Below are 82,911 nucleotides of genomic sequence, written 5' to 3' on the forward strand. Positions count from 1 at the left end.
TGAAGATTGAACAAGTTAAAGAAGAGATTGGATTGAGGATTGTGTAAGCACCCTAGTCTTTCATAGTTATTTTCCTGCCAAATAAATTGATCATGTTCACAAAAGACCTTGGGAGGTTATAGGAAAACTTATTCCAAAGTACTTTCACTTCTTCTGATAGCTCTACATTGTAGATCTTACAAAGATCATCAACAGAAGGCGGGAACATGTACATTCTATGAAAATATTCATATTTTCCAATAAATTTTACAAGTTCAACAAATTCACCATTCTCGTTTGCTATACAGAAGTAATACTTCAACCCATTCTCCGTTGGTAGTATTATTTTTTTACCTTCCTCGATTTCATCTAGGATGGCCTTTGCAATAATATCCATCACATCTGGTGAAACAATATTTTCTCTTGCTAAATCACATACATAATGAATGTTATCAAACGAGATGATATCTGCCTCTTTTACAAGTTCTTTTGGATTAAGATCCAGTAGATAATCTCTTTTTTCAAGATGCTCAGCATTTATGTAGCAATTAATATTATGAATTTTTATTTTACCATCAGTAGGATCGAAGCCAATCGATATTGGTAGCAATTCAGGATTTGATTTTATTATCGTGTTAAATGCTCCAAATACGTTTAATGTTTTACCTATACCCTTTGGTGCGGGGATTTCGAGGATGTTGACTTCTTTCAGCAATAAGACAATAGAGCAATAAGACAATAGGAGTTACGTATTTAAGATGGCCCAATATTTTTTCTAATGTCGTATATTTTATCTCCTTTGCTCCGAGGGAGATGTACTCCTCCATCATAGTACACTTTGCTTCATAATTATTTAAATTTAATACCCCTTTTTAACACCTTAGAACTGCCTATGGTTTTGGTGCAAAAACCCAACAAGAGTCAAGCAAAAGAAGTGTGGGTAGTAGTTGGTAGTATGAGCAGGGGCATAGTATGGTAGTATGGTTCTATCAAATTTAAATAGAGTAAAATTCTAAGCTTCATTGGAGGTGAGTTAGGATGAAATCGGCGGAGATTAGTAGAAAGATACAAGAGAATATCCCGATTAAATTCGACAAATTCCCTAAACTTAAACATGGAATTCCATATGAATTTTATAAATGGGATCGCGACAAGGAAGGGCGGCTTTGTCTATATTATTTCGTAACAGGTGGGGAGAATGTTCACCAAAAAAGAGTTGTTATGAATGAACTTGTTGCAGCAATAATGAGATTCTTAGAAACTGGTAGATTTAACAGAGAGGATTTCAGAGAACTATGTCCGGTTACAAGTAGAGATGGAGATTGCGGATTTACGGTGATAGGAAGGATTATGGAATACTTATTTGATGCAGAATACGAAGGAAGAGGCAAGGGTTTCAGAAAGAAGTTTTAATTACTATAATTCGCACTCGCATCATTAAATCGGCTAGAGGAAATCGGCTGGAATACACCTAAAAAAGGAATGGGCCCGGAGGGATTCGAACCCTCGACCGCCCGGTTATGAGCCGGGCGCTCTGACCTGGCTAAGCTACGGGCCCTCTGAATTAATTCAGCTTTGAGTATATTTGTTTTTTGCTTCGTGACTATGCTATGGCTCCACCTCTTGCAGCCTTTGCCGCCCTGACATGCTCCGACCCACGCAGAAACAGCAGTATTATTAGCGAGGTCAGGATTGGGAAGATTATCATAGTGTTAAAGACAAAATGCATGCTGTCAACGAACCCTTTGACCATCTCAACAAGCGGTGCAGGATTGCCGTACTTCGCGTATGCAATGAGAATTCTCATCGTTCCGGGGTCAGGAATCTGGTTTCCGTATCCGGGAATCCAGTCTTTCATGCGTGTGGTCAGCAACACGCCACCAACAGCGACACCCATTGCCTGAGCGAGCGTATTCATCGACCTCAAGGTGCCGTTGGCCATCCCCGCTTTTTCTATCGGCACTGACGAGATTGCTACGTTCAGGGAGGGAGACATCAGCATGCCCATCCCTATACCCATTGGAGCTATTCTTGCGAAAAATTCCCAGTATTTGATATCGACATCCACTGAAGAAATGTCGATTAGACCAATTGCAAAAAACAGCGGCCCTAAGGACATCAGATACTTCGGATTCATTCTGTCACTCAGCCTTCCTGCAATCGGAGCAACGAAGGTGTTCATGAGCGGAATGCCAAGAAGCCAGTATCCTGCTTCCTCTGCAGTGAGAAACTTCAGACCCTGCAGGAAGTACGGGAAAACGAATAAACTCGCCGAAACCCCGAAGAAAAGAATTGATGTAGCAACGACAGAAACCGTGAAGTTTCTCACTCTGAACAGGCTTAAATCAAGCATGGGATACTTAGTTTTCAACTCCCACAGTGAAAAGGCAAGCAGGTAGGGGAAAGAGACGACGAAACACGAAATTGTCTTCTCATCCCACCATCCCCAGTCCTGCCCCTCTATGATACCGAGCGTTAAAGAGCCTAGTCCGATTGACAGTAGCAATGCTCCAACCCAGTCGACCGGAACCCTCTCTTTTCCCCCAAGAGGAGGGAGAGCTAGCCAGGCTGCAGCTATCGCGAAAATTCCGATTGGAATGTTGATGTAGAAGACCCAGTGCCAGCTCAAGTTGGTTGTGAGCCAGCCCCCAATAATTGGCCCGAGTGTGAAGCTCGACGCCATCAGAATGGCGTTCAAACCCATAACTTCCCCTCTCCTCCCTGGAGGGAAGAGTTCAGCGGCTATTGCGAGCGTGTTTGCACTGAGAATCGTGCCGCCAACAGCTTGAAGAGCTCTGAATGCAATCATCGATTGCGTATTCCAGGATTGGCCACAGAGAAAACTGCCGAGAACGAAGATAACCATTCCCAGAATGAAAAATCTGTCTCTCCTCACCATATCTCCTATTCTTCCTGCAATAACAAGCAGTACGACCATCGTTAGTGTGTATGCGTTCATTATCCACTGCAGGTCAGACATTTTTGCCCCGAAATCTTCCGCAATCCTCGGAAGAGCAACATTCAGAACACTGACATCCAGAAGAACCATGAAAAGGCCAGCGCTCACAGGCAGAAAGGCTATCCATGCTTTCAAAATGCTCTGGTCATCACCGTTCATCGGAACTCCTTAACACCTGTATTATTAAAAACTTACCTGAAAATGTGTCTCCTTTCAGCGTCCATCCTTATAAGGGGTTTTGAAAGATGTCGCCTTGCAGATGGGGGAACCTCGTAAAATCCAGGCTCAAGACTTCTTACCACTTTCTCCCGGACTCTTTCCTTCGCTTTGGTTTTGCACTTCCTGCACCTGAATCCCTGATTCCTTCCAGCAGACTCCATTCTCTTCCCGCAGATTGGGCAGATCGGATTTCTCTCAACGTAGACCTCGGCAACCTCTATAACTCTAAGCTTCTCCAGGTTTATCGTATCCTTCTTCATTGAGCCATATACTTCCACAACGTCGCCGGGTTTCAGCATTCTGACGATGTTGCGGAACTGCTTTGTCGGTTCGAAAGCTGCGCACTTGATGTTGCCGAACTTGGTCTCAATTTCGAAGAAGACGTGACCGCCCTCAATATCGTAAGGTTCATCCACGACCTTCCCCCTTATGCAGTATGAATGGTAGTTTTCAATCTTATCCAGACTCTCTGCGTCGATAATGTGCATATCTGTTGCGTGGTTCGTTACGAAAATCATTCTCCTGTCTATTGGCTCCGTTCTGACCATTGACATTGCCTTGTGCAAGGCTTCGACATTCTCCCCCCTGAGACCGTAAAGGACGGGGCAGGGGGTGTTGGGGATACAAACAACAGCATCGTTGCACCAGTCCACATTGTCGAAAGTCTCTGGATAGAGCTCGAAGTCCATGTCGAAGAAGCTCTCCTCATCGTACTCTCTCTCAGTCCCAAATCTCTCCGGATACCTGTAGGCAATCAGCTCAAGCGTGAAGTCGTTTAGCTCTGCTCCAACAGCAGCGAGAGCACCTATAAGTCCTCTCCTCTTTTTGTGTTTCAGGTGAGGGATAAAGTACTTTCCGATGATGAAAAGAGCTTCATCGAGCATCACAACATCCTTTATGGCCTTCTCCGCAAACGGTTTCAGCTTAACCGCAAGCTCTTCATCAACAAAAACTGCTCCGGGATTCGTGTTGTCATCTTCAAACATTGCATGCTCTATTATAACTTCATTCACAACGTCCACAAGCTCGCCAACGTCATCAACATCAGCAAGAAAACTCACCGCCCCATTTCCCCTCGTTTTGTATGGTATTGTTGGATTCAACCTGATAAGCCTTGGGAAACCTATTACTTTCCCAAGTTCTCTCTCTATTCTCTCCATTGCAAGGACTGCCAGATATGTCGTGCACATTCCTTTGCTGCTGTCGGTATCGTCAATCCCCACCCAGACTCTCATTTAATCTCGCTACCCTTGCTGCGATATAATCAGATTTCGTTCTTTCTATGCTCATTCTCGCCACATCAAGCTTCTTTCTTAAACCGGGGACGAGCTTTTCGGGAAAGCTCGTGAATTCCATCAGGTGCTCGTAAATTCTTTCCATTATTTCCAGCATACTCTGAGCAGTTTGAAAATCACCCTCAATGAGCTTTGTAAGCGCGTACCGCCTCAACTCTCCTACCGCATCTGCAAAGCCGTTTAAAAACGCGGATGGTGTTACATCAAGGTCAATATCGAAGGTGAATTCACCAGTTATTGCGTTTTTGAATGCAATTGCTTCAACAAGCTCCTGCATGGCCTCGTTGCAGAGGTAAAAGTAAATCTCAGGATATTTGCGGTAACCATTCACCTTTTCCAGGAGTTCAACCGCACTTTGAAGCTCTAAGTTTGCTTCCTCAATTTTTCCTGAATGTATCAGGGCAATCGACTTTGTAGAGTGGATTCTCATCTCCCTCAAAATTTTCAGCAACTCCTCCCTCGCCGATTCAAGCTCCTCAAGCCTTTTCATGCATAACTCAAGCCTCATTTTACCCTCTCCAGCAGCACGACTCTGCTCGGCTCGGATTCCATTTTCACCTTATAGCCTGTACACTCAGCAAGCTTTCTTGAGAAATCAACGATGTCTGAATGTTCGGGCATGTTCTCCCACTTTAGCCTCAATCTGGAGTAGCCGAGATACATGTATGCCTTCGCCTCAATAAAGTCTGGCTCTGCCCTCTCTATAAGCTCAGAATATCCTCTGATCGCCTTATCATCCATGTTGTAACCCCTAATCAAAGTCAATCTCACCACGCTTCTGCTACTGTTATCTCGCATGACTTCTAAACTCCTCAAAATTTTATCCCAGTTTGACCTTCCGGGTCTGTTGAGGGTAAGATGACTCTCCTCGTCGAACGCCGTTAAACTGATGTAAAGCTGGGTCGGATTCACCCTCTCCAGCATTTCGGGATTCGTTCCGTTTGTAACGAGAAAGGTCGTAAACCCTCTCTTCTTGTACTCCTCAATGAGTTCTGGCAGCATGGGGTAAAGTGTGGGCTCACCTATGAGGCTTATGGCCACCTGATTCGGCTTGTAAGCTTCCTCAAGCTTCTTTCTGTTGACTCCGGCAGTTCCGTGGAAACCGCTGAGTAAGCGGTGCTGTGCTTTAATGCTCTCTTCAACGATGAACTCAGGCTCATCCCACCCTTTGAAACCCTTTAGCAGCTCAAGTGGACGCCAGCAGTAGATGCAGCTCTGATTGCACATCAATGCCGGACTCATCTGAAGACAGCGGTGGCTTCTAATCCCGTAGAACTTCTGCTTGTAGCAAACTCCCTCATCCTTCAGCGACTTCTTCAACCATAGACACGTCTTGACCGCTGAATGCCTTCCCACGATCTGATATCCTTTGAGTTCGCTGAGCAGCTTTTCGTTCATCGTATAAAGTAAGACGAGTTGTTATTAAAATTTGACTCAGTGGAGGTGTCTGAACCTTGTGTTAAAAGCCGACTTCAGGTTACTTTGCACTCCAAAACCTTAATATAATCTGTAAAAATTAATCTTTACCATGGAAAGAATTACCCTCGAAGTCGATGCTCTGAGAATCCCAGTTTTGAAGGGAAAAGACAGAGATATAATGTACATCCATGGCTCAGGATGTGACGCCACGCTCTGGGAAAAGCAGCTTGAAGAGGTCGGAGGTTATGCAATCGATTTGCCTAACCACGGCCAGAGTTGTGAGGCAGAGATAAGAGATATATCCGATTACGCCTACTTTGTCGCAAAGGCTGTGAAGAAGCTCGTGGGCAGTGCTGTTATTGTAGGGCACAGCCTTGGAGGGGCGGTGGCGCAGAAGATATACCTAGAGTACCCCAAAGTTGTCAAAGCCCTCGCACTCGTTGGGACAGGCGCGAGGCTCAGAGTCCTACCAGAGATACTTAAATTGCTGAAAGAGAAGCCTGAGGAGGCTGCAAAAATGGTTTCTAAATATGCATTTTCAAATGAATCGCTTGCTGACGAATTTTCAAGAATTTTTGCCGAAAGAGCAAAAGTCCTTCACCTCGACCTCTCTCTGTGCGATAGATTTGACCTGCTCGACGACTACAGGAACGGAAAGATAAAGGTTGACGTTCCGACTTTGCTTATTGTCGGCGAAAAGGATGCTTTGACACCGGTGAAGTACTCTGAGTTTCTCAAAAAACACATCCCGTCTGCAGAGATGGTGGTGATTCCCGAAGCCGGCCACATGGTGATGCTCGAAAAGCCAGATGAGTTCAACAAAGCATTGAAAAATTTTGTTGAAAGGCTGCAATAGATTTCTTTTATCATTCTTTCACAGCTACAAGGAATATTCTGTTAAACTTCAGGTTCACCAATCCTCTCTCATCCGATTGCTGTTCAAATGCTCTCTTTACGATTTCTTTGAATGCTGAAATGTAGTCCTCTATTAGCTCTACATCGTAATAATCCTGGTTCAGAATCCGGCTATTGCACCGGAGGAGAATATCCTGAACACCTCCGCAGGGGTGTGTGATGTTGTAACTGTCTCAATTTTCGAAAAAACAACCTTGAAACAGCACTTTTCGAAGAGGGAGCTATATTCTTTTGCTGTCTCAAGATAGAACCATGGTTCTTTGAAGTGGGCAAATGTTTCCATAGTCCATCTTGTCCCTCTTCACCAATTTGATTGCCTCTATAAAATTAGGGCAGTACACTTTTTTCGCAGGCGCCTGGATTCCAATCCTCCCGTTCCTCCTCAGTGATCTGTAACAATTCTTTATTGTCTTCTCCGGTTCTTTGAACCACTGAAAAGCCGAATTGCAGAAAATGACGTCGAAAGTGTCCTCGTAGTCTATGTCCTCTACACTTTTGATTTCGTAAACTATGTCAAGTCCTCTACTTTTTACAACGGCCTCTTTTATCATGCCTCTTGATGGGTCTATTCCCACAACCTTCCCGTTCGTTAAACTCCTTATCTTCCTTGTTAAGTGACCGGTTCCGCATCCCAAGTCCAAAACGTCTTCGTTTCCTCCAATTTTCAGAAGTTTTAGCAGTACTTCAATGCTGATTTTTGTACTGTTGCAATATCTTCGTATTCTGCCGCAATTTTTGAGAAGTCTAAGTCTATTTTGCCCATGCTTATCCTTTGCTTAGTACCAATTCTGTTTATAAAATTCCGCAATGATAGCACATCTTTAACTTCGAAAAACTCGGTTAAAACTTTAACACGAGACATAGGTTTATATTCCCATCAATCCTTCATTAGCTCATGGATTGGTTCTACGAGTACTACAACGGATGTGGTCTGGCAATCAAAATTAAAAGAAAGCTGTACGAGACAAAAGGAGTCCAGAAAGTCGAGATTTACGAGACCGAATCATTCAGGAAGATGCTCGTTATAGATGGGAAAATACAGCTTACCGAGTTTGATGAGGCTTTCTATCACGAAATGCTCGTCCACGTTCCGATGCTTTCTCATAAAAATCCGAAGAATGTTGCGATTGTTGGCGGGGGTGATGGTGGAGCATTGAGGGAGGTTTTGAAGCACGATGTCAGGAGAGCGGTTTTGGTGGATATAGACAGGAACGTTATTGAGCTTTGCAGAAAGTTTCTGGGCATTGACAGAGGAGCGTTTGATGATGAAAGGGCTGAAGTAGTCATCATGGACGGGAAGGAGTTCCTGAAAGACTGTGAGAGGTTTGATGTAATCATTGTGGACAGCACCGACCCCGTTGGGGTGAGCGACACTCTGTTTGATAGAGAGTTCTTTGAGCTGGCAAGGGAGAAATGTGACGTCATCAGCCTTCAATCCCAGTCCCCGCTCATCCAGAAGGAGTATTTCAGAACTCTGCTGTTCAACTCATCCCCATTCGAAAGGAGGGAGGTTTACATATCCTGCGTTCCTTCTTACCCGCTCGCTCTCTGGAGCTTCATAATCGGTGGTGATTACGATTTTGAAAGCTTGGACAAAAGATTTGAGAGGATAAAGGGAAAGACGGCTCACTACAACCCCGAAGTGCACAGAGCTGCCTTTGCTCTTCCAGAGTGGCTTAAAAAGGAGGTGAAAGAGTGTATCTGACAAAGGATGAAGAGAGGCTGCTGGAAAGTGAGAACGAGACGGTCAGAAAGTGCATGGAAATTCTTGTTGCTGAGGGTGAGGCTAATGAAGCTGAGAGGCTTATTGAGGTAAAGTCAGCGCACATTTCAGGAGTTAGCTATGACAACATTGGTGACGGAGGCTTGGAGTGGCTTGAGAGCCTTGACGCTGAACTGAAAGTTCCCGCAACGCTCAATCCCGCGGGAATGGATTTGGAGAGATGGAGAGAGATGGGAATTGATGAAGACTTCTACGAGAAGCAGATGCGCGTTCTGAAAGTCTTCGAAAGGCTGGGGGTTAGGATGACTCTAACATGCACACCATACTACCTCCTGAAACCGGAATTCGGCGACCATCTCGCATGGGCTGAGAGTTCTGCCATCGTTTACGCCAACTCAATTATAGGGGCAAGGACGAACAGGGAGAGTGGGCCGTCAGCAATTGCTGCGGCAATAATCGGGAAAATCCCCTACTACGGGATGCACATAAAGGAGAACAGGGCACCAACGATTGCTGTGAAGATCAAGGGCGATCTGGCTGCTGCAGGATATGAAGCTGGAAAAGTTCTGAGAGATGAGGTTCCCTACTTCATTTTCGACAGGAGCGTGACGGAGGAGGAGTTGAAGCTTCTGGGTGCGGCGCTTGCAGCTACCGGGAACACAGTAATGTTCCACGCAGAGGGCATCACTCCAGAGTGGAAGGACTTTGATGTCCCGGAAGAGAAGATAGAGATTGAGGGCAGAATTGAAGGGGGATGCGAGCCTGACCTTGTGACGGTGGGCTGCCCCCACGCCTCGCCGAAAGAGCTTGAGATTATTCTGAGCTTGCTAAAGGGAAGAAAAGTGAAGAGAGAGTTCTGGATCTTCACCGCAAGAGAGGTTGTGAGGAAAAATCAGGATTTGGTTAAAAAGCTTGAAGAGCATGGCATTAAGGTTTTCTCCGACACCTGCATGGTCGTTTCTCCTGCAACTTCAAAATTCGAGTGCGTTATGGTGAATTCGGGAAAAGCCTTGCATTACCTCCCCAAGAACAGAAAGGTAAACGTTCGGTTTGGCGATTTGAAGAGCTGCGTTGAAACGGCTGTTAGTTAGACTTGAGAAAATCGATGAGTTTTTTCTTTACAGCTTCTTCATTTTCTTTGAGTTCTCTCCTCTTCACAAGCATAGTATCGGCAGTTAAAGCACCGTATTTTATGGCAAATTTTAGGTAAAACTCGGCATACCTCTTCTCGTCGAACCCGCCGTAGCAAATTACCATTTTAATCTTTTTACCATCTGCATATTTTCTGAAAAAAGCTGTTACCGGAGGGCAGTTCAGAGTCCACTTCGGAAAGCACAGCACAATTTCACTGCCGGAGGGTGGCTGTGTGTCTATTTTCACGCCAAGATAGGGGATAAATGAGAGGATGAGCCATAAAATGTAGGGAAGCTTGTAACTCTTTATCTCTCGCACCTCTCCATCAAATTCTGACGCCAGAATTTCCGCAATTCTCCTGCTGTTTCCGGTAAAGGTGTAGTAGTAAATTTCCACGAAATGAGTTGGGATAAATATTTTTACTCTTTGCCCTACTTGATACATGCCGGCCTACGTTTTCAGCAAGGAGAGCTTCCTCAAGTTTCTGGAGGGGCACCTAGATGAAGATGTCGTCATCGTTGTGTCGAGTGACGTAACGGATTTCAGAAAGGAAGTTACGGAATCTCTTGTGGGAGAGAAGGAGTACTGCTTTGCAGAGTTTGCCATTCCTGCGGATATATTCGATGCCGATGAGGAGGAGCTTGATGAGCTCATGAAGTATGCAATCGTGTTTGTAGAGAAGGAAATGTTAAGCGAATCCGGAAAGAAGGCTATTAGATGAAGTGGCAGGAATTTGAGGAAGAGGTAAGAAAAATCTGCGAAGCTCACGGCTTCTCCACCAAGTTCAGGTGCGTGTTTAAAGATGAAGAGGGAAAGTCGGAGATAGATGTGGTCGCTGAGAGATACGGCATCGTGCTTTGCTTCGATGCAAAGCTTTACTCTGCATCAAGATACAGGGTTTCGCAGCTCAAAAAGGAGGCAGAAAGGCACAGGGAGAGAGTGGAGCGATTTTCAGCAATAACGGGAAAAAAGGCTGTTCCGGTAATCGTGAGCTTCATCGACGATCCTCTCCGCTTTCACTCCGGATGCATCATCGTTCCCTATCACGCTCTAAACGAGTTTCTCGCCAATCTGCACTACTACCTCGCAGAGTTCGGTTTTCTATGACTGCAACCTTTCTCCAAGCCACTTCCCTAAGTTGAGCAGCGTGTTTTCCGAGAAGTAGTTCCCAATCACCTGCAGTCCGACAGGCAACCCCCTCTCAAACCCAATGGGAACGCTCAACGCCGGAAGTCCGGCCAGGTTAATCGGAACTGTATTAACGTCAGCCTTGTACATCGTCAGCGGGTCAGCGAGTTCTCCTATTTTGAATGGTAAGGAAGGCATGGTGGGTGAGATGAGAATGTCATACTCCTCGAAGGCCTTTTTGAAATCCCTGATGACAAGTGTCCTCACTTTCTGAGCCTTCAGATAGTACTTGCCGTAGTAACCTGCAGATAAGGCATAGCTGCCGAGCATTATCCTCCTTTTTACCTCATCCCCGAATCCCTCTGCCCTGACCTTTGAAAAGTACCTTCTCCACGAATCGAGCTTCTCTAATGCGTAACCGTACCTCACACCATCATATCTGGCGAGGTTTGACGATGCTTCGCTCATGGCGATGATGTAGTACGCTGCGAGAGCGTACTTGAAAGACGGCATGCTAACTTCTTTGACTTCATGCTTCTCCTTGATGACTTCAACAGCCTCGCTGAAGCGCTTCATCACATCTTCATTGCCCCCCATCTCCGCAATCACACCGACCTTCAGCTTCCTGTCCTCAGGAACGAATTTGAACTCCTTTCCGGAGTTTGTTGAATCTCTGCGATCTTTGCCTGCAATGACCTCAAGCAGTAAAGCGAGGTCGTCAATGCTGTCAGCCATCGGGCCTATCTGCTCTAAGGAATTTGCGTAGGGGATAAGTCCGTACCTCGAAACGAGGCCGTAGGTCGGCTTTAAGCCATAAATACCGCAGAAGCTCGCGGGACACCTTATACTACCTCCCGTGTCACTTCCCAATGATAAGACTGCCTCGTCTGCCGCTACTACAGCAGCACTTCCCCCGCTACTCCCTCCAGCAACTCTGTCAAGGTCGTAGGGATTCCTGACAACACCGTAGTAGCTGGTTTCCGTCGTGGTGCCCATTGCAAACTCGTCCATGTTTGCCTTTCCGATAATGATCGCACCCTCAGCCTTTAATCTCTCAACTACGTGGGCATCAAAGACCGGCTTGTAGTCGCTGAGCATTTTCGATGCGCATGTCGTGAGAATGCCTTTGGTGGAGATGTTGTCCTTCACCGCCACCGGAATTCCGGCAAGTCTGCCCTTAAGCTCTCCTCTGTCGTACTTCTCCGCCATTTTCAGTGCATCATCTTTGCAGACAGTTATGTAGCCGTTAAGCTTGCTCTTCTCAATGCGTTCGAGCATCTCGGAAACGGCATCGTAGCATCCGTGACTCTCAACCTTTTCCTTCCACTCAGTTATCCTCACTCAACCACCCTCGGCCCCTTGAAGTAACCCTCTTCCTTATGCTTGGCGTTGCTCAAAGCCTCCTCCTGCGATAAATACTCACCCTCTACATCCTCTCTGAAGACGTTTGTGATTGGTAGAACGTGAAATGTTGGCTCAACATCCTCCTCAGCCTCGTCAAGGATGTTGAAGTAATCGATAATCTTTTCAAACTCCTTTCTGAACTTCTTAGCCTGCTCTTCAGTTATCTCAATTTTGGCCAGCTCTGCCGTGTGGTAAACGTCCTCGATGGATACCATGGGAGCGAGTTGAGGTTGAGTAATAAATGGTTTTTCAAGTGAAGCAGTGGTGAAAAAACCTCAAAACAACTTAACTTCTTAAAGCCTTTAAAGCAGCTTCCCTCATAACCTCGACATCTGGCTTAACGCCAGTCCAGATTTCAAATGCCTTGGCACCCTGATGTACGAGCATCTCTATGCCGTAAACAACCCTGCAACCCCTCCTTTTGGCCTCTAAAATCAGCGGTGTGTTCATTGGGTTGTAGACTGTATCAAAAACCAGCTCCACACCATCCAGCAGTGAAGACGGCACGGGCATCTCAGCCCTGAAACCACTCATTCCAAGCGGGGTGGCGTTAACCAGAACGTCAATCTTCCCTTTGAGCTCCTCAACTCTGCTCAGCGGCCAGAAGATGCACTCTCCATACATCCTCAGCATCTCCACCGCTTCCATACCCTTCGACTCAGTCCTGTTTGCGAGGATTACGGTGGAACCCATCTCCAGCAAAGCCAGTGCTGCAGCCTTCCCTGCCCCTCCTGCCCCTACAACCAAGGCAATTTTTCCATTCAAATCGTTTCCGGCAAGTGCAGCCTTCACGCCGTGGACGTCGGTGTTGTATCCGACCATCTCGACTAGGTCGATTGTGTTCACCGTCCTGATCTTCGCAGCCTCTCCTTTAAGCTCCACAAACTCAACAACGTTTTCCTTAAACGGAATGGTAACGTTCAACCCCTTAAATCTCAGAGCCTTAGCACCGAAAACAGCATCTCTTAATTTGTCAGGCTTAACTTCAAAAGCCAGGTAAATACCATCTATTCCTGCATCTTTTAAAGCTGCGTTTTGCATTGCAGGCGAGACGGAATGCTTAACGGGAAACCCGATGAGGCCTAAGTAGAGCATAGCGCACGTAGTTGCCAAGTAAATAAAGTGTTTTCGTGCAGGAATGGGTGGTATTACCGAGCGGTAAGTATTTATCCAAAGCCACGTAGTAAGGACGATGAAGAGTTACGAGGAACTCCTTGAAAGAGCTTTTGAAAAGCTTGCTGATAAGGAAGTTAGCAGGAGGGAGAGGTTCGAAATACCGAAGGTCAGCATTCAAAGAGAAGGAGCCAGAACGATACTGAAGAATTTTTCACAGATTGCCAAAACGCTCAACAGGAGTGAGGATCACCTCTACAAGTACATCGTCAAGTCACTCGGTACAGCGGGCTTCATCGACAATGGAAGGCTTATTCTCCAGGGTAAGTTCACGGAAAGCGAACTGCAGAAGGAGGTTGACGACTATGTAAAGCTTTATGTCCTTTGCAAAGAGTGCAACTCTCCTGATACAGAGTTCGTGAAGGAAGAGAGAGTGCTCATGCTCCGCTGCCTTGCTTGCGGGGCAAAGCACCCGGTGAGAAACATCTGATGTTCAGAATGCGAGTTTACAGGGTAAAAGGGGAAGTGCTCGTTGCCGTCTGCGACTCAGATATAGTCGGCAGAACCTTCAGAGAGGGAGAGCTTAAACTGGAGGTAAAGGAGAGCTTCTACGGAGAGGAGGAAGTCGGAGAGGAGGAAGTAAAGAGGGCTTTGAGAAATGCGACGATTGCAAACATTACTGGTAGCAAGGCCGTCAGTCTTGCCGTGAGGATTGGTATTATTGACAAAAACAGGATTCTTTACATTGAAGGATGCCCGCACGCTCAGATGGTAGTAATTTGATTCCCACACAGGAGATAGCGGCAAAGGTTCTGGCGGAGGTCGAGAGAAGCAGAATTTCAGTTAAATCTGCAGTCCAGAAAATTGCCGGGAGATTTGACTACAAGATTAGGGGAAGTGTGCACGCCTACAGCCTCGAAACTCTCAAAAGGCTGAACGCAATAGATTTTTACCTTAAATCAACACTCAAAAACTTCGATAAGCTTGACCTCTTCACAAAAAACCTGCTCAGGATTGCAGTTTACGAGATGAAATACAAAGGCGTCCATCCTGCACTGGCAACGGATTCTGCTGTGAGAATTGCGAGGAAGAAGGGAAAAGCACCCCTCGTGAATGCTGTCCTTAGAAATGTGGAGAAACTCGAAATCTCTCCCGGAAACAGATTAAAAGAAATTTCTCTCAAATACTTTCACCCTGAGTGGTTTGTAAAATATTCCATCGAGCTTCTGGGTGAGGATGATGCGTTAAGGCTGATGGAAGCCAACCTGAAGAACCCTCAGGTTTACGTGAGAGTGAACGAGCTTAAAAGCTCTATTGAGGCTGTGAGAAGATATCTGGAAGATAACGGAGTCGTGCTTGAGGAAACCTTTCTTGAGGAGGTTTTTCGCGTCAAAAGTTACGATAAACACCCCGCATCACTTGAGTGGCACTCAAAAGGCAAATACGTCATACAGGATCTCGCTTCATGCTTCGTCTCTAAAGCCCTCAACCCGTCTCCTGGCGAGGTAGTTCTTGACCTTGCCGCAGCACCGGGAATGAAGACAGCCCACATGGCGATGCTCATGCAGAACGAGGGGAAAATCGTGGCCATTGACAACTCTCCGGAGAGGGTTAGAAGGATGAAGAGCAAATTGAAGCAGCTTGGCGTTAAAATTGCGGAGGTGAAACTTGGAGACGGATGCAAGTTTGAGTATGATGCTGACAAAGCTCTCGTAGATGCTCCGTGCTCATCTACGGGCAACTACGCATCCCAGCCAAATGTGAAGTGGACGTTCGACGAGCGAAAGTTCAAATCCACTTTAAAAGTTCAGAGAAAAATGATTGAGAATGCTTTGAAAAACGCTCAGGAAGTCGTTTACGCAACATGCTCGATAACCTTTGAGGAAAATGAAGGAAACCTGCTGAAAATCGGAGCTAAAGTCCTGCCCTTGCCTTCGCCTTTCGGCAGGGGGACTAGGGAGTTTAAGGGCATGGAGTTCAGAGACTGGGACAAGGTTGTCAGAAGCTTTCCGCATCTGCACAATACAGCGGGATTCTTCATCTCAAAACTGACAGATTTGTAAAACTGCCAGAGATGCGACAAAAGCTAGACAGTTTGCCGAGCCTATCACGTCTCCATTTATCCCTCCAAAATGCTTTTCGGAGTATTTCTTCAGAAAGACGACTGCTACAAGTGCAAAAGCCACTGCAACAGCAGACTTAGCACCAATTTTGTAGCAAACCAGCACTACCGGCAACGCTCCAAACAAAACATCTCTGAAAGAAATCTTCTCCATAAAATACGACGCCATCCCCTCCCAGCTTGGCCTTGATGTAAACATCAGAAGTAGCATCGAGTATTTGGCCAATACCTGCGAGAGAAGAATTTCCCAGAGTCCGGATTGCGAGAGTAGGCTGTAGAGCATTACAAAGTAAATCACCACAACTGCAACACCGCCTGTTCCTGTGTTGAGGTCTTTAATTGCATCCCTCTTTTTGCCTTCAGGAGCAAAAAGCGCGTCTCCAAAATCTGCCAGCCCGTCAACGTGATTTATCCCCTCAACTGCCAAATAGAGCACAACAGCCAGAAACCTCACATCCATAAAGTCCTTGATTAGATAGGGAATTGAGACTACTAAGGAAATCAGAACAGCTGTGTAGGGAAAAAGCCATAGGTTCTTTCTCAGTTCTTCAATATTTCCACCTAAGGGGATTGTTGTGAGAAAGGAAATCGACGCTCTGATGGCTTCAATCATACCTTACACTTTTGAATCCATACTCACCTCTCAGCGGCACAAATCTGACAGACCCCCAATTTCTCTTTTTCACATTGCCTTCTTCGTCCTTCTCGACGATAACGAGCCACTGTACGGAATTACCGATAGGAATAACCATCTTCCCTCCAGGCTTCAGCTGATCCACAAGCGGCTTGGGTATGTCGGGGGCTGCTGCGGTTACATAGATTTTATCGTAAGGAGCTTCCTTTTCGTACCCCTTACTCCCGTCTCCAACTATAACCTCTACATTTTCGTATCCAAGAGCCTTTAGAATCGTTCTTGCCCTCTCAGCCAGCTCCGGGATGTATTCGATGGAGATCACCTTTCTCTTCTTCCCGACAATTTCCGCCACAACTGCAGCGTGATATCCGCATCCTGTGCCGACCTCGAGAACTTTGTCTCCTTCCTTTAAATCCAGAAGCTCGCACATTATCGCCACCATGTGCGGCGCGCTTATAGTCTGGCCGTAGCCTATGGGGAGTGGAGTATCCACGTAGGCCTCTTCCTTGTACCTTTCTGGGACGAAAAGGTGTCGGGGAACCTTCTTTATTGCCTCGTAAACTTTCTTGCTTAAATTAAGCTCGTACCTCAACCTTTCTGCAAGCCTTTCCCTTTTCTCATCGTAGTCCATAACCTCTCAGCCCTCTTAACATCGTCAATTGTGTTTACGTTCACAATACTGTCTTTCTCGATACTATATATCTCTTCTTCCTGCCAACCACTAAAAAGCGGGTCTATAATGTTCACACCCACCGGCTCATCCTCCATAACCACTGTAAGAGCAGGTTTTACCGTTTTCATATATACCTCAACAATTTCAAAGGCAAGGTCTTTGATGTAAACTATGTCTGCTGAGGCAACTACAACCGGCTCGTCGATAGAAAGCTCATCGCATGCTTCACTGTAATCCTCGATGTAACCTCTTCCCGCCGACCTGTAAATTTCCACACCCCTCTCTGCAAGATACTTTTCCGTCTCCGGTGTGTATGGAGATGTTACGCCAATAACGTCAAAGTCCTTGTACTGCAGTAAGGAGTGGTCGACGAGCTTCATTCCGCAAACCTCAAACAGAGGCTTTTCTCCCCTCCCAAGTCTCGTTCCCTTTCCTCCACACATCAGGAGAGTTAGCATGAACTATCGTCTCCAAAAGTTTTATTAATTGTCCCCTCGAAAGGCTGAAAGCATGGCGAGAAAGAGAAGAGCTGCAAGAGTTAAGGATAAATGGACGATGAAAAAGTGGTTCACGCTCATTGCTCCTGAGTACTTTGGAATGGTAGAGCTCGGAGAGACTCCCGCAGATGATGCGAGCAAGGTCATTGGTAGAACGGTTGAAACAACGCTGGCTGAGCTCACAAACGACTATTCGAACCAGAACACCTACAAGAAGCTCATCTTCAAGGTTTACAGGGTTGCTGGAGATAACGCTTACACCAAGTTCTGGAGGTTCGAGCTGACGAGAGAGTACCTCAACAGCCTCACCAGAAGGAGGACGAGCAAGATTGAGGACATTGTTGATGTAACTACTGCCGACGGCTACAAGCTGAGAGTTAAATCTGTAGTTTTCACGGTCAGAAGATGCAAGACGAGCCAGAAGAGGGCAATAAGGGCCATAATGAGGCAGATTGTGGTCGAGAAGGCAAGCTCGCTTAACTTCGTCCAGTTCATACAGGAGTGCGTCTTGGGCAAGGTGCCGGCTGAGATTTACAAGAACGCAAAGAAAATCTACCCTATCAGGAGGGTGGAGATAAGGAAAATCGAACTCCTTGCAGAGCCTGCTGAAACTGAAACTCAGCCTGCTGTTGTTGAAGCAGTTGCTTAAGTTGCGTGGTGGTGAAGATGAAGTCGATGTATGCTTACATCAGGGAAGCCTGGAAGAAACCTTACGAGGGCTACGTTGGAGAGCTGATGTGGCACAGATTGCAGAAGTGGAGAAGGGAGCCAGCAGTAGTGAGAATTCCACGCCCAACGAGGCTTGACAGGGCGAGGGCATTGGGTTATAAGGCCAAAAAGGGAATAATCGTTGTAAGGGTTAGGATAAGGAGAGGCGGAAGGAGAGCGACAAGACCAAACAAGGGTAGAAAGAGCAAGGGGCTGATGGTTAACAGGAGAACACCGAAGAAGAACCTGCAGTGGATTGCAGAGGAGAGGGCGAACAGGAAGTATCCGAACATGGAGGTTCTGAACTCCTACTGGGTTGGCGAAGATGGAAGATATAAGTGGTTCGAGGTCATTCTGGTCGACAGAGACCATCCTGCCATTAAGACCGACAGCCAGCTTTCGTGGGTGAGCAGGAAGAGAGGAAGGGTTTACCGCGGCTTAACTTCGGCAGGAAGGAAGGCAAGAGGGTTAAGAAGGAAGGGCAGAGGGGCAGAGAAGGTAAGACCAAGCCTCAGAGCCAACTTCAGGAAGAAGCGCAGATGAAAGGAAAGATTGAGTGGATTAGAGTATCTGCAGTCGTCCACTCAACCGAAGATAGAGAAAAAGTCGGCGAAGCAATTTCAACTCTTTTTCCTTTTGAATTTGAGATTGCTGTAAGCAAGGCCAAAGGCCATTATGGAAACCCAATGGAGTATCTTGAAGTTGAGCTGACAAAAAGCTCCGAAATAAAGAAATTTTGGGCCTACTTCCTTGAGCTTCTCGGAGAGCAGGTTGATGAGATTTTGAAAACAATTGACGAAAAAATAGATGACCAGAACGTTCTTCACATAAGAATCGACAAGCAGAAAGCATACCTCGGGGAGGTTGAGCTGACGAGCGGGGGAGATCCAATTGCTGTTAAGCTAAGACTGGTAACGTTCCCCTCAAAGCGGGAAAAGATAATAGAATTTGCCAAGGAGCTATGTACGACTTCCTGAGGTTTCTCCCAGAAAACCTGTCCGACCTGGGCTTTAAGAGCTACGTTTTCATGCTTGAAAAGCCTGGAGGTTGTGGAATTGTCATAAAAGCAGACTCTCCGCGAGAGCTTAGAAAGAAGCTACGGAACGTAAAAAGGAGAGCCATTGTTGGTGTTGTTGGGAAGGAAGCGGTTTGCAGGGAAGCCGTGATGAGGAGAAGGGTTGACGTCATTCTAGACTGGGAAGACAGGGAGCTGGATTATGCAACGCTTAAGCTTGCAGCTGAGAAAGATGTGGCGATTGAGCTTGGACTTTCAAAATTTCTCAGAACTGAGGGTTATAAAAGAATGCATCTTTTCGAAAAGCTTAGAAAGGAGATTATGGTCATCAAAAAGTTTGACGTCCCATTCATCGTTACAACGGCTGCAGAAAACCAGTGGGAGCTGAGAACTAGAAAGCAGGTTGAGAACTTCTTTAAATTCTTTGATGCTGAAATATCAAAGGCGAGACACTATGCTGAAAGGCTGGTGAGAAGGTATTTTGACGATAGGTACATTATGGATGGATTTGAGATTGAATCTTTTTCTAATTCAGTGGATATTAACTGAGGGAGGGGATTAAAGCTCAATCCCCAATAGAAAACTTGATAAACTCTTGAAGCAGTTTTAATCATAATGCAGCATATTGAATCTGAATTAAAGGGTATTAGGCTTCCCTACAAAACAAAATCCCTCTGTCCTGAGTGCCTGAAAATTCTGGAAGCGGAAGTTTACGAAGAAAACGGAAAAGTCATGATCAAAAAGGTTTGCGATGAACACGGAGAGTTTGTTGACGTTTACTGGGGAGATGCCGAAATGTTCAAGAAAGCCGCAAGATTTGCTGCTGACGGTCATGGAATCTCTAACCCGATTACTCAAAACACCACATGCCCCTTCAGCTGCGGGCTGTGCAACAACCACAAGAGCCACACGGCCTTGCTAAACATCGTTTTGACCAATCGCTGTGATTTGGCATGCTGGTACTGCTTCTTCTATGCCAAAAGAGCAGGATACGTTTACGAGCCAACTTTGGAGCAGATAAGGGAAATGGTGAGAAAAGCCAAGAATTTGAAACCCATTGGCTGCAATGCTGTTCAGCTCACAGGTGGTGAGCCTACACTGAGGGACGACCTGATAGACATTATCAGAATGATAAAAGAGGAGGGCTACGACCACATCCAGCTGAACACGAACGGAATAAGGCTTGCCGAGGACAAGGATTTTGCTCTAAGAGTCAGAGTAGCAGGTGTTAACACCGTTTATCTCTCCTTCGACGGTGTTGATGAGAAAACGAATCCCAAAAATCACCACGAAGTTCCGAAAATTCTGGAGAACTGCAGAAGAGCTCAGCTCGGTCTAGTTTTGGTTCCAACGGTGATAAAAGGTGTGAACGACCACCAGCTTGGAGACATAATACGCTTTGCTGCAGACAACATCGACATTGTCAGAGGCGTGAACTTCCAGCCGGTTAGCTTGGTGGGCAGCATGCCGAGAAAGGAGAGGGAGCAGTTCCGCATTACAATCCCCGACTGCATAAAGGCTATAGAGGATCAGACCGGAGGGGAGATCAGCAGGGACGACTTTTACCCAGTTCCGAGTGTTGTGCCCATTTCAAGGTTTGTTGAGGCTTTGACAGGCCAGCCGCAGTATGAACTCACAACACACTTTGCCTGTGGTATGGCAACCTACATCTTCAAAGATAACGGCAAGCTCATCCCGATAACGAGGTTCGTTGACGTGGAGGGGCTTTTTGAGTTTTTAACTGAGAAGGCAGAGGAAATTACCAAAAGCAGGATGAAGACCATAAGAGCAATTAAGGACATCCTTGACCTCAGAAAGTTTGTTGATTCGTCGAAAGCACCCAAGGGGTTCAACATCGCCAGAATTCTTTATGATGTGCTGGTTAAGCATGATTACTCCACTCTTGGTGAGTTTCACCTGAAATCCCTTTTCATCGGAATGATGCACTTCCAGGACTTGTACAACTACGACATTGCGAGAGTTGAGAGGTGTGAAATACACTACGGTAGTCCAGATGGTAGAATCATCCCATTCTGCACCTTCAACGTCATTCCGGAAAGATACAGAGATGCTATACACGAAAAGTACGGAATCCCCATTGAGGAGTGGGAGAGGAGGACGGGAAGAAAACTTAAGGATGACATAAAGAGGGCAGTGCGGAGACCGAGATGAGGGCGTTTTTCGTAGGAAGATTTCAGCCGTACCACCTCGGACACCACGAAGTAGTCAGAAATGTCCTTAAGAAAGTTGATGAGCTTATAATAGCTATAGGCAGTGCACAGGAGAGCCACTCACTCGAAAACCCGTTCACAGCAGGAGAGAGAGTTCTGATGATAGACAGGGCTGTTGAGGAGATAAAGAGAGAAATGAGGATTGACAAGAAGGTTTACATCATTCCCCTCGAAGACATCTACAGAAACAGCCTCTGGGTTGCACATGTTTGCTCCATGGTTCCACCATTCGACGTTGTTTACACAAACAATCCCCTCGTTTACCGGCTTTTCAAGGAAGCTGGCTTCAATGTTATGCACACCAAAATGTACAACCGGAACGAGTACCACGGCACTGAAATCAGGAGGAAGATGCTTGAAGGAGAGGACTGGGAGAAGTATGTTCCCAAGTCTGTAGCGGAGATAATAAAGGAGATAAAGGGGATAGAGAGGTTGAGGGACATCTCCGGCAGGGACTTCTGATGTTCTCGGTCAGGTGGGGGGAACTTTACTTCAATGTTGTTTTTGAGGGAGGGAAGGCTGTTAAATCATACTTCTCAACCTCGCCCTCCTTTCCCTTCTCCGACTGCAAGTATTCAAAGCAACTCCAAAGGTATTTTTCGGGAGAAAAGGTTGAAGTCAGAATTCCTTACAGGCTTAATGTTAGTGAATTCACCAAACGTGTGCTTGAAGAAGTGAGCAAAATTCCCTACGGTAAAACAAAGACTTATTCGGAGATCGCCAGAATTCTCAAAACCTCACCCAGAGCAGTAGGACAGGCGGTTAAGAGAAACCCTTTACCCGTCATTATTCCATGCCATAGAGTTGTGGGCAAAAGCTGGATTGGAGGCTATACCATACCACATGCCTTAAGCCAAAAAATTGACGGGAAAAGCCTGAAGGAAAAGCTGCTCAGGCTTGAGAGTGTTTTTTGAGCACTGCGACCCTTGAGGTGTACGTAATAACAGTTTCTCCTCTCTGATTCACGCCCTTAATGTCGTACGCAACCACTCCGTAAGGTTTACCCTCTTTTTCCTCCTTTCCGATAACTTCGAGAACAGCCTTTATGGTATCTCCTATGAAAACGGGTTTGGTAAAGCGCAGCTTATCAATCCCGTAGAACGCAACTATCGTCCTCTCCGTCAGACCCAGCCTCACGAGAAGTCCCGCAACAACTGACAAAGTCAAAAGGCCGTGAGCAATCCTCTGTCCAAAAATCGTCTTTTTGGCAAATTCTGCATCCGTATGGATTGGGTTCCAGTCCCCAGTTAAGGCGGCGAACATCACAATGTCTGCTTCAGTTATAGTCCTCGCCGAACTCTCCACCTTCATACCAACTTCAAAGTCCTCAAAATACAGGTTCTTCATGCAGATAATTGGTAAAAAATTATTAAAAATTTTCCTTCAATAAATCAAAACTCAACAAACTTTTCCTTTAGAGTGTTGCACAGCGGACATCTGTCCGGAGCTTCTCCCTCCATTGCATATCTGCAAACAGGACAGATGTAGATTTTGCCCTTAAAATCTTCTCCACTTTCAATCAGTTTCCTGAACAACTCGGCATGAACTTTTTCAGTTTCAAGTGCCCACCTAATGCTGTTCATCGCCCTCTTGTTTCCCTCCTTCTCAGCTTCCTCATAGAACTTAGGGTACATTTCCTCGATCTCGTATGTCTCCCCCTTATAAGCTGTTTCAAGATTTTTCTTAACATCGTTAACATTTTCAAGGACTTTTAGGTGGTTCTTTGCATGAACGAATTCTGAAAATGATGCAGCTTCAAAAACTCTTGCGATTCCGTCTAGCCCCTTCCTTCTCGCTATTTCGGCATAAATCTTGTATCTGATCATTGCCTGACTTTCTCCGGCGTAAGCATTCCTCAAATTCTCCTCTGTTCCCATGGAACCACCTCACTCCTTCAGAGCGTAATAACATCTCTTAGGAGAATGCACGAGCCCCTCGTTCCTCAATTCCTTTATTATCTTGGACACTTCCTTGCTGTCCAGTCCCGTTTCCTTTGCGATATCCCCTGGCCTTACCGGCTTTCCCGCCTTTTTCATCGCTTCCAGTACAAGCTGTTTGGCATCGCTCATAAGGTTAAATATTCTTCCTAACACTTAAGGTTTTGGTTCGATATTCGAAAAAAAATTTTGATGGCTTGAAAAGTAACAACTTAATCAAACCCTAAAAACTATTCCCGCGTACCCCACAACCTGGCTTCTATCTCCAACATCCCCGCTTGTCGAGTAGTCAACAAGCTCCGCCCTCGCCCCCTTTGCCTTTGAGTAGTACATCGCAACAGCTATGCAGCCGTAACCGCATACACTTGCCTGTAGCTTGTAAATCGTTTCGTAGTATCTTTTCACGTCCATTGAGAGGATAGCATCGATGACTATGCTGTCAAGTCTTCTGCACTCTTCATCGGGCAGGTAGTGGTGCATGTCTGAAGAGGCTATCACAACAATCCTTCTTCCGGTATCTTCCTCAGCTACGAGAATCTCTTCTACCACTTCTCTCGCGGTCTCCTCATCCTGCATTCCGAGACATATCGGGACGATTTTGAAATCGTCGTGCAAGTATTGAAGAAACGGAACCTGAACTTCGAGAGAGTGCTCGTATCTATGGGCTATCTCGTCCGCTGCAACTATTGTTTTAGGCATTGCATCAACGAATTCCGTATCAACCTCAACCTCACCGAGGGGTGTGAGCCAGGTGTCGGTTGAGACTGCAACAGGTAACCCGTAGCCCGTGTGGTTTGGCCCAACTATGACGAAGGTCTCTGCATCGGGAAGAACGGAGTGAACTCTACCTGCTGTTCTTCCGGAGTAAACGTAACCGGCGTGTGGAGAGACGCATGCTACAACGCTATCATCCTTTGAGGAATAGGTGTACTCTTTAAGCATTGCGAGCAGCGACTCAGGACTTGAAGGGTAAAAACTACCAGCCACTCTGGGATGCCTCATGACCAAATATTCTCATGAAACTCTATAAAGTTTGCTTTCACAGTTAACTTAAAAAGCACCGAATTAACTTGCAGTATGGGCAAAACAATAGCTGAAAAAATACTCAGTGAAAAATCAAAAAGTGATGCTTATGCCGGTGACATTGTTGTTGCAGAAATTGACCAGATAGCTCTGCAGGACGGCACTGCCCCTCTGGCCATAAGGCAGTTGATGGAGCTTGGGGTTGAGATTAAGGCTGCAGACAGAGCGCACTTCTTTGTTGACCACGCCGCCCCCTCGCCAAGAAAAGAGCTTAGCAACGACCAAAAGTTCATCTACGAATTTGCAAAGAAAATTGGTGCGGACTTCAACCCTCCGGGAGAGGGGATAATCCACCAGATAATGGTGGAACGCTATGTCAAGCCAGGAGACCTGGCTGTGGGGGCTGACAGCCACACATGCACTTACGGTGGCATTGGGGCGTTCTCAACGGGAATGGGCTCAACAGATGTGGCGGTTGCCATAGCCCTTGGCAAGAACTGGTTCAGAGTCCCCGAAAGCTTCAGGGTTGAGCTTGACGGTTCTCTGCAAAAAGGAGTTTTTGCCAAAGATGTCATTCTGAAGCTAATAGGTGACCTTGGCGTTGATGGGGCAACCTACAAAGCATTAGAGTTTCATGGAGAGTGTGCTGGCAGAATGAGCGTGGAAGAGAGGCTTACAATCTCCAACATGGCTGTCGAGTGCGGTGCGAAGGCCGGAATTTTCGAGAGCGATAAGAACACGAGAAAATTCCTTGCAGAACTTGGCAGGGAAAGTGACTTCAGAGAGGTTAAGGCCGATGAGGATGCAGAGTATGAGAAGGAGATTTACATGGACGTTTCGTCGCTCGTACCAATGGTGTCTAAGCCTCACAACGTTGACAATGTTGCTGAAGTGGAAGAGGTTGAAGGCACAGAAGTTAACCAGGTTTACATCGGGACATGCACCAACGGCAGACTGTCGGATCTTGAGATTGCCGCAAAAATACTGAAAGGAAGGAAGGCAAAGGAAGGAGTAAGGCTGATCGTTGTTCCTGCAAGCAGGAGAGTTTATCTGCAGGCTCTCGATAAAGGATTGATAAGGACTTTTGTTGAAGCTGGTGGAATTGTTCTCAATCCCGGTTGTGGGCCATGTGTGGGAATTCATCAGGGCGTGCTTGCTGACGGTGAGGTTTGCTTGTCCACACAGAACAGGAACTTTAAAGGCAGGATGGGGAATCCAAACGCAGAAATCTACCTCTCCTCCCCTGCAACCGCTGCTGCAACTGCTGTAAAAGGTTACATTACAGATCCGAGGGATTTCCTGTGAAGATATCAAAAGAATTGCTTAAAACTATACTGGAGGCTGCAAAAAGTGCTCATCCCGAGGAGTTCATAGCACTACTCAGTGGGAGCAAGGATGTGATGGACGAGCTCATTTTTCTTCCATTTGTTTCAGGCTCCGTCTCAGCAGTTATCCACCTCGACATGCTGCCGATCGGCATGAAAGTTTTCGGAACAGTTCACAGCCATCCATCACCAAGCTGCAGACCTTCAGAGGAAGATATGGCCTTATTCACGCGATTTGGGAGGTATCACATCATTGTGTGCTATCCTTACGACGAGAACAGCTGGAAGTGCTACAACAGAAACGGAGAGGAAGTGGAGCTCGAAGTGGTTGAAAAAGATTAATATATGATGAGAAATAAAGAGATTTGAAATGCCTCGTACTGTAAAGGATTTGCTCGTTGAAATTAAAGATACAACCGAGCTGATGGTTGATCTTGCATATTCAGCAATTCTTTACAACAATGAGGACATTGCTGAAGAAGTTCTCGAGCTTGAGGGCAGAGTTCTTGACCTGCTGAAGCAGATCAGAGTCGTTTCAATCCTTGCTGCAAGGAGAGTGGAGGAGGCTGAGAAAGTTTCATCAATTTTGCAGATTGCCAATGCGGGGCAGAAGATAAGCAGCGCCGCTGCCGATATCTCGTCTCTCGTTCTCAGAAACATCAAGCTCTCAGATGAAATGGTAAAGCTGATGCTCTATCACTCCGAAGAAACCGTTGTGAAACTCGAGGTTCCGGAAAACTCTGAAATATCCGGAAAAACTCTCGGAGAGGTAAGGCTTCATACGAGAACTGGAATGAGAGTTATCGCCATCAAGCGCGGTTTTAGCTGGATTTTCAATCCTGATAGAGACACCATGATATACAAAGGGGATTTGCTTTTCGCAAAGGGAGATCCAACAGCCTTGCCGAGATTTTATGAGGTTGTAGCCGGCAAGCAGATACCTCCACCTCCAGAACCTCCCGACATAAAAATAGAGGAGCTTGATAGAGCAGTTGATCTGCTCATCGAGATGAAAAACCTCTCAGAGCTTTCAGTTGACCTCGCTTACTCCTCCCTGATATACGGAAACGACGAAATAGCCCTTGAAGTTGTCTACCTGGAAGAGATTATTGACAACAACAAGTTCGAGATTGAGAAAAACGTGCTTAAATGCAGCCGGCACTTCAATGACGAGCAACTCATGCCCCTCATGGCGATTGTGGAGATAGCTTACTGCTCTGAGCTAATAGCAGATGCCGCCAGAGACATTGCAGAGGTTCTTCTCGACAAAATGGAGATTCCTCCAATATTCAAGGAGGCGATGAGAGAGACTGATGAGGTGTTGACACTCATAACAGTATCTGAAGAATCCCCGCTCAACGGAAGGACTCTCGGAGAGGCGAGAGTTGAGAGCAACACGGGAATGCATGTCATTGCAATCAAAAGAAAGAACGAATGGATAACAAAGCCAACTGCAAACACGAGAATTTTCAGCGGAGACGTTCTTATTGCAAAAGGAACAAGAGAGGGTGAGAGTGAGCTTTTGAAACTCTGCTCTACCCGTGCACCGCTTCCATAAGCTTCACTACAAGCTCTCTTTTTATCATCGAACTTCTGTCACCCTCGCAAACTATCGACCTCACGCCAATTATGTCTGGTGAGAGAGCCTTCAGCATTTCTATGTGGTCCCAGCCTATATTACCAGCGAGCGCAACCATCAGCCCGTTATCTTTTGCCAGGGTTACGAATTTTTTGATGTCGTCAACCTTCATGTGGTCAAACAGAGATGTGCCATCCTTTATTGCGGTGTCGACCATCACTATGTCAGCTCCTGCCTTTGCGACCACTTCCGGCAAGTCGAGAGGTGAGACTGAGGATATTCTGTAGTGATCCCCATAGCCTGCAGCCACAACCTTCTTGGATGGATCGTAATCTTTGACTGCTTTAACGACTCCTGACATCATCTCGTAAGCTTCTTCAGCATTTCTTGCTCCATAAAGACCGACTTTTATGTAGTCAGCCCCCGCAACGGCCGCACCCAGAGCAGCAAGGCTTGCTGTTCCTGGTTTGAATGGCATGTCACCAGTAGTGGCGCTGATTTCCTTGCCATGCTTTTTGGCTATCTCCGAAATCTCCCTGATTACCCACGGAAAGTTGGCACCGAGAGAACCTTCAGCGGGATTCTTTACATCGATGATGTCAGCCCCTCCCTCAATTGCCTCCAGCGCTTCCGCAACACTCATGGGGCTCACAAGTACCTTCATAAAAGGTCGGACTGTAAGGTGGTATATATGCCTTTTGAAAGAGATTTAAACATTCACATCGATGCGGAATCATGAGAGTGACAAGCCCAGAAATCCACGAGGGAATTAAAGTTTCAGAGCTGGTAGAGATGCTTGGAAAAACCGCCTTCAACGCTCGAAGGATTGGAGAAGCTGCAAAAATCTGTGAGGAGATGGTAAAAAACGACTCATTCGTTTTTCTGACCCTCGCCGGAGCAATGATTCCAGCGGGAATGAGGAAAATAGTTGCCGGAATGATGCAGAACGGCTTTATAAGCAGTCTGGTGACCACAGGGGCCAACGTCGTTCACGAAATTGTTGAATCTCTTGGCATGGGGCACGAAATCGGTAGCTGCTACGTCGATGACAAGGCACTTGCCGAGGAGAACGTAAACAGGATATATGATGTGTTTGTATCACAGGAAGCCTTTGAAAAAGTTGAAGAGTTTCTTTCAGGTGTTATTTCGGAGCTTGAAGGTGTTTACGCAAGCTACGAGTTTTTGTGGGAGGTTGGAAAGAGGATGAATGATGAAAGCTCTTTTCTTAGAATAGCCGCTGAAAAAGAGATTCCGGTATTCTGTCCAACCCTTCACGACTCGATAGCAGGCCTTCACGTTATGATTTACCGCAAAAACCTCCAGATTGACTTTTTCAGAGATGTAAGCAGGATAATAGACCTATGCTTCCAGAAAAGGAAGATGGGAGTGATTGTTGTCGGGGGAGGCGTGCCGAAGAATTTCACCCTTCAGGCGATGCTCCTAGCTGAGGGATTTGACTATGCGGTGCAGATCACAACCGACTCCCCGCAGTGGGGAGGGCTGAGCGGAGCTACATTGGAAGAGGCAAAGAGCTGGTGCAAGCTGAAACCAGATGCCAAGGCCGTGACGATTTACTGCGACGCCACTATAGCTTTTCCACTGCTGTATGCCTATCTCCTCGACAGTTTGAAGGAAAATCAATAGCGGGAAAAGGTTCAATAAATATCCGAAATTAAGCAGATTATGAAACACAACAAACACAAGTTTAACCCAAAGAATGCCCACATTCTCGATTCTGAGTGGAGAAGGAAGATTTTCCCACCTGAGAAGGTAATTGATTTCATCGAAAGTCTCAGACCCAAAAAGAATGTGGTCTTCGATATTGGAGCTGGGAGCGGTTATCTGACAATCCCCCTCGCCAGGATTTTCAAGAAAGTCTATGCAGTGGAGATAAATGAGGAGATGGCAAGGATTCTGAGGAAAAGAGTTGAAGAGGAGGGGTTGCTGAATGTGGGGATAATACTCTCGGACTCCCCGCCCGATGTAGACTTCAAAATTGACGTTGTGTTGTTTTCCAACGTGCTTCACGAGATGGAAAGTCCTGAGGAGTATCTGGAATGGGCATCAAGGGCGGATTACGTTGTGGTTGCAGAATGGAAAAAGGAAGAGATGGAGTTCGGCCCACCAGTGGAAGAGAGGTTGAACCTTGAGGAGGTTGAGAAGCTAAGCAAACTAAAACTTGTAAAAAGCGAAGAGCTAAGATTCCACTATCTGGCAGCTTTCAAAAAGGGTTAATTGTCATTAGCTTCTAACTCCAAGAATCGACTTCTGCGACCTTCTTATTCGCCTTCTCTTCTTGCCGTCTGATGTATATTTCTGGTTCGGCCCAGGCTTCTTGTAGTCCTGCCATTTAGTAGGTACGAGTCTATACTCGTTGCTGTTCCTTTTCTTGATTTTCACCCACGTTACGCTTCCCGTCTTCCCCATGCCTCTCCCTAAACCTCCCAATTTAAAAACTTTTACCTGAGAATCTGAACAAAACACCCAAAACCATAAACGCCGAGCCAATCCAGACGGCGTTTATGAGGGGAACACGGTAGTATTCGAGTGTTATGGTGCCGTTTTCCAGATCCAGGTCTTTTATTGAGTAGTAGTTGTCCCAAAAAAGTTCTGGAATTATGTCAACCGACGAAACTCTCTGATTGCCAGCAACCTTGTATGCATATACTTCTGGTGATATTAGTCCATCAGGAGTTTGGATAAATGCTGTTAGTATATACTTTTCTGCATCCTCACTAATCCTTAAATCGAGTAGGGAGAAGTCTCCTGTCGAGTTTTGGGTTATTTTTATGGTTTTAACATCCTCAAAGAGCCACACAGAAGTCGCTCCTATGAAAAGCAGAATAACGCCCAGATGAAGCAATGTCGTGGGCATGGATATCTTCCGTATCTTTAACGCAACGAGAAATGCTATCAAAGCGAAAACGGGCAAAAAGGTGATCAGGTAATACTCCCTCTCAACTGTAACGGAAACGCCAGCTACCGTGCCGAGAAAAACCACGACTGCTGCTGATAAAAAGATGACGGGCAGGTTCTGGTTGCAAAGACTCGAAAGAGACAACTGTCTTACTTTTGAGATCAAGGGTGTTAGCGAAACCAAAATCGGAATGACGTAGCTGTAATCGCTCGCTTCTCCACCAAAACTGTGTACTGAGCTTATAATACCGCTTCTAGTGACAAGGGTTGCAAAAAGGACGAGTGAAAAGGTTAGATAGGCAAAGTATTCTCTTCCTCTGGTGAGGTGGAAGTATGCGGTTAGAGTAAGCCAGGGTAGGAGCGATGCATTTTCAACCGGATCCCAACCCCAGAAACCACCCCATTCAAGAGTTCTGTATGCCCACCAGCCGCCGATTACTATGCCGAGAGTTAAGAAAAACCAGGCAAGCCTTGCGACTGTTTTTTCACCGTAAGATTTTGCAAGTGTTACAGAAAAGAGCAGGGCAGAGAGAGAGTAGGCAAGGAAAACAACTGGAGGGTGAAAGACCATCTCGGTAGTTCTCAGCAGTGGGTTCAGCCCTGCTCCGTTGGGAGGTGCGTAAGGCAGAGCTACAAAAGGATTGGAGAACAGCAGAATGTTGGCAGTAAGGTATGATGTAAAGAGAGTCATTATTGCAGCCACTTTTGCTTTCTTTTCATCTTTCTTTCCCCAGTTTATGTAGAAAGATGTTACCAGCAGATTGAATACAACCCAAAGAAGAAGACTACCCTCTTTTCCAGCCCATGCTGCGCTTATCTTGTAAAGGAGTGGCATTTCAGCATTTGAGTTTGCATAAACGTACCATATCGAAAATGTGTCGGTGACGAAGTAATTTATGAGCAGTAGCAGACCAGCAAATGCGGATGAAGTTGAAACATAGAGGAAAATTTCTCCCAACTCTTCTTTTTTCGCAACAAAAAGCGCAAACGCTGAAAAAGAACTCGCCAAAGAAACTGTCAGGAGCGGTAATCCCGGCTCCAACTAACCACCCTTGTATTCTGTATGGCACTTTTGAAGCACTTCTGTAGCCTGCAAAACTTTTCCGTCCCAGTTACCAATGACCACAACCTCTGCATCGTACTGCTGAATAGAGCCATTGTAAGCAACGGTGATGGTGCTCTTACCGTCTGATAGCTGAAAAGTGTTGCCATTAACTGAAACAATTTTTCCAACAACCTGAACGTTTTCAGCACTGCCTTTGCCAACCAATTCAGAAGGTGTTAGATAAGGGGACAGGTTGTGATAGAGAACAATAACCGCTAATGCTGTGAAGGTGATGAGCGCTATGATGCTGAACTTTTTTTCTACCATGTGTGGGAGTGGTAATCTTGAATTAAAAAACATTCGGCCATAAAGCACATAAACAGCAATGCTCAAATTTTCCCAAGCGGGGGTTGCCGAGCGGTCAAAGGCGCTGGATTTAGGGTCCAGTGGCGAAGGCCTTCGAGGGTTCGAATCCCTCCCCCCGCATGATTTAGAACTGGCTGGTAAGAGCGCTGTTTCCTAAATTTTCTAAAGCTGAGCAAAGTTATTAATAGTTCCTTAGCAACTGACTTTAATGCTTGGATGGGGTGAGATAGCCATCATAATAATAGGAGCGATAATACTCCTTGGCCCGGAAAAGCTCACGGATTTCGCCAGAGAGCTCGGAAAGCTATATGGGGAGTACAAGAAGGCTATGAGGATGATTGAGCTTGAGTACATTTACGGAGTAAAACAAATCAGCGACGAAGAGCTGGAAGAAAACCTGAGAGAAAAGCAACAACAACTTATCGACGAGATAAAAAAGTTAAACTCAGACTAAATCTTCAAGCTCCTCCTCGCTCATTCCCGTTATGTCTATAATCGTCATTCCTGTTTTTAGTTTCTGAGCCTCCTCTCGTGACATTATCTCCTTAAAGGCATCATCCGATACGATAAGACTGTTACCGAGTGGATCTTCGAGAATTAGCGTAAGTTCTTCATCTCCGTCAATCGTGTTCCTAATCCTCTCAAGAATCCACTCGCATCTCTTCACTTTCTCCTCATCTTCTGAGTTCCACCTCATTGCTGTCCTAACAACACTTTCCACTCTGTCAAGCACGCCTTCAAGATTGGTGATGAAAGCTTGACTTGCAGGTCCTGGTTCAACAGCCACACCAATCTCAGGAATGCGTATTGTTCCAGATGTCGATCTGATGACCTTCGTGAAAAGGTTTTCTTTGTTAATTTTTATGATGTATCTGACTGGCTCTTTCTCTCCAACAACAACAGAATCTGCATGCTTGAAACCACACTCGCAGCTAATTGAAGTCAGGAGAATGTTGCCAAAAAACGGTACGTCATATGTTGATACTATAACCTTCAGCTCCTTTCCACAGCTTGGGCAGGGTATCATCTTGAGGTGCTCCTGATTTTGTTCCTATCCACCTTTATTCCAGTGGGTGTGATTATAACATAATCCTCGCCCAACCCAACGATGTCTCCCTTTACATCCTCTGCAAGCTGCCTTAAATCCTTCAGAACCCTGTCGAGAGTGAGCTTATCGTGCTTTATGAAGGCTATGTCCGCAACAACGATGTTCCCGTCGTATATTTCCCTCTTTATTTCGGGAATTTCATTCAGCCCCGTTACCTCAGCCACCCTGATGTAAGCTCCAGCAGCCTCACTAATCTCAGCCTCATACTCGCTGAGGTCCAGTTCCTCATACTCATCTATGTTCAATTTCTCAGATTTGCCGAGAATCTTGTCTATAATCCCCATGGTTTCACCGAAGCTATTTTTGATTTTAAAGTATTTAAAGATTTTTTGCCACCAACACTATACTCTAAAAACCCTCTCTCCAGCAAGTCTACGAAGCCTGTCCATAATGCCCTCCTGCTCAAGAATGCCTTCGATGACAATCAAATCAGGCCTCTTTGATTCCGCCTCCCTCACCGCATTGAAAAGATTTGCCGAATACTCCTCAGGTGTTTTCCCAATCACTATTGTTTCATCCGTAATCTTCGCTCTCGCAATTAATTCTACTTTCTTTCCATGCTTTTCCATTTCATCCACGAATTCCTTTATTTTTTCCCTCGCCTTCTTGCCAGCAAAAACATATACCGGACAGAAAAGAGTGTAAGTACCTCTATACGGCTCAACCACGACTTCCACATGCTTCCTTATGCTCTCAACATCTACCACCCCAACTCTCAACACCCTCGCCGGTTTAACCGTCAAATCAACAATCGTTGACTCAATTCCAACTCTGCACTCTCCCTTAATAACGGCATCTATTCTCTCTCCAAGCTCCTCAACGACATGCTCCCACTTCAACAAGCTCGGTCTACCGGAGATGTTTGCTGAAGGAACTACAATTGGTCCTCCCAGCTCTTTCATCAAACTAAGCGGAACTTCATGAGCGGGCATTCTGACAGCTATCTTACCTTCAGGGGAAAGAATTTGAGGTAGAATACCCTTACTTTTCAAAATAAGTGTGAGCGGGCCGGGAAAATACGCATCCATAAGCTTCATCGCCCTATCATCCACTTCAGCAATCTTGTTCACGATTTCTTTACTCCAGACGCCAACTATGAAAGGCTTGTCTGGATCTCTTCCCTTAACCTCGTAGAGTCTTTTCAAAGCTTTTTCATTGGTTGCATCACATCCCATGCCGTAAACAGTCTCAGTCGGGAAAGCGACAATACCACCTCTCCTAAGAATCTCTACAGCCTTCAGGATTCCCTCCTTAGTTGGCTCAAGGACTTCTACCATTGAAAAAAGGCTGTTTTGCAGGCTATCAAATTTTCGGAAAACCTTTTATCCACCCGATTAATGGTTAAATGGTGATTGAATGGAGAGAGTTGAAAAGCTGGCAGAGCAGATTTTTGAAGATTACAAAGATTATGGGGTTGACAGAAAAGAAATCGTTGAAAAGCTCAGGAAGCTTTTGATAGAGTTCAGAGTTCCGGAAAATGAGGCGCTGAGGACGATCAGAAATTACATCATAAGGGAGTACGGAGCACCTGCTACAATAAGACGTGAGAAAATTACCAAGATTGAGGAGATAAAGGAGCCAAATAAGTGGGTTACTGTTAAGGCCAAAGCCATACAGCTATGGGAAAGCAGCAGCCCCTCAATAGCCCAGGTGGGGCTGATTGGAGATGAGACAGGCTACATCAGATTCCTTGTATGGACTAAAGCCAAGAAGCCGCCTGTTGAGGAGGGAAAGAGCTACATTTTCCGGAACGTTGTTGTTGATGACTTTGGTGGCGTTCTCAGACTTAACGTTACGAAAATAAGCGAAATTGAAGAGATTGATGAGGACATAAAGGTAAAACCACCGGAAGACGTGAGCGAAGAGGTGGAGGTTGTTGGTGCTCTTGTCGCCATCCAGCAGAACAGCGGGCTTATACAGCGCTGTGGTGTTGAGGGTTGTAACAGAGTAATAAAGATGGGAAAGTGTCCTGAGCACGGAAAAACCAAGCCAAATGACGACTTAAGGATTAAGGGTGTACTTGATGACGGCTACAGAACTTACGAGGTGATTATAAACGAGGAGGGTGTCAAGGCTCTCACAGACATAGACCTCGAGAAGGCGAAGAAAATAGCGGAGGAAACCTTGGACAGAAATGCAGTTCTGATTGAGCTCAAAAAGATGCTTCTCGGCAAGTATCTGAGAGTAGTGGGAACAGCAACGCCAAGATACCTCATAGCGAGACACGTTGAGCTCTTCAGACCTGACATCAGGAAAGAGATTGAGAAGGTTAGAACCCTTTTGGAGGAGGTATAATGACGACGGTTTTTCTGAAGAGAGAAGTTGCGAGGAGAGTTTTTGCCAAAGAGTTAGTGAGTTCAACATACACAATACGGGATGAGTCGGAGAAAAGCCCCCTTTACGTCCTAACACCTCTTGGACTGAAATGCAACAGAGTTTTCATCATAGGTGTCCTGACGGAAAAAGAGGAGAGGGGTGAGGACGGAAACATATACAGAATTCGCGTGATTGACCAGACCGGCTCTTTCATCGGCTACGTCGGGAAGTATCAGCCAGAAGCTTACGAGGCGCTTGAAGATATTGACACCTTAACCCTTGTCGCTCTCACCGCCAAGGTTAGAGTTTTTGAGGGCGAGACAGGAAAGTTCGTTACTCTCCGTCCGGAAACCATAAGTATTGCCGACCCTGAATCGAGGGACTACTGGGTGATGGAGACAGCAGTTCAGACGTTAGAAAGGATTAGAGAGATGGAAAAGGGCGAGAGTGAGACGGCCAAGCTTGCAATGGAGGTTTATAACACAAACCTCGAAGAGTACAAGAGAGTTGTGAAGGAGGCTGTTGAAAGGGTGATGGAGGACTACGGTGAGTTTGACGTTGAAGAGGAAATGCTGGAAGAAGAGGAAGATGAAGAACTTGAACTTGATGAGGATGAAGATTTAAGTTTCGAGGAAGAGGAGATCGATCTCACCGAGCTGCTTAAAGACTAAAGATCTCCTGAAACAGCCCTCTCAAAGTCATACTCCGTCAGAATGCCTTCGACGTGCAGGAGAGAGTTCGCTTCCTCAAAATTTCTTGCTTTCTCTACTATTTTAGCGGCCTGATTAATCTCATACACACTCTCCGCTTTAAAATAAAATATCAGCGTTGAGAGCGGTGTAACGAGAGCACTTCTCCCCTTTCTGAGCTTCTTCAGCCCCATCTCGCCCTCGAATGCCATCAGCGGAATCATACTTGCCTCGGTTGTCACATCTCTGATAACTTTTTTCATCTCCCCGTAATCCTTTCTGCTAAGGGAAGAGCAACCAAGAAAACCGCCATTTTTCAGTATGTAAGATATATTGAGCAGCAGCTCCTCAATCCTTAGCTCTCCATCGCTCCCGAATCCCGTCACTGCAACAATTCCACCAACTCTTTTGAGTGCAGCAACACAGATGGCGTCAGCAAGCGGACTCCTCACTCCAGATTCAAATCCTACGGAGATGGCATCTCCCCCTGCATCAACTCCGACAATGAGTGAAATTCCCTCCCTCTCGGCGAAATCTCGAATTCCATCAGCAAGAGCACTGACATTTTTTGTCAGGTCTAGGGCAACGACTCTGCCGAGATGCTTTGCTGCTCTTGCAGCATTTGGCGTTATGCCGTCAGTTGTTCTTGTGTTCTCATCTGCGATTCCAACTGTCTCGTTAATCCTCTGGATGTTAACAAGCTCGTCAAGAGGTCTCGGGCCGGGTTTTGGGTCTATGATAATTCTGTCCCACACGACACTCCCGTGAACAGTTTCGTATCCGAAATGGGAAAGGAAGTTTGCAACAGGAATAGTGCTTACGATGTCTCCTCCTCCACCGATTCCGAATGCCAGAGCCTTCTTCGGCTCCAAAGATTTTAGAATTTCAATGATCTCCATTTCAGAACTTCAAATAGCCCTTTCTTTCCAGCCATTCAACCTGGGGGTTGGTGTATCTCCATATAATGTCTGCTCTGTCCTTCTGAAACGACCAGGGAACAACGATGACGATGTCTCCCTCCCTGATCCAGATTTTCTTTCTCATTTTCCCCGGAATCCTTGCAAGCCTCTCTATCCCGTCTTCACATCTCACCTTGATGTGGCCCGCACCGAGCATGGAGGTTACCACTCCAAAAAGCTCTCCCTTCTTCCTGTCCGGTAACCTCACCCTAATTACATCATCTTCATTGCTCAGAGAGACACCCCTAACCTTTTTCTTGCATCTTCGAGAAGCATGTTTAAATATTTTGCCACTGCAATCTTAAGATCCAAGGGGTGAAGCGAACCGGATTTGAAGTCCTCGGCGAGCTTTTCGAAGGACGTGTACTCAACATCCCCTCCGAACTTCGCATCCCTTTCCACAACAAGCTTGCCAAATCTCGGAAGAATGTGGTATTTCGCTATGTCAATTACGGGGTTGTCTTCTACAACTCCCGCCGGACAGTATGCCTTCCTGATTTTCCTCTCTACCTCCTCCGGTGGGTCTCTCACTGAGATGTAATTCCCTTTTGAGCTGCTCATCTTCTGCCCGTCAAGGCCAACAAGAATTGGTGTGTGGAGACAGACAGGGGAGTTGTAGCCAAGCCTCGGAAGGTTTTCCCTCGCGAGCATGTGTATTTTTCTCTGATCTATCCCCCCAACGGCAAGGTCAACACCGAGATGAGCGATGTCAAGTGCCTGCATGAGCGGGTATATCATCTGCGAGACCATTGGGTCTTCCTTTCTTCTGCTCACTTCATCCATACTCCTCCTCGCCCTGTTGAGCGTCGTTATTCTCGCCATCTTCAGCACATCCAAGATGTAGTCTCTGCTAAGCTGGTATTCACTTCCAAGAACGAACTTTGCCTTGCTTTCATCTAAACCGAGGGCGATAAAGACCTTCTTGTTGTAGCTCGCTATCTCGGCTACCTCCTCAAAGCTGCCCTTCTCGTTAAGGTAAGCGTGAATGTCGGCAAGGAGAACAATAACCTCGAATCCCGCCTCCTGGAGGTCCATGAGCTTCTGAACAGTCATCATGTGGCCGAGATGTATCTCGCCGCTTGGCTCGTAACCCACATACGCCTTTGGCTTCTCTTTGGTTTCCAAAAGCTGTTTGAGTTCCTCCTCAGTCACAACTTCTTCCGCGTTTCTTGTAATAAGCTTGAGCCTCTCCGTGATGTCCATAATGGGCAAAAACTCAGGCTGTTTTTAAATTTGTTTAAAGTGGCAAAGAAAGAAGTTTTAACTTTGCTAATTGCTACTAAGAAAAAAGATTGCTAAAACTCGAAAATATATTTATACCTCCTTAAACCTAACTAGAATTAATGCTGGAAAGGATAAAGTCAGGCATCATCGGACTCGATGAAATTCTTGGAGGTGGGTTCATCAAGAACACAGTCAATGCGGTCGTAGGTGGCATAGGGTGTGGAAAGACCATTTTCTGCATGAACTACATTCTCGAAGGGCTTGAAAACGGTGAAAAGTGCATGTACGCTTCTCCCGACCTTGAGGTCAATGAATTTTTAAGACTTGCTAAATCACTGCAGTGGGACTTTTCCAAATACGCTGAAAATGGACAGCTAAATATAATAAAGGTAATGGCACAAGATATCGCTTCGTTAATCAAGATGGTTTTTGAATACGACAGAGTAGTTATTGACGCCCTATCCCCTCTTGTCGTCGATGTCGAATCTGAGGAGAGAAAGGAGATAAGCTGGTTTCTTAAAAATCTCAAATCTAAGGGGACAGCTCTGATTACCGTGGAAGAACCTCTTAGACTAAATGCTGACCTCATACTCCTCTTAGCTGACTCTGTTATAAATCTGAGATATACTGGCTACGGAGGTTCCTTCAGCAGGACGCTAAGGGTTCTCAAACACAGAATGTCCTGGCATGCTGACGGAGTTTACCCCTTCTACATAATCGAGGGTGCGGGAATAGTCATTGATGAAAGGAGGGGCGATGGGTTCGAAGTGGAGGGGCTTAACCTGCCTGAAAGGGCAATGGAAAAAATCAGAGAGTTGTGTAGAAAAGGCGTCCTTACTGTAGAAGATTTTGAAAAAATAAAGCGGAGAATATTATGAGAGCAGAGTTGCTCAAAATCATTGAAGCCTTTAGAGCGGACGACTCAGTTCTTTTCGCGGTAGTCTACAGTGTAGACGGTACGGTTCTTGCCAGTTATATAAAGAGCAGAGAATGGATCCCAACTCTTGAATGGGCAGAAAAGCAGGTAGAGGTGGTGGCAAGGCAGGTGCTGGAAGAGAACCTGAACAGCGTTGAGTTCAGATTTGGGAGGGAGGGAATTCTAATAAAGCCAATCTCAAGGTCGATGCTCCTCGTGGTGGGCATTTCCGATGCTGCCTCGCTTTACAAGGTGAGAATAGATACCGAATCACTGCGATATGATTGAGTTCGCATACAGCCTGAAAAATGATGCCAGAAGGGCGTTTGATGAAATAAAGTCAAAAGCCGAAAATCTTGATTTTAAGCCAAATCTCGCAATAGTTTACTTAACTGAGAGTCTCCAGAAGGACGCAAAGGTGTTTAAATTCAATTTTAACACACTCTGCATCCCGGTTGAGGGATTTATAACTCCAGAGGGAGTTTGGACTCGTGGATGTTTATGCATGTTCGCTGACATCGAATACAGCTTGAATGTTTTCAAAGGGAATGTAAACGAGGTTGTGGAGCAGTTGAGAAATGCAGAGAAAGGGAAGTTTAATTTGCTGGTTTATCCGCTTTTTTACGTTGAGAGTCGGTACGCGTTTTTAGGGAAATACCTGAGACTTAAAATTACATCTGATTTAGAAAAAGCCTCTAAAATTTATGAGAATTTGATATATCCCATGAACACAATGTTGAGACCGTTTAGAGATGAATCGAAAGAAGCCGTTTCATTAAATTTATTCCCCATTAAGTTTGGTATTGGTAAGCCTCAAATATATGTAAACGGAGAAAGGGTTGGTAGGGGTGTGGTCCATCTTTCTTTTGATCGTGAATTTGTGGTAGATTACACTGATTTTCTACCTGAGAGGCAAAAGGACATTGAACAGACAAAGGAAATTTTGAAGAAGGAGTTCCAATTCGTCGAGGAAGTTAAAGTGAAAAAAAGTAGACTGGCGATAGGTAATATAGGAGAACTTAGTATCAGAGAATACTTAAGGAAACACAGAATTAAAATGAGAGAGGACTTGGAGAAAGATATTGAGGAAGAGGAATTTTTAGGTGCTACACCATACGGTCTGCTGTTCTTTAGCAGAGAAACAGGTGGTGTGGCAGGATTGGGGTTGATGGACTACGATTTGAAGTTTTATCCCTCATTGTTTGACCTTACACTTTTTGAAAACAGAGCTATATTTTTTGGCGAGAAACTTAGTGGAGGTATATCCAAAATAGCATCTGAGTTAAACAAGAAAAGATTCGATTTCATCTTGTTTGATCAGTATATAATGTTAATGTTCGAGGAGAAAATTGTTGACCTATTTAAAAAACGAAAGAAATATGGAATAATTACTTCTTGTCCATCATATACAGGGAATATTGAAAGAAAAATTATGACTGAAATTGAAAATAAAATAGCAGTGAATACTTTTCTTTCTACAGTATTGATAAATTTCTGAAACAAGATAACACTGCAATGGAGAGAATAGAAAGTAAATGCAGTTTTGTATATATTTTTAATTCAGATATAATATTTTTATCTATTTTCCAATGATGTTTACAGAACCCAGTGATACAGTACAATAAAGGAATTAGCATTATAAATAAAAAAACTAAGTTTGACGGGAAAGTTAGTAATGGGGAAATCGCAGCCAAGATTATTGCAACCACGAAGGAAAAAACTGAGAATTTCAGAAGTGTTCCTGGCGGAAATACAACTGCCAGAGTTCGATAACCCGCTTCAATATCTGCCGATATGTCTTTGATATCCTTTAGAAAGAAGCCTGAGAGGTATATTGCTGACAATACAAGGGCGAAGCTAATCCCTATCATTGAGACTTTTGAGAAAAATGTCCAGAAAAGAAGAAAGAAAGACATTGTAGTTATCAGGTAGGTCAGAATTTCTGTTCTGTAATCTTCCTTCAATCTGCGTAAAATTCTACCGATAAAAATTTTATCGGAATAAATCCAAGTGAGCAAAGCAGAGATTAAGAAGGTTAGTAATGCTATTTCTTTATCCTTTGATCCCCAAAAAACAAGAAGGCTGGATACAACGTAACAGGAAATTACAAAAGCGGTAGCTTCCGTTCTTTTGTAAATTAAAAATTCTGCTTCCGCTCTTCCAGCTCTGAAGTCGTCCTCTGCATCATTAACATGATTCCACAAATTTATAGCTGTAAAGAAGAACAGAGCAAACAAGTATGACGCGACAAACGATATTAAATCTCCACTTAAACAAAAACCAAGAAAAGAAACAAGAGGTAAAGGGTACGCTATTGTTGCAGGTTTACTACCAATTTTAAAGAGCTTTAAAATCATTTAAGCCATGAAAATTCTTATCTCCTTGAAAACCTTTTCCGCCTCCTTTCTCTCATCCTTCCTCTCCATTTTTATCACCTCAATTAATGACTGTTCTATGTGATATATAACTTTTACTGTTGTATAAGTTAAATTGTAATAACAATTACCATTACAACTGTAACAATAATGGTTATCAACATGTTGCAAAGGAAAAACAGGAAAGCTCCTGCATAAACCCAACACCCATTCATGACAAAGCTTAAATTTAAGTAAACGACAAAAAATGATGTGGAAAAATTGGCAATTGAAGCTCTTGAAATGCTCTCTGATGACTTTGAGAATGCACTCCAGAGACTCTGCAATTTCTTAGTAAAGTTTCTTGGGATAAGGTATTCGGAAATAGAGGTAGATGGGGTTAAAGCTAAAGCGGGAAAGCCGGATGGTAGAGTGACCGAAATAAGAACTGATAAAGCCACCATAAGGTTTTGTGGTGACGAAGAAGAGATAAAACGCCTTATTCCCACTTTAAACAAAGCGATTGGTAGAATTCTATTTTTACAGGAGGTCAAAGCTTTTCTCGATCAAACACCTGACATCATACTATCGCTCGACGATGAAGGAACTATAGTAGATCAGAACGAGACCGCACGTAAGGTTTTTGGAGATGTTGTGGGTAGAAAGTTCTTCGAAATTTGCAAGGGTGATACTTGCTCAGCTGGTGAAAAATTCTACAGCATGATTGCGATTAAAGGTTTCAGGAGAAACATCGTCGTGGGGAGGGACATAACCGAAAGAGTTAGGCTTGAAAAGGAGCTTGAAGATAGGGAAAGGAGGTTCAAGGCCCTTGCAGAACTCTCCCCTGCCGGAATTATCGTACACCACCAGGGTGAGATACTGTTTGTTAACGATGCTCTTTGCAAAATGCATGGTTACACCAAGGAAGAAATCATGAAAAAGAAGGTGTGGGACCTGATTCATCCAGATTACCGTGAGCTGGCAAGAGTCATGATGCAAAAAAGGCTTGAAGGGGAGAGGCCTGTCTATGAGTTGAAAACATTAAGGAAAGATGGGAGCGAAAGATGGGTGCTTGTTGCTGGAGGTGCCATAGACTGGAGTGGCAAGAAGTCTGTCATGGCCTTTGCCTTGGACATCACCGAGAAGAAGATGATGGAACAGAAGCTGAAAGAGAGGGAAGAGCTTTTCAGAAACATATTCAACTCATCCTCAGCGGGACACTACATACTAGTAAATGGGAGGTTTAAGCTTGTTAACCCAACATTTGAGCGGATTACTGGCTACTCCGCAGATGAGCTTTATGGCAGGAGAAGTCTTGAGATTGTTGCGGGAGAGGACAGGGAAAAGGTGAGAAAAAGGGCTATTGAGATGCTGAAGGGCAAAACTACAGAGCCCTACGTTTACAGGATACTCAGGAAAGACGGTAAGGTGCGTTGGGTTTACGAGAGCATCACATCCATAACCTATGAAGGTGAAAGGGCAGTTCTCGGCAGTGTTGTTGACATCACGGAGCTTGAAGAGGAGAGGAGAAGGCTTGAGGAGCTTACGTCAATGCTTGAGCTTATAAACAAAACGCTCAGACACGATGTCCTGAATGCCCTGACTTCTGCCACAGCCTTTCTGGAAATCGGTATTGAGGATAACAGTCAGGAATACCTGAACAAGGCCTTAGAATCCGTCAATAAAGCAGTGCACGTCGTTCGCAACATGAGAGCTTTTGAGGATGCGGTAAAATCCGGAGAGCTTAAGTGCATGGATGTCAGAGAAGTCGTTACAGAGGTCGCTGAATCCTTCGACGGAGTTTCGATTTATGGAGAGGGGAGAGCCCTCGCCGACGAGGGCTTGAGGTCTGTAATAGAGAACATAGTGAACAACGCGTTTATTCACAGCGGCACTGACAGAGTGGAGATAAGGATATCGGAAAGCGCGGAATGGTGCGAGATAAGGATTGCAGACTTCGGAATCGGCATCCCTGACGAGATTAAAGAAAGGATTTTTGAAGAGGGATTCAAGTGCGGAAAAACTGGTCAGACGGGTTTGGGACTGTTCATTGCCAAGAAAATAGTTGAGAGGTACGGAGGAGAGATTTGGGTTGAAGATAACAAACCAAAAGGGTCAGTTTTTGTAATCAGATTTAGGAGATGCTGAAATTTGCTCAAGTATGGCTTCACGGGCTGTTTTGTAATCGGCATAGCCCATAAACCCACCGACAACTTCATCACCTTTGGTAATAACCACGGTTGGAACCATCATCACCTCATATTTCTTTGCCAGCTCCCTGTTTTCATCAACATTGACGACATCGAATTTAACGAGACCGTCAAGCTCCTTCCTCAACTTCTCAACCGTTCTCTCAAAAACCCTGCAGTAAGGGCAGTAATTGCTTGTAAAAACAATTGCCCTCATCATTTGCCCCAGAAGGGGTTTTCCTTCCTCTTTATCTCCAGAAACTCAAGGAAAGCTTTTCTTGTTTCTTCATCGAGCGAGTCTATCAAATCTCTCTCAATAACTTTTGCATGCCTCTCTGGAACATCAACGTACAGCACCTCATCCCCTTCAAGCTGCCTGCCAATGGTTACATCCTCAATCGCAATGGCAATCTCGTCTCCTGCTGAGGCAATGGCAACGTTCTTTCCCTCCTTCTGCATGGTTCTTACCGCCCCAACCTTTGTGCCGTCAGGCTTTATTAAGTCCACACCTCTTCTCAACTCTCCAGCCAGAACTCTCACACCTACGATGGCTGGCTTGCTCCTCCTGAATATGAACTCCTTTAGAAGCTTGATTTTACCCGGCTTGATTAGAGCTTCAACCTTCTGCCTCTCTCTTGCCAGCCTTTCTTCTTCCCTCCACTTGACGAAATCCTCAATTAGAGTGTAGATAATTTCGTGGGAGAAAATTCTAACTCCGTACTTCTTTGCCTCCTCCTCAACACCCGGAAGAAGTTTCACGTTGAAGGCGAGAACAACCCTGTTAAGCTCATCCCTGTTTGCAGAAGCATCAACCACATCCCTTTTGTCAACGTCCCCAACTTCAGCCTTCTTTATGGTTATGTTCTCCTGCCTCAGCTCATTTATCAAAGCCTCAAGGGAACCGAGAGTGTCGGTTTTCAGCACCACACCTTCTTCATCCGTTCTTATCGCAATCTCTTCATATTCCTTTCTGACTCTCTCTTCAAACCTCTTGATGTCCTCTTCGCTCTCCACAACCTCGAATTCGCTGCCTGCAAGCACGTTTTCGAGATTGGGAGCGACTATCTTTATACCAGCAGCTGCAGTAACGCTTTTCACGTTTTGAAACTTGCTCTCCACTCTCATCTCCCTTACAGGTGGTGGCTTGAGTATCGCTTTGACGTTTGTTACGATCACCTCATCCTTTCCGGCGATTGCTATCCTGTCTCCAACTTTGAGCGTCCCATCGTAAAGGATGGCATCGCAGGTTACTCCAAGCCCGCGCTCCTCCTTGACTTCTAAAACAGTCCCTCTCCCCCTGCCCTCGATGTGAAGCCTGAGGTTTTTCTCCAGATACCTTTGAGCAAGTCCTACGAGTATTAGTAGGAGTTCAGGGATTCCTTCACCTTTAAGGGCGGAAATCGGCACCACTGCAACTGTCCTCGTGAAGTCTGTTATCCTGTCAAAGCGCTCTGCCGAGAATCCACGCTGGTAAAGCTCTGCAATCAGGTTGTAAAGTCTGTTTTCGAGGTTCTGTCTTGCAAAATCCTCCTGCATGGCGTAGCTTTTCATGAAGGGCATGTCCTCGTGACTCTGCCAGCCAGGAATCCTATCTATCTTGTTTGCAGCAACAACGAAGGGCGTTTTGAATGTTCTAAGAATTGAGAGGGCCTCTTCAGTTTGAGGCTTGAAACCCTCGTTAATATCTACGATTAGGATTGCAAGGTCGGCTAAAGCTCCACCTCTCCTTCTGAGATTCGTGAAGGCCTTATGACCGGGAGTATCAATAAAAAGAAGGCCTGGAATCTTAACATCAACCTTCCATATGTCCTTGCAAATCTGTTTGATTACATCCAATGGAACCTCCGTAGCTCCAATATGCTGCGTTATCCCTCCTGCCTCCTTTGCCACAACCCTCGACTTTCTGATTCTGTCGAGTAAGGTCGTTTTACCGTGGTCGACATGGCCTAATACGGCGACGATTGGTGTTCTCAGGGCCTTCTTTGTCATCTCTCTTCGTAAATCCAGGGTTCGTCAGCCTTTTCCCAGCTTACGATCTCATCATTGCTGAAGAACAGCGAAATTTCCCTCTCAGCAGACTGGGGAGAATCTGAAGCGTGAACTACGTTTCTGCCTACATCTAATCCAAAGTCTCCTCTGATTGTCCCCGGAGCCGCTTCAACAGGGTTTGTTGCTCCAACTAATGTCCTGACGACCTTGATTGCATTCTTGCCTTCAACAACCATTGCAACCACAGGACCGCTGGTTATGTATTCAACGAGAGCGGAGAAAAAGGGCTTCTCCTTATGCTCTGCATAGTGGTTCTCTGCCATTTCTTTTGGAATCCAGAGCATCTTCATTGCCACAATCTTGAGCCCCTTTCTTTCCAGCCTGCTGACAACCTCGCCAACGAGACCTCTCTGTACCCCGTCAGGTTTTACCATAACGAAGGTCCTTTCCATGGGATCACCTTGAGTAGTGCTTGGTCCACTTCAGCTTTCTTGCCTTCCTCTTGAGCTTGAGCATGTTCTTCTCGCACTTTCCAGAGCAGAAGTAAAAGACTCTACCGTCTCTCCTCACGTACATCTTGCCCGTCCCTGGCTCGATGTCGTAACCGCAGAACGAACAAACTCTCTTCTCCATCCCTTCACCTCACAGCAAGCTTCCTTGCCTCTCTCGCCGTCTCTTTTATCATGATGATGTCTCCAACTTTGACTGGACCAAAGACGTTCCTTGTTATGACTCTGCCCTTGTTTTCTCCAGCAAGCACCCTTACTTTGACCTGTGTAACCTCTCCGTGCATCCCTGTCCTGCCCACAAGCTCAACAACCTCGGCGGGCTGAATATCCTCCTCGTCAGCCATAATATCACCCTAATTATTTCTGAATGCCTTTTATCTTCTCCACAAGGTTTCCAAGCTCTTTTCTAAGGTCTCCTTCGTTGATTATCGCTGCAGATGCACACGGCACTTCAATGCCCACTGCCCTTCCAAGGTCATTTTTGCTTTTAACGTAAATATACGGCACATTCTTCTCCTCACACAGGAGGGGCAGATGAGCGACGATTTCGGGCGGGTCAACATCTTCAGCAATGTAAACGAGCTTTGCCAACCCCCTCTCTACCGCCTTCGTAGTCTCGTTGGTACCTTTCTTTACTTTCCCACTCTCCCTTACTTTTTCAAGGAGACTCAAAGCCTCATTCTGCATGTCTTCAGGAACCTCAAATCTCACGTACATGTCATCACCTCCTTCACCAGGTCATCATTCATCGGCTCTTTCGTTAATCACTCCGCAGTTTTAAAAGTTTTGGTGACATTGGTGTAATGATGGTTATCACAAGTTTTAAATGGATTAAAACGTAATTTATCATAACATGAGTAAATATGGCCGAAAATCTACCGAGGGTAAGCTAAGCCTCGACATGCTTATTGGGCTTTCCATGTTCTTAGTTACGTTCATCTTTGTTGCTCAGTTTCTTCCCGGAGTTTTTGCTGATGTAAGGTATGAAATTTCCCTTGGAAGTCAAGCCTACCGTATTGCCACACTGCTTGTGGAGGATAGCGGCTACCCGGCAGATTGGGATAGCAAAGTCTATCCAAGCAATTGTGACAGTTACGAATTTAGAATCGGCTTGGCAAATTTCGATTACACAAAGGGTACAGAGGAGAACCATCTCAATACATCTAAAATTCTAAAAGTGGATGAATTGATGGGTTACCCGATTTGCAGGGAGAAGATCGAGGATTATCTGGGTTTGAATGTCGGAAATCAAAGCTATCACTTCAATTTTAGCTTAAAGCAGCTAAATGGATCCGTTTTGGTTTCCGGAGGCGGAGAAGTTCCGGAAATGGGTCAGGTGATGAAATTTGAAAGACTTGTTTATGTGGACAACTGTACAGCAATTCCATGTGATACAGTAGCGGGAAGGTGCGTTTGCAGGTTAGAGGTGGTAGTATGGACTTAAAGGGTCAGACTTTCACTCTTGAAGGTGTCGCAGCATCTCTTCTCATCCTTCTCGCCGTTTACACTATGTTTCAAAGCACAGTGGTAATCGCACCTTCTTGGAGTGATTTTGCTAACGTTCAGCTTAAACAGATTGGATACGACATATTGAAAATTTTAGACAACCCAAATGGGGGTAATTCCTCATTAGCAGGCATGATTGAAAACTGCTCATCAGGATACAAAGCACCAGAGGAGTTCAACACAAATTTAAGCAAAATACTTGAAAACTTAAATACCTTTGGTAGAGTCGACCTTATTTGGACTAATGGGAGCAAAATTGAGCAGATAACCCTCAACGGCTTTAACAGAACACCTACGCCTGATGCCGTGAGGGTTAGCAGGTTTGTTGTTGTTCCAAATCTCCACAACTCGGAGTGTTTCGGTTTAACCACACCAGAAACAAAGGTGGTGGAGGTGAGGTTAACCCTATGGAGAACCTGAAAGGAGACGAAAGGGGCCAGATGATTCTTCTATTTGCATTCGTAGTCGTAATTGTCATTCTTACTTTATCATATGTTTATGCACAGAATATTATCGCAGGTGTTGAAAGCTCAAGAGCGATGCTCGCCTTTCCTAAGGAGGAGATTAGGAATCTGCAATTTATACAGCAGAATTATAAGGATAACCTAAGCGAGGTTAACCTTCAAATCCAAACCTTGTGTGCGAAGAACGGCTGGGTTTGTTATATTGGTTTGAATAAGATAGAATTTAAGAGTGTGGAGGTGGATTATTGTGAAGGAGATGAGTGTTGACAAAAAAGGAGTCTCACTCCTTTTGGAATACCTCTTCCTTGCTGCAATTTTAAGCGTATTCGTTGTTGTACTTGGGTTATCCATTCATGACGTTCTTACCGAAGCTCAGGTTCTGAGAGTTGCTGAAAACCAGTTTGCCGATGTTGCTTCACAGATATCTGCCTACTACACCGACTATATTCTCCTCAGACCGCCCTCGGGTTACATTAAAACAAAGATATCTCTCCTTCCGGAAGTAGGAGATTATGAATACAAGGTTAGATTTGAAGAGAGAGGTGACAGAATTTTTATCTCACTAGAAAGCGTTACTGGTGATATCAAAGCTCAGAGTGGGCTGGGGTTGGATAAATTCGTCCTACCAGAAGGCGGGAAGCTTGAGATAAAAACGTCAGGAGAGGTCTTAAGTGCCGAGGCCGAAGGTGAAGAGAAGCCAGAAATTACATATACTAGGGAAGAAGCCTGCCCCTTTGAATTAAAACCGAGGCTGGACTTTATACCATCAAGTGTTGAAAAGGGTGGTGAGACTCAGCTTGTGGTTTTCTTTGAAAATTCAAATGAAATCACAGAACCGGTATCATGGAATGTGACCTTTTGGAATGGCACTGTTATTGAAGGGAGTGGAAAGTCTGAAATTATTGAGTTAAACATAAGTGACATTACCGGATGCCAAAATATTGGTGGATACGACTATGAGTGCAGGGCTGAGATTTTTGCGTGGATAGAGGAAAAAGAGACCTGTAATGCCAGCTCTGCTGAGTCCCTTCTCGTTTCTGAAAAACCGATACAGTCAAATCCATACATCACCTACAATAAGTGGGTTGAGCCAAAAACGGTCTCACCTGGCGAGACCTTCGAAGTTCACTTAAAGCTTGAGGGAAGGGGTTTTGTCAATCAGGCAATAAATCTCTCAGCCGTGCACGTGGTTGATGTGTCAGGGAGCATGGACTGGGACGCAATTTACAAGGAATTTAACCAAACTATTGTTCCCAATGTTGTTAGAAGGGTTGTGAATACAACAGATTTCTCTACAAACCCCGGAAATCTGGAGATTTATGCTTACACTACTGATAAGCTGTCGGATTGGTATTATGATTTGAGCTGTTTTAGCTCCTGTGATAGCTGCTCACCCCCACCATGGAACGGAAAGGGAATAGATAGCTCTTTCGTCAAACTCTACGTTAACGGCGCTGAGGTAGGGACAGATTACACTGATGGAGAAAAGGTTGGAAAGCAGTATGTCAATACAAACGCTAAGGGAAGCTACACCATAGAAGTTACTGCAAGAGCACCTGAGCAGATTAATCTAACCATACTCGTGAAGTTTAATGGCAGTATCATTCTAAATGAAAATATAAGCTATTCAAACTACCAGGAGTTCAGCTTCGAACTTCCCGCAGATGTTGACTTCAGTTATCTAAAAATTTCGAATTTTCAGGGAAGTATGCCTTACTGGTATATTGATAGAAATTGTTGGTGGAGTTGGTTGTCAGGTTGGACTTGTGACTACGATTGCACCTACAAGGACAATCACAACGATCCAAATGTACTTCTGAATGTCTGGGTGGTTGAACCATCAGGCAACAAAGAGTTTGCCCGTGATATTGATAGAGATTACTCGTATGACATAAAATACAGATATGAGAACAACAACCCTCCAGAAGGTACTTTCAAAATCATTGTAGTTCCGACATCCAAGGAGTCAGAAACTTTCAAAGCGACGGTTTATTTAAAGAGAATAGAGGCGGCCCAGCTTGCTGCAATTCAGTTCAACAACATGCTCGGCGATGGTGACTTTGTAGGTTTGACCAAGTTCTCAGACGACGCCAGCAGAGTGGAGGTGAACTCTTCCCCTCTAAAATACATGACGAAAGACAAGGATCACGTAAATGACCTTATCAGATCCCTTGCACCAAACGGAGCTACGGACCATGCAGACGCGCTTTACTATGGAGTAAAAGTATTCCCAATCTGGAATGAGCCTGGAAACAACTGCACAGATTGCATTAACAATACCCGCCCGCTGATGATTCTGCTTACTGACGGAGAAACGACCGAGTGTGACGTAAAGAACTACTTTGGATGTGATTTGTGTGATGGTAGCTGTGATGGCAGTGATTGGTGCCAGAGTGGAGCCAATCAGGCTCTATGCGTTGCGAACTACATCAAGAATAACCTTGAAATCAATGGATTTGAAATTCCAATCTGCACGATAGGTTTTGGTACCTCCCTAACGAGTAATGGTCAGGAATTGCTCAAAGATATAGCCTCCCCCCGCCCAGACAACAATGAGCCATGTTACTTCTTCGCCACAACAAGCGAGGAACTCTTGGAAGCGTATAAGACGATATTCAACATCTTTCAGATTGCTGCTAAGAACATATCCATTAACGAGTCGCTCAATGTAACCCTCTCAGGCCCCTTTGAGTTCGTAAGTGCAACTGCCACATCCAGTAAGGGCAACCCCGTTGACCTTCAGGTTGACAAACTTCCTTCTTCGACCGTGATAAAGCTCAATATGGCATCTATACAGAAAGATGAGACAATTGAGCTGACTGTGAGGTTGAAGGTAAAAGAGGATGCGCAGGAGGGAACATACGACATCAACAACGAAGGTTTTGACATCTCCTATATAGACTTCACTCCACTCAACTACCTCGGTCAGGAGACAACAACATGTCCAGCAGGCTCAACTTGGACGAACGGAAAGTGCAGAATGGAGATTGTGTCTGATAAGGATAAGCTGGTTGTTACAACAGGTGAGGGTGGTGAGATTACACTTGGATAGCAAGGCTGTTTCAGAAGTAGTGGGGGCTTTACTGACTGTCGTGATAATAGTCACAGCAGCCGGGCTAATATACACCATTTCTCATCCTTTTATATCGAGCAGTATTGACAATGTGAACTACAGAAATGCTATAAAAAACATGGCTGAAATTAAGGAGATTATCCAACGAATGAAGTATGGTAGTGAACTATCTACTTTTAAAACAATACAACTGAATGGAGGCAGTATTTCCAATTCGAAATACTTTACACTAAGAGTTTTTACTTCAACCCTTCCACCGGGGCTTCAAGGAAATCCCCATCCCAATGTAAACGCATTTATTCATGCTTCTCATGATATGGAGATAGAATGGAAAGTCCACACACTTAGCATCGAAACCACTGGAAGAGAATTGGTTTTTGAATCAGGAATATTCCTTAAAGAATACGGAACCGTCAACCCTTTCTCCGTCTCAGAACCTGATTTAATTGTAACAAACGACACACTCTATCTCTCTATTTACGATTTTCACGGAAACTTCTCCGCTGGAGGTTCTAAGATTACTGTTAATTTCAAGCATGATTTTACAACCATTTTCAGCAACATAACGTCAATCGAAATAGAATCTGATTTCTGCCAGATATGGAAAAAATCCATAGAGGAAGCTTTAAACGCATTAAGCAATCCTCCTGTAGATCTTGTAGATAACGATTGCAGCGACAAATTAATTAGAATTGAAAAGACCAACGGCAATTTAAACCTGATTGTAACGAGAGTTGATGTGTCATGAGGGAAAACGGAGTTTCCGAAGTTTTGGGCTACATGTATATTTTTGGAATCGTTATGGCAGTGCTTGCCATCGTTTTCGTTCAGGTTAACACCATGGTTGAGGATATGAAAAGAAGTGTGATGTCCCAGAGCCTCGAACAGAGCTTTAAAAGAATTCAGTACATTATTCATTCAGTTTCATTTGGTGAAGTACCATCTCAGGCAGTTGAGATCGAAATGCAGGGAGGTACGCTATGGGTTGATAGAACTAACCCGGAGTTTATTTTGGCGTTTGTTAACTACACCGAGGCCAACCCTAATGATTTGGAATGTGGAGATATCCCCAACTCAATTGCTGGGTGCATAAACCTCTCAACTGGAGATATTTATATTTCACCGAGTTGTCCGGCTTCAAATTACAATTTTTCCGCATGCCTGCTAAACAAAACAGTCGGAAAACTGGTTTTTAGCTACAAAGACTGGTTGCTCACTATTGAAGCAGGAAGTATTTTTTCCAAGTACTCCTCACAGGACTATTCTAAGCTCCTCTACGAGCCGAGAATTCTATACAACACCACACTGACTCAGGGAACTACATTCCTCGTTATGAACATTCCAGTTGTTGAAGGTAATTTGTCTCTTGCAGGCACGGGCAGATTCAGGTTTTTTGTTAACGAGGGGGGCAGCATTTTCAGTCGCATTTATGTTCCTGGAGTAAGATATAACTTCAGCGATGTATACCTTATAATCAGAGATACCCAGAATGGTTATGCCTGGTGCAAATTCTTTGAAAATAGTGAGGGTTACTTCAACGTTACACTTGACTCCTCGAAAACTCAACATTCAAGCTGCTACTACTCTGAGAATCCTACAGTTACAGTAGAAAACGAAATCTTTTCTCAAAGAATGTCGGAAATAATTGTAATTTTCAGGGAAGTTGTTTTTTCATAAACTCTTCAAAATCTCCTCTATCTTCCTAACCTCCTCCTCAATTTTCTCAACAGCTTTGCTGCAATCTAGGTAGTCAAGCATCGCCCCGCAGCGTGGGCATTCAAAGTTGAACTCCATCGCGTCGTTGTAGGACACCTTTATACACATGTTGGGGCAGATGTAGTAAATCGTGCTTGTCTCGGCTTCAATTTTCTCTCTCAGCTTCTTCGCCGTTTTTTCAAGCTCCCGTTTTAACACCTCCACCGCTTTATTGTAGTTTATCCGCCAGTAGTATTCCATCCACCCCGTCTCGTCATCTCTCCTCCTGACGTAATCCGCCAGTCCTATTTCGTAGAGTGCAAAAAGAGCCTTTCTAATTTCGTTGATCTCTATCCCCAGCTCGAGGGAAAGCTGATCATCTGTGAATTCACCCTCGATGCCAAGCGAAAAGAGAATCAAACCGACCTCACCGGCAACCCTTCCGACAAGCTCGTTCAGCAGTTCCTCTACACCAGTTGTGGTCTCAGCTTTCACAAATGTATTTAATGGTCACAAACCTTTTTTAATTTTTTGGTCGTGATAAAATGTTGCAAGCTGTATTTACATCAAAAAAATTAGAGTTCGGCAAAAGCCTTTTCGAGAGGGGGCACAACCTGCTTCTTCCTGCTCATCACTCCGTCAAGCCAAACGCTCTTGCCCTCAAGCTTCTTGCCAAAAGCCTTCTCTACAACCTCCGGATAGTCCGTCACTACAAGCAACTCTGTGCCCTCCTTCATTATGTCCGTGAGCATCAGGAATATTCCTGCGTAGCCTCCTTCTTCTTTCATTTTCTTCATCGTCTCGTATATCTCGTCAATTCTGCTCTCTATCAGCGAGAGGTCGACAAGCTCAATCTGTCCCACTCCCACCTTCTTGCCGGACATGTCAAAGTCCTTGTAGTCTCTCTTGATGATTTCCATCGCCGACAAGTCGTCAACCGCTGAAAGCTTAGACTTGATCTCCACACCAAACTTCGTCAAATCATCAACACCCGCAATCTTGGCAAGCTCTTCCGCAACCTCCTTGTCGAGATCAGTTGTGGTAGCTGACTTGAAAATCACCGTATCGCTGAGGATGGATGACAGCAGAATCCCCGCGATCTCCCTCGTAATCTCAACACCGGTTTTGTCGAAGAGAAGCTTCAGAACGGTAGCGGTGCAGCCAACAGGCAGGTTTACGAAGAGGATTGGTTGTGGAGTGGTTACATCACCAATCTTGTGGTGGTCAACTATCGCCACAACTTCAGCCTTGTCTATGCCTTCTACAGTTTGCGCCTTCTCGCTGTGGTCAACGAGAGCAACCTTCTTCCCCTCACCGTTTGTCATAATCTCAGGAACCTCAAAGCCGAACTTCTCAAGGACGTACTTTGTCTCCGGGTTGACATCTCCCTGAATCACAGGTTTAGCTTCCGCCTCAACTTTCATCATCTTGCTTATATTCCCACCTTCCTTCCACTTGTTCCAGAGGTAGGCGAAGGCAATCGCAGAACAGACGCTGTCCGTATCAGGATTCTTATGCCCAACAACATAAACCACGTGCTCCATAAATAATTGATTTTGTGGTAGGTAATAACATTTTCGAAATTTTTTCAACTACATTGTCCGCTCCTCTAACTCTTTTTTTCCCCGATCTATCATCCTATCCAGCCCGACGTGAGTTCAGCAGACGTTTCGAATAATTCTTAATACTTAATTACAAAAATTTAAAATAACGCAGATGTCTTTCGAAAAATTGCTAGGGGGTGACGAAATGAGCGAACCAACAAGAGAGCTGCTCTGGGGTGTTGAAGAATTCCAAGTGACGCTTCACTACATTGCCTTCATTGTTGCAGGAGTCATTTTCCTCGTCGGTATCTACAGAGTTTACAGAATAATCAGACAGGGCAGGAGAGATGAGAACAGGCTGGATAATCTTCCGAAAAGGGTAATGTGGGTAATAAAAGACGGCTTGCTTCTCCTTAGGCTATTCGCAAGAGAGACCAAAATGGGACTTATGCACTTCTTGCTGCTGTGGGGAATAATCGTGCTCACCATCGGAACCGGCATTTTAACTCTGGCCGACCACACGACGTCCGAGTTTTTCAAAGGGACTTTCTATCTCATACACGAGTTTCTGATGGACATCGCAGGAATTGCATTCATTGCCGGGCTAGTTATTGCAGCAATTAACCGATACGTTCTCAAACCAACAAGATTTCAGAAAACATGGCTTTTTGCAAGGGATGATTCCGCCGTACTGCTCGGACTGCTGGTTGTCGGACTGTTAGGATTTTCTGCTGAGGCTTTAAGGCTTGCAGCAGGTTATCCAGCCTATACAGCGATTTTTGGGGGGCTTCTGGCCCAAATGCTTCCGTTTGACATCAGCTACTACCGTGCAGCTTGGGTTGCACACTCTCTCCTAGCACTCGCTCTAATAGCTGCAGTACCTTACACTAAGCTTCTGCACGCAATTACCGCTCCTCTGAACATTCTCACGAGAACAGAGAGAGTTTCAGCGAGGGAAATTGACGACGAGGAGTATATAGGGGCTATCACGGCAAAAGACCTCCAGTGGAGAGATCTGCTTTCAAGCTTTGCCTGCATGCGTTGTGGTAGATGTCAGGACAACTGCCCGGCCTTTAACTCAGGCACCACGCTTTCTCCGATGTACTTAATGCAGAATTTGAGGAAAGAGCTAACGACAAGCAAAAATGTTGATGAAGTCAACCTCATCGGCGCGGTGCTCGACGACGAGGCTGTATGGGCTTGCACAACATGCAGGGCATGCATGGAGATGTGCCCTGTCTACATAGAGCAGATGGAGATCATCGGAGAGCTTAGGAGGGGATTGGTAGAGAGCGCTGAAACTCCACCTGACATAAGAGATTTCCTGACCAATATACAGAAGCAGAAGAATCCGTGGGGGGAGGCAAAGTTCAAGAGAGACCAGTGGGTGAAGAAGAGTGAAGTTGAGGTGCCAACAGTCAAGAAAAATCCGGAGTTTGAGTGGCTGTGGTTCGTAGGGTGTGGTCATAGCTTTGACAACAGAAACCAGCAGGTTGCAGTAAAGCTTGCAAGGCTTCTGGCAGACATTGGAGTTAACTACGCCATCCTTGGAAGAGAGGAGGGGTGCTGCGGTAACGACGTAAGGAGAGTAGGCGAGGAAGGACTTTTCCAGTTGCTCAGGGAGGAGAACTACTCCACTTTCCAGAAGTACGGAGTTGAGAAGCTCTTTGCGACCTCGCCACACTGCTACAACACATTCAAGAACGAGTATGATGGCATAGAAGTGAAGTACATCCTTGAAGTCCTTTATGACGCGATAAAGACCGGGAAGCTTCAGTTAAGGAATAGAGTCGACAAGAAAGTTACCTTCCACGACCCGTGCTACCTTGGGAGATATAACGGGATGTACGAGCTTCCGAGAGAAATTCTGAAAGCAATTCCTGGCGTTGAGCTGGTGGAGATGCCAAGAAACAGAAACAGGAGCTTCTGCTGCGGAGGCGGGGGAGGCAACTTGGTCAGAGAATATCCTGGCGAAAACAGGCCGAACAACATAAGGGCTGCTGAAGCCGCAGAGACTGGGGCAGAGGTGCTTGCCGTTGCATGTCCTTTCTGCATGATAATGCTTGAGGACGGCGTTAAGGCTGTAGGGGCGGACAAGTCAATGGCAGTAATGGATGTTATAGAGCTGGTTTATCAGTCGGTCTATGGTGAGGAGTAGCTTATTGTTATCATAATTTTTATGAGATTCATCAATAAATTTATTAAGTTGTGAGTTAATATTGACTAATGATTGGCAAAATCGAGGCTGTGGTTTTGTACATGATTTCGGAAGGTGTTGGCAGTATTGAAGAGCTGAAGGCAATCTTACCAATCTCGGAAAAAGAGATCGATGACATTGTTGCCACTCTAGAGCGTGAAGGTTATTTGGAGAATGCAAATGGGCTTAAGCTCACCAAGAAGGGTTTTGAGGTTTTGATGCAGGAAGAAGTTGCCAACACGGTTAGCGAGGTAAGGAAATCCATAGAGAAACTAGCTCCAGACGGAGAATTTGATGAAGAGGCAGTAGAGGAGGCAGTAGGGGAGATTGAAAGATTAGTCTCGGATGAAGAGATAGTGGGAAAGGTTGGGGAGGCAAAGCTCTTTCTGCAAAACCTTGCTATGGTGGAGGAGCGTAATGCCGAACGTGAGAAAGGAGAACTGGGCAAGACCGAAATTGTCATCCTGTACCTGATATCGGAAGGAGTTAACCATTCCCTCGACATCAAAACATTGCTGCCCGTCTCAAGCAAAGAACTTGACACCGTTCTGGAAGAGCTTCAAAAAGAAGGGTACATTGAGAACTCGGATGGGTTAAGGCTCACGAAAAAGGGTTTCGACGTCTTAATCGAAAACTCCAAGGAAGTTGAGGAGTACGTGGAGGAGTATCTCCGAAGAAAGGTAAAGAAAGTTAATGAGGTAAAGAGGCTGATAGAAAAACTCTCCTCTGGAGAGGTGGAGGTCAGAAGCGGAATAAGGTATTATCTCTCCCCTGAGGAGGAAATTCTGTCTCAGTGCAGGGACAGTCTGACTGGATATGAGTTCTACGCAACTAACGCGAGGATTTTGAAGTATAAGGCAACAACTAAGGGGGAGGATTTTGCAGAACTGCCATACTCTGAGGTTGACGGAATTGCTCTCTCAACCAGAAGAGATGTCAGGCTGCTTGTTGGGGGAGGAGCAATAATCGCCCTGGGACTTGTCGTAGGATTTTGGGCATTCCCCCTCATCGGTATTGGCGCTCTCGGCCTCTACTTTTACAGAACCAGTGTTTTCTACGAGTTTGTTGGAAGCGGAGTTGAGAACAGAAAAATTGCCAGAAAGTGGAGGATACTGGATACAGAGTCGAGGGAAGTTCAGGAGTTTGTTAGGTGTGTTAGGGAAGAAATCACAAAAAGGAAGCTGAAGAGAAACCAATATAATTCAACTTAGAATCTTTCCTTCATGAGAAAGACCATTCCAATCATCGCTGTAGTCATAATTGCCGCTTTGATGAGGCTTTACAATTTATCCCTTCCTCCGCTTTTCTTTGATGAGAGTATTCATGCAACCATCCTGAAATCCCTTTTTAACGGAAACTACAAGTACGACCCGGCATATCATGGGCCTCTCCTTTACTACCTGCTTTACGTTCCCGTTCAAACTCTTGGAGAGAGTGAGTTTTCCCTTCGCATCCTTCCCGCTTTAACGGGAATTGTGGTTTCACTAACACCTTTCCTCTACAGAAGGTTTATTGGGGATGATGCGGCTGTTATTGCAGCAATTCTTGTAGCCATCTCGGCCATAATCGTAAACTACTCAAGGTTCTGCAGGGCGGACATATTCCAACTTCTCTTCACCGCCCTGTTCGCTTACTTTATTTTCAGATATCTCGAAAAGGAAAAGAGCCTGACAGATCTCAGAGTGGACAAAGACACTCTCTTTTTAGCGGCAGCATTCGTCTTCATGGCCCTCTTTGCGACCCTTAAGGAGACTTTCTACCCTATCGCTGCGATATTTGCCCTGTATTTCATATTCGACATCAAAAAGTTCAGAGTCTCTGATTTGGCCATCTCGCTTGCAGTATTCTTACTGGTTTATTTTGCCTTTTACACCAACTTGTTCACCTACACCACTCCTCTCACGAATTTTTCAGAGTTTCCGGCGGTGAAGGCAGTAAGCTACTGGAAGTACCAGCATGAAATTGCAAGAATCGCCGGGCCCTGGTATTACTACCTCGAATTAATCCTCCTCTACGACTTACCGGCCTTTTTGCTGGCCATTTTTGCAGTGTACACCATAATTACACAGAGAAAAGAATTTGAAGCCTTTGCTGCCTACTGGTTCCTTAGCTCTCTGATTTTCTTCTCCTACATGCAGGAAAAAGTTCCGTGGCTCAACGTCCACATCCTCTTCCCCATGTATCTTCTGGCGGGAATCGGGATAAGCAGGCTTGCTTCCAGAATCGACAGACAGAAGTTGAAGTGTGTTGTGGTGATTTGCATTCTCTTCTCGGCTTACGGTTCTGTCCACGTTAACCACATCAACCCGGTGAACCCCGCAGAACCCGCACTCTACTTACCCACCCAGTACGATGTTAGGGAGTTTGCAGAGAAAACGAAGAACGAGACTGTTTATGTCTTCACAAGCATTGGCGAGTACTGGCCTCTCGCGTGGTATCTCAAAGACCACAAAGCTTACTTTATATCTGCCAGCGTTGAAGGAAGGATGTTTGAAGAAGGAGACTATATTATTGTCAATACTACAAACGACATGAGGCTCGATAAAACCAACTTGGAGTTCGTAGAGACGATGGTTGTTAGATGCTGGACATTCTGGACACAGCCCGACATCTCGAGAGTTCCGGAATTTCTGGTGTTTAGAGGGCCGCTTACAGACGTTTCGTGCATGAACTTCAGTGTTTACAGGACAAAGTGAAGCTGGCAAAGCTTTTAAAACACCCCTTTCAACAAAGTTCGTGAAGCTCTCGATGGATGAATTTGAAGAATGGCTCAGGGAAAGAGGCTACGATTTGATGATGGGTGAACAGAACTTCAGGATTTACCTTGATTTAGGCTTCTCAGCGTTACTGTTCTACAACAGCAATCTCCTCTTCAGCTTCATTCTTGACAGGATTGGTGTAAAGACCGCTGATGAGCGAGTGCCGGACAGATTGAGGTTTGAGATTGCAAAAAGGCTGAAGAGAATTGAAGCAACCAAGGACAGAATTGAAATAGAGCTAATCTGAAACAACCTTCTTACTCCTCTCGCTCGGAATCACCCTGATTTTTGCGTCTTCAAAACTTATATCAAAGACCTTCCCAAGAACTCTGTCGAGGAAAACCGCCAGAGCAGCAACCTCGCTGTGTGGTTGGGTGCCTATTGAAATGTTCAGGTCGCACATCTCGTACACTTCTGGCGGAACCTTCTCTGCCCCAACAATCACAAGAACTCTGTCAGCTTTCTTTATCCTCTCCACCTTTTGAGGTAAGGGTATGCCGTACATCGTTAGGTGAACTTTCAATCCTTCAAATGTCCTAAGAAGCTTTTTCCAGTTTACCGCCTCGATGAAAAAATCCCCACCCCACCTCTCAACGACATCCCGTACACTTTCAAAGACCGATTTGTCCTCAACGTCGAAATATATCCCCTTCGCCCCGAAGGCCCTTGCAGTCAGGGCGACATGTGTTGAAATGCGCTTATCCCTTTCCGGCCTGTGTCCGAGCCTTAGAACATAGACCTCCATACAGCATCCTCGTAGGTTTCCTTCTCCTCGGCATAAAAAATACCGCATGCCCTGACATCCTCACACTTCCGCATGGCCTCATGAACGCTCTCAGCCTTTTCAACCCAGAAAACCTCTTTGCGGAGATCCCAGAAGTTGTTGAAGCTCACACATGGCTGCAAAACCTCCACAAAAGAAAAGCCCCTGTGCTTCATCGCTCGGTAAAAAACCTCAGCCATTTTCTTCTGTTCTCCGGCAAAGACCCTCGCCACAAAGGTAGCTCCGCTTGCAAGCATTAGCTGGCATGCGTTTATCGGGTACTCTGGATTTCCGTAAGGTGTTGATCTACTCTTTCTGCCTTTTGGAGAGGTAGCGGTAACCTGCCCTGTTGTAAGCCCAAAAACGCCGTTGTTGTGCAGGATTATTGCGATATCTGTGTTTCTTCTCGCTGCATGAACAAGGTGCTCAACACCCTCATTCAGGCCATCACCGTCTCCAGAAAATCCTACAACAATGAGGTTTGGATTTGCGAGCTTTAAACCAGTCAAGAATGGTGGAACTCTACCGTGAATGACGTGAAAACTCGGGAGATTGAGGTAGTCGGAGATTTTTCCGTGGCAGCCTATGCCGGATGACACAGCAACATCGTACCCCTCCTCGATTACCCTCCTACTGGCTTTTTCAAAGGCTTTCAGAATTGCAAAGTTCCCACACCCAGGACACCAGCTTATTCTGCCCATCTCTCAATCTCCCTCCTTATTTCTTCAGGTGTGAACGGCCTACCATCCCACCTGAGAATCCTTTTTACTTCAAGACCTTCAGCCTCAAGCAGTTTCGCGAGAAGTCCTGCGTAGTTGCATTCCACACAGAACATCTCTCCACTGATTTTTGGTAAGAAGAGAGGTCTCATAAACCTGACTGCGGCAACACTGAATCCCAGTTCTTCCGCAACTTCCTTCACAGCCCCAAAATTGCTGCCCCATGTCACAATCCAGTCTTTCCCGTTCTTCATCTCCACAAAAGGCTCAAGGTTTTCAACAACCTTTGCTATTTCTTTCTCTTTCCTCATCCTTTTCGCATACATCTTGGTGGCAATTTCAGCATCATCGGTCGCAAAGCCGTACTCGTCGTGCTCGTTGCTGTTTGCCTTGACCAAAGCTGGGGGCGAAGCGTATGGAGAGATGCCACTCTCAGTTATTTTATACCTCTCGAAAACCTCGCTGCACTTCTCCCTGAAAATCTCCACCTCTTTCTTCACCACGCCTCCAAGCTTTGCTGTGGTATAACTCTCTGTCATGTGCTTCTCAGTCAGAAGTATCGCGGGAGTCTGGAACTCCCAGGCAAGGTTCAGAAGATCTCCGGCAAGTTTGTAAGAGTCCTCAATCGTTAAAGGAGAGGCAACTATGAGTGGAAACTCTCCATGAGCAGGGTTGAGGGCAAAGTAAAGGTCCTGCTGCGCTGTGAATGTGGCCATTCCAGTAGAAGGCCCGCTCCTCTGGGCAAGGATTATCAAAACAGGTATCTCAGCCATTCCAGCAAGACTTATGCTTTCGCTCATTAAGGCGAATCCACCACCACTCGTACCAACTGCAGCCCTCTCACCACCAAAAGCGCTTCCTATGACCATCATAATTGCGGCAATCTCGTTCTCTGGCTGCAGGGCAATGCATCTACTATCCGCAGCAAGAATGTGGAGTATTGGTGAGGCAGGAGTCATGGGGTAGGCATAGTAAAACTTCAACCCTGCATTCAGCATACCCTCGGCAATCGCCTTTGCCCCTGAAACAAGCTCTTTTCTTTCACCAACCCGTTGCATCTGGCCTATGGAAACGTTGAGATCCTCGTAAACGGCTTTAACAGCTTCAATATTTCGTTCGCCCCTCTCACCAAAGCTCTCTCGAATTACTTTCTCCAGCACTTCAATATCAACCCCAAACAATTTACAAAAGACAGAGATAGCAGCAATGTTTCTGGAAACGTCGGGCAGGTTCAACTTCTTTACCGTTTCACTGATTGGAAACTCAACTTTCCTATCATGATCAAGGCTGAAAGATGAATCGCAGATCAACAAACCCCTCAACCTATCAACATGTCTTTCAAAAACGTAATCCTGCAGACATATCAGGGCATCGTAGTAGTAAGCGTGAGAGTCGATCTCCCTCTCTGAAGCTCTCACAACGCTCGCATTATACCCTCCCCTTATTCTTGACTGATATTCCTGATAGACGAAAACACTGTAGCCGAGTTCGCTGAAGATTTTTCCGAGAATTACTCCACCACCTCTGACTCCATCTCCTGCCGCACCGGCGATGCAAACGTTCATCATCTCTTTCTTACCCCTGCCCATTAAAAGGTTTCATTACCTTCACCACATCGTCCTCTATCCTAACCTCCACTTCACCAACACCCAGCGGGTTGCCATCGCAGGAAACTACTTCTTCAGCGCTTATCTTTACAGTTTCATCATCAAAACTGATGGTGGTGGTTACAATTGGTTCTATTCTTCTCAAATCATCCTTCGTGTACGTTGAAACAACTATGCCTTCGCTGATGCAGGCGACAACTCCTTTAAAGCCGAGAAACGCTGATAGGGAAGTACCTCCCGCTATTCCCTTACCGAGGAACCTCATATCTGTCATGCCCACAAATATATTGCCAAAAACACCCTCAACAACCTTATCTCCAACCTCCACCTTAGCCCTGAACTTTCTTGGCCTGGCTATGACTTTTTCACCTTTCATAAAGCTGCGTGCATCCACCTGAACCTTTTTGCCTTCAACAGTGGAGAGTATTGTCGAACCGACAACGACGTCATTGAACGCAACCCTTTCATCCTCCTTAAATTTCACAACCAATCCTCTCATTTCAACCTCCCTGAGCTTCTCGAAGTCTGCCGGACAGAGAGCTGGACTTACGTTAGTTGTTCCGATGCCTATGCAGAGTAAGGGTGTTTTTGGTCTTGCAGAAGCTGCATCGCTTACCGTCCCATCCCCCCCAAACACTGCAATAACGTCCACATTCCCGTCAAGCATTCGCACCAGATTTAAGGTGTCAAGCCTCGTATCTGTCTCCTCCAGATGGATGACCTCCGCCTCAATTCCAAGCATTTTCGCTATCCTGCTCGTCGTAACGAAGTCCCCATCAAGCTTTTTCAGAACCTCAGTTACTTTGGCCTTCTTTGAATCATCAAAGCCTCCGCCAGCGTGAGGATTCAAGACAACTCCAACCTTCACAGAAAAAGTAGCCAAGAACCTTTAAAAGTCTCCCCCATACTAGCTTCATGCGCATAGCCTTTACAAAGATGCACGGCAACGGAAACGACTTCATTTTGATTGATGAGTTCAACGGAGTGGTTGTCAGGGAAGAAGATAAGCCGAGGTTCGTCAGGGCAGTATGCCACAGGAACTTCGGCGTCGGGGCTGATGGTGCACTCTTCGTCCAGCCTTCAGATAAAGCGGACGTCAGGTTCAGGTACTTCAACAGCGACGGCAGCGAGGCTGAGATGTGCGGAAACGGTATCAGGTGTTTCTCCCGCTACGTGGTGGAGGAAGGTTACGCGGGGGAGAGGCTGAAGGTGGAAACGCTCGCAGGGATTCTTGAGCTTGAGGTTACGCGGAATGACGATGGATGGTGGGTTAAGGTTGACATTGGGAAGCCTAAGTTCAAAAAGGAGGAGATTCCCGCAACAGCTGACGTTTGGGGGTATGAGTTCGAGCATGAAGGCAAAAAATTAAGAGTTTATGCTGCCAACACCGGAGTTCCACACGTCGTTGCATTTGTTGACGACCTCGACTTCGACATAATCCCTATGGCGAGAAAAATTAGGTATGCAGAGATATTCCCGGAGGGAACTAACGTAAACTTCGCAAAGGTTGAAGGAGGGAACATTATCAGAATCAGAACGTACGAGCGGGGCGTTGAAGATGAAACGCTCAGCTGCGGGACGGGCAGCGTGGCTGTTGCCGCAATAGCCAACAAGCTCGGCCTTGTTGGAAATACGGTAAATGTGGTGACGAAGGGCGGTTTGCTTAAAATCGATTTGACTGAGGGCACAGCATACATGACGGGCGGTGCAAACAGAGTTTTCGACGGGATTTTAAGGCTCAACGAACTGAAGTATGAGGTTTGAAAACCGCCTCGTTTTATCCGCGATGGCCGGAATAAACAACGCGGATTTTTGCAGAAGGCAGAGGGCAGCATTGGTAATACTCGGAGGATTTAATGCTGACAGAAAAGCTATTGAAGCTGCCAAGAAGGCTGTCAGGAGGGGGAGAAAGGAGTTCCTCTTTGGAATAGACGAGATAGAGAATGAGATAAGAAAGCTTGGGAAAAGGAATTTTGCTGTAAACGTCAGGTCATCATCTCTTGAAGGGTATCTGGAGGCTGCAGAACTCGTGGAAAGCTACGATGGCATTCTTGAAGTAAATGCACACTGCAGACAGCCGGAATTTGTGGAAATTGGATGTGGAGAGTGGTTGCTGTTTCACAGCGGGAAATTGGTGGAGATTGTCAGCCGAGTCTCGAAAATTGTGCCAACGTTCGTGAAAATAAGGGGTGGGCACGAACTGGACTACGAGAGGCTCGCCAAAAAGCTCTTCGATGCCGGATGCCTCGCGATCCATCTGGATGCGATGATTCCGGGAGGTGGGTGTGATTTCTCGCTGATCGAAAGGATGGCGAAGATTGGCAATGTTATAGGAAACAACTCCTTTGTCGACATTGAAAGCGGGGAGAAGATCATCAGGTCGGGAGCAAAGATGGCTTCCGCGGCAAGGGCAGTTCTGAAAGATGAAAACTTTTTTGAAAAAATGCTGAAAAGTCCTTTGCTCTCTCAGCCAGTTGAGTTATGAGCGATACCGACAAGGTCAGAGATAGTACATTCTCTTGCTCTCGCAAAAGCTATCAGACTCTCCTTTAGACTGTAGAAGATTCTTCGGCTGTAATAGACTGCTGAACCTATCTGCACAGCCTTTGCCCCCGCCATGATGAACTCAAGAACATCCTCAAAACTTGTAATGCCTCCACAGCCGATTATCGGAACTTCAACCTCCTTGTAGAGGTCGTAAACGCATTTTAAGGCAACTGGCTTTATTGCTGGCCCGCTGACACCACCCGAAATGTTGCTTAGAACGGGCCTTCCTGAAAGAATGTCTATCTTCATCCCCCTGAGCGTGTTGGAGATGACTACTCCATCCACTCCTGCATCTTCGAGAGCTTTCGCAAGGCGTATGTAGTCGTGCAAGGCTGAGAGCTTTGCAAAAACCTGATGACTCGTTTTCCTCTTCAGCTCCTCGACTATTTCCGATGAGAGTTCCAAATCCATCCCCAGATCAAGACCAGCCCCCTTCACGTGCGGACAGCTCAGATTGAGTTCGTAGCCGTGTAGATATGGTAAAGCAGAGTCGAAAATTCTGACAAGCTCCACGAACTCATCAACGGAGTATCCGTAAAGGCTCACAATAAGGGGGGATTCGTTCGTGTAATCTTTCAACTCTTCAGCAAAGTCTCTTGCAGCAGGCGAGGCGAGGCCAATTGCATTTATCAGACCGCATCTCCAGTTGACAACCGTCGGGTTCCTGTAGCCTTCCCTCTCCTCCAGCCCAACCGACTTCGCAACAACTGCCCCAGCATCTCTCGCAATAAGATTAAGAGAGTGAACTTTACTACCCAAAATCCCGCTTGCGAGCATGAGAGGGTTTTTCATCCTCAGACCGCCAATCTCCGTTTCCAGCGGATTCATTGTGTTTATTCTGCACAGACATTAAAAAGGTTTGGTGATTAACTGGAAAAAATTAAATCCCGAACCGAGAAATTTAATTGTGGAAAAAATCCTCAAACTCTTGGAGAGAGGAGAAGGAGAGAACGTAGAGTTCAAGGAGTTTTTAAACTCCTTCCACCTGAGAGAGGGAAGATTCAGGCAGCTTGCCTGCCAGATGAACCACAGGATTATAATGGGCAAGGGCGTGGCTCTCTACGTTGTCGGCGTTTCTGACAGCGGGGAGCTTAAAGGACTTGACGACAAAAAGTTCTCTGAAACTCTTGAAGTTTTAGAAAAGCTTGCTGAAGAAATTGAGGCTGAGATAACCTCCGTTGAGCGATACGAAGTTAATGGGAGCTATGTTGGTGTTGTGGAGGTCAGGAAGCCGAAGGCAAAGGAGCACATCCTTATTGGTACTGCAGGACATGTTGACCACGGCAAATCAACGCTTGTTGGCTGCCTAATCACCGGAAAACCTGATGATGGTGATGGAGCAACGAGGGTTTACCTCGATGTTCTTAAGCACGAAATAGAGAGGGGGCTGAGTGCCGAAATAAGCTTTGCAGTATTCGGATACAGGGATGGAGAAGTCCTCAGAATGAAAAATCCAACCAGCAAGACTGAGAAGGCAATGGTTGTGGAGACTGCAGACAAGCTGGTAAGCTTCGTTGATACAGTCGGGCATGAGCCGTGGCTCAGAACAACCATCAGAGGTCTGCTGGGGCAGAAGGTCGATTACGGCCTTCTCGTGGTTGCCGCGAACGATGGAGTGATGAGAACGACCAAGGAGCATCTTGGGATTATGCTTGCAATGGATTTGCCCGTCATTGTAGCAGTGACGAAGGTCGATATGGTCGACGACGCTAAGCTAAACCAGGTTTTGAACGAGATATCCGCAGCTCTCAGAAGGGTGGGAAGGGTGCCAACCGTTCTGAAATCAAAGCTCGATGCCAAGAAAGCTGCTGAGATGCTCAACACCAACAAGCTTCTTGTCCCCATCATCATAACCTCTGCAGTAACGCTGGAAGGTTACGACATCCTTGAGGAGATTCTTCTGCACCTGCCAAAACGCTACACGTCAGATGCCGACTTCCTCATGTACATAGACAAGATTTACAGAGTAACAGGGGTCGGGACGGTTGTTAGCGGGAGTGTGAAAAGCGGAGAGCTTGTTGAAGGGGAGGAGGTTTACATAGGCCCTCTACAAGATGGCAGCTTCAGGAAGGTAAGGGTTCAGAGCATAGAGATGCACCACTACAGGATAGACAAAGCCAAGCCCGGAGACATAGTCGGGGTGGCGTTAAAGGGTGCGAGATACGATGAGCTAAGAAGGGGGATGGTAATAAGCAAAAAGGAGCCGAGAGCAGTCTGGGAATTCGAAGCTGAGGTGTACGTCTTTACCCATCCAACTCTAATCAGTGCAGGTTACGAGCCTGTTATGCACGTTGAAACAATCTCGGAGACTGTGACATTTGTGGAGATGGATCGAGATTATCTCAAGTCGGGAGACAGGGGAGTTGTGAGAATGCGGTTTAAATACTACCCCCACTTCGTTTACGAGGGGCAAAAGTTCATCTTCAGAGAGGGGAGGAGCAAGGGAATGGGGGAAATTATCAGGATTCTCCGTTGAGTTTCATAATAGTTTGACTTTTTATAAATTCTTCAATTTTAAAAAATCAGGAATACTTTTTTATAAATTTCTGAACGAAGTTATGCATGGAAGAGGGAATAACAAGAATCGGTGTGAGTCTGCCGAAAAACCTCCTCGACGAGTTCGACAGAATAATCTCCACCAGAGGCTACTCATCAAGGAGTGAAGCCATCAGAGATGCGATTCGGACTTACATAACCGAGTACAGGTGGCTTGAGAGCGAAAAAGGAGAGGTTGTGGGCGTTTTAGTTGTGCTTTATGACCACCACGTAAAGGGTGTCAGCGACTTGCTCATCGACCTGCAGCACGACTTTCACGAAATTATCACCTCAAGCACGCACATACACCTCAACGAGGACCAGTGTCTTGAGATGATACTCGTCAAGGGAAAAATGGAGAGGATAAAAGTACTTGTTGATAAAATTTCGGCTGCGAGAGGTGTTATGAACGTCAAGCTAATCTCGGCAGTCAAAAAGGTCTAAGATTCGTAGCTCGCAAGTCCCCTGCATATCAAAAACACTGCAGCGTACTCGGGAAGCTTCACTCTGCCCGGATATATCCTCCCCTTGAAATCACCAATCCTCAGTTTGACTCTTTTTGTCGTTTTCAGAGTTACCTCCTCATCGCCAAAGGCGACGGCATCTTTGAGGGGGTCGAAGCTGTCGATATCCTCAACTTCCGTCACTCTCAGCCCGGTCTTCCCGTGAAGGCTCCCTGGAAGTCTGATCAGCCTCTTGATGTCTGCCGTGACCGGAGCGTCGATGTGAACGCTGAGGAGTGTGTAATCAAACTTTTCTATAGCTTGAACTACTTTCTTGGGGAGCTTCTCTTTTTTCAAATCTGCAGATGAAATTTTGAGCTTCTTGGCCAGCATTTCATCCGACTCAATTTTTTTCATGAGGTAGTTCAGAATTCTTCTCGCCGCATTTGAATCCACAACTCTTCCATCAACAACTATTCTCGGCGAATTGAGGCGTAGGTAATCAACAACCTCTCTCCTTTCCGCACTCCCAAGTGAGAGAAACTCCTCATCGTGGACGTGGACATGATAACCTCTACCACCAGAAAAGTAAGTTTTCATATCTTTTATTCCAAAATCAGCCCGGAGAATGGCTGTAAGCTTCTTTATCTCCCTCTTGGCCATTTCAAGCGCTCTCTCAAAAGATTTGGTTTTTACAGGAAGGTGATCCGCATCTATGTCGAAAATAAAGTCCGCCCCCAGCCAGCCCTTATCCTCCATCCTGCTCTCTGCAGGCTTTTCGTAGTATGCGGAAGAGAAGTAGATGTGAGCTGGGATGTTGGAAAGAACGTAAGCTTTGAAATCAGTTTCAGAGCTGAAGGATATGTGCCTGTGCATCACAAAGTCCGGTAGCGATTCGAGCGGAACGAAGGCGAATTCCCGCTTTCTAAACTCCCTCGGTAGCCCAATATCGTTTTTCGAGTAGTACTCCTCGAATTTCTTTTTCAGGTAGAGCTTGGTCAGCATGACCTCAGAATCTGAAGCAATACTTTCCTTTTTCTCCTTCTGGTGTCGAAGTTTATAACGACAACCTGCTGCCACGTCCCCAGAATCAGCCGCTTGTTTTGGAAGGGTACAACAACAGAGGGGCCGACTATGCTCGCCTTAACATGCCCTGAGCCGTTGTCATCTCCCCAGGTTTTGTGGTGCTCGTAGTGCTCTCCATAAGGAGCGATTTTTTCCATGATTCTTGGAAGGTCTTTTTTCAAACCCGGTTCATATTCAATGGTCGTTATGGCCCCTGTGCTTCCAATGCTGAATACAGGAACCGCTCCACTCTCAACACCGCTCTCTTTAACAAAATTCTTCACCTCATCCGTTATGTCAGTCATATCCCCAAAACCGTCCAGCTCAACCTCAATCTCTTTAATCATATTCCTCCCTCCTTACAAGGTAGAACTGCACACCCTTGTAGTTTACGATTTTTGCGTCCATGTAGTCCCCATAGAGGGGTTTGATGATGCAGTCTGCCCCAATTTTTTGCGAGACCATCAGTATTGCGGAAAAAAGCTCAGGTGGTGGTCGGATCGAGTAGATTAGAGACGCTCCTTTATAAATTTGAATTTTGGGGCTTGTGATATCATCTAAGTAAAACCTGCACCCTTCCGGAACATCTCTTTTGACTATATCAGTCACGACAACCTCAAAACCCCTTTTTGCCAGAATCTCTGCCACTGCCGTAAACCTTCCTACTCCTACCTCCACCACCTTCCCGCTGTAGTTCTCTGCGATGTAGTCAGCAACCTGCAGCATGAACAATTTTTATATCCTAAACGAACAATTAAGTTTTGTGCAGACTGTAGCGATAAGAGACTACACTCACAAAGATTTCAAAGAAATCCTCGAGATAGATAAGGAGGCTTTTTCCCCACGCAATCCTGCCTACGACGTTTATGTTTACATAACCTACGGTTCCGACTTGCTTGTTGCGGATATAGGTTCCAAAATAGCCGGATACATTGTTACAATGGATATCGACGAGTTCACTGGAAAGATAATAGCCTTTGCCGTAAGAAAAGAGTTCAGGGGGATGGGAATAGGAAAGATGCTTCTTTCGGAAGCGATTAAAAGGCTCGAAGGAAGGGGGAAGAGGAAGATACTGCTCGAAGTGAGGGTTTCAAACGTTCAGGCTCAAAAACTGTACAAAAAATTTGGATTTGAAATCATCGATGTGATCAATGGCTACTACAGCGACGGGGAAGATGCGTACCTCATGGCTCGCACATCTCAGGTGCAATAGATTGGATTACAAACCTTATGCTTTCACTCTCCATCAAATCCTCCGGGCTGCGCTCCCTGAAAATCTCGGAAATACCCTTACAAAGAAGAGAAATGGCCTTTTTGTGTTCAGTTTTGCTTTTGTGGATGTGTACGGGCTGAACGCCCAGTTCGTCATAGGCCCTGAAGTGGCCGTTGGCAATGCCTGCATTCTCAAAAAGCTTTTTAATGTTGTAGAGGGTCAGGTGCAGCAGGATTATTTCTTCTTTGTGCATGAGACATCACTCCCTTATTAGCGGTAATCAACATCTTTTATAAGTTTTACTGCTATATTTCACATGAAAAACTTTTATAACGTTTTATTCTATACGTTTTGTGGAAAATTTAAATTAATGAAAAAATATTTAAAAACCTAACCTCCCGAAATTACTCTTACAACCTTTATCTCCCCTCCCTCTGCTTTCTCATCCACCGGAACGGGGAGGTTGTCCCTCACCACCACAACCGTTTCGGGATTGATGCCGAGCGATTCAAGTATCTCCGAGTAGCTTTGCCCGTTCACATCAACCTCAGTCTCTTTAATTTCAAAACCGACAAACTTTATTTTCAGCTTCATTCTTCAGGCAGGACTTCCTTAGAGATTTCCTTTATGCTTTCTCCACTCTTCACAGTTTTTATCTCTCCGACATTGCTCTCAAGGAGCTTTTCATCCTTGCTAAAAAGCTTTCTCATGCCCTTTCTTCTAAACTTGCGCCAGTTGAATCGCCTCATCCGATCACCAATCATATATAGTGTAAAAGGAGGTAGAAATAGTTTTTGTTTCAGTTATGTGAGTTAGGTGTAGTTAGGGCTCAACTGCTCTTCAGCAATGTCTCCAAAAATAGGCAGCTTAAACGCCTCTCCGCGACTTGCCTTGACGATGCAGAATGCCCAGAGGATGATACTGAAGGCCATTACGATTCTTGAGAGTATAACTCCACCGGGAATCACGGGAAGGAGAATAACCAGAGCTGCTATCGTTGAGAAAGTTAGAGTTGACTGGATAGCATGAAATCTAACGAACGGACTCCTGTCGAATAAAAACAGCACTCCGGTTACGAAGCCAAGGGTGTAGCACATAGCTGCCCTTACGTTCTCGCTTATAAGTTCCATAATTTTAATTTCTCTTCTGGGTTAAAGACCTTACCTCTTCAATTGCTCTCCTATTACTCTGTCGAGAATCTTCAAAAACTCATCCTCTTTCCCTTCTGGAATTGTAGCCCCGGCTGCAACACTGTGTCCCCCTCCGACTCCTCCAACAGACTCTGCAGCTTTCTTAAGGGCCTTTGCCAGATGCACTCCCTTCTCGACAAGTCTGTAGGTCGCCCTTGCAGACACCTTCACACCCTTATCACTTTCCGCAAATGCTACTATCGGCTTCTCCCTGTTTCCCTTGTAAAAGCACATCCCCGCAACGATTCCGACGATTGTATCGGGTATGTTGTCTCTTGCATGGAAATACTGAATGTTCTCAAGCTCCTCAATCCCTTCCCTGTCAACGAACTTTATTCCATCCGAAAGGTTCCTTCTGTGGTTCTGCAGAAGCGTTCTCGCCCTTCTGTAAGCTCTCACATCACCGAGGCAAACGCCCATCCCCACCTCTGCCTCATTGTATCTGGCCGTTGCGTTTAGCAGTGTGGAGAACTCCATTGCGTCTCTCTTCTCCGTCCCCTCCTCCTCGTTAATGAGGATGTAACACTCTCCGACCATCCTCAGAATGCTCGTGTAGGGGATTCCAAAATCCATTGCCAAGCCCACTAAAGCGGAAACGACCTTTCTCTTCTTGTCAATCTCAAGGTCTATCCACCTTACCCACGGATCCACACCAAGACTGTCCAGAAGATTCAGAACACCAGCCTCGTTGCCAGTAATTCCCGGAATAAACGGATCGGAGTTGTACTCAAGCATCTTTGCAACGGGTCTCGTCTGCTTGCCGAAAAATCTCAGGTCGCGTATTATTTCTATCTGGCCTTTCCTTTTACCCTCCATTACTATTTCCCGGTTAAGACCCTTTAGCATTCCCCACCTTGAGTCTTGCAAATCACCAACAGCTCCGACGATTGAGATTGGCAGAAGGTCAGAGTTGTCAATTTCGTAATCAAACAGAGTAGTCCCATTTCGCAGATACCTAGACACAAGGTACGTCGTTGTGGCACCGCTTAGCTCAAAAGCCCCATCGTAGCCAAAATCGTGTGGATTGAGCTGCATTGGATGGGAGCGTTGCGGAACGTGGTGGTCGGTTATGGCAAACTCAATACCTTCCAGCAGGTCGATAACGCCGCTTCCAATGTCAGTAAACCAGACAAAAGTGTTCTTGTCCTTTATTGTCTCAATTTCGACCTCATCGAGCTGCTTTACAAATTTTATTCTGCTTTCAATGCCTGCTCTCAGCAAAGAAGTGTGGGCAATCGTTCCGGCTGTTATGCCGTCCGCATCGATGTGAGTTACGACTAAAACCTCTTCGTGCTTCAAAATTTGTCTCGCAATCTCTGCTGCTCTCCTTAAAAGTTCATTCACAGAATAAGTTCTTGAGAAAAGAACTTAAACTTTTTTGCTCCATTTCCTCTGTGGGGAGTGCATTCGTCTTTCTTGAGGCATCGCTCGAACTCGTTCCGGAAGAAATACGCAACCACCCAGCGGTAAGGGCTGATGCGAGAAGGAGGGGAAAGAGTCCATCCAGGATTCTGCTGGATGACTCAAAACACCACTCGGCAATGAAATCGCTGAGATTCCGGGAAAAGAGAGGGAGGCCGGACATAATCCACCAGTGCCTCCTCCTCCTTCTTGACTCACCCGTGGAGGACTTTGAAGTTTACGTGCACACAATCAACGGTGAGCTGATCTGGATAAACCGCAAAACTCGACTTCCGAGGAACTATAACCGCTTTGTTGGACTGATGGAGAAGCTTTTCGTTGAGAGGAAGATAGTTTCAGAAACGACGTTGATTGAGTTCGTTGATCTCAAGCTGAGAGATGTTGCCGAAAATAAAGAGGTTTTGCTTTTCAGAGAAAAAGGAGATGTAGTTGATTTTGGAGATATGCTTGAAGACGATGTGACAATCTGCGTCGGTGCATTTCCGCACGGCGATTTCTTTGAAGAAACTCTCAGCGAGCTTGGAAATTTCAAAGAAATCAGTCTTGGTACAGAGAGTTACACAAGCCTTTATGTTACGAGTCGCGTTTTGTGCGAATATGAAAGAGTTCGATCTCATAAAGATCGTTGAACGCTTATTTGGAAATGAAGATGTTATCACTCCCGCGGGAAAGCACGATGCTGCATACGTCAAGATTGGAAACAGATTAGTCGTGCTGACCTGCGACACTGTTAACGAGATAAGCGACTTCCCACCATACATGCTTCCTGAGGAGATGGGCTGGATGGCAATTGCCGTCACTCTTTCAGATATTGCCGCTTGTGGAGCCAAACCCCTCTACTTTCTCAGCTCCATTTCCCTTAAGTCCACCGAATACTTTGAGGAAATACTTAAAGGGATGAAGAAGGTTGCCGACAGATACGGTATCAAGATTGTTGGAGGGGACATAGATTTTAGTGAAGTGACAACAATAGCTGGCTTTGCCATAGGAGAGGCGAAGAGGCACATAACAAGAAAGGGGGCAAGAGGGGGAGAAAATGTTTTCATAACAGACCTTCCCGGAAAAGCCCAGCTGTGCCTCGAAATGCTTGAAAACGGGGCAAAAAGGGATGAACTGCCCTATGCGGAGAAACTCTACACTCCAGTTCCCAGAATTGAGGAGGGGATGAGAATCGCCCGCTATGCTTCATCAATGACGGACGTCAGCGATAGCCTTGCTGTCAGCTTGCATCAAATCAGCCAGAGCAGCAACGTTAAAATCGTGATAGACAACATTGACCTCTCTCACCTGAGCGGTGCGAGAAAACCGCTTGAGCTGTTTCTTTACGGTGGTGGTGACTTCGAACTCGTTTATACGGCGAAAAGCAGTGAGGACGGTATTAGAATAGGCAGGGTTGAGAAAGGCGGTGGAGTTTTTGCTGAGTTTAACGGGAAAACGTTCGAGGTTGAGTTCAGAGGTTATTCTCATTTTTAGTAAAATTAAAATTCCTTGGATTAAATAAAATTCGGAACTTTTACCCTCAAATGATAGTATCTTTCGCCCTCATAAACCCCTCCAAACTCTACTACAACCCTCTCTTTGAATATTGGCCCGTCAACAACAAGTGTGTGAAACTCACCGTTCTCCCCGCAGGGGTCAACTCCATTTTCCAACGCAAAATCGATTAACTGTTCATCAAACTTTTTACCAAGAATCTCCTTCAAATCCTTCCTCACTGCAATAACGTAGGCTTCGAATCCCGCAGCAACGAACTCTCTTGCCAGCTTTTCCGTATCCTCTTTCCAGAGAGGAAAAACAGGCTCAATCCCCACCTCACCGCAAACCCTCTCTATCCAGTCTCGATGTTCTTGCAGATAAATGTCTCCGAAAATGGCCTTTTTAACGCCAATCCTTCTGAAGACGTTCTTTAGCCTCTCTTCGTAGGTTTCCCACGTCGTCTCTTCGGTGAGTATTTCTTTGCCCATCGCCCTCTCCTGAGCTTTGATAATTTCGACATCAATGCCGTGCGCCCTCGCCTTCCCTTCGTGAACCATGCAGAGCAGTCTGTCAACGTTAGTTTCTTTCAACGCTCTCCACAAGGCGAGGCTGCTGTCCTTCCCCCCACTCCACATTGCGATGGTTACCATCCTTACCCCCTATTCTCATTCTCTCCCGATTCTGTAAACAGAGTTGAGTATTGCGTACGTCACAAAGTAGTCCTCACCAATCGGCTCGCAGATTACGACCTTCTTCCCCTCAAACTCACCTTCCTTTATCCCTCTCCCTCTCGGAAACCCGAGTAAGTCCGGTAAATCTTCCGTGACATGCAGTCCGTAGGAGATGAATAGCGGTACTACATAAACGATATCGCAGTTCATCTCCCTTATGGCTTCATCGGGCATCGGTCTTCTTTTCCTGGCGGCAAAGGCTATTTTTACCTCATCAAAAGCGCCGCTATCCTCAATCCTCTTCCTGTGCAGCTCCATAACCTCTCTGTAATGGTTTAGCTGACTCCCGTGCCCAACAATCAACAACCCTTTCTTCATTCTACCACCTCCTTATCAACTTTCAACAAAAATTATCGCATAATCCGATTTAACCTCAACCGAATCTGCAAAACCCTCTCTAATCGATTCGCCCTCCATACAGAGGTTTTCAAGAAGTATAATCTTTCTATCTCCAAGCTTGGTGAGGTCAAATCTCCTGTCAGCCAAAATGAGCAAATGGCGATATTTAAGGAAATCAAGCGTCGATGAATCAAAATCTCTTGCGTGGCAGTCAACCACCACAACCTCCGTAAGGTCTACCTTGAGCTTGGCGAGGGCAAGCTGAACGCTCGAAATCCCCGGCTCTATCTCCACCTCTACTCCCATTTCCCTGAATTTTTTTCCAAGTCCAGCCACCATCGGGTCTCCGGTGGAGAGCACAACGACTTCTTTCTCTTTCCCCTCCCTTGCAATCTCCTCAAAAACTGAGCTGTCAAACCTGCTGAGAACTCTTTTCTCCTTCAACTCAAAATCGATGAGTTCAAAAGCTCTCCTGCTTCCGTAAACTATATCCGCTTTTCTCAGCAGTTCTTTACCTCTCTCAGTTATCTGTCCCCTGCATATCCCCGCTCCAACGACCCATATCATGCTCGATTACCTCCACTCTAACTCCAGCCTTTTCAGCCTTCTCCTGAATCTTATCCCTTCCACCAGCCCAGATTGAAAGCAAACCGGGGAAGCCGACAATAATCTTCTCGCCTGGATGCTTCAACGCTTCATCTATGTGAACTCCAAAGACAAAGGGCTGGTAGTCGGGATATTTTTTCAAAGCATAAAACCACGCTCTCCTGCCGGTTGTTATTGCTATCTTTCTATATTGCATCGCAATTTTCAGCTTGGTTTCCACGAGCTTTCTGCACCACGGCTCCACGAATCCCGTAGTTCCGAGAATGGAAATTCCGTTCTTCACTCCAACCCTCTCGTTTCCGGTCTTCTTGGCTACCTTTCTCCCATCTGGAACTTCAATGGCAACTCCCCCCTTGTATCCGAATTTTCTGCTGTAGAATTCGAAGTTTTTAATAATCTGCCTCATTGCAGATTCGCTGACAGCCCTTCTTCCTTTCCTCTCACCCACTCCCTCACCGAACTTTATCCCGGCATCGATTAAACGAGCCTCGAAAGCGAGGTTGTTGGTTACATCAAACTCGTGGTCTCCGGCAAACTTCCTGACCCTCGCAAAGCCACTTTCAGCCTCCTCTACCCTCACTCTGACTTTAATTCCAACAGGTGTGAGAACCTCAACCTCCTCGACCTCACCGGACTTAGAGCATATTGCTGCAGCAAGTGCCGCCGAAGCTGCTGTGCCGGTTGTTATACCTCTTCTCAGAAAGCCATCCTCTGTGAGAATATAAAGGCCTGATTTGACCTTCTCAGCCAACTCTGCATCCCCTCCGTGCCATTCGAAGGGGTATTCGTAAAGCTCAATCGGATCTCTCAGCATGCTCAATCAGGCAGTTAACAATCGCAGCACAGATTCCGCTTCCTCCTCTCGGCCCTTCAGTTGTTATCGACGGGATTTCGAGGCTCCTTATGGCTTCCTTGGACTCTGCTGCGTTCACAAAACCAACGGGTGTGGCCACAATAAATCTAGGTCGATGGCTTTGAGCAATCTCATACAAGGCTAGGGCGGCTGAAGGTGAGTTGCCTATTGCAACAATGCTCCCTTCAACCAGATCTTCAAGATTTCTTAACCCTGAGGCGGTCTTTGTATTCTCACCATCACCAAAATCAACTGCAGCTATTGAATCCCTCCTCAAACCTGCCTTTACCATGCGAACGTCAACGATTATCCTGCAATCGTCCTTCAAAGCCTTCACACCCTCGTAAACGTCCCCCTTAAACCTCAAAACGTCCCTGATAGACACATCTCCGGTGGTTGCGATGCACCTCCTCACTATATCCCCTTTCAACCCCTCTTCAGTGTGTAGGGCTTTAAGAATTTCCTCGCTTTTCCTCGCAATCTCCACACCCTCTCTTGTTTCCGCACCCATCTTAGCCCTTTTACGTTCTGGCGAAATTTTGTATTTTCTCGAGTAACCCCTTGGAGTAAACATAAATCCCCTCGCTGCAACGCTCTCAGAGTTTCCCACGATCAGAATCGTGTTCATGTCCACCTCATCCTCTTCAAGCTCCGAAACTCTCTTTATTGCAACTCTCTCACCATCCCTGAAAGCGTTTCTCACGACTCCTACCCACACATCCCCCCTGAACTTTCTTATCAGCTTCAAAACTTTCCTCAGATTTTCCCTCCTTCTCCTGCTAGAAGGGTTGTAAATTGCGACGACAAAATCTCCCTTAAGCGCATAAATTAACCTCTTTTCTATCTGGCTCCAAGGCACGAGAAGGTCGCTGAGGCTCACAACTGCATGGTCACCACTTATTGGAGAGCCGAGAAGTGCCGATGCGGCATTTACTGCTGTAACACCAGGAACAACCTCAATTGCCACATCCAGGTTGTTCTCAACAACATACTCAACAACGAGAGGCAGTATACCATAGACTGATGGATCGCCACCGCTTATAAGGGAGACAACATGCTCCCTCGCAAGATTCAGGGCAATCTCAACCCTCTCAACTTCTTTTCTCATCGGTGTGGTTACAACCTTCTTACCCTCAAGCAAATCGGAGATTCTTTCAACATAAGTTTTGTAGCCCACGACGTATTCTGACTCCTCGATGGCTTTTCTAGCCTTTAAAGTCATAAGCTCAACATTTCCGGGCCCTATGCCAACGACGTAAAGCTTACCTTGCGATTGCAACCGTTACACCTCCGTAAACTCTTTTCGGAAGCAAAAGCTCGCCGGTATTTGACGCGTAAATCGCGCAGCCTTCAGCAACGTTCTTCACTCCAATTTTTACCGCCTTGGTTTCCCTCAACTCCATGGAATTGAGCTCTTCAGCTTTAACGAAGAGAAGGGGCTTTTTCAACCTGTCTGCAACCTCCACAATCGCACTTCCTTTTTTTGCATCGAGAGTTGCAATAACTCTGACATCCTCAATCTCTGCACAAATCTCTGAAAGAGCTTTGTTTATGGCGTCAATAATCTCATCAGCCCTAACGCTTTTTCTGAAACCCACTCCTAAGCTGAGTCCGTTGCTGTACTCCATGGCTGTGGTTATCACCGCTTTCAGCCCAACACCTTCAAGAAGCCTAGCAACCTCATTTCCCCCGTGATGCCCTCCAAGCAGCACAACAGCATGTTTCAGGGGCTTGTCGAGCACGATTACCGCAGGGTCAGACCACTTGCTCCTCAATTTTCCGCAAATTCCTCTAACAACTATAGCAGCAGCAAGGTATGCGACGATGCAGTCGTAAGCCATCAACTTATCCCAAACGTCCCTTGAATACGGCACAAATTCGACTTCAGCATGGCCTTTCAGCAAATCGTGAATTTCCTTAAGTTTATCCCTATCTTTTTCAAAGCACAGGAGGGCGATTCTCATTTTATCCGTAGAGGTGTGACCTTTCATCATAACCCTCAACCACCTTTCCCACGATTATAGTTGCAGTCCTCCTTATCCCCCTCTTCCTTACCTCCTCAGCTATCTTTCCGAGTGTCGAGACTATCTTGACCTCATCCTCTCTGGAAGCGTGAAACACCACAGCGCATGGCTCCTCTTCTCCCCTCACCTTCGAAATCTTCTCCGCTACATACTCTACCCTGTCTGCCCCAAGAAGAATGACGAGTGTCAGAGGCAGCCTTGCAAGCTCTTCCAGGTAGTCCTCCTTAAGCGTCTTCCCCGCTGGCCTCACAATTGCCACGCCGGGTATGGACGGTGATGTGAGTTCTATGCAGAGCGAGGCAGCGGAGGCAAAGACGCTGCTGACTCCGGGAACAACCTCGCAATCAATTCCCTTTTTCCTCAACTCCCTTATCTGCTCCCAGATTGCTCCAAAAATAGACGGATCGCTGCTCTGCACCCTTACAACTTTCTTCCCCTCTTTCACAGCCCCTTCTATAATTTCAACAATCTCCTCAAGCTTCATTCCGTGACTGTTGACTTTCTCCCCTTCAAACTCACTAAGAAACTCCTCTTCTATAATTGATCCGGGATATATGATCAGATCAGCTTCCTTCAAAAGCCTGTACGCCTTGAGTGTGAGAAGCTCAACATCTCCCGGCCCGAAACCGACAAAGTAGACTTTCATACTACCTCCTCGCCACAAGAACGCTGAAGTAGCTCGATTTTTCGGGCATCTCGTCGTAAAAAACCTCACCGTCCATAAACATCCTTTCAAGAAGGAAGAACTCCCTAAACCCCATGTCTCTGAGTTTTCTCTCAACATCCATTGGATTTTTGACCTTCAGAATCACAGCAACCTCTGCCTCATCAAAGTTCGGAGTGGAGATTATGGCCGAATTGCTGATGAAAGTCTCTGTGAGGGCCATGGCTGCTGATATGCTGCTTATTCCGGGGACAATCATGATTTCGGCGTCCAGTTTAATTCTTCTCAACTCCTCAACGAGATGGCGAAATGTGGAGTAAAATACCGGGTCACCGATACAGCAAAAAGCTATCTCCTCATTTGCCCTTCTGGCAATCTCTTTAGCAAGATTTTTCACAACTTCTTCACTTTTACCCATCGGGAACTCCACGACTCTCGGTTCTCTAATATCTTTAACAATCTCATAGGCCATTTTTCCTGGAACTATCACCTCATCGACCTTCTCTATGACCTTGATTGCCTCAAGAGTCAGATGTTCTCTTGTAAGTCCAATTCCCACACCGTAAAGCAACCAGATCACCTCGGCATGATAGGTTATGCACCAACCACTACCAAGTTAATTAAACTTTACTCCAAATCCAAAAAATTTAAATAAAGTTTTTTTGATGTCAGGTCAAAGGAGGTGGTCTGGTGCACATAATGGAGGGTTTTCTTCCCGCTGAGTGGAGCGCTTTGTGGTACGCTTTTACCATGCCGATAGCAATTTACGGGGCATGGAAGACGAAGAAGTTAATAGACAGAGAACCGGCTACGAAGTCTCTTGTGGCGGTTGCTGCAGGATTTATCTTCGTACTCTCGGCTTTGAAGCTTCCTTCAGTCACCGGAAGCTGCTCTCATCCCACAGGCACTGGAATTGCTGTGATTCTTTTCGGGCCATCTGTAACGGCTTTCCTCTCGATTATCGTTCTCCTGTATCAGGCACTGCTTTTGGCTCACGGCGGTATCACGACTCTCGGAGCTAACACTGCATCAATGGGCATAATTGGCCCGTTTGTCGGTTGGTTGGCTTACAGAGCTTTGAAGGATTATAACTTTAAGGCTGCCGTCTTCGTTGCAGCTATGCTTGCTGATCTTGCCACCTACGTTGTGACATCACTGCAGCTTGCCCTGGCCTTTCCCTCATCTAAGGGGGTTTCGGGGATTCTGAGCTCAGCGGCAACATTCATGAGTGTATTCGCAATAACACAGGTTCCCCTGTCAATTGTAGAAGGGATCGTTGCGGTGATGCTGTTCTCATATCTCATCGAGGTTAGGAGTGACGTTCTGGAGGTGATAAAAGCATGATCAGGAAGGTAGCTGTCTTTTTCATCATTCTCTTTGCTCTTTTAGTCACAGCTCAAGCGGAGGAATGGGCCGGGACAGACGAGCAGGCGGAGGAGATTATATCAAAAATAAATCCGGATTACGAGCCTTGGTTCTCTCCAATCTGGGAGCCGCCAAGTGGTGAAATTGAGAGCCTGCTGTTCAGTCTTCAGGCGGCAATCGGGGCTTCCCTTATTGGTTATTTCCTCGGATACTACAGAGGACAGAAACATGCACGAAACGCTTGAAGCCGTTCAGATGTCGTCAAGGAAGGTTGTGGATGGAGATTTAAAGGTTTATCTTGCTTTATTATCCCTTTTACTTGTAATGGTTCTTGGAAAGTTCTCCCAAATCCTTGCAGCGGTGATATTCTCAGCGCTTTGCATTTACGCTGACCGGAAAGCATACATCAGAATAATCCGGGTTCCAGCGTTCTTTCTTCTGGGAGCGTTGGTTGTAATTCTTCTCACAATTGATGGAAAGGCTTTGGTAAGCTTCTGGATTTTCAGGATCACTGACGAAAGCATTGAAACAGCTTTTTCTGTTCTGCTTCGCTCGACTGCATCCCTGTCAGTTCTATCCTTCCTAATAATGACTACATCCATTCCTGAGTTCATCACTGCACTATCGAAGCTGAGAATCCCGAAGTTTATAGTTGAGATGCTTATGCTCATCTATAGAACAATTCAGATTCTTTTTGAGGAGATATCAAAGCTCGACACCGCAGCGTCATCGCGTCTCGGCTACCTCGGATTCAGGAACATGATAAGAACCGCTTCCCTCCTCGCATTTTCAGCATTTATGAAGTCTCTGAGGAGATCTGAGATCATGGAAGAGGCTTTGGAGTCGAGGTGTTACAGCGGTTGCTATCCTCTACTGCAATCCAGAAGCAGAGGTGCTGGCATCTCAGCTTCGATAATTACAGCAATAGTTCTCGCCGGGTGGTTGGGTTGATTCTCACGGAGAATCTCTGGTTCAGGTATGGTGAGAAGGACATTCTGAAAGGTGTGGATTTTAAAGCTGAGAAGGGAGTGGTTACGGTTCTGATGGGGAAGAATGGTGCCGGAAAGACGACCCTGCTGGAGCACTTCAACGGTCTGCTCAGACCCTATGAAGGATACGTCTCGGTCGATGGTGAGAGGCTGAAATATGACAGAAAGAGTCTCCTCAAGGTGAGGAGGAAGGTATTTTACGTTTTTCAGAATCCGGACGACCAGATTCTTTCTCCGACCGTCTGGCAGGAGGTCGCCTTCGGTCCGAAGAATCTCGGTATTGATGGAGAGGAGCTTGAAAAGGTTGTGAGGGAAGCTCTTGAGGCTGTCGGTCTGAATGGATACGAGCGGAGGCTCTGCAGCACTTTGAGCGGTGGGGAAAAGAGGAGGTTGACCATAGCCTCTGCCTTGGCCATGAATACCGAATACGTAATCATGGACGAGCCTTCAGCCAACGTTGATGGTTACGGCTTTGACATGATTGTCGAGCTTGTAAGAATGCTCAAAAAGGAGGGTAAGGGAGTCGTTATTTCCACACACGACCTCGATCTTGCCAAAGCCGTTGGAGACAAGTTTTATTTTATGGAGTCCGGAAGAATTGTCTGGGAGGGAGAAAGGCTGAGCTGGAACATGGCAAGAAAGCTCGGAATCAGAACTTTCCCATGTGGAAGGATTGTCTTGTCTTCCTTTCCAGAGGATGGATTTGACTTCGTTGGTGTTGTGGGTGATGGTGAGAAGGGAAAAGATGTCGTTGAAAAGGCAATTTTAAGGGCTATTGAAGGAAACAAAGTTCTGCTGATTTGCGAGGATGGGTGCATGCAGGATGTGGCCAAAGTGGTTATGAGGTATCCGGTTGAGGTTGAGGTGAGAGGGGGGAAAGATGGGAAAGTACACAAAAACTGAGGTTATTGGAGTGGTATTTTCAAAGTTAAAGCCAGACAAATCCAAGATTTTTGCAGACATTGGTTGTGGGAGCGGTGCTGTTACAGAGTTCTTTGCTCCATATGTCGCAAAGGCTTATGCTGTAGATTTGAGCGTTGAAGCCATAAAGCAGGCTCAGGAGAGGCTGAGAAAGTTCGAGAATGTTGAGGTTGTTTGCTCCGACGGAAAAGAGTTTCTTGAAAACCATAACGTTGATCTTGCGTTTTTTGGAGGGACTAAAGGGATTGAGTGCATGCTTGAAGTTTGCACCGCTGAGAGAGTAGTTGTTAACGCCGCAAGAGTTGATGTTGCGGTGAGGGTTGCGGAAAAGATGAAGGAGATTGGGATTTTTGAGGAAATTGTGCTGGTAAATGCTGCAAAAAGCTATGAATTAGCTGGAGGTTTAGCCTTCAAACCCTTAAACACTGTTTTCGTCGTTTGTGGTGAGTTGTGAGTGTTGCAAGGTTGCCCGATTTAGCTAGCATTTAGTTCTAAAAAGCACAATGCAAAATCTTGGTGCCGTTACATCTTCCTTGGAAATTATGGTTAAGTGCACAACATCCTAAACTTATCACCCAAGAACTTCTCA

Annotated in this window: 106 protein-coding genes and 2 tRNA genes; 51 read left to right on the forward strand and 57 right to left on the reverse strand. The window is 45.8% G+C overall.

Annotated elements, in window-relative coordinates; translation table 11 throughout:
- Window positions 1–52: 52 nt before the first annotated feature.
- Entirely contained in the window at window positions 53–694 is a 642-nt protein-coding gene (locus H0Z19_RS01660) for a hypothetical protein (protein WP_290723185.1), read from the reverse strand.
- Between the two features lie 323 nt (window positions 695–1,017).
- On the opposite strand from H0Z19_RS01660, the gene H0Z19_RS01665 reads away from it, so the two are divergent.
- On the forward strand, window positions 1,018–1,392 hold the full coding sequence (locus tag H0Z19_RS01665) for a hypothetical protein (RefSeq protein WP_290723186.1): 375 nt from the start codon (window positions 1,018–1,020) through the stop codon (window positions 1,390–1,392).
- Between the two features lie 70 nt (window positions 1,393–1,462).
- On the opposite strand, the gene H0Z19_RS01670 is transcribed toward H0Z19_RS01665, so the two are convergent.
- The 5 genes from H0Z19_RS01670 to twy1 all read right to left on the reverse strand — a co-directional run bounded on the left by H0Z19_RS01670 (window position 1,463) and on the right by twy1 (window position 5,850).
- Window positions 1,463–1,537, reverse strand: a tRNA-Ile gene (locus tag H0Z19_RS01670).
- Window positions 1,538–1,582: 45 nt separating this feature from the next.
- Window positions 1,583–3,097, reverse strand: coding sequence for an MFS transporter (locus tag H0Z19_RS01675; protein WP_290723187.1), 1,515 nt, complete (start codon window positions 3,095–3,097; stop codon window positions 1,583–1,585).
- 32 nt (window positions 3,098–3,129) lie between these two features.
- A complete protein-coding gene (tiaS, locus tag H0Z19_RS01680) occupies window positions 3,130–4,392 on the reverse strand; it encodes a tRNA(Ile2) 2-agmatinylcytidine synthetase TiaS (protein ID WP_290723188.1) in 1,263 nt (420 codons plus the stop codon).
- Window positions 4,370–4,960 (reverse strand): translin, encoded by a 591-nt coding sequence (locus H0Z19_RS01685; RefSeq protein WP_290723189.1) that lies wholly within the window; start codon window positions 4,958–4,960, stop codon window positions 4,370–4,372. Before H0Z19_RS01685 ends, tiaS begins: the two co-directional genes overlap by 23 nt.
- Window positions 4,957–5,850, reverse strand: a complete 894-nt coding sequence (twy1, locus tag H0Z19_RS01690; protein ID WP_290723190.1) for a 4-demethylwyosine synthase TYW1 — start codon at window positions 5,848–5,850, stop codon at window positions 4,957–4,959. Before twy1 ends, H0Z19_RS01685 begins: the two co-directional genes overlap by 4 nt.
- A gap of 130 nt (window positions 5,851–5,980) precedes the next feature.
- Here twy1 and H0Z19_RS01695 point away from each other — a divergent pair, with 130 nt between their 5' ends.
- A complete protein-coding gene (locus H0Z19_RS01695) occupies window positions 5,981–6,727 on the forward strand; it encodes an alpha/beta hydrolase (protein ID WP_290723191.1) in 747 nt (248 codons plus the stop codon).
- Between the two features lie 298 nt (window positions 6,728–7,025).
- Here H0Z19_RS01695 and H0Z19_RS01700 read toward each other — a convergent pair whose 3' ends face one another.
- Window positions 7,026–7,508: a class I SAM-dependent methyltransferase gene (locus H0Z19_RS01700; protein WP_365892221.1), complete on the reverse strand. Its 483-nt coding sequence runs from the start codon at window positions 7,506–7,508 to the stop codon at window positions 7,026–7,028.
- Between the two features lie 173 nt (window positions 7,509–7,681).
- On the opposite strand from H0Z19_RS01700, the gene speE reads away from it, so the two are divergent.
- A complete protein-coding gene (speE, locus tag H0Z19_RS01705) occupies window positions 7,682–8,491 on the forward strand; it encodes a spermidine synthase (RefSeq protein ID WP_290723192.1) in 810 nt (269 codons plus the stop codon).
- Window positions 8,482–9,600, forward strand: a complete 1,119-nt coding sequence (locus H0Z19_RS01710; protein ID WP_290723193.1) for an aconitase X — start codon at window positions 8,482–8,484, stop codon at window positions 9,598–9,600. The genes speE and H0Z19_RS01710 overlap by 10 nt, the downstream gene beginning before the upstream one ends.
- On the opposite strand, the gene H0Z19_RS01715 is transcribed toward H0Z19_RS01710, so the two are convergent.
- Window positions 9,593–10,039 (reverse strand): hypothetical protein, encoded by a 447-nt coding sequence (locus H0Z19_RS01715; RefSeq protein ID WP_290723195.1) that lies wholly within the window; start codon window positions 10,037–10,039, stop codon window positions 9,593–9,595. The two genes, H0Z19_RS01710 and H0Z19_RS01715, sit on opposite strands and share 8 nt — an antisense overlap.
- A gap of 46 nt (window positions 10,040–10,085) precedes the next feature.
- Here H0Z19_RS01715 and H0Z19_RS01720 point away from each other — a divergent pair, with 46 nt between their 5' ends.
- Together H0Z19_RS01720 and H0Z19_RS01725 are read left to right on the forward strand one after the other, a co-directional pair.
- Complete coding sequence (locus H0Z19_RS01720; protein WP_290723196.1) at window positions 10,086–10,364, forward strand: AF2331 family protein; 279 nt, start codon at window positions 10,086–10,088, stop codon at window positions 10,362–10,364.
- Entirely contained in the window at window positions 10,361–10,750 is a 390-nt protein-coding gene (locus tag H0Z19_RS01725; protein WP_290723198.1) for a hypothetical protein, read from the forward strand. The genes H0Z19_RS01720 and H0Z19_RS01725 overlap by 4 nt, the downstream gene beginning before the upstream one ends.
- Here H0Z19_RS01725 and gatA read toward each other — a convergent pair.
- The 3 genes from gatA to aroE all read right to left on the reverse strand — a co-directional run bounded on the left by gatA (window position 10,745) and on the right by aroE (window position 13,270).
- Window positions 10,745–12,106 (reverse strand): Asp-tRNA(Asn)/Glu-tRNA(Gln) amidotransferase subunit GatA, encoded by a 1,362-nt coding sequence (gatA, locus tag H0Z19_RS01730; protein WP_365892223.1) that lies wholly within the window; start codon window positions 12,104–12,106, stop codon window positions 10,745–10,747. The two genes, H0Z19_RS01725 and gatA, sit on opposite strands and share 6 nt — an antisense overlap.
- 2 nt (window positions 12,107–12,108) lie before the next feature.
- Window positions 12,109–12,390: an Asp-tRNA(Asn)/Glu-tRNA(Gln) amidotransferase subunit GatC gene (gatC, locus tag H0Z19_RS01735; RefSeq protein WP_290723201.1), complete on the reverse strand. Its 282-nt coding sequence runs from the start codon at window positions 12,388–12,390 to the stop codon at window positions 12,109–12,111.
- A 70-nt stretch (window positions 12,391–12,460) separates the two neighbouring features.
- Window positions 12,461–13,270 (reverse strand): shikimate dehydrogenase, encoded by an 810-nt coding sequence (gene aroE / locus H0Z19_RS01740; RefSeq protein ID WP_290723203.1) that lies wholly within the window; start codon window positions 13,268–13,270, stop codon window positions 12,461–12,463.
- Window positions 13,271–13,367: 97 nt separating this feature from the next.
- Between aroE and H0Z19_RS01745 the strand changes: the two genes are divergently transcribed.
- From H0Z19_RS01745 to H0Z19_RS01755, 3 genes are read left to right on the forward strand one after another with little or no spacing between them, the layout of a single operon-like run.
- Window positions 13,368–13,778 (forward strand): translation initiation factor IF-2 subunit beta, encoded by a 411-nt coding sequence (locus H0Z19_RS01745; protein ID WP_290723204.1) that lies wholly within the window; start codon window positions 13,368–13,370, stop codon window positions 13,776–13,778.
- An 8-nt stretch (window positions 13,779–13,786) separates the two neighbouring features.
- Complete coding sequence (locus H0Z19_RS01750) at window positions 13,787–14,071, forward strand: DUF424 domain-containing protein (protein ID WP_365892225.1); 285 nt, start codon at window positions 13,787–13,789, stop codon at window positions 14,069–14,071.
- A complete protein-coding gene (locus H0Z19_RS01755) occupies window positions 14,068–15,351 on the forward strand; it encodes an RsmB/NOP family class I SAM-dependent RNA methyltransferase (protein WP_290723209.1) in 1,284 nt (427 codons plus the stop codon). Before H0Z19_RS01750 ends, H0Z19_RS01755 begins: the two co-directional genes overlap by 4 nt.
- Here the strand turns inward: H0Z19_RS01755 and cobS are convergent.
- The 3 genes from cobS to H0Z19_RS01770 are packed head-to-tail and all read right to left on the reverse strand — an operon-like array spanning window position 15,331 to window position 17,175.
- Window positions 15,331–16,023, reverse strand: a complete 693-nt coding sequence (gene cobS, locus H0Z19_RS01760; protein WP_290723211.1) for an adenosylcobinamide-GDP ribazoletransferase — start codon at window positions 16,021–16,023, stop codon at window positions 15,331–15,333. The genes H0Z19_RS01755 and cobS overlap by 21 nt on opposite strands.
- Window positions 16,016–16,675, reverse strand: a complete 660-nt coding sequence (locus tag H0Z19_RS01765) for a protein-L-isoaspartate O-methyltransferase (RefSeq protein ID WP_290723214.1) — start codon at window positions 16,673–16,675, stop codon at window positions 16,016–16,018. The genes cobS and H0Z19_RS01765 overlap by 8 nt, the downstream gene beginning before the upstream one ends.
- Window positions 16,633–17,175 (reverse strand): TIGR00454 family protein, encoded by a 543-nt coding sequence (locus H0Z19_RS01770; protein ID WP_290723216.1) that lies wholly within the window; start codon window positions 17,173–17,175, stop codon window positions 16,633–16,635. Before H0Z19_RS01770 ends, H0Z19_RS01765 begins: the two co-directional genes overlap by 43 nt.
- Before the next feature lie 52 nt (window positions 17,176–17,227).
- Between H0Z19_RS01770 and H0Z19_RS01775 the strand changes: the two genes are divergently transcribed.
- The 7 genes from H0Z19_RS01775 (at window position 17,228) to H0Z19_RS01805 (ending at window position 22,082) form a co-directional block, all read left to right on the forward strand.
- On the forward strand, window positions 17,228–17,863 hold the full coding sequence (locus H0Z19_RS01775; protein WP_290723218.1) for a 30S ribosomal protein S3ae: 636 nt from the start codon (window positions 17,228–17,230) through the stop codon (window positions 17,861–17,863).
- A gap of 17 nt (window positions 17,864–17,880) precedes the next feature.
- Window positions 17,881–18,465, forward strand: a complete 585-nt coding sequence (locus H0Z19_RS01780) for a 50S ribosomal protein L15e (RefSeq protein WP_290723219.1) — start codon at window positions 17,881–17,883, stop codon at window positions 18,463–18,465.
- Window positions 18,462–18,899: an RNA-binding domain-containing protein gene (locus H0Z19_RS01785; protein WP_290723220.1), complete on the forward strand. Its 438-nt coding sequence runs from the start codon at window positions 18,462–18,464 to the stop codon at window positions 18,897–18,899. The genes H0Z19_RS01780 and H0Z19_RS01785 overlap by 4 nt, the downstream gene beginning before the upstream one ends.
- A complete protein-coding gene (locus H0Z19_RS01790; protein ID WP_290723221.1) occupies window positions 18,884–19,486 on the forward strand; it encodes an RNase P subunit p30 family protein in 603 nt (200 codons plus the stop codon). The genes H0Z19_RS01785 and H0Z19_RS01790 overlap by 16 nt, the downstream gene beginning before the upstream one ends.
- A gap of 66 nt (window positions 19,487–19,552) precedes the next feature.
- Complete coding sequence (gene tes / locus H0Z19_RS01795; RefSeq protein ID WP_290723223.1) at window positions 19,553–21,109, forward strand: tetraether lipid synthase Tes; 1,557 nt, start codon at window positions 19,553–19,555, stop codon at window positions 21,107–21,109.
- Window positions 21,106–21,630: a nicotinamide-nucleotide adenylyltransferase gene (locus H0Z19_RS01800; RefSeq protein ID WP_290723224.1), complete on the forward strand. Its 525-nt coding sequence runs from the start codon at window positions 21,106–21,108 to the stop codon at window positions 21,628–21,630. The genes tes and H0Z19_RS01800 overlap by 4 nt, the downstream gene beginning before the upstream one ends.
- Entirely contained in the window at window positions 21,630–22,082 is a 453-nt protein-coding gene (locus H0Z19_RS01805) for a methylated-DNA--[protein]-cysteine S-methyltransferase (protein ID WP_290723225.1), read from the forward strand. The genes H0Z19_RS01800 and H0Z19_RS01805 overlap by 1 nt, the downstream gene beginning before the upstream one ends.
- Here the strand turns inward: H0Z19_RS01805 and H0Z19_RS01810 are convergent.
- From H0Z19_RS01810 to H0Z19_RS01825, 4 genes are all read right to left on the reverse strand, one after another.
- Window positions 22,060–22,515, reverse strand: a complete 456-nt coding sequence (locus H0Z19_RS01810) for a MaoC/PaaZ C-terminal domain-containing protein (RefSeq protein ID WP_290723226.1) — start codon at window positions 22,513–22,515, stop codon at window positions 22,060–22,062. The two genes, H0Z19_RS01805 and H0Z19_RS01810, sit on opposite strands and share 23 nt — an antisense overlap.
- A gap of 44 nt (window positions 22,516–22,559) precedes the next feature.
- A complete protein-coding gene (locus H0Z19_RS01815) occupies window positions 22,560–23,045 on the reverse strand; it encodes a rubrerythrin family protein (RefSeq protein WP_290723228.1) in 486 nt (161 codons plus the stop codon).
- Between the two features lie 9 nt (window positions 23,046–23,054).
- Window positions 23,055–23,237: a MarR family transcriptional regulator gene (locus H0Z19_RS01820; protein WP_290723230.1), complete on the reverse strand. Its 183-nt coding sequence runs from the start codon at window positions 23,235–23,237 to the stop codon at window positions 23,055–23,057.
- Between the two features lie 84 nt (window positions 23,238–23,321).
- Window positions 23,322–24,113, reverse strand: coding sequence for an MEMO1 family protein (locus tag H0Z19_RS01825; RefSeq protein ID WP_365892200.1), 792 nt, complete (start codon window positions 24,111–24,113; stop codon window positions 23,322–23,324).
- Between the two features lie 69 nt (window positions 24,114–24,182).
- Here H0Z19_RS01825 and H0Z19_RS01830 point away from each other — a divergent pair, with 69 nt between their 5' ends.
- The 3 genes from H0Z19_RS01830 to H0Z19_RS01840 are packed head-to-tail and all read left to right on the forward strand — an operon-like array spanning window position 24,183 to window position 27,011.
- Window positions 24,183–25,433, forward strand: a complete 1,251-nt coding sequence (locus tag H0Z19_RS01830) for a homoaconitate hydratase family protein (protein ID WP_290723233.1) — start codon at window positions 24,183–24,185, stop codon at window positions 25,431–25,433.
- Entirely contained in the window at window positions 25,430–25,795 is a 366-nt protein-coding gene (locus H0Z19_RS01835; protein WP_290723234.1) for a Mov34/MPN/PAD-1 family protein, read from the forward strand. Before H0Z19_RS01830 ends, H0Z19_RS01835 begins: the two co-directional genes overlap by 4 nt.
- A gap of 28 nt (window positions 25,796–25,823) precedes the next feature.
- Complete coding sequence (locus H0Z19_RS01840) at window positions 25,824–27,011, forward strand: potassium channel family protein (RefSeq protein ID WP_290723237.1); 1,188 nt, start codon at window positions 25,824–25,826, stop codon at window positions 27,009–27,011.
- On the opposite strand, the gene H0Z19_RS01845 is transcribed toward H0Z19_RS01840, so the two are convergent.
- Complete coding sequence (locus H0Z19_RS01845; RefSeq protein ID WP_290723238.1) at window positions 26,989–27,696, reverse strand: (5-formylfuran-3-yl)methyl phosphate synthase; 708 nt, start codon at window positions 27,694–27,696, stop codon at window positions 26,989–26,991. The genes H0Z19_RS01840 and H0Z19_RS01845 overlap by 23 nt on opposite strands.
- Window positions 27,697–27,767: 71 nt before the next feature.
- Here H0Z19_RS01845 and H0Z19_RS01850 point away from each other — a divergent pair, with 71 nt between their 5' ends.
- Window positions 27,768–28,676 carry a deoxyhypusine synthase gene (locus H0Z19_RS01850; RefSeq protein ID WP_290723240.1) on the forward strand — a complete coding sequence of 303 codons (909 nt, stop codon included), beginning with the start codon at window positions 27,768–27,770 and terminating at the stop codon, window positions 28,674–28,676.
- Between the two features lie 39 nt (window positions 28,677–28,715).
- Window positions 28,716–29,267: a methyltransferase domain-containing protein gene (locus tag H0Z19_RS01855; protein WP_290723241.1), complete on the forward strand. Its 552-nt coding sequence runs from the start codon at window positions 28,716–28,718 to the stop codon at window positions 29,265–29,267.
- A 6-nt stretch (window positions 29,268–29,273) separates the two neighbouring features.
- Here the strand turns inward: H0Z19_RS01855 and H0Z19_RS01860 are convergent, their stop codons facing one another.
- The 3 genes from H0Z19_RS01860 to H0Z19_RS01870 are packed head-to-tail and all read right to left on the reverse strand — an operon-like array spanning window position 29,274 to window position 31,320.
- Window positions 29,274–29,459, reverse strand: coding sequence for a DUF5350 domain-containing protein (locus H0Z19_RS01860; protein WP_010879682.1), 186 nt, complete (start codon window positions 29,457–29,459; stop codon window positions 29,274–29,276).
- 22 nt (window positions 29,460–29,481) lie between these two features.
- Window positions 29,482–30,990 carry a cytochrome c biogenesis protein CcsA gene (gene ccsA / locus H0Z19_RS01865; RefSeq protein WP_290723249.1) on the reverse strand — a complete coding sequence of 503 codons (1,509 nt, stop codon included), beginning with the start codon at window positions 30,988–30,990 and terminating at the stop codon, window positions 29,482–29,484.
- Window positions 30,991–31,320, reverse strand: coding sequence for a cytochrome c maturation protein CcmE (locus H0Z19_RS01870; RefSeq protein WP_290723250.1), 330 nt, complete (start codon window positions 31,318–31,320; stop codon window positions 30,991–30,993).
- A gap of 76 nt (window positions 31,321–31,396) precedes the next feature.
- On the opposite strand from H0Z19_RS01870, the gene H0Z19_RS01875 reads away from it, so the two are divergent.
- Both H0Z19_RS01875 and H0Z19_RS01880 read left to right on the forward strand, forming a co-directional pair.
- Window positions 31,397–31,479: transfer RNA gene (locus tag H0Z19_RS01875), tRNA-Leu, on the forward strand.
- Window positions 31,480–31,567: 88 nt separating this feature from the next.
- Entirely contained in the window at window positions 31,568–31,813 is a 246-nt protein-coding gene (locus H0Z19_RS01880) for a twin-arginine translocase TatA/TatE family subunit (RefSeq protein WP_290723251.1), read from the forward strand.
- Here H0Z19_RS01880 and H0Z19_RS01885 read toward each other — a convergent pair.
- From H0Z19_RS01885 to H0Z19_RS01895, 3 genes are read right to left on the reverse strand one after another with little or no spacing between them, the layout of a single operon-like run.
- Window positions 31,805–32,386, reverse strand: a complete 582-nt coding sequence (locus H0Z19_RS01885) for a ZPR1 zinc finger domain-containing protein (protein WP_290723253.1) — start codon at window positions 32,384–32,386, stop codon at window positions 31,805–31,807. The genes H0Z19_RS01880 and H0Z19_RS01885 overlap by 9 nt on opposite strands.
- The gene (sepF, locus tag H0Z19_RS01890) at window positions 32,383–32,751 is read right to left on the reverse strand and encodes a cell division protein SepF (protein ID WP_290723255.1); all 369 of its coding nucleotides are present in this window, start codon (window positions 32,749–32,751) and stop codon (window positions 32,383–32,385) included. Before sepF ends, H0Z19_RS01885 begins: the two co-directional genes overlap by 4 nt.
- A 57-nt stretch (window positions 32,752–32,808) precedes the next feature.
- A complete protein-coding gene (locus H0Z19_RS01895; protein ID WP_290723258.1) occupies window positions 32,809–33,744 on the reverse strand; it encodes an L-threonylcarbamoyladenylate synthase in 936 nt (311 codons plus the stop codon).
- Window positions 33,745–33,823: 79 nt separating this feature from the next.
- Here H0Z19_RS01895 and H0Z19_RS01900 point away from each other — a divergent pair, with 79 nt between their 5' ends.
- Both H0Z19_RS01900 and H0Z19_RS01905 read left to right on the forward strand, forming a co-directional pair.
- Entirely contained in the window at window positions 33,824–34,762 is a 939-nt protein-coding gene (locus H0Z19_RS01900; protein ID WP_290723260.1) for a replication protein A, read from the forward strand.
- Complete coding sequence (locus tag H0Z19_RS01905) at window positions 34,762–35,454, forward strand: hypothetical protein (protein WP_290723262.1); 693 nt, start codon at window positions 34,762–34,764, stop codon at window positions 35,452–35,454. The genes H0Z19_RS01900 and H0Z19_RS01905 overlap by 1 nt, the downstream gene beginning before the upstream one ends.
- On the opposite strand, the gene H0Z19_RS01910 is transcribed toward H0Z19_RS01905, so the two are convergent.
- Genes H0Z19_RS01910 through H0Z19_RS01920 form a run of 3 tightly spaced genes read right to left on the reverse strand, consistent with a single transcriptional unit; the run spans window position 35,451 to window position 37,634 of the window.
- On the reverse strand, window positions 35,451–36,371 hold the full coding sequence (locus tag H0Z19_RS01910; protein ID WP_290723264.1) for a DUF1152 domain-containing protein: 921 nt from the start codon (window positions 36,369–36,371) through the stop codon (window positions 35,451–35,453). The genes H0Z19_RS01905 and H0Z19_RS01910 overlap by 4 nt on opposite strands.
- Window position 36,372: 1 nt before the next feature.
- Entirely contained in the window at window positions 36,373–36,666 is a 294-nt protein-coding gene (gene eif1A, locus H0Z19_RS01915) for a translation initiation factor eIF-1A (RefSeq protein ID WP_290723369.1), read from the reverse strand.
- On the reverse strand, window positions 36,663–37,634 hold the full coding sequence (locus H0Z19_RS01920; RefSeq protein WP_290723266.1) for a tyrosine--tRNA ligase: 972 nt from the start codon (window positions 37,632–37,634) through the stop codon (window positions 36,663–36,665). The genes eif1A and H0Z19_RS01920 overlap by 4 nt, the downstream gene beginning before the upstream one ends.
- A gap of 140 nt (window positions 37,635–37,774) precedes the next feature.
- Between H0Z19_RS01920 and H0Z19_RS01925 the strand changes: the two genes are divergently transcribed.
- Genes H0Z19_RS01925 through H0Z19_RS01935 form a run of 3 tightly spaced genes read left to right on the forward strand, consistent with a single transcriptional unit; the run spans window position 37,775 to window position 40,069 of the window.
- Window positions 37,775–38,533, forward strand: a complete 759-nt coding sequence (locus H0Z19_RS01925; RefSeq protein WP_290723268.1) for an RAD55 family ATPase — start codon at window positions 37,775–37,777, stop codon at window positions 38,531–38,533.
- Entirely contained in the window at window positions 38,530–38,859 is a 330-nt protein-coding gene (locus H0Z19_RS01930) for a hypothetical protein (RefSeq protein ID WP_290723269.1), read from the forward strand. The genes H0Z19_RS01925 and H0Z19_RS01930 overlap by 4 nt, the downstream gene beginning before the upstream one ends.
- The gene (locus tag H0Z19_RS01935; protein WP_290723270.1) at window positions 38,852–40,069 is read left to right on the forward strand and encodes a hypothetical protein; all 1,218 of its coding nucleotides are present in this window, start codon (window positions 38,852–38,854) and stop codon (window positions 40,067–40,069) included. Before H0Z19_RS01930 ends, H0Z19_RS01935 begins: the two co-directional genes overlap by 8 nt.
- Here the strand turns inward: H0Z19_RS01935 and H0Z19_RS01940 are convergent.
- Window positions 40,047–40,928 carry a UbiA family prenyltransferase gene (locus H0Z19_RS01940; RefSeq protein ID WP_290723273.1) on the reverse strand — a complete coding sequence of 294 codons (882 nt, stop codon included), beginning with the start codon at window positions 40,926–40,928 and terminating at the stop codon, window positions 40,047–40,049. The two genes, H0Z19_RS01935 and H0Z19_RS01940, sit on opposite strands and share 23 nt — an antisense overlap.
- 270 nt (window positions 40,929–41,198) lie before the next feature.
- Here H0Z19_RS01940 and H0Z19_RS01945 point away from each other — a divergent pair, with 270 nt between their 5' ends.
- On the forward strand, window positions 41,199–43,073 hold the full coding sequence (locus H0Z19_RS01945) for a PAS domain S-box protein (protein ID WP_290723275.1): 1,875 nt from the start codon (window positions 41,199–41,201) through the stop codon (window positions 43,071–43,073).
- On the opposite strand, the gene H0Z19_RS01950 is transcribed toward H0Z19_RS01945, so the two are convergent.
- From H0Z19_RS01950 to rpl7ae, 6 genes are read right to left on the reverse strand one after another with little or no spacing between them, the layout of a single operon-like run.
- Window positions 43,041–43,334, reverse strand: a complete 294-nt coding sequence (locus tag H0Z19_RS01950) for a thioredoxin family protein (RefSeq protein WP_290723277.1) — start codon at window positions 43,332–43,334, stop codon at window positions 43,041–43,043. The genes H0Z19_RS01945 and H0Z19_RS01950 overlap by 33 nt on opposite strands.
- Window positions 43,331–45,103 (reverse strand): translation initiation factor IF-2, encoded by a 1,773-nt coding sequence (infB, locus tag H0Z19_RS01955; RefSeq protein WP_290723279.1) that lies wholly within the window; start codon window positions 45,101–45,103, stop codon window positions 43,331–43,333. The genes H0Z19_RS01950 and infB overlap by 4 nt, the downstream gene beginning before the upstream one ends.
- The gene (gene ndk / locus H0Z19_RS01960; protein ID WP_290723282.1) at window positions 45,100–45,555 is read right to left on the reverse strand and encodes a nucleoside-diphosphate kinase; all 456 of its coding nucleotides are present in this window, start codon (window positions 45,553–45,555) and stop codon (window positions 45,100–45,102) included. The genes infB and ndk overlap by 4 nt, the downstream gene beginning before the upstream one ends.
- 4 nt (window positions 45,556–45,559) lie before the next feature.
- Entirely contained in the window at window positions 45,560–45,736 is a 177-nt protein-coding gene (locus H0Z19_RS01965) for a 50S ribosomal protein L24e (protein WP_290723283.1), read from the reverse strand.
- A 4-nt stretch (window positions 45,737–45,740) separates the two neighbouring features.
- A complete protein-coding gene (locus H0Z19_RS01970) occupies window positions 45,741–45,956 on the reverse strand; it encodes a 30S ribosomal protein S28e (RefSeq protein ID WP_010878268.1) in 216 nt (71 codons plus the stop codon).
- A 13-nt stretch (window positions 45,957–45,969) separates the two neighbouring features.
- Window positions 45,970–46,329: a 50S ribosomal protein L7Ae gene (gene rpl7ae, locus H0Z19_RS01975; protein WP_290723287.1), complete on the reverse strand. Its 360-nt coding sequence runs from the start codon at window positions 46,327–46,329 to the stop codon at window positions 45,970–45,972.
- Between the two features lie 136 nt (window positions 46,330–46,465).
- On the opposite strand from rpl7ae, the gene H0Z19_RS01980 reads away from it, so the two are divergent.
- Genes H0Z19_RS01980 through H0Z19_RS02005 form a run of 6 tightly spaced genes read left to right on the forward strand, consistent with a single transcriptional unit; the run spans window position 46,466 to window position 52,332 of the window.
- Window positions 46,466–47,056 carry a hypothetical protein gene (locus H0Z19_RS01980; RefSeq protein ID WP_290723288.1) on the forward strand — a complete coding sequence of 197 codons (591 nt, stop codon included), beginning with the start codon at window positions 46,466–46,468 and terminating at the stop codon, window positions 47,054–47,056.
- Window positions 47,047–47,538, forward strand: a complete 492-nt coding sequence (locus tag H0Z19_RS01985) for a hypothetical protein (RefSeq protein ID WP_290723289.1) — start codon at window positions 47,047–47,049, stop codon at window positions 47,536–47,538. Before H0Z19_RS01980 ends, H0Z19_RS01985 begins: the two co-directional genes overlap by 10 nt.
- Entirely contained in the window at window positions 47,526–47,849 is a 324-nt protein-coding gene (locus H0Z19_RS01990; RefSeq protein WP_290723290.1) for a hypothetical protein, read from the forward strand. The genes H0Z19_RS01985 and H0Z19_RS01990 overlap by 13 nt, the downstream gene beginning before the upstream one ends.
- Window positions 47,839–50,634: a VWA domain-containing protein gene (locus H0Z19_RS01995; protein WP_290723371.1), complete on the forward strand. Its 2,796-nt coding sequence runs from the start codon at window positions 47,839–47,841 to the stop codon at window positions 50,632–50,634. The genes H0Z19_RS01990 and H0Z19_RS01995 overlap by 11 nt, the downstream gene beginning before the upstream one ends.
- A complete protein-coding gene (locus H0Z19_RS02000) occupies window positions 50,615–51,403 on the forward strand; it encodes an archaellin/type IV pilin N-terminal domain-containing protein (protein ID WP_290723292.1) in 789 nt (262 codons plus the stop codon). Before H0Z19_RS01995 ends, H0Z19_RS02000 begins: the two co-directional genes overlap by 20 nt.
- Window positions 51,400–52,332, forward strand: coding sequence for a hypothetical protein (locus H0Z19_RS02005; RefSeq protein WP_290723293.1), 933 nt, complete (start codon window positions 51,400–51,402; stop codon window positions 52,330–52,332). The genes H0Z19_RS02000 and H0Z19_RS02005 overlap by 4 nt, the downstream gene beginning before the upstream one ends.
- Here the strand turns inward: H0Z19_RS02005 and tfe are convergent.
- Together tfe and H0Z19_RS02015 are read right to left on the reverse strand one after the other, a co-directional pair.
- Window positions 52,327–52,845, reverse strand: coding sequence for a transcription factor E (tfe, locus tag H0Z19_RS02010; protein ID WP_290723295.1), 519 nt, complete (start codon window positions 52,843–52,845; stop codon window positions 52,327–52,329). The genes H0Z19_RS02005 and tfe overlap by 6 nt on opposite strands.
- Window positions 52,846–52,925: 80 nt before the next feature.
- Window positions 52,926–53,894, reverse strand: coding sequence for a manganese-dependent inorganic pyrophosphatase (locus tag H0Z19_RS02015; RefSeq protein WP_290723297.1), 969 nt, complete (start codon window positions 53,892–53,894; stop codon window positions 52,926–52,928).
- A 205-nt stretch (window positions 53,895–54,099) separates the two neighbouring features.
- Between H0Z19_RS02015 and H0Z19_RS02020 the strand changes: the two genes are divergently transcribed.
- The 4 genes from H0Z19_RS02020 (at window position 54,100) to H0Z19_RS02035 (ending at window position 59,097) form a co-directional block, all read left to right on the forward strand.
- The gene (locus tag H0Z19_RS02020; protein ID WP_290723298.1) at window positions 54,100–56,052 is read left to right on the forward strand and encodes a (Fe-S)-binding protein; all 1,953 of its coding nucleotides are present in this window, start codon (window positions 54,100–54,102) and stop codon (window positions 56,050–56,052) included.
- A gap of 68 nt (window positions 56,053–56,120) precedes the next feature.
- Window positions 56,121–57,302, forward strand: coding sequence for a hypothetical protein (locus H0Z19_RS02025; protein WP_290723300.1), 1,182 nt, complete (start codon window positions 56,121–56,123; stop codon window positions 57,300–57,302).
- Window positions 57,303–57,314: 12 nt separating this feature from the next.
- The gene (locus tag H0Z19_RS02030; protein ID WP_290723302.1) at window positions 57,315–58,787 is read left to right on the forward strand and encodes a flippase activity-associated protein Agl23; all 1,473 of its coding nucleotides are present in this window, start codon (window positions 57,315–57,317) and stop codon (window positions 58,785–58,787) included.
- A 40-nt stretch (window positions 58,788–58,827) separates the two neighbouring features.
- Window positions 58,828–59,097 (forward strand): hypothetical protein, encoded by a 270-nt coding sequence (locus H0Z19_RS02035; protein WP_290723304.1) that lies wholly within the window; start codon window positions 58,828–58,830, stop codon window positions 59,095–59,097.
- Here H0Z19_RS02035 and H0Z19_RS02040 read toward each other — a convergent pair.
- Genes H0Z19_RS02040 through H0Z19_RS02055 form a run of 4 tightly spaced genes read right to left on the reverse strand, consistent with a single transcriptional unit; the run spans window position 59,089 to window position 62,807 of the window.
- Window positions 59,089–59,595, reverse strand: coding sequence for a tRNA (cytidine(56)-2'-O)-methyltransferase (locus H0Z19_RS02040; RefSeq protein WP_290723306.1), 507 nt, complete (start codon window positions 59,593–59,595; stop codon window positions 59,089–59,091). The two genes, H0Z19_RS02035 and H0Z19_RS02040, sit on opposite strands and share 9 nt — an antisense overlap.
- On the reverse strand, window positions 59,577–60,314 hold the full coding sequence (locus H0Z19_RS02045; protein WP_290723307.1) for a thiamine pyrophosphate-dependent enzyme: 738 nt from the start codon (window positions 60,312–60,314) through the stop codon (window positions 59,577–59,579). Before H0Z19_RS02045 ends, H0Z19_RS02040 begins: the two co-directional genes overlap by 19 nt.
- Window positions 60,302–61,900 (reverse strand): 2-oxoacid:acceptor oxidoreductase subunit alpha, encoded by a 1,599-nt coding sequence (locus H0Z19_RS02050; protein WP_290723308.1) that lies wholly within the window; start codon window positions 61,898–61,900, stop codon window positions 60,302–60,304. Before H0Z19_RS02050 ends, H0Z19_RS02045 begins: the two co-directional genes overlap by 13 nt.
- A gap of 7 nt (window positions 61,901–61,907) precedes the next feature.
- Entirely contained in the window at window positions 61,908–62,807 is a 900-nt protein-coding gene (locus H0Z19_RS02055) for a diacylglycerol kinase family protein (RefSeq protein WP_290723310.1), read from the reverse strand.
- A gap of 47 nt (window positions 62,808–62,854) precedes the next feature.
- Here H0Z19_RS02055 and dapF point away from each other — a divergent pair, with 47 nt between their 5' ends.
- A complete protein-coding gene (gene dapF / locus H0Z19_RS02060; protein WP_290723312.1) occupies window positions 62,855–63,703 on the forward strand; it encodes a diaminopimelate epimerase in 849 nt (282 codons plus the stop codon).
- Window positions 63,693–64,424, forward strand: coding sequence for an MJ0144 family RNA dihydrouridine synthase-like protein (locus H0Z19_RS02065; protein WP_290723315.1), 732 nt, complete (start codon window positions 63,693–63,695; stop codon window positions 64,422–64,424). The genes dapF and H0Z19_RS02065 overlap by 11 nt, the downstream gene beginning before the upstream one ends.
- On the opposite strand, the gene H0Z19_RS02070 is transcribed toward H0Z19_RS02065, so the two are convergent.
- Window positions 64,406–65,314, reverse strand: a complete 909-nt coding sequence (locus H0Z19_RS02070) for a dihydroorotate dehydrogenase (protein WP_290723317.1) — start codon at window positions 65,312–65,314, stop codon at window positions 64,406–64,408. The genes H0Z19_RS02065 and H0Z19_RS02070 overlap by 19 nt on opposite strands.
- Window positions 65,315–65,393: 79 nt before the next feature.
- Between H0Z19_RS02070 and H0Z19_RS02075 the strand changes: the two genes are divergently transcribed.
- Together H0Z19_RS02075 and nikR are read left to right on the forward strand one after the other, a co-directional pair.
- Entirely contained in the window at window positions 65,394–66,962 is a 1,569-nt protein-coding gene (locus tag H0Z19_RS02075) for a GTPBP1 family GTP-binding protein (RefSeq protein WP_290723319.1), read from the forward strand.
- Window positions 66,963–67,048: 86 nt separating this feature from the next.
- The gene (gene nikR, locus H0Z19_RS02080) at window positions 67,049–67,465 is read left to right on the forward strand and encodes a nickel-responsive transcriptional regulator NikR (protein ID WP_290723321.1); all 417 of its coding nucleotides are present in this window, start codon (window positions 67,049–67,051) and stop codon (window positions 67,463–67,465) included.
- Here nikR and priS read toward each other — a convergent pair.
- The 3 genes from priS to H0Z19_RS02095 are packed head-to-tail and all read right to left on the reverse strand — an operon-like array spanning window position 67,462 to window position 69,255.
- The gene (gene priS, locus H0Z19_RS02085) at window positions 67,462–68,469 is read right to left on the reverse strand and encodes a DNA primase catalytic subunit PriS (protein WP_290723323.1); all 1,008 of its coding nucleotides are present in this window, start codon (window positions 68,467–68,469) and stop codon (window positions 67,462–67,464) included. The genes nikR and priS overlap by 4 nt on opposite strands.
- Entirely contained in the window at window positions 68,463–68,876 is a 414-nt protein-coding gene (locus H0Z19_RS02090) for a secondary thiamine-phosphate synthase enzyme YjbQ (RefSeq protein WP_290723325.1), read from the reverse strand. Before H0Z19_RS02090 ends, priS begins: the two co-directional genes overlap by 7 nt.
- A complete protein-coding gene (locus H0Z19_RS02095; RefSeq protein WP_290723327.1) occupies window positions 68,869–69,255 on the reverse strand; it encodes a UPF0146 family protein in 387 nt (128 codons plus the stop codon). Before H0Z19_RS02095 ends, H0Z19_RS02090 begins: the two co-directional genes overlap by 8 nt.
- Before the next feature lie 37 nt (window positions 69,256–69,292).
- Between H0Z19_RS02095 and rimI the strand changes: the two genes are divergently transcribed.
- The gene (rimI, locus tag H0Z19_RS02100) at window positions 69,293–69,742 is read left to right on the forward strand and encodes a ribosomal protein S18-alanine N-acetyltransferase (RefSeq protein WP_290723329.1); all 450 of its coding nucleotides are present in this window, start codon (window positions 69,293–69,295) and stop codon (window positions 69,740–69,742) included.
- Here rimI and H0Z19_RS02105 read toward each other — a convergent pair.
- From H0Z19_RS02105 to H0Z19_RS02120, 4 genes are all read right to left on the reverse strand, one after another.
- Window positions 69,714–69,995 carry a UPF0058 family protein gene (locus H0Z19_RS02105; RefSeq protein ID WP_290723331.1) on the reverse strand — a complete coding sequence of 94 codons (282 nt, stop codon included), beginning with the start codon at window positions 69,993–69,995 and terminating at the stop codon, window positions 69,714–69,716. The genes rimI and H0Z19_RS02105 overlap by 29 nt on opposite strands.
- Window positions 69,996–70,132: 137 nt before the next feature.
- Complete coding sequence (locus tag H0Z19_RS02110; RefSeq protein WP_290723333.1) at window positions 70,133–70,336, reverse strand: MoaD/ThiS family protein; 204 nt, start codon at window positions 70,334–70,336, stop codon at window positions 70,133–70,135.
- 218 nt (window positions 70,337–70,554) lie between these two features.
- A complete protein-coding gene (locus H0Z19_RS02115) occupies window positions 70,555–70,872 on the reverse strand; it encodes a DUF4870 domain-containing protein (protein WP_290723335.1) in 318 nt (105 codons plus the stop codon).
- Between the two features lie 30 nt (window positions 70,873–70,902).
- A complete protein-coding gene (locus tag H0Z19_RS02120) occupies window positions 70,903–72,276 on the reverse strand; it encodes a DHH family phosphoesterase (RefSeq protein ID WP_290723337.1) in 1,374 nt (457 codons plus the stop codon).
- A 50-nt stretch (window positions 72,277–72,326) separates the two neighbouring features.
- Between H0Z19_RS02120 and H0Z19_RS02125 the strand changes: the two genes are divergently transcribed.
- Both H0Z19_RS02125 and thiL read left to right on the forward strand, forming a co-directional pair.
- Window positions 72,327–72,983 (forward strand): 16S rRNA methyltransferase, encoded by a 657-nt coding sequence (locus H0Z19_RS02125; RefSeq protein ID WP_290723339.1) that lies wholly within the window; start codon window positions 72,327–72,329, stop codon window positions 72,981–72,983.
- Window positions 72,952–73,827, forward strand: a complete 876-nt coding sequence (thiL, locus tag H0Z19_RS02130; RefSeq protein ID WP_290723340.1) for a thiamine-phosphate kinase — start codon at window positions 72,952–72,954, stop codon at window positions 73,825–73,827. The genes H0Z19_RS02125 and thiL overlap by 32 nt, the downstream gene beginning before the upstream one ends.
- Window positions 73,828–73,847: 20 nt before the next feature.
- Here thiL and H0Z19_RS02135 read toward each other — a convergent pair whose 3' ends face one another.
- From H0Z19_RS02135 to H0Z19_RS02170, 8 genes are read right to left on the reverse strand one after another with little or no spacing between them, the layout of a single operon-like run.
- Window positions 73,848–74,480: a diphthine--ammonia ligase gene (locus tag H0Z19_RS02135; RefSeq protein WP_290723342.1), complete on the reverse strand. Its 633-nt coding sequence runs from the start codon at window positions 74,478–74,480 to the stop codon at window positions 73,848–73,850.
- 15 nt (window positions 74,481–74,495) lie between these two features.
- Window positions 74,496–74,879, reverse strand: coding sequence for a sirohydrochlorin cobaltochelatase (gene cbiX, locus H0Z19_RS02140; protein WP_290723344.1), 384 nt, complete (start codon window positions 74,877–74,879; stop codon window positions 74,496–74,498).
- A 15-nt stretch (window positions 74,880–74,894) separates the two neighbouring features.
- Window positions 74,895–75,467 (reverse strand): cobalt-precorrin-7 (C(5))-methyltransferase, encoded by a 573-nt coding sequence (locus H0Z19_RS02145; RefSeq protein ID WP_290723346.1) that lies wholly within the window; start codon window positions 75,465–75,467, stop codon window positions 74,895–74,897.
- On the reverse strand, window positions 75,421–76,320 hold the full coding sequence (locus tag H0Z19_RS02150; protein ID WP_290723349.1) for a cobalt-precorrin-5B (C(1))-methyltransferase: 900 nt from the start codon (window positions 76,318–76,320) through the stop codon (window positions 75,421–75,423). Before H0Z19_RS02150 ends, H0Z19_RS02145 begins: the two co-directional genes overlap by 47 nt.
- A complete protein-coding gene (gene cobJ / locus H0Z19_RS02155; protein ID WP_290723351.1) occupies window positions 76,301–77,638 on the reverse strand; it encodes a precorrin-3B C(17)-methyltransferase in 1,338 nt (445 codons plus the stop codon). Before cobJ ends, H0Z19_RS02150 begins: the two co-directional genes overlap by 20 nt.
- Window positions 77,622–78,353 (reverse strand): cobalamin biosynthesis protein, encoded by a 732-nt coding sequence (locus tag H0Z19_RS02160; RefSeq protein ID WP_290723353.1) that lies wholly within the window; start codon window positions 78,351–78,353, stop codon window positions 77,622–77,624. Before H0Z19_RS02160 ends, cobJ begins: the two co-directional genes overlap by 17 nt.
- On the reverse strand, window positions 78,325–79,029 hold the full coding sequence (locus H0Z19_RS02165; protein WP_290723355.1) for an SAM-dependent methyltransferase: 705 nt from the start codon (window positions 79,027–79,029) through the stop codon (window positions 78,325–78,327). Before H0Z19_RS02165 ends, H0Z19_RS02160 begins: the two co-directional genes overlap by 29 nt.
- Before the next feature lies 1 nt (window position 79,030).
- Window positions 79,031–79,627 (reverse strand): SAM-dependent methyltransferase, encoded by a 597-nt coding sequence (locus H0Z19_RS02170; protein WP_290723357.1) that lies wholly within the window; start codon window positions 79,625–79,627, stop codon window positions 79,031–79,033.
- Between the two features lie 110 nt (window positions 79,628–79,737).
- On the opposite strand from H0Z19_RS02170, the gene cbiM reads away from it, so the two are divergent.
- Genes cbiM through H0Z19_RS02195 form a run of 5 tightly spaced genes read left to right on the forward strand, consistent with a single transcriptional unit; the run spans window position 79,738 to window position 82,776 of the window.
- Entirely contained in the window at window positions 79,738–80,391 is a 654-nt protein-coding gene (gene cbiM, locus H0Z19_RS02175; RefSeq protein ID WP_365892218.1) for a cobalt ECF transporter S component CbiM, read from the forward strand.
- Complete coding sequence (locus H0Z19_RS02180; protein WP_290723359.1) at window positions 80,388–80,657, forward strand: energy-coupling factor ABC transporter substrate-binding protein; 270 nt, start codon at window positions 80,388–80,390, stop codon at window positions 80,655–80,657. Before cbiM ends, H0Z19_RS02180 begins: the two co-directional genes overlap by 4 nt.
- A complete protein-coding gene (cbiQ, locus tag H0Z19_RS02185) occupies window positions 80,641–81,363 on the forward strand; it encodes a cobalt ECF transporter T component CbiQ (RefSeq protein ID WP_290723361.1) in 723 nt (240 codons plus the stop codon). The genes H0Z19_RS02180 and cbiQ overlap by 17 nt, the downstream gene beginning before the upstream one ends.
- Entirely contained in the window at window positions 81,360–82,304 is a 945-nt protein-coding gene (locus H0Z19_RS02190; protein ID WP_290723364.1) for an ATP-binding cassette domain-containing protein, read from the forward strand. The genes cbiQ and H0Z19_RS02190 overlap by 4 nt, the downstream gene beginning before the upstream one ends.
- Complete coding sequence (locus tag H0Z19_RS02195; protein WP_290723366.1) at window positions 82,282–82,776, forward strand: methyltransferase domain-containing protein; 495 nt, start codon at window positions 82,282–82,284, stop codon at window positions 82,774–82,776. Before H0Z19_RS02190 ends, H0Z19_RS02195 begins: the two co-directional genes overlap by 23 nt.
- Window positions 82,777–82,911: the final 135 nt, after the last annotated feature.

The organism is Archaeoglobus sp., assembly GCF_017656475.1.
Lineage (GTDB): Archaea > Halobacteriota > Archaeoglobi > Archaeoglobales > Archaeoglobaceae > Archaeoglobus.

Bases quoted from the DNA above. Each gene is read 5' to 3' on its own strand.
- H0Z19_RS01665 (WP_290723186.1), top strand. From the start codon at position 1,018: ATGAAATCGGCGGAGATTAGTAGAAAGATACAAGAGAATATCCCGATT.
- H0Z19_RS01675 (WP_290723187.1), bottom strand. From the start codon at position 3,097: ATGAACGGTGATGACCAGAGCATTTTGAAAGCATGGATAGCCTTTCTG.
- tiaS (WP_290723188.1), bottom strand. From the start codon at position 4,392: ATGAGAGTCTGGGTGGGGATTGACGATACCGACAGCAGCAAAGGAATG.
- H0Z19_RS01685 (WP_290723189.1), bottom strand. From the start codon at position 4,960: ATGAGGCTTGAGTTATGCATGAAAAGGCTTGAGGAGCTTGAATCGGCG.
- twy1 (WP_290723190.1), bottom strand. From the start codon at position 5,850: ATGAACGAAAAGCTGCTCAGCGAACTCAAAGGATATCAGATCGTGGGA.
- H0Z19_RS01695 (WP_290723191.1), top strand. From the start codon at position 5,981: ATGGAAAGAATTACCCTCGAAGTCGATGCTCTGAGAATCCCAGTTTTG.
- speE (WP_290723192.1), top strand. From the start codon at position 7,682: ATGGATTGGTTCTACGAGTACTACAACGGATGTGGTCTGGCAATCAAA.
- H0Z19_RS01720 (WP_290723196.1), top strand. From the start codon at position 10,086: ATGCCGGCCTACGTTTTCAGCAAGGAGAGCTTCCTCAAGTTTCTGGAG.
- H0Z19_RS01725 (WP_290723198.1), top strand. From the start codon at position 10,361: ATGAAGTGGCAGGAATTTGAGGAAGAGGTAAGAAAAATCTGCGAAGCT.
- gatC (WP_290723201.1), bottom strand. From the start codon at position 12,390: ATGGTATCCATCGAGGACGTTTACCACACGGCAGAGCTGGCCAAAATT.
- aroE (WP_290723203.1), bottom strand. From the start codon at position 13,270: ATGCTCTACTTAGGCCTCATCGGGTTTCCCGTTAAGCATTCCGTCTCG.
- H0Z19_RS01745 (WP_290723204.1), top strand. From the start codon at position 13,368: ATGAAGAGTTACGAGGAACTCCTTGAAAGAGCTTTTGAAAAGCTTGCT.
- H0Z19_RS01750 (WP_365892225.1), top strand. From the start codon at position 13,787: ATGCGAGTTTACAGGGTAAAAGGGGAAGTGCTCGTTGCCGTCTGCGAC.
- cobS (WP_290723211.1), bottom strand. From the start codon at position 16,023: ATGATTGAAGCCATCAGAGCGTCGATTTCCTTTCTCACAACAATCCCC.
- H0Z19_RS01765 (WP_290723214.1), bottom strand. From the start codon at position 16,675: ATGGACTACGATGAGAAAAGGGAAAGGCTTGCAGAAAGGTTGAGGTAC.
- H0Z19_RS01770 (WP_290723216.1), bottom strand. From the start codon at position 17,175: ATGCTAACTCTCCTGATGTGTGGAGGAAAGGGAACGAGACTTGGGAGG.
- H0Z19_RS01775 (WP_290723218.1), top strand. From the start codon at position 17,228: ATGGCGAGAAAGAGAAGAGCTGCAAGAGTTAAGGATAAATGGACGATG.
- H0Z19_RS01780 (WP_290723219.1), top strand. From the start codon at position 17,881: ATGAAGTCGATGTATGCTTACATCAGGGAAGCCTGGAAGAAACCTTAC.
- H0Z19_RS01785 (WP_290723220.1), top strand. From the start codon at position 18,462: ATGAAAGGAAAGATTGAGTGGATTAGAGTATCTGCAGTCGTCCACTCA.
- H0Z19_RS01790 (WP_290723221.1), top strand. From the start codon at position 18,884: ATGTACGACTTCCTGAGGTTTCTCCCAGAAAACCTGTCCGACCTGGGC.
- tes (WP_290723223.1), top strand. From the start codon at position 19,553: ATGCAGCATATTGAATCTGAATTAAAGGGTATTAGGCTTCCCTACAAA.
- H0Z19_RS01800 (WP_290723224.1), top strand. From the start codon at position 21,106: ATGAGGGCGTTTTTCGTAGGAAGATTTCAGCCGTACCACCTCGGACAC.
- H0Z19_RS01805 (WP_290723225.1), top strand. From the start codon at position 21,630: ATGTTCTCGGTCAGGTGGGGGGAACTTTACTTCAATGTTGTTTTTGAG.
- H0Z19_RS01810 (WP_290723226.1), bottom strand. From the start codon at position 22,515: ATGAAGAACCTGTATTTTGAGGACTTTGAAGTTGGTATGAAGGTGGAG.
- H0Z19_RS01815 (WP_290723228.1), bottom strand. From the start codon at position 23,045: ATGGGAACAGAGGAGAATTTGAGGAATGCTTACGCCGGAGAAAGTCAG.
- H0Z19_RS01820 (WP_290723230.1), bottom strand. From the start codon at position 23,237: ATGAGCGATGCCAAACAGCTTGTACTGGAAGCGATGAAAAAGGCGGGA.
- H0Z19_RS01830 (WP_290723233.1), top strand. From the start codon at position 24,183: ATGGGCAAAACAATAGCTGAAAAAATACTCAGTGAAAAATCAAAAAGT.
- H0Z19_RS01840 (WP_290723237.1), top strand. From the start codon at position 25,824: ATGCCTCGTACTGTAAAGGATTTGCTCGTTGAAATTAAAGATACAACC.
- H0Z19_RS01845 (WP_290723238.1), bottom strand. From the start codon at position 27,696: ATGAAGGTACTTGTGAGCCCCATGAGTGTTGCGGAAGCGCTGGAGGCA.
- H0Z19_RS01850 (WP_290723240.1), top strand. From the start codon at position 27,768: ATGAGAGTGACAAGCCCAGAAATCCACGAGGGAATTAAAGTTTCAGAG.
- H0Z19_RS01855 (WP_290723241.1), top strand. From the start codon at position 28,716: ATGAAACACAACAAACACAAGTTTAACCCAAAGAATGCCCACATTCTC.
- H0Z19_RS01860 (WP_010879682.1), bottom strand. From the start codon at position 29,459: ATGGGGAAGACGGGAAGCGTAACGTGGGTGAAAATCAAGAAAAGGAAC.
- H0Z19_RS01870 (WP_290723250.1), bottom strand. From the start codon at position 31,320: ATGGTAGAAAAAAAGTTCAGCATCATAGCGCTCATCACCTTCACAGCA.
- H0Z19_RS01880 (WP_290723251.1), top strand. From the start codon at position 31,568: ATGCTTGGATGGGGTGAGATAGCCATCATAATAATAGGAGCGATAATA.
- H0Z19_RS01885 (WP_290723253.1), bottom strand. From the start codon at position 32,386: ATGATACCCTGCCCAAGCTGTGGAAAGGAGCTGAAGGTTATAGTATCA.
- sepF (WP_290723255.1), bottom strand. From the start codon at position 32,751: ATGGGGATTATAGACAAGATTCTCGGCAAATCTGAGAAATTGAACATA.
- H0Z19_RS01895 (WP_290723258.1), bottom strand. From the start codon at position 33,744: ATGGTAGAAGTCCTTGAGCCAACTAAGGAGGGAATCCTGAAGGCTGTA.
- H0Z19_RS01900 (WP_290723260.1), top strand. From the start codon at position 33,824: ATGGAGAGAGTTGAAAAGCTGGCAGAGCAGATTTTTGAAGATTACAAA.
- H0Z19_RS01905 (WP_290723262.1), top strand. From the start codon at position 34,762: ATGACGACGGTTTTTCTGAAGAGAGAAGTTGCGAGGAGAGTTTTTGCC.
- H0Z19_RS01910 (WP_290723264.1), bottom strand. From the start codon at position 36,371: ATGGAGATCATTGAAATTCTAAAATCTTTGGAGCCGAAGAAGGCTCTG.
- H0Z19_RS01920 (WP_290723266.1), bottom strand. From the start codon at position 37,634: ATGGACATCACGGAGAGGCTCAAGCTTATTACAAGAAACGCGGAAGAA.
- H0Z19_RS01925 (WP_290723268.1), top strand. From the start codon at position 37,775: ATGCTGGAAAGGATAAAGTCAGGCATCATCGGACTCGATGAAATTCTT.
- H0Z19_RS01930 (WP_290723269.1), top strand. From the start codon at position 38,530: ATGAGAGCAGAGTTGCTCAAAATCATTGAAGCCTTTAGAGCGGACGAC.
- H0Z19_RS01935 (WP_290723270.1), top strand. From the start codon at position 38,852: ATGATTGAGTTCGCATACAGCCTGAAAAATGATGCCAGAAGGGCGTTT.
- H0Z19_RS01940 (WP_290723273.1), bottom strand. From the start codon at position 40,928: ATGATTTTAAAGCTCTTTAAAATTGGTAGTAAACCTGCAACAATAGCG.
- H0Z19_RS01950 (WP_290723277.1), bottom strand. From the start codon at position 43,334: ATGATGAGGGCAATTGTTTTTACAAGCAATTACTGCCCTTACTGCAGG.
- infB (WP_290723279.1), bottom strand. From the start codon at position 45,103: ATGACAAAGAAGGCCCTGAGAACACCAATCGTCGCCGTATTAGGCCAT.
- ndk (WP_290723282.1), bottom strand. From the start codon at position 45,555: ATGGAAAGGACCTTCGTTATGGTAAAACCTGACGGGGTACAGAGAGGT.
- H0Z19_RS01965 (WP_290723283.1), bottom strand. From the start codon at position 45,736: ATGGAGAAGAGAGTTTGTTCGTTCTGCGGTTACGACATCGAGCCAGGG.
- H0Z19_RS01970 (WP_010878268.1), bottom strand. From the start codon at position 45,956: ATGGCTGACGAGGAGGATATTCAGCCCGCCGAGGTTGTTGAGCTTGTG.
- rpl7ae (WP_290723287.1), bottom strand. From the start codon at position 46,329: ATGTACGTGAGATTTGAGGTTCCTGAAGACATGCAGAATGAGGCTTTG.
- H0Z19_RS01980 (WP_290723288.1), top strand. From the start codon at position 46,466: ATGAGTAAATATGGCCGAAAATCTACCGAGGGTAAGCTAAGCCTCGAC.
- H0Z19_RS01985 (WP_290723289.1), top strand. From the start codon at position 47,047: ATGGACTTAAAGGGTCAGACTTTCACTCTTGAAGGTGTCGCAGCATCT.
- H0Z19_RS01990 (WP_290723290.1), top strand. From the start codon at position 47,526: ATGGAGAACCTGAAAGGAGACGAAAGGGGCCAGATGATTCTTCTATTT.
- H0Z19_RS01995 (WP_290723371.1), top strand. From the start codon at position 47,839: ATGAGTGTTGACAAAAAAGGAGTCTCACTCCTTTTGGAATACCTCTTC.
- H0Z19_RS02005 (WP_290723293.1), top strand. From the start codon at position 51,400: ATGAGGGAAAACGGAGTTTCCGAAGTTTTGGGCTACATGTATATTTTT.
- H0Z19_RS02015 (WP_290723297.1), bottom strand. From the start codon at position 53,894: ATGGAGCACGTGGTTTATGTTGTTGGGCATAAGAATCCTGATACGGAC.
- H0Z19_RS02020 (WP_290723298.1), top strand. From the start codon at position 54,100: ATGAGCGAACCAACAAGAGAGCTGCTCTGGGGTGTTGAAGAATTCCAA.
- H0Z19_RS02025 (WP_290723300.1), top strand. From the start codon at position 56,121: ATGATTGGCAAAATCGAGGCTGTGGTTTTGTACATGATTTCGGAAGGT.
- H0Z19_RS02030 (WP_290723302.1), top strand. From the start codon at position 57,315: ATGAGAAAGACCATTCCAATCATCGCTGTAGTCATAATTGCCGCTTTG.
- H0Z19_RS02040 (WP_290723306.1), bottom strand. From the start codon at position 59,595: ATGGAGGTCTATGTTCTAAGGCTCGGACACAGGCCGGAAAGGGATAAG.
- H0Z19_RS02045 (WP_290723307.1), bottom strand. From the start codon at position 60,314: ATGGGCAGAATAAGCTGGTGTCCTGGGTGTGGGAACTTTGCAATTCTG.
- H0Z19_RS02050 (WP_290723308.1), bottom strand. From the start codon at position 61,900: ATGATGAACGTTTGCATCGCCGGTGCGGCAGGAGATGGAGTCAGAGGT.
- dapF (WP_290723312.1), top strand. From the start codon at position 62,855: ATGCGCATAGCCTTTACAAAGATGCACGGCAACGGAAACGACTTCATT.
- H0Z19_RS02065 (WP_290723315.1), top strand. From the start codon at position 63,693: ATGAGGTTTGAAAACCGCCTCGTTTTATCCGCGATGGCCGGAATAAAC.
- H0Z19_RS02070 (WP_290723317.1), bottom strand. From the start codon at position 65,314: ATGAATCCGCTGGAAACGGAGATTGGCGGTCTGAGGATGAAAAACCCT.
- nikR (WP_290723321.1), top strand. From the start codon at position 67,049: ATGGAAGAGGGAATAACAAGAATCGGTGTGAGTCTGCCGAAAAACCTC.
- priS (WP_290723323.1), bottom strand. From the start codon at position 68,469: ATGCTGACCAAGCTCTACCTGAAAAAGAAATTCGAGGAGTACTACTCG.
- H0Z19_RS02090 (WP_290723325.1), bottom strand. From the start codon at position 68,876: ATGATTAAAGAGATTGAGGTTGAGCTGGACGGTTTTGGGGATATGACT.
- H0Z19_RS02095 (WP_290723327.1), bottom strand. From the start codon at position 69,255: ATGCTGCAGGTTGCTGACTACATCGCAGAGAACTACAGCGGGAAGGTG.
- H0Z19_RS02105 (WP_290723331.1), bottom strand. From the start codon at position 69,995: ATGCACAAAGAAGAAATAATCCTGCTGCACCTGACCCTCTACAACATT.
- H0Z19_RS02110 (WP_290723333.1), bottom strand. From the start codon at position 70,336: ATGAAGCTGAAAATAAAGTTTGTCGGTTTTGAAATTAAAGAGACTGAG.
- H0Z19_RS02115 (WP_290723335.1), bottom strand. From the start codon at position 70,872: ATGGAACTTATAAGCGAGAACGTAAGGGCAGCTATGTGCTACACCCTT.
- thiL (WP_290723340.1), top strand. From the start codon at position 72,952: ATGAAAGAGTTCGATCTCATAAAGATCGTTGAACGCTTATTTGGAAAT.
- H0Z19_RS02135 (WP_290723342.1), bottom strand. From the start codon at position 74,480: ATGGTAACCATCGCAATGTGGAGTGGGGGGAAGGACAGCAGCCTCGCC.
- cbiX (WP_290723344.1), bottom strand. From the start codon at position 74,879: ATGAAGAAAGGGTTGTTGATTGTTGGGCACGGGAGTCAGCTAAACCAT.
- H0Z19_RS02145 (WP_290723346.1), bottom strand. From the start codon at position 75,467: ATGATATGGGTCGTTGGAGCGGGGATATGCAGGGGACAGATAACTGAG.
- H0Z19_RS02150 (WP_290723349.1), bottom strand. From the start codon at position 76,320: ATGCTGAGAGATCCGATTGAGCTTTACGAATACCCCTTCGAATGGCAC.
- H0Z19_RS02160 (WP_290723353.1), bottom strand. From the start codon at position 78,353: ATGATGAAAGGTCACACCTCTACGGATAAAATGAGAATCGCCCTCCTG.
- H0Z19_RS02165 (WP_290723355.1), bottom strand. From the start codon at position 79,029: ATGAAAGTCTACTTTGTCGGTTTCGGGCCGGGAGATGTTGAGCTTCTC.
- H0Z19_RS02180 (WP_290723359.1), top strand. From the start codon at position 80,388: ATGATCAGGAAGGTAGCTGTCTTTTTCATCATTCTCTTTGCTCTTTTA.
- cbiQ (WP_290723361.1), top strand. From the start codon at position 80,641: ATGCACGAAACGCTTGAAGCCGTTCAGATGTCGTCAAGGAAGGTTGTG.
- H0Z19_RS02195 (WP_290723366.1), top strand. From the start codon at position 82,282: ATGGGAAAGTACACAAAAACTGAGGTTATTGGAGTGGTATTTTCAAAG.